The 113,681-nt window shown below is 67.6% G+C and carries 116 protein-coding genes (2 of these 116 only partly in view); 43 read left to right on the forward strand and 73 right to left on the reverse strand.

Annotation, left to right across the window (positions count from 1 at the left end; all coding sequences use genetic code 11):
* Positions 1–162, reverse strand: partial view of a DUF1062 domain-containing protein gene (locus ACIA76_RS22185; protein WP_397153738.1) — the 5' portion only. Its footprint begins 387 nt before the window's first position; only the first 162 of its 549 coding nucleotides appear in the window; its start codon is at positions 160–162; its stop codon lies beyond the left edge, outside the window.
* Positions 163–460: 298 nt separating this feature from the next.
* Between ACIA76_RS22185 and ACIA76_RS22190 the strand changes: the two genes are divergently transcribed.
* From ACIA76_RS22190 to ACIA76_RS22205, 4 genes are all read left to right on the forward strand, one after another.
* The gene (locus tag ACIA76_RS22190; RefSeq protein ID WP_397153739.1) at positions 461–994 is read left to right on the forward strand and encodes a hypothetical protein; all 534 of its coding nucleotides are present in this window, start codon (positions 461–463) and stop codon (positions 992–994) included.
* 182 nt (positions 995–1,176) lie between these two features.
* A complete protein-coding gene (locus ACIA76_RS22195) occupies positions 1,177–2,127 on the forward strand; it encodes an ABC transporter ATP-binding protein (RefSeq protein ID WP_397153740.1) in 951 nt (316 codons plus the stop codon).
* Between the two features lies 1 nt (position 2,128).
* The gene (locus ACIA76_RS22200) at positions 2,129–2,887 is read left to right on the forward strand and encodes an ABC transporter permease (RefSeq protein ID WP_397153741.1); all 759 of its coding nucleotides are present in this window, start codon (positions 2,129–2,131) and stop codon (positions 2,885–2,887) included.
* A gap of 12 nt (positions 2,888–2,899) precedes the next feature.
* Complete coding sequence (locus ACIA76_RS22205) at positions 2,900–3,730, forward strand: ABC transporter permease (RefSeq protein ID WP_397153742.1); 831 nt, start codon at positions 2,900–2,902, stop codon at positions 3,728–3,730.
* A 10-nt stretch (positions 3,731–3,740) separates the two neighbouring features.
* On the opposite strand, the gene ACIA76_RS22210 is transcribed toward ACIA76_RS22205, so the two are convergent.
* The 3 genes from ACIA76_RS22210 to ACIA76_RS22220 all read right to left on the reverse strand — a co-directional run bounded on the left by ACIA76_RS22210 (position 3,741) and on the right by ACIA76_RS22220 (position 5,181).
* Positions 3,741–4,415 (reverse strand): pyridoxal 5'-phosphate synthase, encoded by a 675-nt coding sequence (locus tag ACIA76_RS22210; protein ID WP_397153743.1) that lies wholly within the window; start codon positions 4,413–4,415, stop codon positions 3,741–3,743.
* A gap of 72 nt (positions 4,416–4,487) precedes the next feature.
* Positions 4,488–4,718 carry a hypothetical protein gene (locus ACIA76_RS22215; protein ID WP_397153744.1) on the reverse strand — a complete coding sequence of 77 codons (231 nt, stop codon included), beginning with the start codon at positions 4,716–4,718 and terminating at the stop codon, positions 4,488–4,490.
* 223 nt (positions 4,719–4,941) lie between these two features.
* Positions 4,942–5,181, reverse strand: coding sequence for a hypothetical protein (locus tag ACIA76_RS22220; RefSeq protein ID WP_397153745.1), 240 nt, complete (start codon positions 5,179–5,181; stop codon positions 4,942–4,944).
* Positions 5,182–5,920: 739 nt separating this feature from the next.
* Here ACIA76_RS22220 and ACIA76_RS22225 point away from each other — a divergent pair.
* Both ACIA76_RS22225 and ACIA76_RS22230 read left to right on the forward strand, forming a co-directional pair.
* Positions 5,921–6,958, forward strand: a complete 1,038-nt coding sequence (locus ACIA76_RS22225; protein ID WP_397153746.1) for a hypothetical protein — start codon at positions 5,921–5,923, stop codon at positions 6,956–6,958.
* Between the two features lie 42 nt (positions 6,959–7,000).
* The gene (locus ACIA76_RS22230; protein ID WP_397153747.1) at positions 7,001–7,306 is read left to right on the forward strand and encodes an MTH1187 family thiamine-binding protein; all 306 of its coding nucleotides are present in this window, start codon (positions 7,001–7,003) and stop codon (positions 7,304–7,306) included.
* Here the strand turns inward: ACIA76_RS22230 and ACIA76_RS22235 are convergent, their stop codons facing one another.
* The 4 genes from ACIA76_RS22235 to ACIA76_RS22250 are packed head-to-tail and all read right to left on the reverse strand — an operon-like array spanning position 7,307 to position 10,017.
* Positions 7,307–7,789, reverse strand: a complete 483-nt coding sequence (locus tag ACIA76_RS22235; protein WP_397153748.1) for a hypothetical protein — start codon at positions 7,787–7,789, stop codon at positions 7,307–7,309.
* The gene (dapB, locus tag ACIA76_RS22240; protein WP_397153749.1) at positions 7,786–8,541 is read right to left on the reverse strand and encodes a 4-hydroxy-tetrahydrodipicolinate reductase; all 756 of its coding nucleotides are present in this window, start codon (positions 8,539–8,541) and stop codon (positions 7,786–7,788) included. Before dapB ends, ACIA76_RS22235 begins: the two co-directional genes overlap by 4 nt.
* Positions 8,542–8,595: 54 nt before the next feature.
* On the reverse strand, positions 8,596–9,711 hold the full coding sequence (locus ACIA76_RS22245; RefSeq protein ID WP_397153750.1) for an alcohol dehydrogenase catalytic domain-containing protein: 1,116 nt from the start codon (positions 9,709–9,711) through the stop codon (positions 8,596–8,598).
* Positions 9,712–9,735: 24 nt separating this feature from the next.
* Positions 9,736–10,017, reverse strand: a complete 282-nt coding sequence (locus tag ACIA76_RS22250; protein WP_397153751.1) for a hypothetical protein — start codon at positions 10,015–10,017, stop codon at positions 9,736–9,738.
* A 157-nt stretch (positions 10,018–10,174) separates the two neighbouring features.
* Here ACIA76_RS22250 and ACIA76_RS22255 point away from each other — a divergent pair, with 157 nt between their 5' ends.
* The 5 genes from ACIA76_RS22255 to ACIA76_RS22275 are packed head-to-tail and all read left to right on the forward strand — an operon-like array spanning position 10,175 to position 12,535.
* Positions 10,175–10,540 carry a hypothetical protein gene (locus ACIA76_RS22255; protein WP_397153752.1) on the forward strand — a complete coding sequence of 122 codons (366 nt, stop codon included), beginning with the start codon at positions 10,175–10,177 and terminating at the stop codon, positions 10,538–10,540.
* Positions 10,537–11,253 (forward strand): F0F1 ATP synthase subunit A, encoded by a 717-nt coding sequence (gene atpB / locus ACIA76_RS22260; protein ID WP_397153753.1) that lies wholly within the window; start codon positions 10,537–10,539, stop codon positions 11,251–11,253. The genes ACIA76_RS22255 and atpB overlap by 4 nt, the downstream gene beginning before the upstream one ends.
* Before the next feature lie 43 nt (positions 11,254–11,296).
* Positions 11,297–11,557 carry an ATP synthase F0 subunit C gene (gene atpE, locus ACIA76_RS22265; RefSeq protein ID WP_397153754.1) on the forward strand — a complete coding sequence of 87 codons (261 nt, stop codon included), beginning with the start codon at positions 11,297–11,299 and terminating at the stop codon, positions 11,555–11,557.
* A 4-nt stretch (positions 11,558–11,561) separates the two neighbouring features.
* On the forward strand, positions 11,562–12,020 hold the full coding sequence (locus tag ACIA76_RS22270; protein WP_397153755.1) for a F0F1 ATP synthase subunit B: 459 nt from the start codon (positions 11,562–11,564) through the stop codon (positions 12,018–12,020).
* Positions 12,017–12,535 carry a hypothetical protein gene (locus tag ACIA76_RS22275; protein ID WP_397153756.1) on the forward strand — a complete coding sequence of 173 codons (519 nt, stop codon included), beginning with the start codon at positions 12,017–12,019 and terminating at the stop codon, positions 12,533–12,535. Before ACIA76_RS22270 ends, ACIA76_RS22275 begins: the two co-directional genes overlap by 4 nt.
* Positions 12,536–12,539: 4 nt before the next feature.
* Here ACIA76_RS22275 and ACIA76_RS22280 read toward each other — a convergent pair whose 3' ends face one another.
* Positions 12,540–14,114, reverse strand: coding sequence for a pentapeptide repeat-containing protein (locus ACIA76_RS22280; protein ID WP_397153757.1), 1,575 nt, complete (start codon positions 14,112–14,114; stop codon positions 12,540–12,542).
* A gap of 42 nt (positions 14,115–14,156) precedes the next feature.
* Positions 14,157–15,356, reverse strand: coding sequence for an MFS transporter (locus ACIA76_RS22285; RefSeq protein ID WP_397153758.1), 1,200 nt, complete (start codon positions 15,354–15,356; stop codon positions 14,157–14,159).
* A 92-nt stretch (positions 15,357–15,448) separates the two neighbouring features.
* Between ACIA76_RS22285 and ACIA76_RS22290 the strand changes: the two genes are divergently transcribed.
* A complete protein-coding gene (locus ACIA76_RS22290; RefSeq protein WP_397153759.1) occupies positions 15,449–15,781 on the forward strand; it encodes an ArsR/SmtB family transcription factor in 333 nt (110 codons plus the stop codon).
* 69 nt (positions 15,782–15,850) lie between these two features.
* On the opposite strand, the gene ACIA76_RS22295 is transcribed toward ACIA76_RS22290, so the two are convergent.
* The 4 genes from ACIA76_RS22295 to ACIA76_RS22310 form a co-directional block, all read right to left on the reverse strand.
* A complete protein-coding gene (locus tag ACIA76_RS22295) occupies positions 15,851–17,164 on the reverse strand; it encodes a M16 family metallopeptidase (protein ID WP_397153760.1) in 1,314 nt (437 codons plus the stop codon).
* Positions 17,165–17,240: 76 nt separating this feature from the next.
* A complete protein-coding gene (locus tag ACIA76_RS22300) occupies positions 17,241–19,505 on the reverse strand; it encodes a polyribonucleotide nucleotidyltransferase (RefSeq protein ID WP_397153761.1) in 2,265 nt (754 codons plus the stop codon).
* 365 nt (positions 19,506–19,870) lie between these two features.
* Positions 19,871–20,140 carry a 30S ribosomal protein S15 gene (gene rpsO, locus ACIA76_RS22305; protein WP_397153762.1) on the reverse strand — a complete coding sequence of 90 codons (270 nt, stop codon included), beginning with the start codon at positions 20,138–20,140 and terminating at the stop codon, positions 19,871–19,873.
* A gap of 160 nt (positions 20,141–20,300) precedes the next feature.
* Positions 20,301–21,272: a bifunctional riboflavin kinase/FAD synthetase gene (locus ACIA76_RS22310; protein WP_397153763.1), complete on the reverse strand. Its 972-nt coding sequence runs from the start codon at positions 21,270–21,272 to the stop codon at positions 20,301–20,303.
* Between the two features lie 259 nt (positions 21,273–21,531).
* Here ACIA76_RS22310 and ACIA76_RS22315 point away from each other — a divergent pair, with 259 nt between their 5' ends.
* On the forward strand, positions 21,532–22,182 hold the full coding sequence (locus tag ACIA76_RS22315) for a metal-dependent transcriptional regulator (RefSeq protein ID WP_397153868.1): 651 nt from the start codon (positions 21,532–21,534) through the stop codon (positions 22,180–22,182).
* On the opposite strand, the gene ACIA76_RS22320 is transcribed toward ACIA76_RS22315, so the two are convergent.
* Together ACIA76_RS22320 and ACIA76_RS22325 are read right to left on the reverse strand one after the other, a co-directional pair.
* On the reverse strand, positions 22,172–23,248 hold the full coding sequence (locus ACIA76_RS22320; protein ID WP_397153764.1) for a tartrate dehydrogenase: 1,077 nt from the start codon (positions 23,246–23,248) through the stop codon (positions 22,172–22,174). The genes ACIA76_RS22315 and ACIA76_RS22320 overlap by 11 nt on opposite strands.
* Complete coding sequence (locus tag ACIA76_RS22325) at positions 23,245–24,615, reverse strand: NAD-dependent succinate-semialdehyde dehydrogenase (RefSeq protein ID WP_397153869.1); 1,371 nt, start codon at positions 24,613–24,615, stop codon at positions 23,245–23,247. Before ACIA76_RS22325 ends, ACIA76_RS22320 begins: the two co-directional genes overlap by 4 nt.
* A 195-nt stretch (positions 24,616–24,810) precedes the next feature.
* Between ACIA76_RS22325 and ACIA76_RS22330 the strand changes: the two genes are divergently transcribed.
* Positions 24,811–26,052 carry an aspartate aminotransferase family protein gene (locus ACIA76_RS22330; RefSeq protein WP_397153765.1) on the forward strand — a complete coding sequence of 414 codons (1,242 nt, stop codon included), beginning with the start codon at positions 24,811–24,813 and terminating at the stop codon, positions 26,050–26,052.
* 20 nt (positions 26,053–26,072) lie between these two features.
* Entirely contained in the window at positions 26,073–26,570 is a 498-nt protein-coding gene (locus tag ACIA76_RS22335; RefSeq protein ID WP_397153766.1) for a DUF3830 family protein, read from the forward strand.
* Between the two features lie 4 nt (positions 26,571–26,574).
* On the opposite strand, the gene ACIA76_RS22340 is transcribed toward ACIA76_RS22335, so the two are convergent.
* The 5 genes from ACIA76_RS22340 to ACIA76_RS22360 are packed head-to-tail and all read right to left on the reverse strand — an operon-like array spanning position 26,575 to position 33,227.
* Positions 26,575–28,146 (reverse strand): helix-turn-helix domain-containing protein, encoded by a 1,572-nt coding sequence (locus ACIA76_RS22340; RefSeq protein ID WP_397153767.1) that lies wholly within the window; start codon positions 28,144–28,146, stop codon positions 26,575–26,577.
* Positions 28,143–29,237, reverse strand: a complete 1,095-nt coding sequence (locus ACIA76_RS22345; protein WP_397153768.1) for a DUF917 domain-containing protein — start codon at positions 29,235–29,237, stop codon at positions 28,143–28,145. The genes ACIA76_RS22340 and ACIA76_RS22345 overlap by 4 nt, the downstream gene beginning before the upstream one ends.
* A complete protein-coding gene (locus ACIA76_RS22350) occupies positions 29,234–30,328 on the reverse strand; it encodes a DUF917 domain-containing protein (RefSeq protein WP_397153769.1) in 1,095 nt (364 codons plus the stop codon). Before ACIA76_RS22350 ends, ACIA76_RS22345 begins: the two co-directional genes overlap by 4 nt.
* Entirely contained in the window at positions 30,318–31,883 is a 1,566-nt protein-coding gene (locus tag ACIA76_RS22355; protein WP_397153770.1) for a hydantoinase/oxoprolinase N-terminal domain-containing protein, read from the reverse strand. Before ACIA76_RS22355 ends, ACIA76_RS22350 begins: the two co-directional genes overlap by 11 nt.
* A 9-nt stretch (positions 31,884–31,892) precedes the next feature.
* The gene (locus tag ACIA76_RS22360; RefSeq protein ID WP_397153771.1) at positions 31,893–33,227 is read right to left on the reverse strand and encodes a purine-cytosine permease family protein; all 1,335 of its coding nucleotides are present in this window, start codon (positions 33,225–33,227) and stop codon (positions 31,893–31,895) included.
* Positions 33,228–33,512: 285 nt separating this feature from the next.
* Between ACIA76_RS22360 and ACIA76_RS22365 the strand changes: the two genes are divergently transcribed.
* A complete protein-coding gene (locus tag ACIA76_RS22365) occupies positions 33,513–34,184 on the forward strand; it encodes a GGDEF domain-containing protein (RefSeq protein ID WP_397153772.1) in 672 nt (223 codons plus the stop codon).
* A gap of 102 nt (positions 34,185–34,286) precedes the next feature.
* Here ACIA76_RS22365 and ACIA76_RS22370 read toward each other — a convergent pair whose 3' ends face one another.
* A complete protein-coding gene (locus tag ACIA76_RS22370) occupies positions 34,287–35,672 on the reverse strand; it encodes an amidase (RefSeq protein WP_397153870.1) in 1,386 nt (461 codons plus the stop codon).
* A 28-nt stretch (positions 35,673–35,700) separates the two neighbouring features.
* Positions 35,701–36,606, reverse strand: a complete 906-nt coding sequence (locus ACIA76_RS22375) for a D-2-hydroxyacid dehydrogenase (RefSeq protein ID WP_397153871.1) — start codon at positions 36,604–36,606, stop codon at positions 35,701–35,703.
* 146 nt (positions 36,607–36,752) lie between these two features.
* On the opposite strand from ACIA76_RS22375, the gene ACIA76_RS22380 reads away from it, so the two are divergent.
* The 3 genes from ACIA76_RS22380 to ACIA76_RS22390 are packed head-to-tail and all read left to right on the forward strand — an operon-like array spanning position 36,753 to position 38,894.
* Positions 36,753–37,493, forward strand: coding sequence for an Asp/Glu/hydantoin racemase (locus ACIA76_RS22380; protein ID WP_397153773.1), 741 nt, complete (start codon positions 36,753–36,755; stop codon positions 37,491–37,493).
* A gap of 11 nt (positions 37,494–37,504) precedes the next feature.
* Positions 37,505–38,248 carry a maleate cis-trans isomerase gene (locus ACIA76_RS22385; protein WP_397153774.1) on the forward strand — a complete coding sequence of 248 codons (744 nt, stop codon included), beginning with the start codon at positions 37,505–37,507 and terminating at the stop codon, positions 38,246–38,248.
* The gene (locus tag ACIA76_RS22390) at positions 38,235–38,894 is read left to right on the forward strand and encodes a GntR family transcriptional regulator (RefSeq protein WP_397153775.1); all 660 of its coding nucleotides are present in this window, start codon (positions 38,235–38,237) and stop codon (positions 38,892–38,894) included. Before ACIA76_RS22385 ends, ACIA76_RS22390 begins: the two co-directional genes overlap by 14 nt.
* A gap of 3 nt (positions 38,895–38,897) precedes the next feature.
* On the opposite strand, the gene ACIA76_RS22395 is transcribed toward ACIA76_RS22390, so the two are convergent.
* From ACIA76_RS22395 to rimP, 12 genes are all read right to left on the reverse strand, one after another.
* Positions 38,898–39,674, reverse strand: coding sequence for an O-methyltransferase (locus tag ACIA76_RS22395; protein ID WP_397153776.1), 777 nt, complete (start codon positions 39,672–39,674; stop codon positions 38,898–38,900).
* Between the two features lie 85 nt (positions 39,675–39,759).
* Positions 39,760–40,692 carry a tRNA pseudouridine(55) synthase TruB gene (truB, locus tag ACIA76_RS22400; RefSeq protein ID WP_397153777.1) on the reverse strand — a complete coding sequence of 311 codons (933 nt, stop codon included), beginning with the start codon at positions 40,690–40,692 and terminating at the stop codon, positions 39,760–39,762.
* Positions 40,692–41,357 carry a 4'-phosphopantetheinyl transferase Npt gene (npt, locus tag ACIA76_RS22405; protein WP_397153872.1) on the reverse strand — a complete coding sequence of 222 codons (666 nt, stop codon included), beginning with the start codon at positions 41,355–41,357 and terminating at the stop codon, positions 40,692–40,694. The genes truB and npt overlap by 1 nt, the downstream gene beginning before the upstream one ends.
* 141 nt (positions 41,358–41,498) lie before the next feature.
* Positions 41,499–42,458: a metallophosphoesterase family protein gene (locus tag ACIA76_RS22410; RefSeq protein WP_397153778.1), complete on the reverse strand. Its 960-nt coding sequence runs from the start codon at positions 42,456–42,458 to the stop codon at positions 41,499–41,501.
* A gap of 79 nt (positions 42,459–42,537) precedes the next feature.
* Entirely contained in the window at positions 42,538–43,890 is a 1,353-nt protein-coding gene (locus tag ACIA76_RS22415) for an MATE family efflux transporter (RefSeq protein WP_397153779.1), read from the reverse strand.
* 94 nt (positions 43,891–43,984) lie between these two features.
* The gene (locus ACIA76_RS22420; RefSeq protein ID WP_397153780.1) at positions 43,985–44,986 is read right to left on the reverse strand and encodes a bifunctional oligoribonuclease/PAP phosphatase NrnA; all 1,002 of its coding nucleotides are present in this window, start codon (positions 44,984–44,986) and stop codon (positions 43,985–43,987) included.
* 28 nt (positions 44,987–45,014) lie between these two features.
* The gene (rbfA, locus tag ACIA76_RS22425; protein WP_397153781.1) at positions 45,015–45,458 is read right to left on the reverse strand and encodes a 30S ribosome-binding factor RbfA; all 444 of its coding nucleotides are present in this window, start codon (positions 45,456–45,458) and stop codon (positions 45,015–45,017) included.
* Positions 45,459–45,506: 48 nt separating this feature from the next.
* Positions 45,507–45,797, reverse strand: coding sequence for a DUF503 domain-containing protein (locus ACIA76_RS22430; RefSeq protein WP_397153782.1), 291 nt, complete (start codon positions 45,795–45,797; stop codon positions 45,507–45,509).
* A gap of 115 nt (positions 45,798–45,912) precedes the next feature.
* Positions 45,913–48,963, reverse strand: coding sequence for a translation initiation factor IF-2 (infB, locus tag ACIA76_RS22435; RefSeq protein WP_397153783.1), 3,051 nt, complete (start codon positions 48,961–48,963; stop codon positions 45,913–45,915).
* Between the two features lie 114 nt (positions 48,964–49,077).
* On the reverse strand, positions 49,078–49,446 hold the full coding sequence (locus ACIA76_RS22440; protein WP_397153784.1) for a YlxR family protein: 369 nt from the start codon (positions 49,444–49,446) through the stop codon (positions 49,078–49,080).
* 56 nt (positions 49,447–49,502) lie between these two features.
* Positions 49,503–50,531 carry a transcription termination factor NusA gene (gene nusA, locus ACIA76_RS22445; RefSeq protein WP_397153785.1) on the reverse strand — a complete coding sequence of 343 codons (1,029 nt, stop codon included), beginning with the start codon at positions 50,529–50,531 and terminating at the stop codon, positions 49,503–49,505.
* Positions 50,528–51,130, reverse strand: coding sequence for a ribosome maturation factor RimP (rimP, locus tag ACIA76_RS22450; RefSeq protein WP_397153786.1), 603 nt, complete (start codon positions 51,128–51,130; stop codon positions 50,528–50,530). Before rimP ends, nusA begins: the two co-directional genes overlap by 4 nt.
* 257 nt (positions 51,131–51,387) lie before the next feature.
* Here rimP and ACIA76_RS22455 point away from each other — a divergent pair, with 257 nt between their 5' ends.
* Positions 51,388–51,936: a hypothetical protein gene (locus ACIA76_RS22455; RefSeq protein WP_397153787.1), complete on the forward strand. Its 549-nt coding sequence runs from the start codon at positions 51,388–51,390 to the stop codon at positions 51,934–51,936.
* Positions 51,933–52,367 carry a ferritin-like domain-containing protein gene (locus ACIA76_RS22460; protein WP_397153788.1) on the forward strand — a complete coding sequence of 145 codons (435 nt, stop codon included), beginning with the start codon at positions 51,933–51,935 and terminating at the stop codon, positions 52,365–52,367. Before ACIA76_RS22455 ends, ACIA76_RS22460 begins: the two co-directional genes overlap by 4 nt.
* Positions 52,368–52,377: 10 nt before the next feature.
* Here ACIA76_RS22460 and ACIA76_RS22465 read toward each other — a convergent pair whose 3' ends face one another.
* Together ACIA76_RS22465 and ACIA76_RS22470 are read right to left on the reverse strand one after the other, a co-directional pair.
* Complete coding sequence (locus tag ACIA76_RS22465; RefSeq protein WP_397153789.1) at positions 52,378–53,235, reverse strand: hypothetical protein; 858 nt, start codon at positions 53,233–53,235, stop codon at positions 52,378–52,380.
* 287 nt (positions 53,236–53,522) lie between these two features.
* Positions 53,523–55,277, reverse strand: coding sequence for a proline--tRNA ligase (locus tag ACIA76_RS22470; protein ID WP_397153790.1), 1,755 nt, complete (start codon positions 55,275–55,277; stop codon positions 53,523–53,525).
* Between the two features lie 134 nt (positions 55,278–55,411).
* On the opposite strand from ACIA76_RS22470, the gene yaaA reads away from it, so the two are divergent.
* Positions 55,412–56,155, forward strand: a complete 744-nt coding sequence (gene yaaA, locus ACIA76_RS22475) for a peroxide stress protein YaaA (protein ID WP_397153791.1) — start codon at positions 55,412–55,414, stop codon at positions 56,153–56,155.
* Here yaaA and ACIA76_RS22480 read toward each other — a convergent pair.
* Positions 56,148–58,523 (reverse strand): GH92 family glycosyl hydrolase, encoded by a 2,376-nt coding sequence (locus ACIA76_RS22480; protein ID WP_397153792.1) that lies wholly within the window; start codon positions 58,521–58,523, stop codon positions 56,148–56,150. The genes yaaA and ACIA76_RS22480 overlap by 8 nt on opposite strands.
* A gap of 299 nt (positions 58,524–58,822) precedes the next feature.
* Between ACIA76_RS22480 and ACIA76_RS22485 the strand changes: the two genes are divergently transcribed.
* Complete coding sequence (locus ACIA76_RS22485) at positions 58,823–60,223, forward strand: three-helix bundle dimerization domain-containing protein (RefSeq protein ID WP_397153793.1); 1,401 nt, start codon at positions 58,823–58,825, stop codon at positions 60,221–60,223.
* Between the two features lie 190 nt (positions 60,224–60,413).
* Complete coding sequence (locus ACIA76_RS22490; RefSeq protein WP_397153794.1) at positions 60,414–61,427, forward strand: diguanylate cyclase domain-containing protein; 1,014 nt, start codon at positions 60,414–60,416, stop codon at positions 61,425–61,427.
* Here ACIA76_RS22490 and ACIA76_RS22495 read toward each other — a convergent pair whose 3' ends face one another.
* The gene (locus ACIA76_RS22495; RefSeq protein ID WP_397153795.1) at positions 61,428–61,592 is read right to left on the reverse strand and encodes a hypothetical protein; all 165 of its coding nucleotides are present in this window, start codon (positions 61,590–61,592) and stop codon (positions 61,428–61,430) included.
* 284 nt (positions 61,593–61,876) lie between these two features.
* Between ACIA76_RS22495 and ACIA76_RS22500 the strand changes: the two genes are divergently transcribed.
* Positions 61,877–63,103, forward strand: a complete 1,227-nt coding sequence (locus ACIA76_RS22500) for a multiprotein-bridging factor 1 family protein (RefSeq protein ID WP_397153796.1) — start codon at positions 61,877–61,879, stop codon at positions 63,101–63,103.
* 10 nt (positions 63,104–63,113) lie between these two features.
* Here ACIA76_RS22500 and ACIA76_RS22505 read toward each other — a convergent pair whose 3' ends face one another.
* Together ACIA76_RS22505 and ACIA76_RS22510 are read right to left on the reverse strand one after the other, a co-directional pair.
* A complete protein-coding gene (locus ACIA76_RS22505) occupies positions 63,114–64,115 on the reverse strand; it encodes a methyltransferase (RefSeq protein ID WP_397153797.1) in 1,002 nt (333 codons plus the stop codon).
* A 9-nt stretch (positions 64,116–64,124) separates the two neighbouring features.
* Positions 64,125–64,451, reverse strand: a complete 327-nt coding sequence (locus ACIA76_RS22510) for an ArsR/SmtB family transcription factor (protein ID WP_397153798.1) — start codon at positions 64,449–64,451, stop codon at positions 64,125–64,127.
* A gap of 62 nt (positions 64,452–64,513) precedes the next feature.
* On the opposite strand from ACIA76_RS22510, the gene ACIA76_RS22515 reads away from it, so the two are divergent.
* Positions 64,514–64,852 carry a putative quinol monooxygenase gene (locus tag ACIA76_RS22515; protein ID WP_397153799.1) on the forward strand — a complete coding sequence of 113 codons (339 nt, stop codon included), beginning with the start codon at positions 64,514–64,516 and terminating at the stop codon, positions 64,850–64,852.
* A gap of 13 nt (positions 64,853–64,865) precedes the next feature.
* Entirely contained in the window at positions 64,866–65,255 is a 390-nt protein-coding gene (locus tag ACIA76_RS22520) for an ankyrin repeat domain-containing protein (protein ID WP_397153800.1), read from the forward strand.
* 41 nt (positions 65,256–65,296) lie between these two features.
* Here ACIA76_RS22520 and ACIA76_RS22525 read toward each other — a convergent pair whose 3' ends face one another.
* The 7 genes from ACIA76_RS22525 to ACIA76_RS22555 all read right to left on the reverse strand — a co-directional run bounded on the left by ACIA76_RS22525 (position 65,297) and on the right by ACIA76_RS22555 (position 71,648).
* Positions 65,297–65,767, reverse strand: a complete 471-nt coding sequence (locus tag ACIA76_RS22525) for a hypothetical protein (protein ID WP_397153801.1) — start codon at positions 65,765–65,767, stop codon at positions 65,297–65,299.
* 89 nt (positions 65,768–65,856) lie between these two features.
* On the reverse strand, positions 65,857–66,702 hold the full coding sequence (locus ACIA76_RS22530) for a TIGR03621 family F420-dependent LLM class oxidoreductase (protein WP_397153802.1): 846 nt from the start codon (positions 66,700–66,702) through the stop codon (positions 65,857–65,859).
* Between the two features lie 69 nt (positions 66,703–66,771).
* On the reverse strand, positions 66,772–67,734 hold the full coding sequence (locus ACIA76_RS22535; protein ID WP_397153803.1) for an isopenicillin N synthase family dioxygenase: 963 nt from the start codon (positions 67,732–67,734) through the stop codon (positions 66,772–66,774).
* Positions 67,731–68,177, reverse strand: a complete 447-nt coding sequence (locus ACIA76_RS22540; RefSeq protein WP_397153804.1) for a nucleoside deaminase — start codon at positions 68,175–68,177, stop codon at positions 67,731–67,733. The genes ACIA76_RS22535 and ACIA76_RS22540 overlap by 4 nt, the downstream gene beginning before the upstream one ends.
* A 5-nt stretch (positions 68,178–68,182) precedes the next feature.
* Complete coding sequence (locus ACIA76_RS22545) at positions 68,183–68,398, reverse strand: hypothetical protein (protein ID WP_397153805.1); 216 nt, start codon at positions 68,396–68,398, stop codon at positions 68,183–68,185.
* Positions 68,395–69,900 (reverse strand): APC family permease, encoded by a 1,506-nt coding sequence (locus ACIA76_RS22550; protein ID WP_397153806.1) that lies wholly within the window; start codon positions 69,898–69,900, stop codon positions 68,395–68,397. Before ACIA76_RS22550 ends, ACIA76_RS22545 begins: the two co-directional genes overlap by 4 nt.
* A 149-nt stretch (positions 69,901–70,049) precedes the next feature.
* Positions 70,050–71,648: a PucR family transcriptional regulator gene (locus ACIA76_RS22555; protein ID WP_397153873.1), complete on the reverse strand. Its 1,599-nt coding sequence runs from the start codon at positions 71,646–71,648 to the stop codon at positions 70,050–70,052.
* A 169-nt stretch (positions 71,649–71,817) separates the two neighbouring features.
* On the opposite strand from ACIA76_RS22555, the gene ACIA76_RS22560 reads away from it, so the two are divergent.
* Genes ACIA76_RS22560 through ACIA76_RS22570 form a run of 3 tightly spaced genes read left to right on the forward strand, consistent with a single transcriptional unit; the run spans position 71,818 to position 75,712 of the window.
* Complete coding sequence (locus ACIA76_RS22560) at positions 71,818–73,308, forward strand: CoA-acylating methylmalonate-semialdehyde dehydrogenase (RefSeq protein WP_397153807.1); 1,491 nt, start codon at positions 71,818–71,820, stop codon at positions 73,306–73,308.
* Positions 73,309–73,322: 14 nt separating this feature from the next.
* Entirely contained in the window at positions 73,323–74,687 is a 1,365-nt protein-coding gene (locus ACIA76_RS22565; RefSeq protein WP_397153808.1) for an aspartate aminotransferase family protein, read from the forward strand.
* 29 nt (positions 74,688–74,716) lie between these two features.
* Positions 74,717–75,712, forward strand: coding sequence for an SMP-30/gluconolactonase/LRE family protein (locus tag ACIA76_RS22570; protein ID WP_397153809.1), 996 nt, complete (start codon positions 74,717–74,719; stop codon positions 75,710–75,712).
* Here the strand turns inward: ACIA76_RS22570 and ACIA76_RS22575 are convergent.
* From ACIA76_RS22575 to ACIA76_RS22595, 5 genes are all read right to left on the reverse strand, one after another.
* The gene (locus ACIA76_RS22575) at positions 75,693–75,899 is read right to left on the reverse strand and encodes a LysR family transcriptional regulator (protein WP_397153810.1); all 207 of its coding nucleotides are present in this window, start codon (positions 75,897–75,899) and stop codon (positions 75,693–75,695) included. The two genes, ACIA76_RS22570 and ACIA76_RS22575, sit on opposite strands and share 20 nt — an antisense overlap.
* Before the next feature lie 66 nt (positions 75,900–75,965).
* Complete coding sequence (locus tag ACIA76_RS22580; protein ID WP_397153811.1) at positions 75,966–77,450, reverse strand: MFS transporter; 1,485 nt, start codon at positions 77,448–77,450, stop codon at positions 75,966–75,968.
* Positions 77,451–77,505: 55 nt separating this feature from the next.
* The gene (gene cobA / locus ACIA76_RS22585; protein WP_397153812.1) at positions 77,506–78,744 is read right to left on the reverse strand and encodes a uroporphyrinogen-III C-methyltransferase; all 1,239 of its coding nucleotides are present in this window, start codon (positions 78,742–78,744) and stop codon (positions 77,506–77,508) included.
* An 11-nt stretch (positions 78,745–78,755) separates the two neighbouring features.
* Positions 78,756–79,550, reverse strand: a complete 795-nt coding sequence (locus ACIA76_RS22590) for an enoyl-CoA hydratase/isomerase family protein (protein WP_397153813.1) — start codon at positions 79,548–79,550, stop codon at positions 78,756–78,758.
* A gap of 31 nt (positions 79,551–79,581) precedes the next feature.
* A complete protein-coding gene (locus tag ACIA76_RS22595; protein WP_397153814.1) occupies positions 79,582–80,022 on the reverse strand; it encodes a PPOX class F420-dependent oxidoreductase in 441 nt (146 codons plus the stop codon).
* Between the two features lie 23 nt (positions 80,023–80,045).
* Here ACIA76_RS22595 and ACIA76_RS22600 point away from each other — a divergent pair, with 23 nt between their 5' ends.
* Positions 80,046–81,011 (forward strand): hypothetical protein, encoded by a 966-nt coding sequence (locus ACIA76_RS22600; protein WP_397153815.1) that lies wholly within the window; start codon positions 80,046–80,048, stop codon positions 81,009–81,011.
* Between the two features lies 1 nt (position 81,012).
* On the opposite strand, the gene ACIA76_RS22605 is transcribed toward ACIA76_RS22600, so the two are convergent.
* The gene (locus ACIA76_RS22605; RefSeq protein ID WP_397153816.1) at positions 81,013–82,380 is read right to left on the reverse strand and encodes a DoxX family protein; all 1,368 of its coding nucleotides are present in this window, start codon (positions 82,378–82,380) and stop codon (positions 81,013–81,015) included.
* A gap of 289 nt (positions 82,381–82,669) precedes the next feature.
* On the opposite strand from ACIA76_RS22605, the gene ACIA76_RS22610 reads away from it, so the two are divergent.
* The 3 genes from ACIA76_RS22610 (at position 82,670) to ACIA76_RS22620 (ending at position 86,110) form a co-directional block, all read left to right on the forward strand.
* The gene (locus tag ACIA76_RS22610; RefSeq protein WP_397153817.1) at positions 82,670–83,809 is read left to right on the forward strand and encodes a phosphotransferase family protein; all 1,140 of its coding nucleotides are present in this window, start codon (positions 82,670–82,672) and stop codon (positions 83,807–83,809) included.
* 19 nt (positions 83,810–83,828) lie between these two features.
* Entirely contained in the window at positions 83,829–84,941 is a 1,113-nt protein-coding gene (locus ACIA76_RS22615; RefSeq protein ID WP_397153818.1) for a hypothetical protein, read from the forward strand.
* 140 nt (positions 84,942–85,081) lie between these two features.
* Positions 85,082–86,110, forward strand: coding sequence for a DUF2293 domain-containing protein (locus ACIA76_RS22620; RefSeq protein ID WP_397153819.1), 1,029 nt, complete (start codon positions 85,082–85,084; stop codon positions 86,108–86,110).
* 12 nt (positions 86,111–86,122) lie between these two features.
* Here ACIA76_RS22620 and ACIA76_RS22625 read toward each other — a convergent pair whose 3' ends face one another.
* From ACIA76_RS22625 to ACIA76_RS22645, 5 genes are all read right to left on the reverse strand, one after another.
* On the reverse strand, positions 86,123–86,494 hold the full coding sequence (locus tag ACIA76_RS22625) for a cobalamin biosynthesis protein (RefSeq protein WP_397153874.1): 372 nt from the start codon (positions 86,492–86,494) through the stop codon (positions 86,123–86,125).
* Positions 86,487–87,893, reverse strand: coding sequence for a cobyrinate a,c-diamide synthase (locus tag ACIA76_RS22630; protein WP_397153820.1), 1,407 nt, complete (start codon positions 87,891–87,893; stop codon positions 86,487–86,489). Before ACIA76_RS22630 ends, ACIA76_RS22625 begins: the two co-directional genes overlap by 8 nt.
* Positions 87,887–88,501: a cob(I)yrinic acid a,c-diamide adenosyltransferase gene (gene cobO / locus ACIA76_RS22635; protein ID WP_397153821.1), complete on the reverse strand. Its 615-nt coding sequence runs from the start codon at positions 88,499–88,501 to the stop codon at positions 87,887–87,889. Before cobO ends, ACIA76_RS22630 begins: the two co-directional genes overlap by 7 nt.
* An 80-nt stretch (positions 88,502–88,581) precedes the next feature.
* Positions 88,582–89,451 carry an LLM class F420-dependent oxidoreductase gene (locus ACIA76_RS22640; RefSeq protein WP_397153822.1) on the reverse strand — a complete coding sequence of 290 codons (870 nt, stop codon included), beginning with the start codon at positions 89,449–89,451 and terminating at the stop codon, positions 88,582–88,584.
* Positions 89,452–89,467: 16 nt separating this feature from the next.
* The gene (locus tag ACIA76_RS22645; RefSeq protein WP_397153875.1) at positions 89,468–89,848 is read right to left on the reverse strand and encodes a MarR family winged helix-turn-helix transcriptional regulator; all 381 of its coding nucleotides are present in this window, start codon (positions 89,846–89,848) and stop codon (positions 89,468–89,470) included.
* 202 nt (positions 89,849–90,050) lie between these two features.
* Here ACIA76_RS22645 and ACIA76_RS22650 point away from each other — a divergent pair, with 202 nt between their 5' ends.
* A complete protein-coding gene (locus tag ACIA76_RS22650; protein ID WP_397153823.1) occupies positions 90,051–90,512 on the forward strand; it encodes a DUF2867 domain-containing protein in 462 nt (153 codons plus the stop codon).
* 6 nt (positions 90,513–90,518) lie between these two features.
* Here the strand turns inward: ACIA76_RS22650 and ACIA76_RS22655 are convergent, their stop codons facing one another.
* From ACIA76_RS22655 to mqo, 4 genes are all read right to left on the reverse strand, one after another.
* Positions 90,519–92,468: a magnesium chelatase subunit D family protein gene (locus ACIA76_RS22655; RefSeq protein ID WP_397153876.1), complete on the reverse strand. Its 1,950-nt coding sequence runs from the start codon at positions 92,466–92,468 to the stop codon at positions 90,519–90,521.
* Positions 92,469–92,598: 130 nt separating this feature from the next.
* The gene (locus ACIA76_RS22660) at positions 92,599–93,435 is read right to left on the reverse strand and encodes an aminoglycoside 6-adenylyltransferase (RefSeq protein WP_397153824.1); all 837 of its coding nucleotides are present in this window, start codon (positions 93,433–93,435) and stop codon (positions 92,599–92,601) included.
* A gap of 81 nt (positions 93,436–93,516) precedes the next feature.
* A complete protein-coding gene (locus ACIA76_RS22665; protein ID WP_397153825.1) occupies positions 93,517–93,966 on the reverse strand; it encodes a GNAT family N-acetyltransferase in 450 nt (149 codons plus the stop codon).
* 21 nt (positions 93,967–93,987) lie between these two features.
* Positions 93,988–95,505 (reverse strand): malate dehydrogenase (quinone), encoded by a 1,518-nt coding sequence (gene mqo, locus ACIA76_RS22670; protein ID WP_397153826.1) that lies wholly within the window; start codon positions 95,503–95,505, stop codon positions 93,988–93,990.
* A gap of 176 nt (positions 95,506–95,681) precedes the next feature.
* Here mqo and ACIA76_RS22675 point away from each other — a divergent pair, with 176 nt between their 5' ends.
* Positions 95,682–96,710 (forward strand): alpha/beta hydrolase, encoded by a 1,029-nt coding sequence (locus ACIA76_RS22675; RefSeq protein WP_397153827.1) that lies wholly within the window; start codon positions 95,682–95,684, stop codon positions 96,708–96,710.
* 4 nt (positions 96,711–96,714) lie between these two features.
* Here the strand turns inward: ACIA76_RS22675 and ACIA76_RS22680 are convergent, their stop codons facing one another.
* The 3 genes from ACIA76_RS22680 to map form a co-directional block, all read right to left on the reverse strand.
* Entirely contained in the window at positions 96,715–97,278 is a 564-nt protein-coding gene (locus ACIA76_RS22680; protein WP_397153828.1) for an alpha/beta fold hydrolase, read from the reverse strand.
* Between the two features lie 64 nt (positions 97,279–97,342).
* Positions 97,343–98,851, reverse strand: coding sequence for a cobyric acid synthase (locus ACIA76_RS22685; RefSeq protein ID WP_397153877.1), 1,509 nt, complete (start codon positions 98,849–98,851; stop codon positions 97,343–97,345).
* Positions 98,852–99,129: 278 nt separating this feature from the next.
* Entirely contained in the window at positions 99,130–99,993 is an 864-nt protein-coding gene (map, locus tag ACIA76_RS22690; RefSeq protein WP_397153829.1) for a type I methionyl aminopeptidase, read from the reverse strand.
* 105 nt (positions 99,994–100,098) lie between these two features.
* Here map and ACIA76_RS22695 point away from each other — a divergent pair, with 105 nt between their 5' ends.
* Positions 100,099–101,106, forward strand: coding sequence for an LLM class flavin-dependent oxidoreductase (locus tag ACIA76_RS22695; RefSeq protein WP_397153830.1), 1,008 nt, complete (start codon positions 100,099–100,101; stop codon positions 101,104–101,106).
* Positions 101,107–101,147: 41 nt separating this feature from the next.
* On the opposite strand, the gene ACIA76_RS22700 is transcribed toward ACIA76_RS22695, so the two are convergent.
* The gene (locus tag ACIA76_RS22700) at positions 101,148–101,852 is read right to left on the reverse strand and encodes a GntR family transcriptional regulator (protein WP_397153831.1); all 705 of its coding nucleotides are present in this window, start codon (positions 101,850–101,852) and stop codon (positions 101,148–101,150) included.
* A gap of 97 nt (positions 101,853–101,949) precedes the next feature.
* Here ACIA76_RS22700 and ACIA76_RS22705 point away from each other — a divergent pair, with 97 nt between their 5' ends.
* Genes ACIA76_RS22705 through ACIA76_RS22730 form a run of 6 tightly spaced genes read left to right on the forward strand, consistent with a single transcriptional unit; the run spans position 101,950 to position 107,736 of the window.
* On the forward strand, positions 101,950–103,065 hold the full coding sequence (locus ACIA76_RS22705) for a TIGR03364 family FAD-dependent oxidoreductase (protein ID WP_397153832.1): 1,116 nt from the start codon (positions 101,950–101,952) through the stop codon (positions 103,063–103,065).
* A 47-nt stretch (positions 103,066–103,112) separates the two neighbouring features.
* Entirely contained in the window at positions 103,113–103,754 is a 642-nt protein-coding gene (locus tag ACIA76_RS22710) for a phosphonatase-like hydrolase (RefSeq protein ID WP_397153878.1), read from the forward strand.
* A gap of 42 nt (positions 103,755–103,796) precedes the next feature.
* On the forward strand, positions 103,797–104,861 hold the full coding sequence (locus ACIA76_RS22715) for a 2-aminoethylphosphonate ABC transporter substrate-binding protein (protein ID WP_397153833.1): 1,065 nt from the start codon (positions 103,797–103,799) through the stop codon (positions 104,859–104,861).
* A 23-nt stretch (positions 104,862–104,884) separates the two neighbouring features.
* Positions 104,885–106,042, forward strand: coding sequence for an ABC transporter ATP-binding protein (locus ACIA76_RS22720; protein WP_397153834.1), 1,158 nt, complete (start codon positions 104,885–104,887; stop codon positions 106,040–106,042).
* Positions 106,039–106,935: a 2-aminoethylphosphonate ABC transporter permease subunit gene (locus tag ACIA76_RS22725; RefSeq protein ID WP_397153835.1), complete on the forward strand. Its 897-nt coding sequence runs from the start codon at positions 106,039–106,041 to the stop codon at positions 106,933–106,935. Before ACIA76_RS22720 ends, ACIA76_RS22725 begins: the two co-directional genes overlap by 4 nt.
* A gap of 3 nt (positions 106,936–106,938) precedes the next feature.
* A complete protein-coding gene (locus ACIA76_RS22730; protein ID WP_397153836.1) occupies positions 106,939–107,736 on the forward strand; it encodes an ABC transporter permease in 798 nt (265 codons plus the stop codon).
* A 164-nt stretch (positions 107,737–107,900) separates the two neighbouring features.
* Here ACIA76_RS22730 and ACIA76_RS22735 read toward each other — a convergent pair whose 3' ends face one another.
* From ACIA76_RS22735 to ACIA76_RS22760, 6 genes are all read right to left on the reverse strand, one after another.
* Positions 107,901–108,260: a DUF4254 domain-containing protein gene (locus tag ACIA76_RS22735; RefSeq protein WP_397153879.1), complete on the reverse strand. Its 360-nt coding sequence runs from the start codon at positions 108,258–108,260 to the stop codon at positions 107,901–107,903.
* 398 nt (positions 108,261–108,658) lie between these two features.
* Entirely contained in the window at positions 108,659–109,147 is a 489-nt protein-coding gene (locus ACIA76_RS22740; protein ID WP_397153837.1) for a MarR family winged helix-turn-helix transcriptional regulator, read from the reverse strand.
* A 153-nt stretch (positions 109,148–109,300) separates the two neighbouring features.
* Positions 109,301–109,483: a hypothetical protein gene (locus tag ACIA76_RS22745; RefSeq protein ID WP_397153838.1), complete on the reverse strand. Its 183-nt coding sequence runs from the start codon at positions 109,481–109,483 to the stop codon at positions 109,301–109,303.
* Between the two features lie 72 nt (positions 109,484–109,555).
* Positions 109,556–110,263, reverse strand: a complete 708-nt coding sequence (locus ACIA76_RS22750) for a response regulator transcription factor (RefSeq protein ID WP_397153839.1) — start codon at positions 110,261–110,263, stop codon at positions 109,556–109,558.
* Between the two features lie 177 nt (positions 110,264–110,440).
* On the reverse strand, positions 110,441–112,456 hold the full coding sequence (locus ACIA76_RS22755; RefSeq protein WP_397153840.1) for a BTAD domain-containing putative transcriptional regulator: 2,016 nt from the start codon (positions 112,454–112,456) through the stop codon (positions 110,441–110,443).
* A 169-nt stretch (positions 112,457–112,625) separates the two neighbouring features.
* On the reverse strand, positions 112,626–113,681 hold the end of the coding sequence (locus tag ACIA76_RS22760) for a condensation domain-containing protein (RefSeq protein ID WP_397153841.1). Its footprint extends 1,377 nt past the window's final position; only the last 1,056 of its 2,433 coding nucleotides appear in the window; its start codon lies off the right edge, out of view — the gene reads right to left on this strand; its stop codon occupies positions 112,626–112,628.

Here is a 113,681-nt window from a genome sequence, read left to right on the forward strand (position 1 = left end):
CCCGCAAGTGGTGCAGAGCGCGAGGAGCCAGGCGTCGATGAGCTTGTGATGTGCGTTGACGCGAAACTTACCGCTTGTCCGGAAGCCGTCCGACGCGCACACGTGGCACCGACGGCGAACGAGCGGCAGACAGACGGGTTGGACTACCCAGTTTTCGAGCATGGAAGTACACCTGTTCCAGTGAGAAATCCGCAGCAGAAAGACGCGCGGCGCAGATGCGCGACGCGCGAGGAATTAGCGCTCGGGAGGTCTCACAGGAGGTACAACGGCATGTCCTTGGTCAGGCGACTCGGCTCGACAGCATGGTATTGACACAGAGCCGCACTGCTCCACTGATTTTCGGACATCGAACGGTCACGAGGCGCGCCGAGAGATCGACCCCGGACCACGAGCGGTGTCCCCGCACGGTGGAAACTGGAGCGCGACAAGATCATCGCCCAACCCATCGCCAAGGAACACCGTGCCCGACTCCCCTGCGCCCCTCTCGGTCCGGCTCACGCGCCGCGCCCTGATCCTCACCGCCGTCGCACTCGCGACGCAGCCCGTGCCCGCCGCCTTTGCCGCACCCGCCCCGGTCCGGATCACCGAGGGCCAGGTCGCCGAGGCCGAACCGGGCCGAGGGATCCTCTACCCCTCGGTCACCAGCTGCCTGACCGTCACCCTGCGTCTGGACGGCGGAGCCAAGATCGGTGCGCACGCCAGTCTCTTCCAGGTGCCCGGTGCCTTGCGGTCCGACGCGATCCTGGCCGCGACCGCGCGGCAGGCGGGTACCCGGCCGATCAACGCCGTCGAGGTGCGGGGAGCGGTCGGCGCCTGGCATCCCTCGTACTTCACCAAGGCCATCGAAAGCTACGGCGACGGCGAGCCGGTACCGGTCCCGCAGCGGCCCGACCCCGACGGCATCGCCCGCGCGGTGGCCGCCGGACTCGGCCTGCCGGAGCGCGTCCCGGTGACGGTGCGCGACGTGCCCGACGGCGATCAGACAGTGAACTGATGGGCCCGCGCATGTGATGCCCCACGGACGGAAATCGGTTGCGGTAACTGGCCGTTCGGGTATGCCCTTTTGTTCGCCCTCCCTGGCACAGGATCTTCCGCGTCGGACGTATTACCGCCTAGCTTTAGCGCATCACGACCTCGGCAATGCGACAGACACCCGACTCGCGAGGAGATCCCGATTTGGACACGAAAAACGATCCACCGCTCGACGGCATCGCTGTCCGCGGGCGCGGATTGATCAAACGTTTTTCCGACCTCACCGCCGTCGACAGCGTGAATATCGATGTGTACTCAGGAGAGTTCTTCGGACTGCTGGGCCCGAACGGTGCCGGCAAAACCTCGACGATGCGCATGCTCAGCTGCATTTCCCGGCCCACGGGCGGCGAACTGAGCGTCCTGGGCCGCAATCCCCGGCGCGACGCCGCGAAAATCCGTGCACGCCTGGGCATCGTGCACCAGGAGAACAATCTCGATATCGATCTCACGGCGCTCGAGAACCTCACGACCTACGCGCGATACTTCGGATATCCCAAGCCGGAGGCTCGCCGCCGCGGCAGGGAGATGCTGCATTTCGCTCAGCTCGACGAGAAGGCCGACAGCAGAGCCGACGAATTGTCCGGCGGTATGCAGCGCCGACTCGCCATCGCCCGCGGCCTGGTCAACTCCCCCGCACTGGTGTTCCTGGACGAACCGACCTCGGGACTCGATCCGCAGATGCGCCACATCGTGTGGCAACGTCTCCTCGAGCTCAAACAGCAGCGCACGACCATGGTCCTCACCACGCACTACATGGATGAGGCGGAACAACTCTGCGACCGCATCGTCATCATGGACCGTGGCCGCATCGTCGCCGAGGGCACACCACAGATGCTGATCAAGGAACACGCCGGCCAGGAAGTCGTCGAACTCTGGTTCCCCGACAACCCCACCGAGGAGACGACGCTGCTGATCAGCGGGGTCGCCGAACAATTCGATATCTTGCCCGACCGGCTGATTCTCTACGTACCCGACGGCAAAGCCGCGGTCACCGAGGTACACCGCCGCGGACTGTCCCCCGCCCGGGTCACCGTCCGCCGATCCACCCTGGAGGACGTCTTCCTGCGCCTCACCGGACGAACCCTGGCGGAATGATATGGCCCCCCAAGCGATTACCGTCCTCGAACGGCACGTCAAGCTGTACCAGCGGCTCTGGCGCGCCTCCGCATTCTCCTTCTTCATTCTGCCGATCCTGTTCCTGGTCAGCATGGGCTGGGGTGTCGGGCAGTTCGTGCATACCATCGACGGCCACGATTACCTGAAATGGATCGCGCCGGGTCTGCTCGCCTCCACGGCATTTCAGATCGGTGCGAACGAATCCACCTACGGGGTACTGAGCGAATTCAAATGGGTGGGCGGGATTCACGCGATGCGCTCCACACCTGTCCGCATCCCCGATATGGTGCTCGGCTGGCTGCTCTACGTCCTGATCGTCACCGAGGTCGCCACCGGCGCCTTCTTGATCGTGGCGTGGGCCTTCGGTGCGCTCACCCCGGGACTGGTCATATCCGCGCCCCTGGTCAGCGGGCTCGTCTCGGTCGCGGTCGCCGCGCCGACCACGGCGTTCTCGGCGGCGATCGACGATATGGACTGGTTCCTGTTGCTGTCGCGCTTCCTGATCCTGCCCGCCGTCCTGTTCTCCGGCGTGCTGTTCCCGGTCAGCCAGCTGCCCGGCTTCCTGCAGCCACTGGCCTACTTCTCGCCGCTCACCCACGCTGTCGCACTGTTGCGCGACTTCACCTTCGGTCACCCGCCACTGCTCGCATCCGTAGGCAACGTCGCCTATCTGCTCATCTGGCTGGCCGTCGGATGGTGGCTGGCGAATCTCTCGTTCCGACGCCGCCTCGAGGATTGAGGTCCCGACATCATGGCTACCGCCGTCTCCACAGGTTCCGCCGCTCCGGATCGGACATTCTCGGTCCATGTCCTCACCGTGCTCGAACCCATGTTCATATTCACCTTCAAGCACCGGCGCGGGGTGAAGCTGTTCAGCGCGATCTGGCTGTCATCGGTGATCGAACCCGTGCTCTATCTGCTGGCGCTGGGTCTGGGCGTCGGCAGTCTCGTGCACCGCCAGATCGACACCGACGGCCGCACCCTGAACTATGTGCATTTCGTCGCGCCCGCGATGCTCGCCGTCTCCTGTATGGCCGGTGCGATCGCGGCGTCGATATTCAGCTTCTATACCCGGCACAAGCAGCACGGCATGTTCCGCATGATTTCGACGACCTCGATCACCACCCGCGAACTCGTGGTCGGCGACTGGTTGTGGGAGATACTGCGAGTGTCCATGCTCAGCGGCATTTTCGTCATCGTCCTGGCCGCGGCCGGACTCGTCGGAATCGGGGGCGCCTTCGTCACTTTCGCCGCGACCGTCCTCATCAACGGCGCGTTCAGTGCCGTCGGTATCGGACTCAGCATGCTGCTGCGCGGCTGGCAGGACTTCGATATCGTCACCGTCGGCCAGACCGTGCTGTTCCTGTTCTCCGGCACCTTCTTCCCTATTACTCAATACCCTTCCTGGGCACAGGTTTTCGCCGAACTCACCCCGCTGTATCACGCTATCGAACTGCTGCGCGGCATCACCAACGGCGTATACGGGCTCGGACTCCTCGTGCATGCCGGCTATCTCCTGGTCATGACAGCCGCCGGACTCGCATTCGCCACCTGGCGGGTCGACGCGGACCTACGCGCCTGAATCCACCGCCTCAGGGCCACAGCAGGTTCCGGGTCCAGCAGCCGTCCGACGCCTCGTAGCGCAGGCGTCGGTGTCGGCGGCCCGGGTCGCCCTGCCAGAACTCGACCTGGTCAGCACGAACCGCATACGAGATCCACTCGTGCGGAACCAGATCGGGATCCGACGCCAACTCCAGACGTGCCTGTTCCAGTGCTCGGTCCACTTCGCGCGAATCGGTGAACGGTTCGCTTTGCCGCCGCGTCAATGCCATCTGTCGCGATCCGGCCGGACGGTCGAGGAAGTCCGCTGCGGCGACCTCCGGCGGGTCCGCAACGACCGGACCGCACACTCGAACCTGCCGCACCACCTCCGGCCAGTAGAACGTCAGCGCCGCATACGGATTCACCGCGAGATGGCGCCCTTTCCGGCTGGCGGAACTGGTCGAGAAATGCCAGCCATCGATATCGGCGTCCTTCAGGATCACCATCCGCGCCGACGGGCGCCCGGCCTCATCGACGGTCGACAACGCCATCGCATGCGGTTCGGTCACTCCCGCTGCCATCGCGCCGGTGATCCACGCGCGGAACAGCGTCACCGGATTGTCCGGCGCCACATCCGGATCGAACTCGGGCGCCACTCCCTTCAGCACCGGAAGCGTGCGAAGTTCCGCACGCAATCCATTACCTGCAACAACGTGCTCAGTCATCCGAACCTCCTGATCCACTCATCACCTTTCCACCCACGGCAACCGCGCAGGCCCGAGAACCTGCGCGCGGTCTCAAGCCGACAGCATGCCCGTTGCGAAGGCGACAATCGCGATGAGCACCATCAGGCCGGTGAGGGACGCGCCAACGACATTGCCGCGTTTGGCCCGCTCGATGCGTTCGGCCTTGTCAATCCCCTCCTCCTTCGCCGACGGAAGGAAGAACAGCACGATCATGCCGATGCAGCCGGCCGCGAAGATCCAGGCGAACACCGAGAAGCCGCACCGGTAGGCCAGCGCGCCCATGGCCACCACCATTAACAGCGATAACAGCAAAGTCCCCCCAGGCAACGCAATCCGGTCCGAATTGCCGGATTTTCCGGCCGGAGCATAGCTGGTATCGGCGTGTTCCGCGAATCTCCCTGACCGCCAGCGGATCCCCGGCCTCGCAGCGATACCGGCCCCGCATCCGTTGAAGGTCTACACCGCGCGCACGCTTCCATCACGACTCGACACCGCACGATCGCCGCTACGGCTCGAGATACAGCCGTTCGTTCGGTAAACGAGGAAGCCCGTGCGGATCGTCGTCGATCACATCGATCGCGTCCTGCCAGTGCTTGTCTCGCCACTCCTGCACGAAAACTGTCGCGGCGCTCAGACATGCGGCGAAGTCGAATCGCAATCCGTGCAGGAACACCGACAGATGCACATCCGCCTCCAATGGCCTCGGGGACATCGCGTTATCGCACACGACACGTCGGGCACTCATCCGGCGAGTCGTACGGGTGAAGATGTCCGAGCCTGATCAGCTCGAGCCGACAACCGCGCTTCATCTCGCACGTTTCGAAGGTGCAGTCAGCGTGCAATTCGCTGCCCAGTTCGCGGTGCATTTGAGTCGCGGGCATCGCATGTCCGGGGTACTGATGCACCACAGGATTCGTCGCTGCTCTCACTGTCTGATCCCACCTTCTCGACTGCTGGCCAATGTCATGGAATTGGAAACTCGACTACATCGCTCCTCGAGACTCGCAGGACGGCAGTGAGATGCACAGGGCGAAGACGCCGATTCCCTTCCGCGACTTTGTGTTTGAACTTGCGGGATTACCCGAGCTCCAAAACGCGGGGTAATCTCTAACAAATCGAGGGGTAGACAAACTATGTGATCTGTAGTCACAGTCATTACGGCACAGGTCCGACCGGCGGGGGTGAACTCAGTGGCGCGGGAACGGCTTTCGAACCTTCAGCTCGCTCAGCGAATCGGCGCCGCGGGCTGGACTCAGGCTCGTCTCGCGGAGCTGATCAACGAGCGCGTGGAAGCAATTACCGGTCGAATTGGCACGTATACCGACGAGTCGATCCGGAAGTTACTTCGCGGAAACCACACGTGGCCTCATAAGCCCTACCGCGACGCCCTCTGTCAGCTGTTCGACTGCACGCCCGCTGATCTCGGCTTCTTCAACCTCCGCACGGCGCGTAACTTGGATCCTGAGGACCGACAGGAGATCGATGTGCGCCGGCAGGACTTCCTTCGCGGGGTGGTCGCGATGCCCGTCGTCGCCGCGCTACCCGAGGGCGTTCGGGAGGCGGCGGTCCAGCCGATCGAGCGAACCGCGCCGACTCGGGTAGGACGGGAACACGTCGACCGGGTCACAGCGTGGGCAACGCTGTTCCGTCAGGCTGACGATGCCGGACTCGGCATCACCGAGGGCATGGTCGCGCAACTCCGAGTCGCAGAGACCTATCTCGATGTCCAGGCGACTCCCGAGGTCGAACGAGCGCTGCGGACGGCAGTCGCGACCTTCTTCCGCGTCGTGGGGTGGGCGCACTACGACCTTGGTGAACACGAGGGCGCCAGAAGCAACTTCGAACAAGGCTGGCGCCTCGTCCAGGACAACGGCGAATGGTGGATACGGGCCGCGATACTCACGTGCATGGCACGTCAGTCCATCTACCGCGGCGACTTCGAGGATGCCCTGGACAAGCTCGGGATGGCCTCGATTCGAGCCGACAAGCTGTCGCTACTGCGACGGGCCGATATGGCCGCCGTGAAGGCCCGAGCATTCGGCAAACAAGGGAATCGTCGCGAATGCGTCCGCGCCGTGCGAGAGGCCGAGCAGTTCTTCTTCGAAGCCCAGGGCGAGGATCACCCGGACACGCGGTACGAGGGTTTCGGAACGTACTACAGCGAGAAGCTGCTCACTTCCGATGTTGCCCAAGGGCTGTTCGAGCTGGCGTTCACCTGCGGGGTAGAGCTGCCATGCACGATCGAACGACTCGAACTGGCGATACAGCTCTCGGACGAGCACGCACGATCGCGGCTGCTCAGCATGGCGAGGCTCACGGCTCTCCATCTGAGACGCGGCGATGTCGACAAGGGCGTCACCCTTGGCGAAGGTCTGATCGAGAGGGCCCAGGGAACGAGATCGGCACGGATCATCCGCGATATCCGGACGATCTACGACGTGACAGCGACCCCTCGGATCAAGAACATGTCCAAGGTCGGGGAACTACGCCGCAATACCCGTGATCTCCTGCGCGATCTCTAGCGCTGGAACGATCGATCACCATCAGATGAGAAGGAGCTCCGAATGCTCGCAGCGTTCTCGATCACACCCGTCGGCGTCGGAGAAGACGTGGGCCGAGAGGTGGCAGAGGCCGTCCGCGTGATCCGTGAAAGTGGACTGCCCAACCGGACCGCCGCCAGCTTCACCGAAATCGAAGGCGAATGGGACGAGGTCTTCGGCGTCATCAAGAAGGCCACGGATGCCGTCATGGCGGTCTCGAGTCGCTGCAGCATCGTGATCAAGGCGGATATCCGGCCCGGCCGCACCGATACCCTCACCGCCAAGGTCGAATCCGTCGAACGCTATCTGACAGAGCAGAATGCGATCTGACTACGCCTTCGGGTTCCGTTCCTCGCGCTCCAACTCGACCGCCCGGCGCATGGTTTCCCGGGCGCGACTGCGGTCGCCCGCGTAGTCGTAGGCGCGGGCGGCGCGGTAGTTGGTGCGCCAGTTGTCCGGGTCGGCCTCCCATTCCTGTTTGACCTGTTCGAAAAGCGCATCGGCAGCGGGCTTTTCGATGCGGCCGGAGGGGCGGCGCGGAAGGTCCGAGACGTCGAGTTCCAGGCCCTCCTCGTGCATGCGGCGGGCCAGGCGCTGGTGGGACAGCGCCGCGCGGATGCTGGTGGCCACCACCCACAGGCCGACGATCGGGAGAATCAGGACGCCGATGCCCATGGCCAGGGCGGCGGGTTTACCGGATCCTATGAGTTCCACCGCGATTCGGCCCAGCAGCAGGAAGTAGAACGCCAGCGCCAGGACCAGGAAGGTGAGGAAGCCGACGATCTTGAGTACCTGGCGGTCGGGGGTGTTCACAGGTCCAGGAGCGGATCGAGGCCGACGGTCAGGCCGGGGCGGGAGCCGATCTGCCGCACGCCCAGCAGGACGCCGGGGGCGAAGGAGGTGCGATCGAGCGAATCGTGGCGGATGGTGAGGGTCTCGCCCTGGGTGCCGAACAGCACCTCCTGATGGGCGACGAGTCCGGCCAGGCGGACCGAATGCACTCGCACGCCGTCGACACTCGCGCCGCGGGCGCCGTCGAGTTCGGTCGTCGTCGCGTCGGGGCTCGGGCCGACGCCCGCCTGCTTGCGTGCCTCGGCGATGATCCCGGCCGTGCGATAGGCGGTGCCCGAGGGCGCGTCGGCCTTGTTCGGGTGGTGCAGCTCGATGACCTCGACCGAATCGAACCAGCGCGCGGCCTGTTCGGCGAACCGCATCGACAGCACCGCACCGATGGCGAAGTTCGGCGCGATCAGCACCCCGACCTCGGGCTGTTCGGCGAGCCAGCCGCGCACCTCGTCGAGGCGGGCCTGATCGAAGCCGGTCGTGCCGACGACCGCGTGCACACCGTGGTCGACGAGCCAGTGCAGATTCGGCATCACCACATCGGGATGGGTGAAATCGACCACGACCTGTGTGCCGTGCGCCATGAAGACGTCCAGCGCGTCGTCCTTGTCGACCGCGGCGACCAGTTCCAGATCCTCGGCCGCATCGACGGCCGCGCAGATGGCCTGCCCGACCTTGCCGCGCGCACCGAGCACACCCACCCGGATCCGGTTCGTGGTCACCGTCAACTCCTCACCTGCCGTCAGACACTTCCGCCCGAGCCTATCGTCCGCGATTCAGTCGAAGACGATCACCTGCCGCAGCCCGTGCCCGGCGGCCAGCTCGTCCATGGCGTGATTGATGTCGTCGAGGCCGATGCGCGCGGACACCAGCCGCTCCACGGGCAGCCGGCCCGACCGCCACATCCGGATGTATTCGGGGATATCGCGCGCGGGCACCGCCGAGCCGAGATAGCTGCCGACGATCGAGCGTCCGCCCGCCACCAGGGCGAGCGGCGAAATGCTCGCGCGCGCTTGCGGATTCGGCAGCCCGACGGTCACCGTGGTACCGCCCGCGGCGGTCGCGGCCACCGCGGTCTCGAAGGCGCGCACAGAGCCCGCCGCCTCGATCACGGCCTCGGCCTGGATGCCCCGCTCGGCCAGTTCCGCGGGGGTGTAGACCTGGGTCGCACCGAGTTCGGTTGCCAGCGCGAGCTTTTCGGGCAGGGTGTCGACGGCGATGACCTCGCAGCCGAGCTCCTCGCGCAGCGAGGCCGCGGTCAGCACGGCGGCCATCCCGACCCCGCCGAGCCCGACCACCATGATCCGGTCCCCCGGCCCCGGCTTCGCCGAATTCAGCAGCGCCCCACCGCCGGTCAGCACCGCGCAGCCGAGCACGGCCGCCACCTCCGGCGGCACATCATCGTCCACCGGCACCACCGACCGCCGATCGACCACGGCATGCGTCGCGAATCCGGACACCCCGAGGTGATGATGCACCGGCACCCCGCCCCGGCTGAGCCGCCGCCCGCCTCCGAGCAGCTCCCCGTCGTTATTGGCCACACTGCCGGGCACACACGGCGTCCGCCCGTTCGTGGCGCATCCGTCGCACGCACCGCAGCGCGGCAGAAACGTCATGACGACCCGCTGCCCGACCGCGAGATCACTGCCTCCGGGACCGATCCGCTCGACCCGGCCCGCCGCCTCGTGTCCGAGCAGCATCGGTACCGGTCGCACTCGATTCCCGTCCACCACAGACAGATCCGAATGACACAGCCCCGCGGCCTCGATCCGGATCAGCAACTCCCCCGGCCCCGGTTCCCCGAGTTCCAGGTCGTCGACAACGATCGGCCTGGAATCAGCGAACGGCGTCGGATCACCGATCCGCTCCAGCACGGCCCCACGAATCCTCATATCCGCGACGCTACCGCGCGGCGGTCACGTCGTCGTGGAATCGATCCGTCGTGCGACCAAGGCGGTGGTCGAGGTGACCTCGGTACCGATGACGAGGGCGTAGGCGCGGGCGAGGTCGGCCAGTGCGCCGGCGGCGTTGCCGGGTTGCAGTTCCGCCACTTGGCCCGCCTCGAGGCCGATCGCCTCCAACAGGCTCGCGCGCGCCGATCCGGCCGCGGGCTCGTCCCGGACGACGATCACGGGAATCTGCTGGCCGCCCTCGAACGGCAAGTCCTGCTCGGAGGAGGGGAGCTGTTCGGTCGTCATGTCGAAAGGTTATCGCGCAGCAACGATTTTGCGACGGAAGCTTGTGTCCGATTTGTCCCGAACTCTTGTACTACAGACCGTAGTAAGTAATAATGGAGGCATGGCCACATGTAGTAGCTCCACTACATAACGTCTGGCCATTACTACGGGAGGGCATATGACGGTCAGCGTGGACCGCCGTCCGATCATCGGCTTCGTCGCAGCGGGAATCGTGGTTCTCGCGGTGGCCGGGTTCGCGGATCGGCTTCTGATGGGTGTATTTCTTTGCGCCGGAATGGCATTGGGCTGGGCGAATGCGTGGCTGACGCGCGTTGCGGCCGTGCGAATCTCGGGTGATCTCTGGTCGGGCAAGCAGTGGCTGGCCGCGACGACCGGATTGCGGTTGTTCGCGATCACGGCGTCGGCGCTGGTCGTGAGCGTGCTGACCCGGCCCGACGGATTCGGAATCCTGTTCGGATTGGTGGCCTTTCAGCTCGCCGCGTCGCTGCGGGTGGCCGTGCCGGTGCTGCGCGGTGCGCGATGACGAAAGTCGAAGTGGGACACCATGAAACGGCGCGAGTGTTCGGGATGGACTTCCATGTCGACACCATCCTCGCCACCGGGGTCGCCGCCGGAGTCGTGCTGGGACTCGCGTTCTATCTGCGGATCAGGCTGACCTCCGGCGTCCCGAACGGGGTCCAGCTGTTCTTCGAGACCGTGACGGTGCAGCTGCGCGCTCAGGTCGAAAACGCCGTCGGACTTCAGCTCTCGCCGTTCGTGCTGCCGCTGGCGGTGGCGCTGTTCGTCTTCGTGCTGCTGTCGAACTGGCTGTCGGTGCTGCCGGTGCAGTACGGCGACGGCGAGTTGATCGGACCGCCTGCGGCGGATGTCAACTTCACCTACGCCCTCGCACTGTTCGTATTCGTTTGCTACCAGGCTGCGGGGATCGCGCGGCGCGGACCGCTCGGACATGTGAAACAGGTGCTGAAGGGGCATATGGGCTGGGGACCGATGGTGATCATCAACATCATCGAGGAACTGGCGAAACCGCTGTCGCTGGCATTGCGGTTGTTCGGCAACATGTTCGCGGGCGGGGTGATGATCTCGGTGATCGCCATGCTCCCGGCCTGGCTCAGCTGGGGGCCCAATGCCGCGTGGAAGCTGTTCGACCTGTTCGTCGGGCTCATCCAGGCCTTCATCTTCGCGCTGCTGACCATCCTCTACTTCGGTCAAGCCACCGCGCGCGAAAACCACTGAGTGACAACCACATTCCTGTTCAACGAAGAGAAGGAATAGAGATATGACTGACGTGACCCATGCGACGATCATCCAGGCCGCGGCGCTGATCGCGGGCGGACTGATGATGGTCGGCGGCGCGATCGGCGCGGGCTACGGCAACGGAATGGCGGGTTCGGCGCTGATCAACGGCGTCTCCCGGCAGCCGGAGGCCGAGGGCAAGCTGCGTGGCAACTATCTGATGGCGGTCAGCCTGGTCGACGCCGTGTACTTCATCAATCTGACATTCATGGCGCTGTTCGCCTTCGCGGCACCGGGCAAGTAATGCCATGACCACGGAAATCCTTGCGGGACAGAACTTCCTGATCCCCGACGGCACCTTCTTCGTCGAACTGTCGATCTTCCTGATCACCCTCGCGATCATCTGGCTCTTCGTGGTCCCGCCGATCCGCGAGGTGCTCGTCGAGCGCGAGGCCCGCGTCGAGCGGACCACCGCCGACGCGCGGCGGGCCGGGGAGGTCTTCGCGGCGGCCGAGGACCGGTATCGGTCCTCGGTGGGACAGGCCCGTACCGAGGCCGCGCGGCTGCGGGACCAGGCGCGGGTCGAGGGCCGGGCGATCCTGATCGCGGCGCGCGAACAGGCCCGGGAACGATCCGACGAGATGGTGGCCGGGGCCACGATCGAGCTGCGAGCCCACGCCGATGCGACGACGGCACGGCTGCGCGGGCAGATCGATCCGCTGGCCCGGGATCTGGCGGACCGAGTGATCGGAGGTGGCGGCACATGAACGACCGGGACGGTATCTACGACATCGCCTGGAACTGGCCGGTATTCCTGAGTCAGCTCTTCGGCTTCGCGGTCATCATCGGCGCACTCCTCAAATGGGTTGTGCCGCCGGCGAAGTCGATGATGGCACGGGCACAGCACACGATTCGCGATCAGCTGACCGACAGCGCGGAGGCCGCAAACCGCTTGGCCGCCGCCGAACGCGCCTTCGCCGAGGCGGCCGCGACGGCGCAGGCCGAGGTGGCCGATATCCATCGAGAGGCGCGCGCCGACGCCGAATGGATCGTCGCGGAGGTCCGCAAGACCGCGGCCGCCGAGGTCGACCGGGTGCGCAGGCACGGCATGGATCGGGTCGCGCAGGTGCGGCGGCAGTTACGCCACGATATCGGCCACGATCTCACCGTCGCGGCGCTCGACCGGACCGAGGCCGTGGTCCGCGAACGCCTCGACTCGCCCCGGGCCAGATCGGCGAGTATCGACCGATTCCTCGAGGAACTGGCGGCGACGACGAAGTAATCGGTCAGTCCGCACTCCCGTCCGCATCGCCGGGCGGGGGTGCGGCCGGGACCGGCGGCCACGGATCCGGCTTCACGGTGGCCGGTTTGAGCGAGGGGTCCGGATCCCAGAAGAATTCGGTGCCCACCCACGACCGGGGGCGCGAGAAGTCGATCTCGGCCGCCGCGAACGCGGTTCGGCGGAAGGAGATCTCGCCGAAGAAGTCGCCGCCGGTGAAGTCCACCGTGCGGCCGTCGAGGATCGCATCGTCGAAGGACACGGTGCCGTGGTACTCGGCGCCGGTGAAATCGGTGCGCACTGGCGGGCCCTGACGCCAGCGCGAGCGGACGCCGAAGCGAGTGGCGGCGAAGATGATACGGCCCGCATAGAACTGGACGTCTTTGAAACTGATCACCGGACCGGCGAATTCGGTGTCGTCGAAGCGGATTCGGGTGCCGTCGAGGGTGGCGTTCTCGAAGGTGGTCGTCGCGCCGTGGAAACGCACCGCGGTGAACTCGGTCTGCTCACCGGCGAATACGACCGAACGGAAATCGGTGAGCTCGGTGCGGAATCGGGCCTGCCCGAACTGGGCCACATCGGCGAAGGCCGCACCACGGAAACACACCTCCGGCCCACGAAAGACGGCCCGTTCGAACGAGACCAGGGTGTCGAACCGCGCACCCTCGAACCGCACGCCGCGCCCGCGCCGCTCGGACCGCCCGCCCTCGCGCGCCGCGAATTCGGTCTGCCGGAACAGCGTCCGCTCGCCGCGAAACTCGGCGTCCCGGAAGGAGATATAACGCCCGATGAATCGCGCGTACTCGAACGTCGTCGGCCGCGGTCCGATGAATACCGTCCGCGCGAAATACGTTCGCTCCCCGGCGAATACGGCATATCGGAAATCGCAGCTCTCCAGCACCGCGCCCGCGAAGTCGAAATCCCGATCCGACCACGAGATCTCGGCCGAGGGCCGCAGATGCGCCACGATCACATCCACGATCGCGCGCCGCACCTCCTGGTCGTTCTGCCGGAACTGGTAGCGCAGTTCGACCTTCGACGCACCGTCCACGGTCTCGGTGCGGGAGACGAGATGATTCGCACCGGCATCGGGTTCATAGGGCAGCCGCAGATAGCCGCACAGCACATCGATGCACTGCTGACGCCTGCTCACCGCCCCGAATTCGTCGGCCACTCCGGCCATCGCATACACACCCGCGATCCGCACCGCCACATCCGGATCGCCCAATTGCCTTGCGGCCGCGCCGAACAGCTCGGCGAAGCGGCTGCGTTCGGAATCGCGTTGCCGCCGATACGCCACCACCAACGCGACCGCGGCGCCGACCCCGGCCGCTACCGACAGCGCGATCTTGGTGAGATCCAACTGATTCGGCGTCTCCGCCCGCGCACCCAGCGCCAACCACAGCAACCACCAGGTGACCGCGGCGATCGCCAGCCCGCCGGTCACCGCGAACATCACCGACAACAACAGCGCCGAGCGCTGCACCCTGCGGTTGAGCCGAGCGCCGAACCTCCCCCGCCACCACATAGCCGCATCGTATCCGGGCGGGCCGCCGACCCGCAGTCCGACCAGCAGTCCCATTGTCTGCCACGGTCGTTCACGCGGGCGGCGGCCCCGGGCGAGTCAGGCGCGGCTGCCGCGCACTCCCATACCCGCCGCGCCCAGGCACGCCAGCGCGACCACCACGACGAACCACGGGAACACCGTATCCATCCCCCAGGTCGTGGCCGCCCAGCCCGCGAGCACCGTCGGCAACGCCATCGCCGTATAGGCCAGCAGGTAGTAGGCCGACATGGTCTCCCCGCGCTTATGCTGCGGCACCACATTCGACAGATGCCGCAGCGATCCACCGAAGCCGAGCCCGAAGGTGCCGCCGAGCACCACGCTCGCGATCAACACGACCGCCCAATTGTGGGTCGCCAGTGCGGGAATCGTCAGCAACAGCGCGATCGCCATCCCGGTATCACCGGCGATCGCCGCCCGTCGCGCCGGAATGCCGGTCGCGAACAGCTGCGCCAGCGCACCCGCGGTGGCCGTCGAGGCGACGACCGCCCCGCCGAACACCAGATTGTGCACCCCGGTCTTCGCCGCGGCCAGACCCGGATACAGCGACAGCAGCACGCCCAGCACCGACCAGGCCGCCATCACACCCAGCGCGGAGAACCAGAAATCGGCCCGAATCTCCTGCGGCACAGCCGGTTTCGCGATCCGGATAGGTCCGGCCACGCGCGCGGTGTGCGTCTCCTCCATCGCGATCACACCGGCCACGATCGCCAGGCACACCACCGTGATTACCACATAGGGCGTGCGCAACGGATGCGGAACGTACTGCGCCAGCAGGGCCGAACCCAGAATCGCCACGGCCATACCGACATTGAACGCCACACCGGTGAGCTGTCCGGACCGCGCGCCGCGGGCGGGCCGCAGATCCAGCAGCGCCGCCGCACCCGCGACCACCGTCGCGCCGACCGCCATGCCGTGCAGCGCCCGCGCGAGCAGCAGCATCGCGACGTTATCGGCGAACAGGAACACCACCAGGCCGAGCACCATCGTGGCGAATGCGCCCAGCAGCACCGGCTTTCGGCCCACGGCGTCGGAGATCTTGCCCGAGACCAGCACCGCGGCCAGCGCGGCGATCGCGTACACCGCGAACACGATCGTGGTGGTGAGCGGGGAGAAGTTCCATTGCTTCTGGTAGATGCCGTACAGCGGGGCGGGCACGCCGGACACCCCCAGTGCCACCCCGCTGGCGACGAGGATCAGTGCATAGGCCCAGGGCTTGGTCGCCCTCTCAGCGGGGGCAACCGCCATAGTCGCTGCCATCGATCCCTCTCCATCAGGTAAGTTTGATTCTGATCGAACTCAACACTCCCGATTTCGGTTCGATTCCCATCGAACCGGTAGTGAGGTAGATCATGACGAACTCTCACGCGATCGTCGAATCATTTCCGGTCGGCACGGTGCAGGCGGTGCTGAGCGCACTGCAGGATCCCGTGCGCCTCGAAATGGTCCGCCGGCTCAGCAACGCCGGCGAGCCGATGCGCTGCGGCCTGCTCTACGACACGATCAACAAGTCGACCGCGACACATCACCTGAAGACTCTGCGCGAAGCGGGCATCACCGAACGCATCGTCTCCGACGGCCACACCTACGCGCGCCTGCGCACCGACGAGGTCGACGAGGCCATGCCCGGGCTGCTGCACGCGATCGTGGGCGCGGCCAACCACGCCCACGGCTCGCCCGACTGATCCGTCCCCACTCGATCGTCTGCTTGTGCACCAGGTGATTACGAGTACGGCCCGAAGTACCTTCCGAACTCAGTCGACCAGCCTGCGCACCGAGGCCGGAAGTTCACGGGACCGGCGGTACGGCCCCGCGACCGAGACCGCGACCGGGCGGGCCAGCAGCGTACGTGCCACCGCCGAGACCTCCTGGGTGGTCACCGAATCGATCCGCGACAGCGTCTCCGATACGCTGCGATGGTTGCCGTAGCTGAGTTCGCTGCGGCCGATCCGGTTCATCCGTGAACCCGAATCCTCCAGTCCGAGTACCAGTCCGCCGCGCAGCGAACCCTTGGCCCGGGCGCATTCGGCGTCGGTGATGCCGTTGGCGGCCACCTCCTCGAGCACGCCGCGCGCCAGACTCGCGACCTCGCCGAGGTTTTCGGGCTGGCAGCCCAGGTACACCGAGAACGCGCCGGTGTCGGCGAAGGTATCGACGCCGGAGTACACCGAGTACGCCAGACCGCGCTCCTCCCGGATCCGTTGGAACAGCCGCGAACTCAGGCCGCCGCCGAGCACGGTGTTCAGCACCGACAGTGGCCAGCGCTTCTCGCCCTCGTGCCGTCCGAACGCGCGCACCCCGAACACCAGATGCGCCTGTTCGCTGTCGCGGCGCATCCAGTGCAGCTGCGGTGGCGTGCGCATGCGGAACTGGCCCTCGCGCCGCGGCGCCGGATCGCGGGTGTGATCCAGGTGATGGGCGAAGGCGCGGTACACCAATTCGACGGTGTGCTCGTGCTCGACGTTGCCCGCCACCGCGACCACCATGCGGTCCGGGCGATACCGCCGCAGATGGAAGCCGTGCAGCTGGGCCGCGGTCATCGATTCGATGGATTCGATGGTCCCGATCACCGGCCGCCCGACCGGATGATCACCGAACAGTGCGGTCAGGAACGAATCCCCGACCGTGTCCTCAGGATCGTCGTCGCGCATCGAGATCTCCTCGAGCACGACCTGCCGCTCCACGGAGACGTCCTCGGCTCGGCACAGTCCGTTGAGCACCACATCCGAGACCAGATCCACCGCCAGCGGCAGATCCTCGTCCAGAACATGGGCGTAGTAACAGGTCTGCTCCTTGGCGGTGAACGCGTTCAGCTCACCGCCGACCGCGTCGACCGACTGGGCGATATCCAGCGCCGACCGCGTGGGGGTCGCCTTGAACAGCAAATGCTCCAGGAAGTGCGCGGCGCCGGCCACGCTCGGGGTCTCGTCTCGCGAACCGACCCCTACCCACACGCCGATCGAGGCCGATCGCACCCCCGGCACATGTTCGGTGACGACCCGCAGGCCGCCCGGCAGCACGGTTCGGCGGACACCGGAGTCCGCCAACGGGGCATCTGTCGCGCTCATTCGGAGAGAAGAACCCCCCTGCTCGGTGTTGACGAGCAAGGGGGCGGCTGACTTCTTCTTCGTCACACCGAGCTTTCTACTCCGCACCGGCCTCCGCCGCAGCAGTGTTGTCGGCCGATTCCGCTTCGTCCTCGACCGGAACGAGCGAGATCTTGCCGCGGTTGTCGATATCGGCGATCTCGACGCGAATCTTGTCGCCCACGTTCACGACATCCTCGACCTTGCCGACGCGCTTGCCGTTGCCCAGCTTCGAAATGTGCACCAGGCCATCGCGACCCGGCAGCAGCGAGACGAACGCGCCGAAGGCAGTGGTCTTGACGACCGTGCCCAGGAAGCGCTCGCCGACCTTCGGCAGCTGCGGGTTCGCGATCGCGTTGATCGCGTCGATCGCGGCCTGCGCGGACGGGCCGTCGGTCGCGCCGACGAACACGGTGCCGTCGTCCTCGATGGAGATGTTGGCGCCGGTCTCCTCGGTGATCTGGTTGATGACCTTGCCCTTGGGCCCGATCACCTCGCCGATCTTGTCGACCGGGATCTTGATCGCGGTGACGCGCGGGGCGTAGGGGCTCATCTCGTCCGGGGCGGTGATGGCCTCGGCCATCACGTCCAGGATGGTCAGACGGGCGTCGCGCGCCTGGTTCAGCGCACCGGCCAGCACCTTCGACGGGATGCCGTCGAGCTTGGTGTCCAGCTGCAGCGCGGTGACGAACTCACGGGTGCCCGCGCATTTGAAGTCCATATCGCCGAAGGCATCCTCGGCGCCGAGGATATCGGTCAGCGCGACGTAGCGGACTTCCTGCTCGCCCTTGTCGTTGCTGATGGTGTCCGAGACCAGACCCATCGCGATACCGGCGACCGGGGCCTTCAGCGGCACACCGGCGTTCAGCAGCGACAGGGTCGAGGCGCAGACCGAACCCATCGAGGTGGAACCGTTGGAGCTCAACGCCTCCGACACCTGACGGATGGCGTAGGGGAACTCCTCCTGCGAGGGCAGCACCGGAATCAGCGCACGCTCGGCGAGGGCGCCGTGACCGATCTCGCGCCGCTTGGGCGAGCCCACGCGGCCGGTCTCGCCGGTGGAGAACGGCGGGAAGTTGTAGTGGTGCATGTAGCGCTTGGAGGTCTCCGGGCCGAGCGAGTCGACCTGCTGGGCCATCTTCACCATGTCGAGGGTGGTGACGCCCAGGATCTGGGTCTCACCGCGCTCGAACAGCGCCGAACCGTGCGCCCGCGGCACCACGGCGACCTCGGCCGACAGCGCGCGGATATCCGCCAGGCCGCGACCGTCGATGCGGAAGCCGTCGGACAGGATGCGCTGGCGCACAAGCTTCTTGGTGACCGAGCGGAACGCCGCGCCGATCTCCTTCTCGCGACCCTCGAAGTCGGGGGCGAGGGTGGACAGGACCTCCAGCTTGACCTCGTCGATCTTGTCCTCGCGCTCCTGCTTGTTCGCGATGGACATCGCCTCGCCGAGCGGACGCTTCGCGGTGCCCTCGACGGCGGTGTAGACATCGTCCTCGTAGGGCAGGAAGACCGGGAACTCCCCGGTGGGCTTGGCGGCCAGCTTGGCCAGATCCTGCTGGGCCCGGCACAGCCGCGCGATGAACGGCTTGGCGGCCTCGAGGCCCTCGGCCACAACGGTTTCCGTCGGCGCCTGCGCGCCGCCCTCGATCAGGGCGAGGACATGGTCGGTGGCCTCGGCCTCGACCATCATGATCGCGACATCGCCGGAGTCGGTCACGCGGCCCGCGACGACCATGTCGAAGACGGCGCCCTCGAGCTGCTCGACGGTCGGGAACGCGACCCACTGGCCCTCGATCAGTGCGACGCGCACGCCGCCGACCGGACCGGAGAACGGCAGGCCCGCGATCTGGGTGGACGCCGAGGCCGCGTTGATCGCGACCACGTCGTAGAGATCCTTCGGATCCAGGCTCATGACCGTCACCACGACCTGGATCTCGTTGCGCAGGCCGTCGACGAACGACGGGCGCAGCGGGCGGTCGATCAGGCGGCAGGTCAGGATCGCATCGGTGGAGGGGCGGCCCTCGCGACGGAAGAACGAGCCGGGGATGCGACCCGCGGCGTACATGCGCTCCTCGACGTCGACCGTCAGCGGGAAGAAGTCGAACTGATCCTTGGGGTGTTTGCCGGCGGTGGTCGCCGACAGCAGCATGGTCTCGTCGTCGAGGTAGGCGACGACCGAACCGGCGGCCTGCTTGGCCAGGCGTCCGGTCTCGAAGCGGATGGTGCGGGTACCGAAGGTCCCGTTGTCGATCAGGGCGACCGATTCGAACACGCCGGGCTCGACCTCGATCGCAGAGCTCGTCACTGTGTCAGACATCTTTCTGTTCTCAACCTCTCGTCTCGCCGGATTCCAACGCCCCGATGGCGCGATCCGGCATTTGTCAGCCGTACCCGGCTCGGGCGCGCGACAGCCCTCCTGGCTGCGACGCGCACACCCGACCGTTTCCCCTTGGAATCGGCGACGCGGAGGCGGTCATCGATCGAAGCCCTCCGGCGGCACATGTGTGGTGCCGAAAGGCCACTACCGAAGACCGACGCCACGAATTCGAGTGCGTACGGCCGTGTCGTCTCATTGCGCGTGGGACCGAAGGGCCCACACACGCGACAAGCCGACGGGGAGATTCTAAGCCTCCCCGTCGGCTGCCTTGTCAACTGCCTGCCGCAGCTCGTACGTCGCGTAGCTCAGCGACGCAGTCCGAGCCGCTCGATCAACGTGCGGTAACGCTCGATGTCATTGCGCTGCAGGTACTTCGAGAGCCGACGGCGGCGGCCGATCAGGCCCAGCAGACCGTGGCGGGTGTGGTGATCGTGCTTGTGCACCTTGAGGTGCTCGGTCAGATCGGCGATCCGCTTGGACAGCATCGCGATCTGGGCCTCCGGCGAACCGGTGTCCTTCTCGTGCAGGCCGTATTCCTTGAGGATGGCCGTCTTCTGCTCGGTGGTCAGGGCCACGTATCCACTCCTGATGTTTCAGTCCGCGCTCGGAAGGTCCGGAAAGCTCCGGATGGGCGCCACCGCGAACCGCAGCAAACCCGACGAGCCAGCCTACCGGAGTCGTTGCGAGTCACCGAATCGGGGCCGCTTCGGTGACCCACCTCACGCCGAGGGCCGGCTACTTCTCCTCCGAGGCCGCGAGCACCTTCCGAGTGCGGTCCACGTCCCGGCCCATCGCCTTGATCAGGTCGTCCACCGAGGCGAACTTGCGCTGGCCGCGGATGTGGTCGACGAAGTCGACGGCCACGTATTGGCCGTACAGGTCGATGTCCTCGTCGAGGACGTAGGCCTCGACGGTGCGGGAGCGGCCGGAGAAGGTGGGGTTGGTGCCCACCGAGACCGCGGCCATCGCCCGCTTACCCGGCAGCGTGGTGCCCATGGTCGCGCCGGGGCTCAGCACCGTGAACCAGCAGGCGTAGACCCCGTCGGCCGGAATCGCGGCATGCATCGGCGGTGCGATGTTCGCGGTGGGAAAGCCCAGTTCGCGGCCCCGCTTATCGCCGTGGACGACCACACCCTCGACCCGATGCGGGCGGCCCAGCGCATCGGCCGCGGCGGCCATATCACCGGCGTCCACGCAGGCCCGAATATAGGTGGAGGAGAACGTGACCGCGTGCTCGCCGATCAGCCGCACCCCGTCGACCTCGAAACCGAAGCGGGAACCCAACTCCCGCATGGTCTCCACGGTGCCCGCGGCCTTCTTCCCGAAGGTGAAGTTGTCGCCGATCACGACCTCGGCCACGTGCAACTTCTCCACCAGCAGATCGTGCACATAGCGGGACGGCGTCAACTTCATGAAGTCGTGGGTGAACGGCATGACGCAGAACACATCGATGCCCAGCTCCTCCACCAGTTCCGCGCGCCGGGTCAAAGTGGACAGCTGCGCCGGATGGGATCCGGGCCGCACCACCTCCATCGGATGCGGATCGAAGGTCATCAGAACCGAGGGAACACCGCGCGCCGCAGCGGATTTCACGGCGCGGCCGATCAACTGGGCATGTCCGCGATGTACGCCGTCGAACACCCCGATCGTGAGCACGCACCGGCCCCAGTCCGGGGGCATCTCCTCGAGACTTCGCCATCTCTGCACACTCGGCAGCCTACGCAAAGCGGGTCACGGACAGCATTCGGCGGTGCGGATGTTCACAACGCGGTAGCACCCGGATTCGCGGTTGGTCATATCCGTGTCACCCTCGTCGGAGCCGTGCGTGCCGATGTGGGAAAGCGGAGCAGGTGTGCCTAAGCTCGAGGACGTGCCCGGAAAACGAGACATCGCCACGCGACGCGAGCTGGTCGACCCCTCCGCGCCACATGAATCCAACGGCGGTACCGCGACGGTCGCGCCGGTGCTGTCGTCCGTCGCCCAGGACTATCTGAAGGTGATCTGGACCGCTCAGGAGTGGTCGCAGGAGAAGGTGTCGACGAAGCTGCTCGCCGAACGCATCGGCGTCTCGGCGTCCACGGTGTCCGAGGCGGTGCGCAAGCTGGCCGATCAGGGTCTGGTCCAGCACGCCCGCTACGGCTCGATCACGCTGACCGAGAACGGGCGCCGCGCCGCGATCGCGATGGTCCGACGGCACCGGCTGATCGAGACGTTCCTGGTGCACGAACTCGGCTACGGCTGGGACGAGGTGCACGACGAGGCCGAGGTGCTCGAGCATGCGGTATCGGAAACGCTGGTCGAACGTATCGACGCCAAACTCGGCCACCCCGATCGCGATCCGCACGGCGATCCCATTCCATCGGTCGACGGCGCGGTCCCCACGCCGACGGCCCGTCAGCTCAGCTGCTTCGAGGCGGGCGAATCCGGCCGGGTGGCCCGCATCGCCGATTTCGATCCGGCCATGCTGCGCTACTTCGATTCGGTGGGCATCGCGTTGGACACCCTGATCGCGGTCGTGGAGCGCCGCGACTTCGCGGGCACGATCGCCATCCGGCTCGGCGATCGCACCATCGATCTGGGTAGTCCGGCCGCCGAGGCCATCTGGCTCACGCACTGAGCGAGGCCGCGCTCCCGGCCAATTCGGCCGCGCGCTCGGCGATCGCCGTGCCCAGCCGTGCCGTGGTGTCGGTGCCGCCCAGATCCGGGGTGCGCACCGCGCCCTCGGCGAGTACCTCGCAGACCGCGCGATCGACCGCGGCCGCGGCCGCCCGCTCCCCCAGATGTTCGAGCAGCATCGCCCCGGCGAGGATCTGCGCGACCGGATTCGCGATGCCCTGTCCGGCGATATCGGGCGCGCTGCCGTGTACGGCCTCGAACATCGAGGGCGCGTCGCGCCGGGGATTGATATTGCCCGAGGGCGCGAGGCCGAGTCCGCCGGTGACCGCCGCCGCCAGATCGGACAGGATGTCGCCGAACAGGTTCGAGGCCACGATCACATCCAGCCGGTCCGGATGCAGCACGATCTCCGCGGCGAGGGCGTCCACATGCATCTGCCGGATGGTCACATCCGGATAGTCGGCGGCGAGGCGCTCGAAGATGCTGTCCCAGTACGGCATCGAATGGATCAGGCCGTTGGATTTCGTCGCCGAACACAGCCGGCCGTCGCGCTCACGCGCCCGCTCGAAGGCGTAGCGGATGATCCGCTCGCAGCCGACCCGGGTGAACACCGACTCCTGCAGCACGAATTCCTCGGGGCGGCCGGGATTGTGGATGCCGCCGATCTCGGAGTACTCGCCCTCGGAGTTCTCGCGCACGATCAGGATGTCCAGATCCGCCGCGGTGCGGTCGCTCAGCGCGGATCGGGTACCGGGCAGCAACCGCACCGGCCGCAGATTCACGTACTGACCGAAGGCTCGCCGCAGTGGAATCAGCAAGCCCCACAACGAAATATGGTCCGCCACACCTGGAAAGCCCACGGCCCCCAGCAGAATCGCGTCGAATTCGGCGAGTCGCGCCGGGCCGTCCGGCGGCATCATCGCGCCGGTGCGCAGGTATTGCTCACAGGACCAATCGAATTCGGTCCAGGTGATGCCCGGCAGCACCGCGTCGAGGACCTTGACCGCTTCGGCGGTCACATCGACGCCGATGCCGTCGCCGGGGATGGTCGCGATCGTATGGTTCAAAGCTGCACTCCGATGTACTTGAGCTCCAGGAATTCATCGATGCCGACCAGACCGCCCTCGCGGCCGAGCCCGGATTCCTTCACACCCCCGAACGGCGCGGCCGGATTAGACACGACGCCCTGGTTCAGTCCGACCATGCCGGTTTCGAGCGCCTCGCAGACGCGCAGGCCGCGCCGCAGACTCTCGGTGTACACGTAACCGACCAGGCCGTACGGGGTGTCGTTGGCGCGGGTGAGTACCTCGTCCTCGGTGTCGAACGGTATCAGCGCGGCGACCGGGCCGAAGATCTCGGTGTGACACATGCGCGCGGTATCGGGCACGTCCACCAGAACGGTTGCGGGATAGAAGTTTCCGGGGCCGTCGACGGGTTCGCCGCCGGTCAGCACGCGCGCGCCGAGTGCGCGGGCGTCGGCGACCAGATCGGTCACCTTCGCCACCGCGTCACCGTCGATCAGCGGGCCGACCACGACATCGGATTCAGTGCCGCGGCCCATCGGCAGCGCCGCCATCCGGTCGGCGAGCCGACGGCCGAACTCGTCGATCACGCCGCGCTGCACGAAGATTCGATTGGCGGCGGTGCACGCCTGACCGATGTTGCGCATCTTCGCCGCCAGCGCACCCTCGATCGCCGCGTCGAGATCGGCGTCGTCGAAGACGATGAACGGGGCGTTGCCGCCGAGCTCCATCGAGGTGCGCATGACCGTCCGCGCGCACTGTTCGAGCAGCCGCTTGCCGACCGCCGTGGAACCGGTGAACGACAGCTTGCGCGAACGCTCGTCGAGGATCATCGGCGTCATCAGCCGTCCCGGATCGGAGGTGGTGACGACGTTGACCACGCCCGCGGGCACCCCGGATTCGTGCAGGATCCCCGCCAGCGCGAGGGTGCACAGCGGGGTCTGCTCGGCGGGTTTGACCACACAGGTGCAGCCCGCGGCCAGCGCGGGGCCGATCTTGCGGGTGCCCATGGCCATCGGGAAGTTCCACGGGGTGATGAGCAGGCTCGGACCCACCGGCTGACGCGCCACGAGGAAGCGCGAACCGCCCGACGGGGCGGGCATGTACCCGCCGTCGAGGCGCACCGCCTCCTCGGCGAACCAGCGGAAGAACTCTGCGGCATAGGCGATTTCGCCGCGCGCCTCGGCCAGCGGCTTACCCATCTCGAGGGTCGCGATCAGCGCCAGCCGGTCCAGATCGGCGAGCAGGTGGCGATAGGCGCGCATGAGGATATCGCCGCGTTCGCGCGGCGGTGTGCGGGCCCAGTCGCGCTGCGCCTCGGCGGCCGCGCTCAGGGCGGCCAGACCGTCCTCGGGTCCGGCGTCGGCGACGTGGCACAGCAGCTGTCCGGTCGCCGGATCGTGCACCGGCATGGTCCGTGCGGTCGGATGCCATCGCCCGCCGATATACAGCCCGGTGGGCACGCTGTCGATGGCGGTCTGCTCGGCCGGATTCAGGCTCGTGTCGATCTGCATCACCGCGCGCTCCTCACCCATTGCTACGACCCTGTCCGCCATGTTATGCATATTGTCGACAATCCGACAATAGACAATCGCGGGCGGTACACCATGACGGCACTCTCCCCCGTTCTCAAACAGGCCACTCCGATCACCGTCGAGCGCGGTGCGGGCTGCTACCTCTACGCCACCGACGGCAATCGCTATCTCGACTTCACCGCCGGAATCGGTGTCACCAGCACCGGACATTGCCATCCGACGGTCGTGGAGGCGGCCCGCGCCCAGGTCGGCAGCCTGATTCACGGGCAGTACACGACCGTGATGCATACCCCGATGCTCGCGCTCGTCGAACGCCTGGGCACCGTGCTGCCCGACGGACTGGATTCGCTGTTCTTCGCCAACTCCGGCAGCGAGGCGGTCGAGGCCGCGCTACGACTGGTCCGCCAGGCGACGGGACGGCCGAATGTCGTTGTCTTCCATGGCGGTTTCCACGGCCGCACGGTGGCGGCGGCCACCATGACGACCTCGGGAACGCGGTTCTCGGCCGGTTTCAGCCCGCTCATGGCCGGTGTGCACGTCGCGCCGTTCCCGACCGCCTATCGGTACGGGTGGAGCGAGGAGCAGGCGACCGACTTCGCGTTGCGCGAATTGGATTATCTGCTCACCACTCTCAGCGCTCCGGCGGAGACCGCGGCGTTCATCGTCGAGCCGGTGCTCGGCGAGGGCGGCTACGTTCCCGGCAATACCCGATTCTTCCAGGGCCTGCGCGAGCGCGCCGATCGGCACGGCATCCTGCTCGTACTCGATGAGATCCAGACCGGATTCGGCCGCACCGGAAAGTTCTTCGGACATCAGCATTTCGGGGTGCGCCCGGATATCGTCACGATCGCCAAGGGTCTGGCCAGCGGCTTCCCGATCTCGGGCATCGCCGCCTCGCGGGAGCTGATGGCCAAGGCCTGGCCGGGTTCCCAGGGCGGCACCTACGGCGGCAATGCGGTCGCGTGCGCCGCGGCGCTGGCGACGATCGATGTCATCGAATCCGAAGGGCTGGTGGACAATGCCGCCGAGCGGGGTCGGCAGCTGATCGAGGGCGTGCGCGCCCGCGCGACCAAGGCGATCGGCGATGTGCGCGGCCTGGGTCTCATGGTCGGCGCCGAATTCACCACGGCCACCGGCGAACCCGATACCACGACCGCGAGCGCGGCCCAGCGGCTGGCGGTGGACAAGGGTCTGCTGCTGCTCACCTGCGGTGCGCATATGAATGTGGTCCGCATGATCCCGCCGCTGATCGTCACCGCCGCACAGGTCGACGACGCCCTGGCGATCTGGTCCGGCGTCCTCGACGAATTGTGAACCGCGAGAAGGAGATCCCGATGCCCCGCTATCTCACGATCACCCTCACCAAGGCCGGTGTGAGCTGCCGCGCCCGCCTGCTCGACGACGAGGCCCCGCATACCTGCGCCGCCGTCTGGGACGCACTGCCCCAGGAGGGCGACGCCTTCCACGCCAAATACGCCCGCAACGAGGTCTACACCCTCGTCCCGCGCATCACCGCCGCCCCGCACCGCGAAAACCCCACGGTCACACCGATTCCCGGCGATGTCTGCCTGTTCGACTTCGAACCCTGGGAGATCGGCAACCCCGCCTACGGCTACGACCCGGGCTCCACCGCGCATGCCGCCCAGGGCGCGACCGATCTCGCCCTGTTCTACGGCCGCAACAACCTGCTCATCAACGGCGATATGGGCTGGGTCCCCGGCAACGTCTTCGCCACCATCGAGGAGGGCCTGGCCGATATCGCCGCCGCCTGCAACACCCTGTGGCTGCGCGGGGTGGAGGGTGAGACGCTGACCTTCGCTCGCGCGGACTGAGCGGTCAGAGGATCGAATCCCGTTGGGGCCTACGGGCCTTGGGCCGCAGGGTGCGGCAGGCCAGCTCGACCGCCAGCCGGTCCTCGGGATCGCGCAGATTGACCCCGAGCAGGCGCTGGGTCCGGGCGACGCGATCGGCCACGGTGTTGCGGTGCAGTCCGAGCGCGGTGGCCGTGGCCACCACCGAGGATTCATGCTCGAGATAGGCGTCGAGCGTGGTCAGCAGCAGTTCCTGATCGGCCAGCGGCGCGAGCAGGGTGCTGGCCAACGCGCGGGCCGGACGCGATCGGGTCCAGGCGCGGACCAGCCGCCCGACGCCGAGCGTATCGATATGCGCGACCCGGGTGCCGGTATCGGTAATGACGTCCAACGTGGTCGGATCGATGGATAACGCGGCCTCGCGCGCCTCGTCGATCGTGCGGCCGAGACCACCGATGCCGGGATGACCGCGCCCGACGCCCGCCGCGACCTCGATCCGAGAGCCCAACCGCACCAACGCCCTGCGCACCGACCCCAGCAATCCGTTGACCACCTGCGGCGACGGCTCGTCCTTGGCCGTATACCAGGCCACCCAGCCGTCGGACTGTTCGACCAGCGGGCCGCTGATTCCGCTGTCCTGCAATGCCCGCAGCATCTCGTCGCGGTCGCCGAGGTTGTCATAGGGCGATTCGTTGACCCGGCGCATGTAGATCCCCACATGCCAGCCGTCCAGGCGCCAGCCGAGGATCGCGGCACGATGTCTCGGCACCGGGCCCGCCTCCTCGCGCAACCGCAACAGATCCGACAGCAGCGTGGTGCGCACGCGGGCGTCGCGCTCGGCATCCAGCCGCTGGGTCGCCAGCCATGCCAGCACCCACGGTTCGGCGGTGGCCAGCACCGCCTGGGCGATATCGACCTGTGCCGGAGCGGGTCTCGGCAGCGCGGCGGCCATCCACAGCGGCGCGGAACCGGTGCTGACCGGATGGATCACGAAGGTGAGCTCGCCCTCGACGACGACCTGCGGCAGCGCCAGATCGCGGCGGAACTCCGCGGGTGAATGGTCGCCGTGCACGAGTTCGCCGTCCGGGCTCAGCGCGCTGACCGGGGCCTGCAATACCTCGGACGCGGCCTTGGTCACCGAATGCAGATTGTCCGCCCGGCCGTGGATGCGGCGCAGGAAGCCCAGCACATGTTCGGCCCGCACCACTTCGGGCGTCGACACCAGTTGTGCCAGACGCAATGCCGCATCGTGCGGGCTGGCCGATTCGGGCAGCAACACCAGCGGCAGGGCCAGCCGCTCCGCGAGCACCACGCTGGTGGCGAGCGGTCCGCGCGAGCCGCCCGGCAACACCAGACCCGCGACACCGGCCAGCGCGCATCGGCGAATCCCGGCCTCGACCTGCCAGCCGGTCGAATCCACAAGTCCCGCAACGACGATCAGATCGCCGTCCCCGAGCCCGGCGGCGTCGACGCCGGAACGCACATGCACGCGGCGCACTACGGTATCCACGACCGGACCACCGACGATGCGTGACCCGGCCAGCACCGGGTGAGCGACGAGCTGCCGCAACGACACGGGGCCGGGTGTTGCCTTCACCGTGTGAGCCTCCTGGGTCGATTCGCTTGTGTCCGAACAGGATCCGCATTCACACCGTGGGCGCGCGGCGCCAGTCGCGGCAGGATATCCGGCTGCCACAGCCGAGCGGGGACCGGCAGGGTCAGCACCGCCACCTCGTGGCCGCGCCGCACCTCGCCGGTCTGGATCGGCCGTCTACTGTGCACGTCGAGCAGGCAGATCACGTCCGGGGTGGTGGCCACCACCTCACCGTCGCGCAGCACCATCGAGTATTCGTTCTGCATCTCCACGCGCAGCACCCGCCGCCCGTCCACGGTTCGCACGGCGACGCTGCCGCTGGCGTATCCGTTGCCCTCGTACCGATAGACCTCGAGAACCGTGCCCTGGCCCAGGAAATCGCCGCCCAGCCGATCCGCCAGCGCGTCACCGTCGTCGCCCACCTGGACCCCGTCGCGATGGTGGCGGCCCAGTCCGATGGCATCGCTCACCGTGCCGGGCAGGGCCACCCGCCGATACATCTGCGCCGACATCGGCGGATACGCCAGCACCGCCCAGCCGCCCAAACCTGTCAGCGCACCGCGCATGACGCGCTCGGCCGTGCGGGCGTCCACCCCGTCGACGATCACGGCCGCGCCGCCCGCCTCGGCGGCCACCCACGCGCCGGTGAGTTCGTGCGCGGCGACGACGGTCTGATCCAGCCGGGAGAACGCGCGGCCCATCAGATCGCCGTCCACCACGGGTTTTCCGGTCTGCGCGGCGGCGATGAACGGCATCAACGCATTACTGCCGCCGATCTCCAGCACGCCGATGGCATCGACGGCCGCGCCGAGCTGACGCTCGGCGGAGCTGACGCAGCGGCGCAGCTCGCCCCCCGACGGCAGTTTCTCGATGGCGACCGACGCGGTCGAGCCGAATGCGCACAGCACCAGCACCCAGCCCCGCTCGAGCGAGTCGATATCGATCACGCGGACCTCGGCGCCGCCGGACAGCTCCTGGCTCAGCCACAACGCACTCAGGTGGGCGTCACCCCCACCACCGGAACCGAGCAGGCTCGCCCCGCGCTCCAGACAGTCCACATCCTCGGCGGCGAGCTTCTCGACATTCATGCTCATGCCAATTCCTCCACCGGAGTGAAGTCCATATCGAAACCGAATGCGCGCGGCCCGAATACGGCGAGGGCCTCGGGTGTGCGCATGATCGGCGGCGCGGCGATCGCGTAGACGGTCACCCGCTGGCCGAAGCGTAGCGCCTCGGTGGTGATCGGTTCGGCGGTCTCGGCATGGAGCACCGTGATGAGGTCGGGCACCATGACCCGCGCCCGGCCGTCGACGCGGGCGAGCAGATGTTCGTTCTGGAAGGACAGTTCCAGCATCGACTCGTCGGCGAACGATTTGATCAGCGCCCGGCCGCGCGCGAATCCGCCGACGGTGCGGCGCTCCACGTCGACGATCCGGCCCGTACAGACCGGCGCCGCATGGCCGTAGGCGGTCTCCTTGAACAACGCGGTCAGCGCCTGCAGCGGATCACGGTGCCGCTCACGGCTTTCGCGTAGACAGCGACCCACGCGCAGCGACAGCGTGAGCGTATTGCGGATGGCCGTGCGCCGTACCTGGGCACCGCTCATCGAATAGTGCGCGATATTGGCCGTTCCACCCAGCTGCACCGTCACACTGCGGGCGATCCGTTCCAGCCGCACGTTATCCGTGCCGGTGTCGAGGATGCCGTGTTCGTCGCGCGCGCCACTGAATGCCATGGGCGAGCCCAGGATTCCGTAGATGCCGAAGGTCAGCATCTGCAGTTCGGGAAAGGCCCGGCCCATCCCGTCCGCGTCCACCACCGGCAGCCCGAGCTGGGCGCCGACCAGCAGCGGAACCATCGAATTGGAGCCGCCGCATTCGATCGGCATGGTGGCGTCGGCGCGGCGGCCGAGATGTCGTTCGAGGGTCCGCAACGCCAGGGCGGCCTCGGTGCCGCGCGGCAGCTTCTCGATCCGCACCGTCGGCGCGCCCATCCCGGCGGTCGGAATCACCAGTGCGTCAGCGGCGATCTCCTCCGGATCGATCAGCTCGACCGTGCGCCCGCGCAGATACTCCTGCTCGACCAGCATCCGTCCCAGGTAGGGATCACCCCCGCCCCCGGTGCCCAGCAGCGCGGCGCCGCGGGCGAGGTCGGGCAGATCCTCCACTCTCAGTTCATATCCCACGGCGACTCGTCAGCAGTAGGTCGCCGACCGCCTTGACCCTGATGCGGGTGGCGTTTCCGGGCAGGTAGGCGATCGGCACCTCGTCCACCTCGACGATTTCCACGCGGTCGGGATCGGCGCCACCGGCGACCGCACGGTCGACCGCCTCCTGTTTGGCGGCATCGAGCACCGCGTCGCGCCGCCCCGGCTCCATCGGGTAGATGCGGTCCACCTCGCCGCCGATCTGCGCGATGGCCGCCCCGATCGCGTTGGCGACCGCGAAATGCTCGGTGCGATGCACCCCGTCGACGCCGTCGAGGGTGTCCGGCACCAGGAATTCACCGCCTCCGACCACGACCACCGGCGGCAGCTCGCGCGAGGTCCGCATGCGATCGATCACCTGGCCGATCTTCGCCTCGATGGTGCCCAGCGCCCGCTTGGCGAAATCGCCGGACAGATGCCGGACCCGCGCGGCGTCGCCGACGTCGAGAACGCCCGCGGCCACGCCGATATCGGTCGCGGTGAGCACGTCACCGCCGAAGACCAGCGCGGATTCAGTGAGCCGGTAGCCGACGCTGTCGGGGCCGACTTCGATACCCAGCGAACCGGATTCGCGCACCACCGAGCCGCCGCCGAGTCCGATGGAGACGACATCGGGCATCCGGAAGTTGGTGCGCACCCCGGCGACGACCACCTCGGTCGCCGCCTCCCTGGGGAAACCTCGGTGCAGCACACCGACATCGGTCGTGGTGCCACCCACATCGACCACCACACAGTCGGACAGGCCGGACAGGAAGGCCGCGCCGCGCATCGAATTGGTCGGCCCGGAGGCGAAGGTCGCCACGGGATACTTTCTGGCGTAATGGATCTCCATCAGGGTGCCGTCGTTCTGGCTCAGATACAGCGGCGCCTCGACGCCCGCGCCGCGCACCGCGACGGCGAGTCCGTCCACGATCTGCGCGGCCATCTCCACCAGCGCGGCGTTGATGATCGTGGCATTCTCCCGCTGCAGCAGGCCGAGCCGGCCGATCTGATGCGACAGGCTGATCATCATATCGGGGGCCTCGGCGGCGATGATCTCGGCCGCGCGCATCTCGTGCTCCGCGCTGACCGGCGAGAACACCGAGGAGATCGCGACGCTGCGCACCCCGTGGTCGAGCATATCGCGTGCGGCCGAACGGATTTCGTTCTCATCCGGCTCCGAGATCGGCTGACCGTCGTATTCGAATCCGCCGTGGCACAGATACGGCCGCCCCGCCACGGCCCGCACCAGCGACGCCGGCCAGTCCACCATCGGCGGCAGCGCGGCGGTCGCCGGCAATCCCAGGCGCAGGGCCGCGGTCGGCGCGAGCCGGTTCGCCTCGACAAGAGCGTTGATGAAATGCGTCGTGCCGATCATCACCGCCCGCACGTCCGCGGGGTTCACACCGGAACCGCGTTCGAGTTCGCCCAGTGCGGTCATGATTCCGGAGGTGACATCCTCGGTGGTCGGCGTCTTGACAGTGGATACGACCTCCGCTCCGTCCATCAGGACCGCGTCGGTATTGGTTCCACCGACGTCGATGCCAATGCGCATGGGGTCAGCCTAAACCCTTTGCTGCGGAGCCACATTGGCAACTTCCGGTTCGGTGTCGTGGCTACCGAATCCGCGCAGCAGCCCGATCCGGTCCGCGAGCAGGTAGAGCACGAACGCGGCCACCAGCGCATTGACGCTGGGCAGGCCGAACTTCACGTACTTGCCGAACAGGGCGGCCAGCAGCCAGATCACCAGGGTGGCGGGTACCCACACGGGCGAGGTCGCGGGCAGGGCGGCACCGGATTCGGCGAGCTGCGATCGCCACCTGCGCACCACGTAGTACTCGGCGACCATGATCGCGGGAATCGGCGGGAACGCCACGGCGAGCAGATTGAGGAAATCGGTGTACCGGGACAGGATTCCGGCCGCGCCCAGCACGCTACCGATCACGCCGACCACGATGGACACCCAGGCGCGGTGCACCCGGTATCCCGACACCGTCTTCACGAAATTGGCCAAACCCAAAGAGGATACGTACAGATTCCAGTCGTTGACCTTGAGCGCGGCGACCACGATCACCAGCACGCCGATCCAGCCGGTGGACGAGGTGACAATCGTGGCAACGTCTTTGCTGTGCAGGGCATGGGCGAGCAGCACGCCGATCGAACCGATCACCCACTCGCCGAGGGTGATTCCCACGATGGTCTGCTTGACGACGTCGGTGGGCGAGCGGTTGAAGCGGGTCATATCCGGAGTGATCACCGCCCCTACCATGAACTGCCCGGCGACCAGCGTGACGGCCTGCACGAGACCCAGTCGCGGTCCGGGGGCCGCATCGGTCAGCAGCTCACCCAGGTCGTGGCGGCTCAGCTCGACCACCACCGAGACCCCGGCCAGAATGATGAAGGCGGGCACGGTGATATAGGCGGTCCAGGCCATCCAGCGGAATCCGTAGGTGACGATCAGGGTGACCAGCAGGCCGAACAGCATCGACCAACCCCATACCGGCAGTCCGCCGAGAATCTTGGCCAGGCTCTTACCCGCGAGCTGCGATTGCACCCCGAACCAGCCGGTCGCGCTCAACCCGATGACCAGGGCCACCACCGCCGCACCGCCCTGACCGAATCCGGTCCAGCGGCTGAGCAGCGAGGTCGACAGCCCCTCGCGCTGGCCGATGATACCGACCGCGATCGAAACGAACTCCAGCACAACGGCTCCCAGCGTGAACGCCAGAAATGCCTGCCAGAACGGTAATCCGAACCCCAGCGTCGCGCCCAGGAGGAACTGGCTCAGCCCCGAGATCTGGCCGAATCGCTGGGTAGCCACCGAAAGCCACGGATAGCGCGCCGATTCCGGGACGCGGGACAGTGCGTGGTCGTCGTGCCCGAGTGGGGCGGCGGTCATTGATGATCCCCCTGATTTCCGTTGTAGCGTAGCGGGATTCGCATGCTACTGAGATTCGTGTCTGAAACCCTATGTGCGATCGGCACGGTCGGCGCGGCCGGGATGTGCACTTCGCCCGGAAAGGGGGTGGGGGCGGGTTCGTCTGCTTTCTTCCCTTTGTGCCAGCCGCTCGTTCGGCGGGCGTCGGCTGTGCAGTCCGCACGTGGACGATATGTGTTCGGAAATCTACGGTCTGGTCAACTGCGGGTCGCGCTCATCACCGAGGAAGGGGGAACAGCCGTGTTCATGGGGATCCTTCGCGGCCTTCGTGCGCGTCACCCGGGGGGAGAGCACAGCGCGCCGAAGGTCGAGACCGGCTGTCAGCGCTGTCCGACCTGCGGCACACCGGCCGGACATCAGGGGCTGGACTGGCTGACCGGACTGCTCGACCGCCGGACCTGGCACCACCGCGCGGATCTGGCGCTGGCCGCGGCGACGACGCGCCGCGAACCGATCACCCTGCTCATCGCCGATCTCGACCGGTTCAAGCTGATCAACGACGAGCACGGCCATCTCGCCGGGGACAATGCGCTGCGTCAGGTCGCGGGCATCCTGAGTTCGGTGACCCGGCGAACCGATCTGGTGGCCCGCTACGGCGGCGACGAATTCCTGGTACTGATGCCCGGCACCGCGGCCGACGATGCGCTCGCGGTGGCCCGCGACCTCAACGTCCGGCTGAATTCGGCACGGTTACGCACCGTCAGCGCGCGCGACGGTGAGACCACGCTGACCGGCCTGTCGGTATCGGTCGGCCTGGCGACCCGCGCCGCCGACGCGCGACTGGAGGGCCTGCTGCTGGCCGCCGACGCGGCCCTGCTGGCCGCCAAGCGCAACGGCCGCGCCCAAACCTGCATGGGCGCCGCCGGACAGGGCTGGACCTTCGATCAAGTGGTCCACCCCTTCGCCCTGCCCGCGTGAAACTCACCCCACGAGAACCGGTTCCGCGACCAAGCCAGGGCCGACATGAGACTCGGTCCGCACGAACAAGTTCCGCGAACCTGGCCGAGGTCGGCGTGAGACTCAGTCGGCGAGAACCAGTTCCGCGAACCGGGCCAGGGCCAGCACGAGATCGTCGGAGTGCCGCGGGCCCACGATCTGCATGCCGACGGGCAGACCGGCGGCGGTGGCGCCGACCGGAATGCTGATCGCGGGCTGCTGGGTCAGGTTGAACGGGTAGGTGAACGGCGTCCACTGCGGCCAGCTGTGCAGATCGCTGCCGGGCGGCACGTCGTGGCCCGCGTCGAAGGCGGTGATCGGCATGGTCGGGGTGATCAGCACGTCATAGGCGGTGTGGAAGGCGCCCATCACGATGCCGATCTCGGCGGCGATGCCACGGGCGTCCAGATAGTCCACCGCACCGAGGGCCTGCCCCCGATCCCACACCTTCCCCAGTTCCGGATCGACCCGATCCCGTGTTCCCGCAGGGAACTTCGACAGCATCGTCGCCGCACCCGCCGCCCACATCCGCTCGAAGGCCTCGAGCGGATCGGCGAATCCGGGGTCGGCGGCCAGCACCCGCAGCCCCGCCTCGTCGAGCCGGCGCCCCGCCGCCTCGACGATCGCCGCCACCTCCGGATCCACCTCGGCGTAACCGAGCGTCGCCGAATACGCGACCGTCGCGCCGCGCACATCGCGCTGCAGTTGCCCGCGGAAAGTGGTCAGGGTCGGCGCGAGCACGGTCGGATCCCGCGGATCGGGCAGCGACAGGATGTCCATCAGCAGCGCGGCGTCCTCGACCGTGCGCGTCAGCGGCCCGGCGTGTGCCAGCGGCCCGAACGGGCTCGCCGGATACAGCGGTATGCGCCCGTGCGTGGGCTTGAATCCGACGATCCCGCAGAACGAGGCCGGAATGCGTACGCTCCCACCGCCATCGGTGCCCACCGACACCGGTCCCATCCCCGCCGCGACCGCCGCGGCGCTGCCGCCCGACGAGCCGCCCGCGGTCTTCGACGGATCGGCCGGATTACGGGTGATGCCCGTCAGCGGACTATCGGTCACCGCCTTCCATGCCAGCTCCGGCGTGGTCGTCTTGCCGAGGAACACCATGCCGTCCGCGCGCAGCCGCGCGGCGACCGGGCTGTCCACCGGCCACGGCACATCCGCCTCGATGGACGTCGAACCGCGGCGGGTGGGCCAGCCCTCGGTCAGGAAGACGTCCTTGATCGAGATCGGCACGCCGTCGAGCAGGCCCTGCACATGTCCGGAATGCCAGCGCGCCTCGGACTCCTTGGCCTGCACCAGCGCCCGGTCGGGATCGACCAGGCAGAACGCATTCACCGCGGCGTCGCGCTCGGCGATCGCCTCGAGTACCGATCGGGTCGCCTCGACCGGCGACAGCACACCCTGCGAATAGGCGGTGACCAGCTCGACCGCGGTCATCTCCGCCGGCTCGGTGGCGGTGTCGATCTCGGGGTGGGCCATTATCCGACTCCCTTCAGCTGGGCACGTAGCCCAGCCGCTTGTCGACCACGTTGTCCAGTGGCCGGCCATCGATCCACTTCCGGAGGTTATCCGCGAACGCGGTGACGATCTCGTCGCGCCAGCCGCGGAAATCACCGGAATTGTGAGGTGTGACATGGACATTCGGCAGATCCCAGAGCACATGCCCGGCGGGCAGCGGTTCGGGATCGACGACATCGAGCGCCGCACCGGCCAGCGAGCCGGTGCGCAAGGCGGCGACGAGATCGTCTGTCACTACTAGTTCCCCACGACCGACGTTGATGAAACGGGCATGTGGTTTCATCGCCGCGAATGCCCGCGCGTCGAACAGCCGGCGGGTCCGCGACGTGAGCGGCGCGACCGCGATCACATAGTCCGCCGCGGGCAATTCGGCGAACAGATCCGTCCCGACCACGCCGAAGTCGGGATCGTCGGCGCGCGCCGTGCGGCCGAGTCCGCGCACCCGCATCCCGGCCGCGCGCAACAGCCGCGCGATGGCGCGGCCGATCGAACCGGTGCCCACCACGAGCGCCGACGCACCGGCTACCCGCTCGGATTCGCGATGGCGCCAGACATGCCGCTGCTGCAGGCGCAGCGATTCGGGCAGATCCTTGGCGAAGTTGAGAATCTGGGCGAGCACGTATTCGGCGATGGGCGCGTCGAAGATGCCGCGGGTATTGGTGACGACGACCTCGCTGGCGATCAGCTCGTCGAACATCACCGCATCGACACCGGTCGCGCCGACATGCACCCAGCGCAGCCGATCGGCCGCATACCAGGCGCCCGGCACGGCCGCGCTCATGAAGTCGTGGACGAACAGCACCTCGGCGCCGGGCAACGCCGCGGCCAGCTCATCGGCCTCGGCATAGCGAACCGTGGCACACTCGGCCACCGGGCGCATGAGCACCGCATCGGGCCGGGTGCCATCGTGCAGAACAGTGACGGAAGGGCCCTCGAGCACATTGACACATTATGAACGCCTCGTATGATTGTCAACAATCCGATCGTGTGCGGAGGAAAACCCGACTGAACGCGAGAGGGGCCCTCGTGGAGCTGAACTTTCCCGATATCGACGGCCCGGTCGCCCAGCGGGGAATCGGCATCATCGCCCCCTTCGACCTGGCCCTCGAGCGGGAACTGTGGCGTTGGGCACCCCTCGAGGTGAGCCTGCATCTCGCGCGCACACCCTACGAACCGGTGCCGGTCTCCCTGGAGATGGCCGAATTGGTCTCCGACGCAACGCATCTCACCGCGGCAACCCGCAATGTGCTGCACGTCGACCCGGAGGTCATCGCCTATCTGTGCACCTCCGGCAGCTTCATCAAAGGCCTGGCCTACGAGAAGTCGTTGTGCGACACCATCTGTCACGCCGGGGCCCGGGACGCGATCACCACCTCGGGCGCGCTGGTGGAGGCCATTCGCGCCCTGAACCTGAACCGGCTGTCGGTGATCACTCCCTACGACGCGATCCTCACCAACAAGCTGCACGACTTCCTCGCCGAGGTCGGCTGCGCGGTGATCCGATCCGATCATCTGGGTCTGGGCGGCGGCATCTGGAAGGTCAGCTACCGCACCATCGCCGAGCGCATCATCAACGCCGACGACCCGCAGTCGGAGGCGATCTTCGTCAGCTGCACGAATCTGCCGACCTACGATCTGGTCGAACCGCTCGAACAGGCCTTGGGCAAACCGGTACTCACCGCGAATCAGCTCACCATGTGGGCCTGCCTGGGCCGGATGAAACTACCCATGATGGGACCCGGCAAATGGCTCCGGGACGTCTTTTGAAGGAAGCGAGTATGCGAACACCGACGATCGGCTTCATCTACCCCGACCACGCGGCCGAGGACGACTATCCCCGCGCCGCGGCACTGCTCGGCGCGGATCTGCGGGTCGCCCATATCTACGGCACCGATCTGCACGCGGTGCCCGAACTGCTCGATCTGGGCAGCCCGGGCAAGCTGCGCCACGGCGCGGAACTGCTGGTCCCGTACGGGCCGAGCGCCGTCGTCTGGGCGTGCACCTCGGGCAGTTTCGTCTACGGCGCCGACGGCGCGCGCGAGCAGGTGCGCGGACTGGCCGAGGTGACCGGGGTCGCGGCGTCGAGCACCAGCTTCGGCTTCGTGAACGCCGCGCGGGCCCTCGGTGTCGGTACGGTCGCGGTCTGCGCCAGCTATCCCGACGAGCTCGCCGAGCTGTTCGTCGATTTCCTTGCCTGCGAGGGCATTCGGGTTGTATCAATGTCCAGCGCGGGAATCGATACCGCGGCCGAGGTCGGCACGCTCACCCCGGACCGGGTGCGCGCGCTGGCGCTGGCGAACGATCATCGCGATGCCGAGGCACTGCTGATTCCCGATACCGCGATGCACACCGTCGAGGTGCTGCCGGAACTGGAAGCGGCGCTGGGCAAACCGGTGCTCACCGCGAACCAGGTCACCATCTGGGAGGGGATACGGCTGGCCGGATATCCGCCCGGCGACGAGCCGGTCTCGCCCGCCCTCGGCAGGCTCTTCTCGGAAAGGCCGACCCATGCCGGTCATTGAATTCGAACCGGTGAACCGGCAGTCCACGGCGGAGATGATCGCCGACCGGCTGCGTACCGCGATCATGCGCGGCGTACTGGCCCCGGGCGCGCAGCTGGTGGAGGCCGATCTGGCCGCGCAGTTCGACGTCTCGCGCGGGCCGGTGCGCGAGGCCATGCAGCGGCTGGTGTCCGAGGGCCTGCTGCACAGCATCCGCCATCGCGGCATCTTCGTCATCGAGCTCAGCCTCGACGACGTCGTCGACGTGTACCGCGCCCGCACCGCGATCGAGGGCGGCGCACTGGAGCTGATCCTCGATGGTCGCCGCGAGATCGCCTATCGCGCACTGGAATCCAGCGTCTCGGCCATGATCGGCTGCGCCGAGAGCGGTGACGCGGCCGGAGTCTCCGACGCCGATCAGGCCTTCCACGAGGCACTGGTGGACAGCGCGGGCAGCCCGCGGCTGATCCGCGCCGCCCGCACGCTGTTCATCGAGACCCGCATGTGCCTGGGTGCGCTGGAAACGACCTATACCGATGTGCGCATTCAGGTTCAGGAGCATGTGGACCTGCGCGAGGCGATCGGTTCGGGCACCCCCGCCCGGGCCCGCAAGCTGCTCGTCGCGCATATGCACGATGCGGTGGAGCGGCTGCGCGCCCGGCCGTGAGAATCAGCCGATGTACGTCGACTCCAGGACCAGATCCTTCAGCAGGGATTGGTATTCCAGATGCGTCGAGTGTTCGACCGTCCGCCAGGTCGTGCCCTCGTTCTCACGCATGTAGCGCAGATAGTCCGGGGCGCCCGGCACCTTGACGTTATCCGCGACCACCACCGAATCGGGATGTAGCCAACCGGTGGCCAGAATGGTCCGCAGATCGGACAGGTAGGCGGTCTTCATATGGTCGATGAAGACGAAATCCAGGGCGCCCGCGGTGAATCCGTGCTCCTCGGAGAGCGTGCGCACGGTCTGACCACCGTCGCCGATCATGCCGACGACGACGGTGATCCGATTCGACAGACCCGCGTGCGCGATGACGGCGCGCGCGATCTCGGCGTTGGCGGCGTTGGCCTCCACCGAGACCAGCCGGGCTCCCTCGGGCAGGAGACGGCCGGTGCGCACCGCGCTGTATCCGCAGTAGGCGCCGAGTTCCAGGAGCAGTTTCGGAGCGGCCCGGCCGATCGCGGCGTCGAGGATCGTGCCCTTCTCGTCGCCGACGTTCATCAGGATGCTGCGATTGCGAGCGAATCCGTCGATGGTGGCCAGAACGCTCGCGGGATCACCCGCCATGGCATGCGCGAGCACATGGTCCCGCAAGGCGATCTCCCGGCCGTCGCCCACCTGACCGGTGCGCTCCACGTGACGAACGCCCGCGGCGAACCTGAGGAACGACCAGCGCAGGAACGGCATCCGATCGCGCAATCTCGCCACAAGTCCACTGTCCGGCATGCGTCCTCCTTCGGTCGGGACCCCAAGGATAGGAACGAATTGCCCGGCCGCGCAGGACTTCTAGATCATCTCCGCGGGCCGACCCCTATTCGCCGTCGAACAGACCGCGCGGCCGGACCACGAAGACCGGCGAGGAGCGTTTACCCTTCTCCTCCAGCAGCGCAATGGTTTTCCCGTCGGCCGTGATCGCCGCGTGCACGCCCGCGATCCCGAGGGGTTCGAGCCAGCGGCCGTCGCGCAGGGAGGCCGCCTCGGTCTCGGTGATCTCTCGGTGCCCGAATGCCAGCCGGGCCGCGGCATCGATACCGAGGTTCAGGCTCGGATCCTCGGCAAGCTGATCGAGGGTGCGGGCGTGTTCGAGGGTGAACGGCCCCACCCGGGTCCGGCGCAGCGCGGTGAGATGCCCACCGACGCCGAGGCTTTCGCCGAGGTCGCGGGCCAGCGCGCGGATATAGGTGCCCGACGAGCATTCCACCACGACATCCAGATCCACGAATGTGGTTGTGCCGGTATCGATATCGCGTCGCTCGAGGAGATCGAAGCGGCTCACGGTGACCGGGCGGGCGGCCAGCCGCACATCCTCACCCGCCCGTGCCCGCGCATAGGCCCGCTCACCGTCGACCTTGATGGCGCTCACGGTGGCGGGCACCTGCTGGATATCGCCGGTCAATGCGGCCACGCCCGAGGCGATCTCGGCGTCGGTCAGATGCGCCGCGGCCGTCGTCGCGATGACCTCGCCCTCGGCATCGTCGGTGACCGTCGACCGACCCAGCCGGATGGTGGCCGTATACGCCTTGGTGGTGAGGCTGAGCAGGCCCAGCATCTTGGTGGCCCGCTCCACCCCCAGCACCAGCACGCCGGTGGCCATCGGATCCAGCGTTCCGGCATGGCCGATCTTCTTGGTGTGCAACAGCTTCCGGCATTTGGCCACCACATCGTGGCTGGTCCAACCGCCGTCCTTGTCCACGACCAGCAGCCCGCCGAGGGCATCCACCAGCGGGGTCCGCGCCTGCTCCATCAGCCGGTCACGATCGCGGTCAGGATCAGCCCGTCGCTGATCAGCCAGCGGCCGTCGAACGAGCTCAGCGGCGCGCCACCGTCATTGGTCTGGCCGGGCACCAGCAGTTCGCTGTGGAAGGTTCCTGCCGAGCCGCCACCGTCGACGGTGAAGGTGATATGCGCCTCCTCGAAACCCAACCAGCGCAACGTCAACGGGAACCACACCTTATAGGTGGCCTCCTTGGCGCAGAACAGCAGCCGGTCCAGATGCAGCCCGGTCTCCGGAATCGCGGTCTTCAGCCAGTCCCGCTCGGGCGCCAGGCTCACCGAATCCAGCACCCCCTCGGGCAGTGCGGCATGCGGTTCGGCATCGATGCCGATCGAACGCCACCGCAGCCGATGCGCCAGAGCGGCCGCCCGATACCCGTCGCAGTGGGTGAGGCTGCCCACGACCCCGCGCGGGAACAGCGGCATCCCGCGCTCACCCTTGCCGATGGCGACCGGCGGCTCGCCCAGCTGTTCCAGCGCCAGCCGCGCGCAGTGGCGGGCCCCGATGAAATCGCGCCGCCGCTTCTCCACGGACTTCTCGATGAGGTGTTCCTCCCCCGGATGCGCCTTCAGATCCGCCGGATAGTCCAGCAACTCGGCCGCGGCCACACCCTCGGGCAGAATCCTGCCGATGATCCGCGCGGCATTCGCCCGCTCCTCGATGACCGCCTCCTGATTCGACACCTACTTGCCCTCCCGAGCCTATCGGAGCCACCGCCCCCTGCCGACGCCGTTCCCATCCCCGGGACGTCGCGAACCCGCCCCGGCCCGCCGACCTCAGTCCAGCCCGCGGCGCTTATCGGCCGTGCGCCGCATTTCCGCTGCGGCGGCACGCATTTCGGGGGTGACCTTGAAATGGCCGCCCCATTCGTTGAGCTCGCCGGGTGCGTATTCCGGAGTGGGGAGGATCTGGCGCAGCAGCTTGTCGGGCAGGCCGCGGCGCTGCCATTCGCGGGGGTAGCCGAGCGAGACCTCCTCGAACCGGACGCCGTCGTAGTAGGTGGTGCGCGGAATGTGCAGATGGCCGTAGACCGAGCAGACCACGTTGTAGCTGGTATGCCAGTCGGCGGTCAGATCGGTGCCGCACCACAGCGCGAACTCCGGATAGAACAGCATCCGCGTCGCCTCGCGCACGAGCGGGAAGTGGTTGATCAACACCAGCGGCGTCTCGGGTTCGAGCGCGTCCAGGCGGCGCTGGGTGTACTGCACCCTGGCATGACACCAGGCGTCGCGGGTGACGTACGGATCCGGGGCGAGCAGGAATTCGTCGGTGGCGACCACATTGCGGTCGCGGGCCACGGTCAGCGCCTCGGCCTTGGTCGTGGTGCCGTCGGGCCGCCAGGAGTAGTCGTAGAGCACGAACATCGGCACCAGGGTCACCGGCCTGCCGAACTCCTCGGCGCCCGCGCCCTCCCACACCGGGAACGGATCCTCGGGGGTGAGCACGTCCAGATCCCGGCACATCGAGACCAGATAGTCGTAGCGCGCGACCCCGTGCATCTGGACCGCGTCCTTGGCCGTGGTCCACAGCTCGTGGTTGCCGGGCACCCAGATGACCTTGGCGAATCGCTCCCGTAGCGTCGTCAGCGCCCACCGGATATCGTCGGAACGCTCGCCCACATCGCCGGCCACGATCAGCCAGTCCTCGGGCGAATCCGGCCGAATCGCCTCGACCACCGGCTTGTTGCCCTGGTGACCGACGTGAATATCGCTCACCGCCATCAACTTCGGAACCACCCGGCCCAACCCTTCTGCTCGTCGACCGCGACCCTTGCGGAAACCGCGACCCTCGATCCCAGATTCCCACGCGCGATGATCACGCGGCCAACCGAGGCACCTCCGCCCCCACTCGCGCCCAGCGCCCGGATACCGCCCGCGTGCTCACCCCGACCAGCCGCAGCGCCATGAACGCGGCCAATCCGCACCAGATTCCGCCGATCCCCCAGTCCAAGGCCAGTGACAACCAGATCAACGGCAGAAAGCCCAGCAGTGCGGAGCCCATGGTGATGGTGCGCAGATAGGCGGCGTCGCCCGCACCCAGCAGCACCCCGTCCAGGGCGAAGACGACACCACCGGTCGGCAGCAGCGCGATCAGGAACCACCAGATCAGATGCGTGCGGTCGAGGACGTCGGGATCGCTGGTGAACAGACCGGGAATCACCCCGGACCCGGCGGCGAGAACCATCGCCAGCGCGACCGCGAACACCGCCGACCACAGCGTGATCCGCCCGGCCAGCCGCCGCGCCCCCAGGGCGTCGCCCGCCCCGAGCGCCGCACCGGTCAGGGTCTGCGCCGCGATAGCCAGAGAGTCGAGGGTCAGCGCCAGGAAGTACCACAGCTGCAGCACCAGCTGATTCGCCGCTACCGAGGCCGCGCCGAAGCGGGACGCCACCGCACCGGCGGAGACCGCACACACCTGGAAGGCCAGGGTCCGGATGATCAGATCGCGGCTCAGCGCCAATTGGGCCCGGATCACCGCGAGCTGCGGGGTAAGCGAAACCCGTTGGCGCACCAACGCATTCAGGAACAGCCCGGCCGAGACCACCTGTCCGGCCACATTGGCGACCGCGGAACCGGCCAACTCCCATCGCGGCGCCCCGAACAACCCGTGCACCAGGGTCGGGCACAATACCGCCGAAACCAGCAGTCCCGCAATCACATACGCCAACGGCCTTCTGGTCTGCTGCACACCCCGCAACCACCCGTTACCCGCCATGGTGAGCAGGATCAGCGGCACTCCGAACACCGCGATCCGCAACCACATCAACGCCTCGTCGGCGATATCGCCCTCACCAGCCAGCGCATGCGTGATCGGCCCCGCGAAGACCTGCAGTACGACGACGATCAGCAGACCGACCCCGATCGCCACCCAGCTGGCCTGCACCCCTTCGGCCACGGCACCACGCTCGTCACCGGCCCCGTGTCGCCGCGACGACCGCGCGGTCGTGCCATAGCTGAGAAAGGTCAACTGCGAACCGACCTGCGTGAGAATCAACCCACCCACCGCCAACCCCGCCAGTGCCAACGCCCCCAACCGCCCCACCACGGCCATATCGAACAACAGGTAAACCGGTTCCGCGACAAGCACTCCCAACGTCGGAACCGCGATCCCCAGAATCCGCCGCGGCCCCACCCGCCCCGGCGCGACAACCTCCAGCACCCCGCTCACCAGATCCCTCCCGTCTCTGATATCTCGATGCCCACACCTTCGCACAGGGCACCGACAAACATCGGAAGGGTCGATCCGGCCGAAGTTCCGACGGCTACGACAGCGCGGACAACAGCGCGGCGACAAGGGCCTCGGGCGTGCCCTTGGTCGTATATCCCGCGGCGTAGCGATGGCCGCCGCCGCCCAGCCGGGTCGCGACCTGGGCGACGTCCACGCCGTCGTCGGTGCCGACGCCGCTGTCGCGCGAGCGCAGCGAGACCGTCCAGAGCTCCGAGGTGGTGCGAGATTCCTTGAATACGGCCGCGATTCCGGCCTCGGCCGTGGTGCGCACGACGTCGATGACGCTCTCGACCTCCTCCGAGCGCAGGCCGTCGATATCGGTGCGGCGGACGAAGGCGTAGACCAGGCCGACCCCGGCCGCGGCATCGGGTTCGAGCCGAGCGGTGTCCAGTACTCGCGAGAGCATCGGCAGCCAGCCGAACGGATGGGAGTCCATGAGGGTTCTGGTGATCCCGGCACCATCGATACCGGTGGCCAGCAAACGCTCGGCGAGCCGGTGGGTACCGGATCCGGCCCAGCGGAAACAGCCGGTATCGGTGACCAGTCCCGCGAACAGGCAATGCGCCACCGGCCGATCGATCGGCTCACCCCAGGCGTCGAAGACCCGGGCCAGCAGGCTGGTCGTCGACTCGGCGGCGGCATCGATCAGATTCACCGTGCCGAACCGGGTATTGGACCGGTGATGGTCGAGCACGAGCGTCGTGGCCGCACCGGGGATCCGATCGGCCAGCGCGCCGAGCCGCCCGACACTGCCGCAGTCGACCGCGATGAGCAGATCGACCTCGTGCGGCACCTGCGCGGGCGGCACCAGATACTCGATCCCGGGCAGCGACCGCATCGACGCCGGTAACTCCGCGGGATCAGCGAAGGAGACCCGCACCGGCACTCCGCGCCGGGCCAGGACCTGGGCCAGTGCCAGTCCGCTGCCGATGGTGTCGGCATCGGGCTGCACATGACACAACACGGTCACCGACCGCGCGGCGGTCAGTAATTCGACAGCCGCGGCGAGCTCCGCCGCCGGCGTAACTGCAGTCATCGCGGGCCAATCGCGACCGCCGAGGCGGTCAGTCTTCCTCGTCGCGGTCGGACTTGTAGGGATCGGCCTCGCCCGCGTGCTGGGCGTTGGCCGCGACCTGCGCCACCCGCTCGTCCACCGCACGGGCCTTGGCCAGCAGTTCCTCCATCTGCCGCGCCGCGTCCGGGACCGTGTCCAGGATGAAGGCGAGGGTAGGCGTGAACTTGATGCCGGTCGCGGTGCCCACCTTGGTGCGCAGCACGCCCTTGGCCTTCTCCAGCCCCGCCGCGGCGCCCTCGAAATCGGGCTCGACGTCGAGCGACTCGCCCAGCACCGTGTAGTACACGGTCGCCTCTCGCAGATCACCGGTCACCTTGGCGTCGGTGATGGTTACGAAACGCAGCCGCGGATCCTTGATCTCGTATTCGATCGCGTTACCCACGATGGAAACGATCCGCTTCGCGAGTCGGCGTGCTCTGGCCTGGTCCACCATGGCCGACCCTCCTCACTCTTACTCCCGGCGGTCAGGCCGGGTTTCGATTCAGTCTTCGGGTCCGAAGACGCGGCGGCGCACTGCCAGCAACTCTAACTCCGGACGCGCGGCGACGTGGCGTTCACATTTGTCCAGCACCTCTGTGAGATGCCCCATTCCGGAGCTGACCATGGCCACGCCCAGTAGCGTGCGGCGATGCCGGTCATGTTCCCCGCCCTCGGCCGCACACACTCCGAAGCGCTGCAATTCGGCCACGATGGGCCGGATCACCGAGCGCTTCTCCTTCAACGAATGCACATCGCCGAGCAGGATGTCGAACTCCAACGCTCCGACGAACAACGGCTCACCTCTTGATGATTCGTCCTGGTCGACATCGGGCCGGGACCTCTGAGATCTCGAGCATACCGGGGCCAGAGACTCCATATCCCTGGCCCCCGCACGCTTTTCGTCAGGATCAGTCCCGCGGCTTCTCACGAAGCTCGTAGGCCTCGATGATGTCGCCTTCCCTGATGTCGTTGTAGCCGAACGTCATACCACATTCGAAGCCCTCACGGACCTCCGTGGCATCGTCCTTCTCCCGGCGCAGCGACTGGATCGTCGTATCGGCGACCACGACGCTGTCGCGGAGCAGGCGGGCCTTGGCATTGCGCTTGACCGACCCGGAGGTGATCATGCAGCCCGCGATGTTGCCGAACTTCGAGGAGCGGAAGACCGCGCGAATCTCGGCGCGACCCAGCTCGACCTCTTCGTAGATCGGCTTGAGCATGCCCTTGAGGGCCTTTTCGATCTCATCGATGGCCTGGTAGATCACCGAGTAGTACCGGATGTCCACACCCTCGCGGTTGGCCAGCTCGGTCGCCTTGCCCTCGGCCCGGACGTTGAACCCGATGATGATCGCGTTCGACGCCGACGCCAGGTTGACGTTGGTCTCGGTGACGCCACCGACACCGCGGTCGATGACCCGCAGTCGGACCTCGTCGCCGACCTCGATGCCCAGCAGGGCCTCCTCGAGGGCCTCGACCGTACCGGAGTTGTCGCCCTTGAGGATCAGGTTCAGCTCCGAGGTCTCCTTCAGAGCGGCATCCAGATCTTCCAGGCTGATCCGCTTGCGGCTGCGCGCGGCCAGGGCATTGCGCTTACGCGCATTGCGCCGGTCGGCGATCTGCCGGGCGATGCGGTCCTCCTCGACGACGAGCAGGTTGTCACCCGCGCCGGGCACCGACGTGAAGCCGATGACCTGGACCGGACGCGACGGCAGCGCCTCTTCGACGTCCTCGCCGTGCTCGTCGACCATGCGGCGCACGCGACCATAGGCGTCGCCCGCCACGATCGAGTCGCCGACCCGCAGCGTGCCGCGCTGCACCAGCACTGCCGCCACCGGACCACGGCCGCGGTCCAGATGCGCCTCGATGGCGACACCCTGGGCGTCCATATCCGGGTTGGCCCGCAGGTCCAGCGTCGCATCGGCGGTCAGGATGATCGCCTCGAGCAGCTTATCGATGTTGATCGCCTGACGTGCGGAGATGTCGACGAACATCGTGTCGCCGCCGTACTCCTCGGCCACCAGGTTGTACTCGGTCAGCTGCTGCCGGATCTTCTCCGGGTTCGCGCCTTCCTTGTCGATCTTGTTGACCGCGACCACGATCGGCACATCCGCGGCCTGCGCGTGGTTGATGGCCTCCACCGTCTGCGGCATGACGCCGTCGTCGGCGGCGACCACCAGGACCGCGATATCGGTGGCCTTCGCACCACGGGCACGCATGGCGGTGAACGCCTCGTGACCCGGGGTGTCGATGAAGGTGATCAGACGCTCCTCTTCACCGACCTCGGCCATGACCTGGTAGGCGCCGATGTGCTGGGTGATACCGCCGGCCTCGCCCTCGCGGACGTTGGTCTGGCGGATGGTGTCCAGCAGTCGGGTCTTACCGTGATCGACGTGACCCATGACGGTCACGACCGGCGGGCGGATCTGCAGATCGGACTCGTCGCCCTCGTCCTCGCCGTAGGTGAGGTCGAAGCTCTCGAGCAGCTCGCGGTCCTCGTCCTCGGGCGAGACCACGTGCACGACGTAGTTCATCTCGCCACCGAGCAGCTCGAAGATCTCGTCGTTCACCGACTGGGTCGCGGTGACCATCTCACCGAGGTTGAACAGCACCTGCACCAGCGAGGCCGGGTTGGCGTTGATCTTCTCGGCGAAGTCCGACAGCGAGGCGCCGCGAGCGAGACGGATGATCTCGCCGTTGCCGCGGGGCAGCCGCACGCCGCCGACCGACGGGGCCTGCATCGAGTCGTACTCTTGCCGCTTCTGCCGCTTCGACTTACGGCCCTTGCGGGGCGCGCCACCGGGACGACCGAATGCGCCCGCGGCACCGCCGCGACCACCCGGACCACCGGGACGACCGCCGCCGCCACCGGGACGACCCCGGAAGCCACCGGCCGCGGGAGCACCCGCACCGGCACCGCCGCCGCCACCCGGAGCGCCGCCACCGCCGCCGCGGTAGTTACCGCCACCGCCGCCGCCACCACCGGGACGACCCGCGCCGCCGCCGCCGGGAGCACCGCCGGGACGACCCGGACGACCGCCGCCTGCCGGACCCGGACGGGCCGCACGCTGGGGCATCGCACCCGGATTGGGCCGAGGAGGCATCGAACCCGGGCTCGGGCGCGGACCGCCCGGACGCGGGCCGCCGCCCTGCGCGGCCGCCGGACGCTGACCGCCCTGACCACCACCGGGACGCGGGCCCGGCGTCGGCCGGGGACCGCTCTGCGACGGGCCGGGACGCGGACCACCGGGACCGGGCGCCGGACGCGGCGCCGGGCGCTCGCGCTCCGGAGCCGAGGAATACGGATTGTTGCCCACGCGAGGCGCCTTGGGGCCGGGACGCGGACCGCCCGGACGCGGGCCACCGTGGCCCTGGCCACCATGGCCCTGACCACCCTGACCTTGACCCTGACCACCCGAACGCTGTTGCTGCTGCCCGGGACGCGGACCGCCGGGGGCGGGACGCTGATCCTGCTGCGGCTGCGCGGGCTGCGCCGCCGCGGCGGGCGCGGGCGCGGGGGTCGCGGGCTTCGGCACAGCGGGTTTGGGCGCCGGGCCGGGCTTCACCGCGGGGCCGGGACGCGCGCCGGAGGCCTCGGGCTTGGCGGCCGGAGCCTCCGACCGTGCGGCCGGGGCCGATTCCGCGACAACCGGGGCCGGTTTGGCCGGCGCCGGACTGGGCACGGGATTACGCGGTCCGGGACGCGGACCGGGCGTCGCGCCGGACGCGGGCTTGGCCGCCGGGCGCGCCTGGTTCTGACCGGGCTTCGCGGATGACTTGTTGCCGTTGGACGCACCCGACTTCGATGCGAACGACTCCCGAAGCCGACGAGCGACGGGGGCCTCCACCGTCGACGACGCCGACTTCACGAACTCGCCCTGCTCCTTGAGCGTTGCGAGTAGTTCCTTGCTCGTGACACCGAGTTCTTTTGCCAACTCGTGCACGCGGGCCTTGCCTGCCACTGCTCTCCTCACTGAGAGGTCGAGCGTGGCACCCGCCCTAAGGGGACGGTGAGCCCGCACGACCTCCGATTATCTTCGATTGCCGATCATCGTTGGTACTTCATCACGGTGTCTTCATGAGTGCTCGTGCCTGTTCTTCACGTAGTGCTCCAGGGCTGAGATATCCAGTTTTCCGGACACTCTTAGCGCTCTGCCGAACGCTCGGCGCCGTTCTGCATTGCTCAGACAGACCGAAGAGGGGTGCAACCAGGCACCCCTTCCGGGAAGTCTGTGCCGCGGATCGGGAACGACCGCGACGCCGTCTTGCGACGACAGCGCCACGACCCGCAACAGATCGGCGGCCAGCTCGCGTTTCCGACATCCGATGCACGTCCGGACGGGTCCGGAGCACAGAGAGTTCGGAGACTCGCGCTGAGCCTGAGACCACTCTACCGCTGCCACGTCCCGATCTCCGCATCCAGCCCTCTGGTTAGTTACCAACATGTCATCCTGCCGCTACCTCGTATAAGGGGCGAGCGGTTTTCTACCAGCGCTTTTCCTCAGCCCCGATGCGCCTCGGTGCGCACCGAACCGGCCGCGTCCGGGGCCGCATCGGAACGGATATCGATGCGCCAGCCGGTCAATCGCGCCGCGAGCCGCGCGTTCTGGCCTTCCTTGCCGATCGCCAGCGACAGCTGGAAGTCGGGCACCACGACCCGCGCCGCACGCGCCTCCGGATCCACGATCGTGACCGAGACAACCTTCGACGGGCTCAGCGCATTCCCGACGAAGCTCGCCGGATCCTCGGCATAGTCGATGATGTCGATCTTCTCGCCCGCCAGCTCGCTCATCACGTTGCGCACGCGCTGGCCCATGGGCCCGATACACGCACCCTTGGCGTTCACGCCCGGCACGGTGGTCCGCACGGCGATCTTGGAGCGGTGTCCGGCTTCCCGGGCCACTGCCACGATTTCGACCGAGCCATCGGCGATTTCGGGCACCTCGAGGGCGAACAGGCGGCGCACCAGATTCGGATGCGTGCGCGAGAGGGTGATCTGCGGACCGCGCGGACCGCGCGAGACACCGACCACGTAGCACTTGATCCGATCGCCGTGCTCATAGGTCTCGCCCGGCACCTGCTCGGCGGGCGGGATGAGTCCCTCCGCGCCGTGCGCCTCGCTGCCGATGCGCACCACGATGGTGCCGCGGGCGTTCATCCGGGCGTCGCGCTGAACGACGCCGCCGACGATATCGCCCTCGTGCGTGGCGAATTCGCCGAAGGATTTCTCATTCTCGGCATCACGTAGGCGCTGCAGTACGACCTGACGCGCGGTGGTGGCGGCGATGCGGCCGAAACCCTCTGGGGTGTCGTCCCATTCGGAGATCATGTTGCCGTCGGCATCGACCTCACGGGCCATCACCCGCACCACACCGGTCTTCTGGTTGATGTCGATGCGGGCGTTGGGCTCATGGCCCTCGGTGTGCCGGTAGGCGGTCAACAGCGCGGACTCGATCGCGGAGATCACGGTCTCCATCGAGATCCCCTTATCGGCAACGATCGCGCGCAGGGCTTCGATTTCGATGTTCATTCCACGATCCCTTCGGTCGACGCGGCTACAGATTCCTGTGCTTCGGTGGCACCCGGCTCCGGGCGGCCGGGGGCGACTCCCCCGGCGAGTTCCATCTCCGCCGCACCGGGTGGGGAGAATTCCACCTGGACGACGGCCCTGTCGATATCGGCCAGCGGCACGGTGACGCGATGGGGTTTTCGCTTGCCGCCGAGCACGAGGGCGACCTCGGTCTCGGTGGCCGCGCCGACCCTGGCGTCGAAGCGGTCGCTGTTCTCCGGGGTGGGTGCGCCCGAACGCAAGGTGACCTGGACCTTACGGCCGCGGGCGCGACGCCAGTGCCGGGGTGCGGTCAGCGGGCGATCGATACCGGGCGTGGTGACCTCCAGCAGATACTCGGTCTCACCGAAATCCTCGGCCTCGTCGAACACCTCGGAGACCTCGAAACTCAGTGCCGCGATCTCGTCCAGGTCCACCCCGGAATCGTTGTCCACCACGATCTTTACGCGTGTTTGCGACCGACCGGCAGCCGTGATCGCCACGTCCTCGAGGTCGAATCCTCGGCGCTCGACGAGTCCAGCAACAAGCTGGCTCACCCTTTCCTCGGTCGGCATCGGCATGTGGGGCGGCTCCTGGTTCAGTTGTGACGGGATGCAGTTGTCGATATCGGTCCTGGTCGGACCAAGTCGGTGCGCGGTCTCGGTGGAATACTCCGCCGAAGGTCTAGCGTAACGCGCCCGAAGAGTGTAAAGGACCAGCCAACCTTTTCCAGTTTCCCATGGGCACGCGCACCGCCTCGACAGTCGAAGCGGCAGATCACAGCGTGTCGAGTGGGCTCGGCGATTTGTCTCACCACAATCACTGGCACGATAGAGGCGTGCCGAGCACCGAGATCGTCGTCCCGCCGCCGCAGCGGCCGCGCACTGCCGCAGTGTCCCCGCCCGCCATCAACCGCCGATCCCTGCTGCGGATCGCGGGCGGCGGCGCCCTGGCGATCGGCGCGCTCGGTATGACAGCCTGCGCCGAGGACAAGCCCGCCGGACCGGATGTGCTTCTGGCACAAGAACAGTCGGCGCGCGTGGATGCGGTGTGGGCGAAGGCCGCCGTCGCCGCGACTCCCGACCGGACGGCCGCGCTGACCCTGATCGCGACTCAGCGCACCGAGCACGCCGATGCACTGCGCGCCGAAATCGACCGCGCCCTGGGCGTTTACGGCGACGGCACCAAGCCGAAGTCCAACACCCCACCGGTCACCGTCCCGCTCGCTCCCACATCGCCGCCGACGGTTGCCGCGCTGCGCGATCAGCTCACGCAATCACAACGCGCCGCAGCCGATCTCGCCGCGACGCTGTCCGGATACCGCGCCGGCCTGCTCGCCTCGATCAGCGCCTGCTGCGCCACTCACACGGGAGTCCTGCTCGCATGACCACCACCGATCAGCAATCCCTCACCGACGCCCTGAGCGCCGAATACGAGGCCGTCTACGCCTACGGCGTCATCGCGGCCTACGCCTCCCCCGATCGCAACAAGATCGTCGCGGAATACCTTGCCTCCCACCGCGCCCGCCGCGACGCCACCATCGACACCCTGAAATCCCTCGGCTCCCCCGTCCCCACCCCCGCCGCGGCCTACACACCCCCCTTCCCGGTCAACGACCCCACCCCCGCCGCCAAACTGGCCGCCACCATCGAATCCGACGCCACCACAGCCTGGCGCGCGGTAGTAGAACACGCCACCACCCCCGACCTCCGTCACACCGCCACCGAGGCCCTCACCGAAACCGCCCTCCGCCTGGCGACCTGGCAAGCGATTCTGGGGACGAATCCGGCAACAGCGGCATTCCCAGGGAAGAACTGAGCCGCTCGGATCAGTCGAACAGCTGATCCACGGAGTCCACGGTGGACGCGCGACGGCCCCACATTTCGAGCTGGTCAGGATCCTTACACGAGGTGATCCGGTCCTTGGCGTCCTGAGAAATCGAAATGCCGCGCGAATCCAGAACGGCCAGAAGCAGCCGCGCCTCACCTGCGACAACGCCCTCGGCGACGTAACGCCGGGCGAAATCGCTCTGGTACTCGTAGGTCAGGGCCATCAGCTCCTCCAAACGGTGCCGGGCTGTGACCGACAAGGCCTCAGCCACCATGTCATAGTACATTTTGGCCTGCTCATCCCCGGTTTCGTGGAGCCCGGCGAGTAGTGCGGTCAACACGGCATCCGCATCGGGCCCTTCACCGTGCGCGATCGCGGACAGCACGGCTCGCTCCGGGACAGCCACCGCCTCGACTGGGTCGGTTACCGCAGGTATGCGATCCGGCCCGAGCACCAAAGGACGTAGCACCAACCCGGGGTGCCCGAGATCTATCGGCCGTCGGCACCATGCCGCAACGCCGAGCTTCGGAGCTATCACCAGCAGATACGTCGGGCATTGCAATCGCGATCGAAGAGTGGCCAGGTAGACCGGCCACTTCCAATGGCGTGAATCATCGTATCCGCGTTGGATTTCCACGCAGATACCAATCAATGCCCGACCATTCCCGTCATACAACGCGAACGCGCTGTCACCCCGAAACTCCTTCGGACCGACATCGGTGAAATCACACGGCTCGGCATGCGCCCGTTCGTAATCGGGCACCTTCTCGCCGAACACGTGCATCAGATACCAGGCCGCCAGCATCGGCTGCGACCGAAACAGCTCAACCAAACTCTCGTGCTGGTGAGTGGGCATGCAGCGGACAGTACGCGGAGGTACCGACAAGTCCGTTCACGGTCGAATGTCCAATTGAGACAAGGGATCCGGCCCATCGGCGTGCGCAAATCAACACGCCCATAGCCGCGCCCAACGCCGCTACGAAACGCCGCGGTCCTCGTCGCTGAATCGCATGTGCGCCAACACCTCGAACGCCGACTCGACTGTGCGGACCGGAGGATCGTCGTCGAGGTCTCCGAATTCATCGGTCACCCACGAAGTATCCGCCGCCGGGTTGTCCGACGAAAGTCGGACAACCCGCCGCCTCAGCTACGCGCCTTGTCCAGCACCGCGCGCACGGCCTGCTCGGCCGGGATCTCCTCGCCCGTGCCCGCGAACCGGTCGCGCAGTTCGACCTTGCCCTCGGCCCAGCCGCGGCCGACCACCAGCACCAGCGGCATGCCCAGCAGTTCGGCGTCCTTGAACTTCACACCCGGCGAGGCGGTGCGGTCGTCGAGCAGGACCTCGAGTCCGGCGGAATCGAGTTCGGCCGCAACCTGTTCCGCGCCCGCGCGGGCCGCGTCGTCCTTGTTGGCGATGACCACGTGCACGTCGAAGGGCGCGACCTCCCCGGGCCAGCGCAGCCCCTTGTCGTCGTGCAGCTGCTCGGCCAGCACCGCGACCATGCGCGATACGCCGATGCCGTAGGAGCCCATGGTCAACCGCACCGGCTTGCCGTTCTCGCCGAGCACATCGACCTCGAAGGCATCGGTGTACTTGTAGCCGAGCTGGAAGATATGGCCGATCTCGATGCCGCGCGCCGCATGCAGCACGCCGCGCCCATCGGGCGAGGGGTCACCGTCGCGGACCTCGGCGGCCTCGATCGTGCCGTCGGGGGTGAAGTCGCGCCCCGCGACCAGGCCGACCACATGCTTACCGGGCGCGTCGGCGCCGGTGATCCACGCGGTGCCGCTCACCACCCGCGGATCCACCAGATACCGAACCCCGTTGTCCTGCAGCGCCTTCGGGCCGATATAGCCCTTCACCAGGAACGGATTGGCCCGGAAGTCCTCCTCGGTGAGCAGCTCCACCTCGGCGGGCTCGAGCGCCGCACCGAGCCGCTTGTCGTCGACCTCGCGGTCGCCGGGCACGCCGATGCCGACGATCTCGGTCTTACCGTCGGGATGATGCAGCTTGACCATCACGTTCTTCAACGTGTCGGCCGCGGTGATCGCCCGCCCGAACTGCTCGGCCACCGCGGAATTCGCCCATTCGACCAGCGTCGCGATGGTCGGGGTGCCGCGCGTCTCGTGGACCTGCGCCGCGGGCTGCCCCTCGATCGGGATCTCCGGCGGCGCGGCCGTGACCACGGCCTCGACATTCGCGGCGTAGCCGGACTCGCGGCAGATCACGTAGGTGTCCTCGCCGACCGGGCTGTCGGCCAGGAACTCCTCCGACGCGCTACCACCCATCGCCCCCGAGGTGGCCGACACGATCACGTATTCCACCCCGAGCCGATCGAAGATCCGCTTGTAGGCCTCGCGATGCGCGTTGTAGCTGGTCTTCAGGCCATCCTCGTCGAGATCGAACGAGTAGGAGTCCTTCATGACGAATTCGCGCCCGCGCAGGATGCCCGCGCGCGGCCGCTCCTCGTCGCGGTACTTGGTCTGGATCTGGTACAGCATGACCGGAAGATCCTTGTAGGAGTTGTACTCACCCTTCACGGTGAGCGCGAACAGCTCCTCATGCGTCGGCCCGAGCAGGTAGTCGCCCTTCTTGCGGTCCTGCAGCCGGAACAGGCTGTCGCCGTACTCGGTCCACCGCTTGGTCGTCTCGTACGGCTCGCGCGGCAGCAGCGCCGGCAGCGAGATCTCCTGCGCGCCGATCCCGTTCATCTCCTCCCGCACCACATTCTCGATCTTGCGCAGCACGCGCAGACCCAGCGGCAGCCACGAGTACACGCCCGGCGCGATGCGGCGGACGTATCCGGCGCGCACGAGAAGCTTGTGGCTGGGCACCTCGGCGTCGGCGGGATCGTCGCGCAGGGTACGCAGGAACAGGTGGGAGAGACGGGTGATCACGGCTGCACAGCGTAGCCCGTGCTCCGGCGTTGCCGGAAAGGCATCAGTCAATTCGGCACGAACGGGGGCTCTGCGTGGTTACGCAAGCTACCGCCTCCGAGCCCTGACCGTTCGCGCCGGTACCGTATCGACTCGTGCTGGTGATCCTGCCTCCCTCCGAAACCAAGTCCGACGGCGGTGAACTCGGTCCGCTCGAGTTGGACGCGCTGTCGTTGCCACAGCTCACCGCCGTGCGCGACAAGCTGGTCACCGAGCTGATCTCGCTGGCCGACGATGCCGACGCCGCGCGGACCGCGCTGGGCCTGGGTAAGGGCGCCGATGCGGAGATCGCCCGCAACGCGGCGCTGCGGACCTCCGCGACGCGCCCCGCGCTGACGCGCTATACCGGTGTGCTCTACGACGCACTCGACGCCACCTCGTTCACCGAGCCACAGCGGGACAAGGCCTTCGCGCGGCTGGCCATCGGCTCGGCCCTGTTCGGCATGGTCCGGGCATCCGATCCGATTCCGGCCTACCGGCTCTCGGGCGGATCGAAGCTGCCCGGCCTGCCGACCCTGGCGTCGGTCTGGAAGCCCGCCCTGGTTCCGGCCCTGCGCGAGGAGACCGCCGGAGAGCTGGTGGTCGATCTGCGCTCGGGGACCTATCAGCAGCTGGGCCGCATTCCCGGCGCGATCACCGCGACCGTGCTCACCGAGCGCCCCGACGGAACCCGCACCGTGGTGAGCCACTTCAACAAGCATCACAAGGGCCTGCTCGCCCGCGCCCTGGTACTGACCCGCTCGGAACCCGCCACCGTGCGCGATCTGGCGAAGGTGGCCGAAAAGGCCGGGCTGCGAGTGGAAATCGCGTCGTCCACGGAATTGCTCGTGCTCACCTGAACGATGGCGGCGCGTCCGCGGCCGCGCTGCCCCAGGCGGGATCGGCGGTGCCGGAGAGTGTGTAATCCAGTGTGCCGCCGTTGGTGACGAACGATTCCGGCAGCCACGGCTTGGTCCAGGACTGCCCGTTGACCGCCAGCGCGGTCACATACGGTCGGCCCGGGCCCGCATTCGGTGCGTCGACGGTGATGGTCCGCCCGCCCGGTCGGGTGATGGTGGCGCTGGTGAACAGTGGACTGTTCAACACCAATTCGGCCCGCCCCGGGATCATCGGATACATGCCCAGGGCGGCCCATACGTACCACGACGACATCTCGCCGAGATCGTCGTTGCCGACCAGACCGTTCGGCCCCGCTCGAAACAGTTGTCCGCGTGCGCGATCGACGAGGGCCTGCGTCTTGGCGGGCGCGCCGGTGTAGGTGTAGATCCACGGCGTCTGCAGGGTCGGCTCGTTGCCCAGGAATGCGTACGGCTCTTTGGTTCCCACATTGAGTTTGGTGAAAAACGTGTCCAGCCTCGTGTTCACGGCATCGTCGCCGCCGAGCGCATCGATCAGCCCGCGCAGGTCGTAGGGCACCATCCAGGTGTATTGCGCCCCATTGCCTTCCACATAACCGTCCGGACTGGCCGGATCGAAGGTCGGGGCGAAGGCGCCGTTCACATCACGAGGCCGCAGATAGCCTGTCCCCGGATCGAACAGAGTGTGCCAGTTCCGTGCTCGCGTCAGGAACTCCTCGCGCATCGGGATATCGCGGAGCCGGTCGGCCAATTGGGCGATGGCGAAGTCCGCGCTGGTGTACTCCAGCGTGTCCGATGCCTGGCCCGGCACATAGCCACGCAGCCGATAGTCGATCAGGCCCGGCCGCTCCTCATAGCCCTGACCGTTCACCCCCGGCGTGCTCGCCCCCACCGCCATCTGGGATAAGGCCTGTGTCGCGTCGAAATCCGTTGCGCCGAAGGCATATATAGAGGACACGATGATGTGATAAGGATCGCCGTTCATCACACCCGTGTAGTCGTTGGCGACCGTCCAGCGATCCCATGCCCCGCCCTCACGCGCGAAAACCGTCATGCTGCGGGCGATATCGGCGGCCTCCCGCGGCGCCAGCAATGCCAGTAACTGGACCTCGCTGCGATAGATATCCCAGCCGGAGAAGTTGGTATAGATCGGATGGCGTGGATCCGTGGTGTGCATCGCCTTGTCGAATCCGGCGTAGCGGCCGTCGACATCGGAGAAGATATTCGGTTGCAGCAGAGCGTGATACAGGGCGGTGTAGAAGGTGCGGCGCTGATCATCGGTGCCCCCGGTGACCCGGATCTGGTTCAGCCGGGCATTCCACGCCGCCCGGGCATCGGTACGCACCCGATCGATATCGGGCGTCCCGCCCTCGGCCGCGAGATTGGCCCTCGCCCCGTCGATCGACACGAAGGACAGGCCCACTTGCATCGTGACGGAGGCGCCGGCCTCGAAGCCGACATACGCCCCGACGCCGGGCGCGGGCGCCACGGCGTCGATCGGCCGCATCGACAGCGATTGCGGGACAAGGGCCTCGGCCGCATCGAGCACCGGATTCGCTGGGGCGCTACCGCTTTCGGCCGTCCGATTCGCGGTGACGACGTCGTCGTGCCAGGTGCCGAAACGCTGGAAGGGCCGGTCGAACCGGGCATGGAAGTAGACCGTATAGGAGCTGCGGGTGCCGCAGAACCTGCCGCTGCGCGCCGAACCCTCGATGTAGTCCGGCCCGATCGTGACATGCGCGTCCTCGGTCCCCATGACCGAGCCGGCGACATTCACCAGCAGCGTCGCCGGCGCGCCGGGCGGATAGCTGAAGCGTCCCGTGCCGGTGCGCTGCGTCGCGCCCAGCTCGACCCGAACGCCGTCGGACAGGGCGACGCGATAGCTTCCGGGCTCGGCCTGCTCATCGGCGTGCGAGAACGTCGACACGTACTTCTGCGGAAGGCTCGCGGGGGAATCGGTGACGTCCCCGATCGTCGGCATGAAGGGAAAGTCCTGATAGGTATCGCACCCCGCGCCCGACAGGTGGGTGAGACTGAATCCCTTGATCCGGTTGTCGTCGTAGAAGTATCCGCCGTGCTGGGCGGTGACCGTATCCGGACTCCACTGCACCATGCCGAACGGCACATCGGCCCCCGGGAACGTATTGCCCGCGCCGCCACCGGTTCCCATATCCTGGTCGCCGGGTTGGGTGCCGACGCGCGGTTCGACCCACCGCGCCAGGTCCTGCCCGCCGTCGGGCGCCGCCGACACCGCCGGAACCAGTGGCCCGGCCGTCAGCACCGAGACCGCGCCCACTACCGCGGCGACACGCCTGAATCTGCGAACGGCCGTCCTATCGCGCTGCGCCATCGTCGCAGGGCCTTCCTGTCGTCGGATTCGATCACTTCATGACCTGCGATAGACATTCGTTGTCACCGCGCACGAGGATGGGAGCCCGAACACGGCATATTGCCCGAAATGAATTCGGGATCATCGGCGACGTAAACTCTCGAAGCACAAAGGGTGACGGGAGCCTTTCTCGATCAGCGAATTTCGGAATAACCACGATGTAACCAACTGCAATACTTGGGATATCGCGATCGGTGTCGTAATGTTGGCGCGGCGCGTGGACAGCGTCATCATTCCGATGTATTTCCGAGGAGATTGGCGTGGGTAGACATGCCACCCGAGAAGACAAAAGGGCCCGCGAGGAAAAGTCTCTGCGCGACCTGATCGACCGCCTCATCACGGACTACGGAAGCACGTACTCCCCCTGGGAGATCGAGGATGCCGTGGCGGCGGCGCTGGGCCGCTTCGAAGGGCATTCGGTGCGTGATTTCGTGCCGATCCTGGTGGAGCGGATCGTGCGGCGAGATCTGGACGACGCACCGAGTCCACCGGAAGAGAGTGCTCCGCAAGAGATGCCGAGCGAGATCGAGACCATCGGTTTCACCGCCCGGCTACGGGATTATCTGCCGCCACCATGGTCCGCACGCACGCTGGCCCTCCCCCTGGGCATCGTCGCACTGGTCGCGATCATCGCCGTGACGATCGGAGCGCCCGGAACCGCCCCAACTCCGCCCCCGACCGCCGCGCCGACGGTCGTGCGTGGCGTGGTCGGCTCGGAGAAGAGCGCCTTCTTCGCCGATCCCCGAGTGGTCGACGCCTTGGCGCGCAAGGGAATTCGGGTCGAGGCCGAACCCGCCGGATCTCGGCAGATCGCCACCTCGGTGGATCTGGGCAGATACGATTTCGCCTTCCCGTCCAGCGCCCCCGCGGCCGAACGAATCCTGCGCCAGCGCAATCCGACCGCGAAGTACACACCCTTCTCCTCCCCGATGGCGATCGCGACATTCGCCCCGATCGCCGATCTGCTCACCAAGGCGGGCGTCGTGCGGCCGGGGCCCGTCCCGACCTTCGATATGAACCGCTATCTGGACCTCGTCGCCACCGGCACGCAGTGGGATCGGTTGCCCGGCAACACCAGCTATCCGGTCCGCAAGAACATCCTGGTCTCCACGACCGATCCGCGGACCTCCAATTCCGCGGCGATGTATCTGGCCATCGCGAGCTATGCCGCCAACGACAATACGGTGGTGCGCGGTGCGACCGCCGAGGAATTCGTGCTCGGCAAGATCGCGAAACTATTCGTCGGCCAAGGCTTTTCGGACAACTCCAGCGGGGGACCCTTCGCCCAGTATCTGTCGGCGGGCATGGGCCCGACCCCGCTGGTGCTGAGTTACGAGGCCCAGTACGTCGAGGCCGCCGTCGCGGGCCGGACCACGCCCGATATGGTCCTGATGTACCCGTCGCCCACGGTCCTGTCCCGACATACCCTGATCCCGCTCACCCCGGCGGGCGATCGGATCGGCCGTCTGCTCACCACCGACCCCGAACTGCAGGATCTCGCCGCCGAACACGGCTTCCGCACCGACGACCCGGCCCGCTTCACGCGCGTGACCACCGCGCACCACATTCCCGTCGCCGGTGAGCTCATCGACGTCGTCGACCCACCGGCCTACGACACCCTCGAACATCTCCTCGACGGAGTCGCCAGGTCCTACAACTGAGTGACGCACGTAACTCCGCTCGAGCCCGCCTTTTGGAATGGTGCTATATCTTGATCAGTCCCCAACGCGGGTGCGCGGTCGAGGTAAGGGCGGTCATACGATGCCCAATAGTCGCTCGTCAGTTCTGGCCTGGTGGTACGACCGGGCCGATTATCGGTGGGTAGTCGGGTTTCTCGAATCCCATTCCGTGGTGGGCTGGACCAAAGTCATCGTCGGCGTGGGCGGTCTGATGATGTCCCTCAATGCCGTGCTGATGGCACTCACACCGGCCGGTGTGAGCGGAGTCATAGGAATGTCGACGGATATCGTGGCCGCCGCGATCGGGGGTTTATGGGCGCTGCGGTGGTGGTTGCTGCCCTGGCCGAGCGAGGGTGAATCGATCACCTGGATCGCGCTGATCGATATCGTCGTCACAGCCGACAGCCTGATGGTCCACGACCGCGTGCTCGGGGCGATGGGGGTCCTCATGCTGGTCGCCACCGGCACCTACGCGGCGGTCTTCCACAGCCCGCGCGTACTGGCCATGAACGTCGGCTGGTCGCTGCTGTCGATCGTGATCCTGTCGATCCTCACGGTCCGAGGCGGCGGCCGCTGGCAGGGCGATATCGCGCTGGGGATGGCGCTCGTCATCGCCAACATCGCCCTCATCGGCCTGGTACTCCCCACGATGCAGCTGTCCCATCTGCTGCTGCGCCTGGATACGGTGTCCGATCCGCTCACCCGACTGCTGAACAGGCGAGGCCTGGACTCGCAGCTGGCCCATTACTCCGGCACCTACCGGCACGCCGCCGACTATGCGATAACCCTGGACCTCGACCGCTTCAAGCGAGTGAACGACACCTACGGCCACCCCTTCGGTGACGAGGTCCTCAAGCGCACCGCCGACCGCCTACGCTCCGCCGCCGATTCCGACGCCCTCATCGCCCGCACCGGCGGCGAGGAATTCGTGATCGTCGGCTCGGCTCGCAACGAACCCCCCGCCGAGATCGCCGAACGCCTCCGCACCGCCCTCGAGACGATGTCCGGCCTCCCGGTCACCATCACCGCCAGTCTCGGCGTAGCCCTTTTCCCCGCCCCCGGCCCCACCGACCGCCGCTCCCGCTACGAAACCCTACGAGCCTCCGACGCCGCGATGTACCAAGCAAAACGACTGGGCGGCAATACCGTAGTGGCCACCGAAACAGCTCAAGCCATTCCGAGCTAGTCAATCCGGCAGCGGCGGAACGAGTTCCACCCAATACGCATGCCGCACCGCATCCCATACCGTCGCCAGCTCCGGCATCCGCTCCCGAGCCTCCGCCAGATCCGGGCAGTGATCCGCGCCGAACGCAACGACCACGGCTCCATCGGAGATGTTGTGCACGGCCATGATTCGGATCCGACAGCGATACAGTTCCCAGGTAACTCGCCACCCATCGATCTCGGTTCGACGGATGTTATGCGCAGTCCGCCCCGAGCTGCTGTCCGTGTCCGCACTCACGATTCCCTCCCTCGAGTCTGTGGTGGTCTGCACCCGCCGCCGGGGAATGTCGACCCGGCGGCGGGGCTGAGGAAACGTTAGGGCGGGACGAAAGGCCTGGCGGGTACGTTCCATACCCCTTGCCTCGCGGTTACGCTGGACCCAATCGAACAGGCTCCGAAGGGAGTGCGGTCGTGAACAATCCGGGTGACGAGACGCCGATCGGCAAGCGGATCAAAGGCCTGCGTGAGCGGGCGGGGATGTCGCGGCCGGTATTGGCCGGGCTGGTCGGGCGGTCGGCCGAGTGGTTGAAGGCGGTCGAGAGCGGGCGGATCCAGCCGCCGCGGTTGCCCATGCTGTTGCGCATCGCCCGGTCCTTGGACCTGCAGGACCTCGCCGAGCTGACCGGTAACGATCATGCCGTACCGGTCTCGGTATTCGCGGGAGAACGACATTCCGCCTTGAACGATGTCCAGCAGGCGCTCACCGACTTTCGATTGTCGCCCGCCGATCACCAGATCAGCATCGAACATGTGGCAGAGCGGCTACGTCAGGCCTGGACCATCCGGCATGCCAGCCCCGATCATCGCACCCAACTGGGCGCGCTATTGCCCGGCCTGATTCGTGATGCCCAAACCGCCGCTTGCACAAGGGATGAGGATCGTAGGCAGGCGCGGCGACTCCTGGCAGGCGTATATCAGTTGGCCGATTTCTATGTGGCGTATCAGCCTGCGCCCGAACTAGTTTGGCTGGTCGCCGATCGTGCTCTGAACGAGGCCACCGAGGCCGACGATCCGTATGTCGTCGCATGCAGTGCGTGGGCCATGGTGCAGGCGCTGCGGGACTCGGGCCGGTGGCTCGAGGCAATCACTCTGGCCCGCAACGCATTACAGCAGCTGACACCCTATCTCGATCGGGACGGCACCCCGGACGACTGGCATGGAATCACCGGGGCCTTGGAAGCGGAGATCGCCTACGTCAACGCCAGACGAGGCCGCCTCGGCGAGGCGTGGGCACTTTGGGAACGAGCCGACCGCAGGGCGCATCGTCTCGGTCCGGAGTACCGGCACATCCAAACCTCGTTCTCGACAGCGGTAATGGCCGCCCATGCCACCACCCTCGGAGTGGAGCTACACCGGCCGGGAGAGGCCCTTCGGGCAGCCAAGGGCTTCGATGCCGACCGAATAACCTCGATCCCCCGCCGCGGCCGCCATTTCATCGAGGTCGCCCGGGCCTACTTCCAGCGTGGCGAATCCACCGCCGCCCTTGCCCTTTTGGACAAATCGGAACGAACCGCCCCGGAGACGATCCGCTACAACGGATATGCCCGCGACATGCTGCACGCATTGCTGAAGCAACCGCCGTCGGGCATGCGCGCCGACGTCCGCAACCTCAGCGAACGCGTGGGCTTGTTCCCCTGATGCCCCCAGCTCACTCCATCGCACGAAACTCGACGACCGACCGTGACCCAGCGGGCGTCACCGAACCGACTACCAACCCCACCGACTCCGCCAGACCGCCCAATTGCCCCAAGGTCCGTTCCCGGCCACGGACATAGCAGAGCATGCGCAGATCACCTTCGGTGTCGAAAGCCCCGCCGATGTGGTCGACCACGAGCACCTTTCCCGTATCCGCGGCCGCGTCGGCGCAGCGTCGCAGGATGCGGTGGGCGGCGTCGTCATCCCAGTCGTGGAGGATGCCCGACAGTAGGTAGCCGCCCGCGCCGGTGGGCAGCGGGTCGAAGAACGTGCCCGCGTGGGTGTCGGCGCGGTCGTCCAAACCCGCTGTGGTGAGGGCTTTCTGGGCTCGGGCGATCGGGCCCGCCAGGTCGAGGACCGTTCCGCGCAGGTCGCTGTGGGCGCGCAGGAGGGCCGTCAGCAGGGTGGCATCGCCGCCGCCCACGTCGACGACGTGACCCAGTGCGCCCCAAGGGTATGCGGCGGCCACCGCGGGCGCGTCCGCCACCAGCCTCGCCCCCATCAGAGTGTCGAACGATGCCGCACGCGCCGGATCGGCCGACAGGTCCTCCCAGAATGTCGTACCGAACCGACGCGTGAATGCGGGCTCGGCGGTGCGCACGGTGTGCAGCAGTTCGACGAAGCACAGATCGGCGCGCCCGACGGCACCTTCCAGATCGAGCCACGCCCGCACCCCATTCGGATCATCGTCGCGCAGACCCTCACCCAGCGCCGTCAGATCGAAGCTCCTATCCTCCGCGCGAGCCAGCACCCCAGCAGTCACCAGATGCCCCATCACCCTCCCGAGCGAATCCGCATCGGCGCCCACCACCTCGGCCAGCGCCCCGGCGGTCCGCGAGCCCGCAGCGATGTGATCGGCCAGCCGCAATGTCGCCGCCACCCGAATGGCCATCGGAGTCACCAGATCCGCGGCCGCCCACAACCCGCCACCCCACCCGCTCGACTGCTCTGACACGAGGCCTCCTCATTCGATCGCGGTGGTTCGAATCTCGTTGTGTAACAGTTCGATCAGAGCCGGGAACCGCCCTTCCAGGTCCGCACGCCGCAGCTGTGCCATATTGCTGTTACCCCGGTCGACCTGGCGGATCAGCCCGGCCCGGCGCAGCACCCGGAAGTGGTGCGTGAGAGTGGCTTTCGAGACCGGGAGACCGAAGGAGCTGCAGTGGCGTTCGGCGCCGTCGGGCTCGGCGACCAGGGTGAGCACCACACGGCGGCGGTGCGGGTCGGCCAATGCGGCGAAGATCGCACCCAGATCCATCTCGTCCGGGGCGGGTTCGTCACTGTTCGGCACGGCGGACTCCTCACGCGAGGTACGTCTTGCATCATACCTCATGGTCGATTATCGTCCGAGGTATGGCAGAATTCGTACCTTCGCCCGAATCACCCTACGCCCTGGTCGGTTTCGCTCGCCCCAAACCGGAGCGGGCCGACGAACTCCGGAAGCTGCTGCTGTCATTCGTCGCCCCGACCCGCGAGGAGGACGGCGCGCTCGAGTACCACTTCCACGAGGACAGCAACGATCCCGGCGCCTTCGTCTTCTACGAGGTGTGGCGCTCGAAGGCCGATCTCGACAGGCATCTGGCACTGCCCCACATGAAGGAATTCTGGGATAACCGCATGGACTATCTGCGGCAGGATCTCGACATTCGCTTCCTGACCATGCACAGCCCGTATCCCCGCTCGATCGTCTAGCTACAGTGGTCCGATGAGCGACGCGGAGATGGACCCCGAGGTGATCGAGCTGGCGACGAAGGTATTCGCCGCGGCGCGGAGCGGGGATGGGGATGCGTTGGCGGCGTATATCGATGCGGGCGTGCCGGTGAATCTGACCAATGAGCGCGGCGATACGTTGCTGATGCTGGCGGCGTATCACGGACATTCGACGGCCGTGCGGACGCTGCTGGACAAGGGGGCCGATCCGAATCGCGTCAATGATCGCGGGCAGACTCCGTTGGCGGGTGTCGTATTCAAAGGCGAGGACGAGATCGTGCGGATCCTGGTGGCGGCGGGTGCGGATCCGGATGCGGGCACGCCCTCCGCGCGGGATTCGGCGACGATGTTCGGAAAGGCCGAATTGCTGGCGCTTTTCGGTTGAGCCGGTCGAGAGCGGGATGACGCCCTCGACCGACGGTCACCCTAGCTGCTGGGTACCAGGCACTGCAGCACGGACACCACGACCGCGAGCAGCAGGGAGACGGCCTCCTTGGAGGTGGCGTCCGCCTTGTCCGCGGGCTTCTTGCTCAGCGTGTCCATGACATTCTGAATATCGCTGGAGAACACGTCCTTATCCTTCACCAGCTTGCCGATGACGGCCTTCGCGGCGGCATCGTCGAGTTCACTCACCTGGGTGAGAGCCTTGCCGACCATGCCCGCGATCTCTTTTCCGCTCTGTGCGGACGGCAGGCCCACCAGCGTGCCCTGCACCTTCTCCGGCAGCGCCTTCTGGATGGCGCCGACCTGTTTCCCGCATGCCTCCGTCATCGATTCCGCTCGCACCGGCGCCTGCGAACTCTGAATTCCCACAACCAAAGCCGCGGCCGTCGCGATCGTGCCGAGACCGAGACCGATTTCCGCCCATCGTCGCCGAACACTCGCCGACAACTTCATTCGACGCTCCTCCTGTATGTCGTGTACCGACCTGACAGCAACAGCAGTGGAACGAACAGCGAGCAACCCTATCCCGGCATCCGCGACAATCAGCGCAGGCGCGCGATCACCTTCGCCAAGGGATACAGGTCGGTGTGGGCGGCCGTGAAATACGTGATGCCGTATTCCTCGCGCAACCGTCGCAGGGCGTCGGCGATCTGATCCTCGGAGCCGTGCACGACATTCGGCAGCGTGCGCAATTGCTCATCGGAGTAATCCGGATAGAACTTACGATCGGGAGCGCCGGAACCGGTGATCTGGACCGACAGCAGCATCAGATTGAGCTCCAGATCCGCGAATCGGTCACCCGCGGCACGGCGGATGAATGCGACCCGTTCGGGCAGGCTGCCTGCCACCGCGGGATCCTCGCCCGGAACGACCCCGGACAGGCCGACGATATCCGCATGCCGCGCGCCCAGGCTCAGCAGCCGATCGCCCCTGCCCGCGATCGCGATCGGGAGATCCGATCGCGCGGGCCGCGGCCGATGGTCCGGATCGGCCAGCAGCCGCCGCACCTCGACGATCGTCCGTCCCAGATGTGAGACGCGTTCTCCCGCACGGGGAAACGGTATTCCGGCCGCCTCGAATTCGGCCTTCTCGTAACCGGCCCCGAGGCCCAGTTCGAACCGGCCGTCGGTGAGCTGATCGACCGCCGCCACATCACGTGCGAGCAGGGCGGGCCGCGCGAATCCGGCATTGAGCACGAAGGTGCCCAACCGCACCCGCCGGGTCACCTCCGCGGCGGACATCAGCGCGGGGAACGGCGCCACCATGCCCAGATGATCCGGGACGAGCAAGGTGTCGTAGCCGAGATCCTCGACCTCCCGAACAGTCCGCTGCCACTCACGTCTGGATTCCGAGGTGCGCACGCTCACGCCGAAACGGAAGTCCCGCATGACATCTCCCTTCGTCACGAATCGTTCGGGATCCAGCCTTCCCCAACGGCGACGTGGATGCACGGGCTTTCATTCGAGCGCGATAGCATCCAATCGGATCCGCAGGAATTCCGCCGAGATCACCGGCGGCAGACCCGATACCCGGCCGATCGGTGGTTCCAGCGGGGTCACCCGCGCGTCGTGATCCAGCTCGTAGAAGTAGATCAGCGAGACCAGATCCTCCTCCGGCGCCCGCTGCTGCGGCGGCAGCACCCGATGCCGGCCCGACGGCCAGCGCAGGCCGCTCCAATGTGCCAGCAGGTCACCGATGTTCACGGTCAGCGCCTCGGGATCGTAAGGGGCGTCGGCCCATCCACCCGCCTCGGTGTAGACCTGCAATCCGCCCGCCCCGGGTTCCCGATCGAGCACGGTGACCGTACCGAAATCGGTATGCGGCCCGATCCGGAACTGCCCGGGCTCCGGGGTCCCGACCTCGGTCAGCGGCGGATAATGGTTGATATTGCACGTCCAGGTGGGCCGAGTCGCCAAGTGCCCGAAGGGATTCGACGGCAGCGCCAGCGCCGCCGCGAACAGGGCCAGCAGCTCATCGGACAGCACCCGCATCGCATCGGTGTAGGCGATCAGCAGCTCGCGCAGCTCGGCGACCTCATCCGGCCACGCATTGGGCAGAAACCACACCTCATCGACGGCGGCGTCGCCGGTCCGGGTATCGGCCCCGACCGCGAAGGTCTCCTTCAGATCCGGCGGCGTCGCAGTCCCCTCGGCGTATCCATTGGCCTCCCGGCCGGGCCCGATCCACCCGCGCCCGCCGACCCCGACCGCATACCGCTGCTTGACCCGCTCCGGCAGCGCGAAGAACCGCCGCGCCGCGGCCCGCACCGCCCCCGGCAGTTCCGCGGGCACCCCATGCCCGCGCACCAGCAGAAATCCGGCCCGCCGCAGCCCCTCGTCCACGGCACGGCAGACCTCGGCGGCATCGGAACCACCGCAGCGCCATCGGGCCAGATCGACCGTCGCTATCGCATCGCTCACTCCACGACCCCGATATCCTCGAACCACAGCTCGGGCCGTTCGGCGATGAACTTCTTCATCATCTCGACGCACCGCGGATCGTCCACGACCGTGATCGAGACCCCGTTCTCGGCCAGCCATTCGTGGCCGCCGTGGAAGGTCGCGGCCTCGCCGATGACGACCGCGCCGATGCCGAACTGGCGGACCAGGCCGCTGCAGTACCAGCACGGCGACAGTGTGGTCACCATGATGGTGTCACGGTAGTCGCGCCGACGGCCCGCGTTGCGGAAGGCATCGGTCTCGGCGTGCATGCTCGGATCATCGTTCTGGACGCGCCGATTGTGCCCGCGCCCCAGCAGATTTCCCGCGCTGTCGAACAGGGCGGCCCCGATCGGGATACCACCCTCGGCCAGCCCCCGTTGCGCTTCCTCGTACGCCGCCTCCAGCAAGTGTTCGGTAACCATGCCGATCATGCTGCCACCACCCGGGCACGGATCCGAGTGCGAGCGAAGATCAGATACACCGCCGCCGACAGCACGAACCCGACAAAGAAGGTGATATCACCCAATTCGGGCACGACCCGCACGGCATAGCCGACGAATCTGCTCTGATCGGAGAACAGCAGCACCGAGACGACCAGACCGACGATGAACGCCGCGATGAGGCGGTCTCGGTAGGTCGTCATCGTTCGCGAGTCTCCTCCAGCACTGTTCGACCCAGCAGCAGATACCGTTGCGGGTCACGGCGTTTCAGGTATTGCGCGTAACAGATCCCGATCAGCGCCACCGTGGCCACCAGCCATGGCGTGAGTTTCAGCAGGAGCGAATTCGCCTCGGTACCCGCGGCGGTGTTCATGTTCACGATGAGCAGCCCCACCACGCCCAGCATCGCCAGTCCGCCGAACAGCGGTGCCACCAGCGTCTTGAACCAGTGCCGAGATTCGGGATGGTGGTTGCGGAAGTAGGCCAGCACCGCGAACGAACACACCGACTGCACGACCAGGATCGCCATCGTGCCCAGAATCGCCAGCAGCGTATAGATGCCGTTGTAGGGATCCTTGCCGGCCAGCCCCATCGCCAGCACGATCAGCGCGGCCACCACGGTCTGCACCAGTCCGGCGATATGCGGCGAGCCGTGCCTGGGATGGGTGCGCCCGACCGTGCGCTGGAGCACCGGCAGCACCCCCTCGCGCCCGAGCGCGTACAGATAGCGGGCCGCGCAGTTGTGGAAGGCCATGCCGCAGGCCAGCGATCCGGTGATCATCAGCCACTGCATGGTGTTCACGGCCCAGTGCCCGACATAGCGGGTGGTGGGTTCGAAGAAGACGTTCATCGGACGGTCCGAACCCGCCAGTGACAGCGCCTGATCGGCGCCGCTGCCCGAGATCGCCATCCAGGATACGAAGACGTAGAACACGCCCACCCCGAGCACGGCGATCATGGTGGCGCGCGGGATGATTCGCTTCGGATCGCGCGATTCCTCACCGTACATCGCCGTCGATTCGAAGCCGACCCACGACCAGAACGCGAAGAACAGCCCCAAACCCGCTGAGGCGCCGTGGAATACGTTCACCGGATTGAGCGGGGTGAGCGAAAACCCGTCGGGCCCACCGCCGTGCAGCGCCACCGACACCGCCATCACGGCAAGCACCGTCACCTCGGTGGCCAGCAGCACCACCAGCAGCTTCTCGGCCAGCGCGACGCCGAACCAGGTGCCGATCGCGTTGATCGCCAGCATCACGATCGCGAACACCCACCACGGAATGTGCACGCCCACTTGATCGGTGAAGGTATTGGTGGCGAAGCTGGCGAAGATGCCGACCAGCGACGGCTCGAACACCATATACGCGAACGCCGCCAGCAGTCCGGCCGCCAGCCCCACGGTACGGCCCAGCCCGAAGGAGATGAATCCGTAGAACGCACCGGTCGCGGTGATGTGCTTGGACATGGTGGTGAACCCGACCGAGAACACCGCCAGCACCACCATCGCGATGAGAAAGGCGGCGGGCGTGCCGATTCCGCTGCCCGAGGCCATCATGAACGGCACGTTGCCGGTCATCGCGGTGATCGGGGCGGCGGTCGCGATCGCCATGAACACCACGCCGAGTAGGCCGATCGCATTGGGTTTGAGTCGATGGACCGCTCGCTCATCCTCGACGCCCGACGGCGGGACCGTCCTGATGTTCATTACGCAACTCCTCACATCCGGTCGACAGACCTGGGGTGAATTGTCGGGAACAGAATGTTGCGTGCGGATGAAACGGAGTTACCAGCGGCGACGAAGTGTGTGACTCGGGCCACATTGGCAACGTTTCGGCCGGAATGCCGCGCGTGAGATTACGGTTCGTCGGGTGTGGCGGCAAGATCGCGGATGAGTAATGCCGTATGCAGTGAGGTACGCACCTCCCCGTCGTCGAGGTCGACATCCAGAATGCGCTCGATGCGGGCCAGCCGGTCGTAGAGGGTGGGGCGACTGATGTTCATGCGGCGGGCCAATTCGGTCTTATTGCCCGCGACGTCGAGGAACTGCCGCAGCGTGGTGGCCAGATCGCCGCGATGGCGAATGTCGTGGCGCAGCAACGCGCTCAGCTCGGTCTCGGCGAAGCGCTGCACGCCGGGTTCGTTGCGGATCAGCGACAGCAGCCCGCGCAGCCGCACATCGCCGCTGCGGTAGAACGGGCGCGGCTGCACCGGATTCAGCGAGAGCGCCACCTCGGCCACATGCCCGGCATGGGTGAGCTCGCGGGCGGTGTCGAGCAGCGACTCCGAATCCGCGCCCACGCCGATCGCCACCCGAGTCACCCCGTCCACGCGACGCACCTCGGCGGCCACCGCCGCGCAGACCTGCGCGAGCCGCTCGTCGAGATCCCCGGCCCGCCCGAGGGCGAGGACGAGGGTGATCCGCTGATGGTCGGCCGCGCTCAGGGCCGTCGCCTTGGCCAGGGCCACACCGTGCCCGACCGCGTCGAGCAGCGCCGCGCCGCGCCGCTGCCGGGCGACCGGATCGGCCTCCGAAGGCGCGGCGATATGCACGGCCAGCGGCACATAGCGGGCCCGGCGCGCCAACCCCAGGGCCGCCGCGCGCGCCACGGCATCCTGTTCGTCGGCGAGGCGGCCGCTGACCATATCGTCGACGAGTCCGGTCTGGGCCTGCCGATGCAATCCGAAGCGGTCCCGCTCGATCATCCGGTGCAGGGTCAGCGTCTGCGCGGCCCGCTCGAGCACCATACGGGCGCGGGCGTTGGGAATTCTGTTGGAGCGCAGGATGAGTCGGCCCCAGCGCTCGGTATGGGGGCCGACCGGAACGACATTGTGATCATCGGAGAGCATGCGGGAGGTGGCTTCCCAGTTCTCCAGCAGTGCCGCCGCGGAGCTGTGCCGGGCGGTCAGGGTGAGTACGCGATGGGCCAGATCCTCCAGGATCACCGACGAATCCAGGAGATTCGCCGCGGTTTTCACGATCTCGGCCAGCGACGCGCGGCGCACGCTGAGCGCGGTGAAGGTCTCGTGCACCGATTGCGCGAATTCGAGTTCGGCGTATTGGTCGGCCACGATCACCCGATGCACCGCCTCGGTGACCTCCACGAAGCGGGTGATCCGCCGCAGCGCCACCACCGGCAGTCCGAGCCGGTCGGCCGCGGCGGCGATATGTGGGCCCAATTCGGCGACATAGCTGCCCAATTCGACGACCAGGCCCGAAACACCTGCTCCGGCAAGTGATTCCAGATAGCCGATACTGGCCGGGGCGCCGTGCGCCAGCGGCCCTCCGGTGGTGAGGATGAGCTCGCGCCCGGAGAGCAGTGTCGCCATATCGGCGATCTCGCCGACGTGCACCCACCGCACCGGCCGCGACAGCCCCGCCGCGCCACCCACCACCTCGGGCTCGCCCGCGCGGACCACGGGCATGGCAAGGACATCGGCTACGGTCGGCATCAACACCGACGAATCGTAATACGAAATGTCCGATCGTCGACGTTTTGTCGGGAGAATGCCCCGCCGATCGGGGAGATAGTTGCTCCAGGGCCGGCGTCGCCCCGGCGACAGCATGCCGGGATCCGCACGATCCGATGAGGACAGTCCCGCTGACCGGAACGAGGAGAATCCCATGCAGACCATTGCGCACTGGGTGGACGGCAAGCCGTTCACCGGCACCGGCGAGGCGAGCCTGCCGGTCACCAATCCGGCGACGGGCGTGGTGAGCGGGCAGGTGGCCCTGGCGACCGCCGCGGATGTGCGGGTGGCCGTCGAGGCGGCGGCCGCGGCGTTTCCGGCGTGGCGCGATACCTCGCTGACCCGTCGCACCCAGATTCTGTTCCAGTTCCGCGAGCTGCTCAACGAGCGCAAGGGCGAGCTCGCGGCGCTGGTCACCGCCGAGCACGGCAAGGTGCTCGCCGATGCGCTCGGTGAGGTCACCCGCGGCCTGGAGGTCATCGAATTCGCCTGCGGCATACCGCATCTGCTCAAGGGCGGCTTCACCGAGAACGCCTCGACCAAGGTCGACATCTTCTCCATCCGCCAGCCGCTGGGGCCGGTGGCGATCATCTCGCCGTTCAACTTCCCGGCCATGGTGCCGATGTGGTTCTTCCCGGTCGCCATCGCGGCCGGGAACACCGTGGTGCTCAAGCCGAGTGAGAAGGATCCCTCGGCGTCGCTGTGGCTGGCGCGGCTGTGGGCCGAGGCCGGACTGCCCGACGGGGTCTTCAACGTGGTGCAGGGCGATAAGGTCGCGGTCGACGAACTGCTGGACAATCCGGGCATCAAGGCGGTGTCGTTCGTCGGCTCGACCCCGATCGCCCGCTACGTCTACCAGCGCGGCACCGCGGCCGGAAAGCGGGTGCAGGCGCTGGGCGGGGCGAAGAACCATATGGTCGTACTCCCCGACGCCGATCTGGACCTGGCCGCCGACGCCGCGGTCAACGCCGGATTCGGCTCGGCGGGCGAACGCTGCATGGCGATCAGCGTGGTGGTCGCGGTGGGCGAGGTCGCCGACGATCTGGTGTCCCGGATCACCCAGCGCGCCACCACCATTCGCACCGGTGACGGCACCCGCGGCACCGATATGGGACCGCTGGTGACCCGCCAGCACCGTGATCGGGTCGCCGACTACATCGGCGCGGGCGAATCCGAGGGCGCCGCCGTGGTTCTCGATGGACGCGGTATCAGCGTCGACGGCGAGGCGGACGGATTCTGGCTCGGGCCGACGATTCTCGACCACGTGCGCCCGGAGATGAGCGTCTATACCGATGAGATCTTCGGCCCCGTGCTGTCGGTGGTGCGCGTCGAAACCTACGACGAGGCACTGGCTTTGATCAACGCCAATCCCTACGGCAACGGCACCGCGATCTTCACCAACGACGGCGGCGCGGCCCGGCGCTTCCATACCGAGGTCGAGGTCGGCATGGTCGGCATCAACGTGCCGATCCCGGTTCCCATGGCCTACTACAGCTTCGGCGGCTGGAAGGCGTCGCTGTTCGGCGATTCGCACGCCCACGGCGCGGACGGTGTGCAGTTCTACACCCGCACCAAGGCCGTCACCAGCCGCTGGCTCGATCCCAGCCACGGCGGCCTGAATCTCGGCTTCCCGCAGAACAACTGACGGAGGACCACGCCATGACACTTCCCAACGGACTCACCGTCGAGGCGGCACGCGCCGAGGCCGAGCGCGCCTACGATCTGGATCGCCGGCATGTCTTCCACTCCTGGTCCGCGCAGAAGCAGCTGCGGCCCATGACGATCACCGCCGCGCAGGGCAGCTACGTATGGGACGGCGAGGGTCGGCGGCTGCTGGACTTCTCCTCCCAGATGGTCAATACCAATATCGGCCATCAGCATCCGAAAGTCGTCGCGGCCATCGCGGAACAGGCCGCGAAGCTGTGCACGATCGCGCCGGGGCATGTGAACGCGGCACGCTCGGAGGCGGCGCGGCTGATCGCCGAGCGGACCCCGGGCGAGCTGGACCGGATCTTCTTCACCAACGGCGGCGCGGACGCCGTCGAACATGCGGTACGGATGGCGCGCCTGCACACCGGCCGGCCGAAGGTGTTGTCGCGCTACCGCTCCTATCACGGCGGCACCGATACCGCGATCAACCTGACCGGTGATCCGCGCCGGTGGCCCAACGATCGCGGCGCGGCCGGGGTGGTGCACTTCTTCGGGCCGTTCCTGTATCGCTCGAAGTTCCACTCCGGCAACGAGATCGAGGAGTCGCAACGCGCACTGGCGCATCTCGAGGACGTGATCGCGTTCGAGGGTCCCGAGACCATCGCGGCGATCGCGCTGGAGTCGGTGCCGGGCACGGCCGGAATCATGGTGCCGCCGCCGGGATATCTGGCCGGGGTGCGTGAGCTGTGCGATCGGCACGGCATCGTCTTCATCGCCGATGAGGTGATGGCCGGATTCGGACGGACCGGAAAGTGGTTCGCCATCCAGCATGTCGATGTGGTCCCGGATCTGATCACCTTCGCCAAGGGTGTGAACTCCGGCTATGTGCCCCTCGGCGGCGTCGCGATCGGTCCCCGGATCGCCGAAACCTTCGACGAGCGGGCCTATCCGGGCGGGCTGACCTATTCGGGACATCCGCTGGCGACGGCCGCCGCGGTCGCGACCATCACCACGATGACCGAGGAGGGCATCGTCGAGAACGCGGCCGAGATCGGTGCGCGGGTACTGGGACCGGGTCTGCGGGGACTGGCCGAGCGGCATCCGAGCATCGGCGAGGTCCGCGGGCTCGGGGTGTTCTGGGCGCTCGAGCTCGTGCGCGACCGGGCGACCCGGGAACCACTGGCGCCCTACGGCGGGACGAGCCCGGCCATGACCGAGGTGGTCACCGCGTGCCGCGAGGCCGGACTGCTGATGTTCGTGAACTTCAACCGGCTGCATGTGGTCCCGCCGTGCACGATCACCGAATCCGAGGCCAAGGAGGGCCTGACCATCCTCGACGAGGCTCTCACCGTGGCCGATCGTTACACCGTGTGAGTCCGCCCGCGCGCGGTACCGTGAACAGCATGCCGTTCCAGCCTCAGCGGTGGTCCCCGCCGTCGGCGACACCGCGCGCCCGCGAAACCCACAGCACCCCACCGATGCCCGCGCCGCGGCTGCTGCCGCTGCCGAGGGTGGGGCCGGAGGATGTGGTGCTCGCGCCGGACGGCAGGGTGATCACCGGGGTGGCGGGCGGCGCGGTGTTCGCGGTCGATCCCGTCGGCGGCAGCGTCGAGAAGATCACCGATACCGGCGGGCGGCCGCTGGGCTTGCACGCCGGTCCCGATGGCTCCCTGCTGATCTGCGACGCCGAGCGGGGCCTGCTGCGCCTGGACCAACCGCACGGCACGCTCGAGGTCATCGTCGACGAGGTCGACGGGCAGCGACTTTCGTTCGCCAGCAACGTCGTCGAGGATTCCGACGGCACCGTCTACTTCTCCTCCTCCTCGAACCGTTACCCGCTCGACCGCTACATGGGCGACTTCCTCGAAGGCTCGCATACCGGCCGCCTGTTCCGTCGCGGTCCCGACGGCAAGGTCGAAACCCTGTTGGACGGACTGAAATTCGCCAACGGCATCGTCGTCGCCCCCGACCGATCCTGCGTACTCGTCGCCGAGACCGGCGGCTATCGCATCGCCCGCTACTGGCTCACGGGCCCGGATGCCGGTACCTCGGACCATCTGATCGACAACCTGCCCGGCTTCCCCGACAACATGGGTCTGGGATCCGACGGGCTGGTGTGGGTCACGCTGTTCACTCCGCGAAATCCGTTGCTGGACAGCCTGCTTCCCCTCCCTGGCATCCTCCGCAGTCTGGTCTGGGCGATCCCTCAACCGCTGCGACCCCAACCCGTCAAGACCGCTTGGGTCCAGGCCTATGATTTCGACGGAAAGCTCATCCACGACCTCCAGCGCGAGGGCGACGACTACGCGATGGTCACCGGCGTCGCCGAACGCGACGGCACCCTGTATCTGGGCAGTCTGAGCGAACGCTCGATCGCGGTCATCCGGCTGCCGGAGTGAGCTGCATCCCGTGCGGGCTCCGGTCGAAAAGCCGTGCGCCGACCCGTCGTTCGAGCGCGGCGAGCTGCTGACTGAGACTCGGCTGCGCGATCCGCAACCGCCGCGCGGCCTCGGTGATACCGCCCGTCTCCGCGATCGCGGAAAAGTACCGCAGATGCCGAAGGTCGATCTCCGGAAACCGATCCATAACACCCTCCACATGCGGACGCCCATCCCATGTCCCCGCCCGGTCCGCCCAGCGGGCCGGGCGGGGTCACCCCTGCTGCGACTCCTCCTGAGCATGCTGCGCCTGCGCCAGCTGCTGAGGCGTATAGCTCAGCGACAGCGCGATCACCCCCACGACCACCACCGCCACGGCACAGACGAACAGCACCAACGTATACCCACTACTCAGCGCCGCGATCTGCGTCGAATTCATCTCGGCGGCCTTGCCGTTGATACCGCCACGAGACAAGGTGCGGGACAGGGCGACCGGGCTCAGCAGGCCGATGGCCACCGGACCGCCGAGGTTGAAGGCCATCTGGCCGATCGCGGTCAGTGGCCCGATGTTGCCCACCGGAACCCCGACCAGCAGGCACAGCGGAACAACCACCATCGCGATACCGACGCCGAAACCGATGACCGGCAACAGGATCAGCAGCGTCGGAACATAGGAGACGTTCTGGTCCAGTGTGGAACCGAAGAACAACCCGACCGCCAGCACCACGGCCGAACCGGAGAGCAGCCAGCGTGGCCGCACCAGTTGCGACAGCTTCGACGACGCCGCACCACCGACGCCGACGCCGAGGGTGAACGGGATCGCCGTCGCACCGGCCATCAGCGGGCTGTAGCCGAGCACGTTCTGCAGGAACTGGGCGACGTAGAAGGTCATCGCGCCCATGACACCGCCGACCAGTACACACGCCGCGAAGGTCACCACACGATCGCGCTTATCGAACAGCGACCACGGCAGCAGCGGATTGTCGACATGCCGTTCGGCGAAGACGAACACCACCAGCAGCAGCACACCCACCGCGACCGCACCCAGGATGATCGGATTCGTCCATCCCATATCGGGACCCTCGGTCGCGCCGAAGACGATCGCCACACATCCGAGGGTCCCCAGGATCGCACCGCGCACATCGAGCGAGAGCCGGACATGGGCGGTATCGCGCAGCCGGTAGACCGCCCCGAGCACGATCAGCGCCCCGATCGGCACGTTGATCCAGAAGATGAGCCGCCAATCCAACTGCGTCAGCGCCCCGCCGACGATGAGCCCACCGACCGATCCGACGGCCATCATCGAACCGAAGATCGCCACCGCCTGATTGCGCGCCGGTCCGGGCGCGAAGGTGCTGACCACCAGCGCCATCGCGGTCGGCGCCGCGATCGCCGCGCCCGCGCCCTGAATCGCGCGCGCCGCCAGCAACATCCAGTCGGTCTGCGCCGAACCGCACAGCGCCGAGGCGAGTGTGAACAGCGCGACGCCCACGATGAGCATCCGCTTGCGGCCGAAGACGTCGCCGAGCCGGCCGCCGAGCAGCATCAGCCCCGCGAAGGGCAGACCGTAGGCGGTCACGGTCCACGCGCTGGCGGCATTGGACAGATGCAGATGTTCCTGCAACCGCGGAATCGCGAAGATGACGACGGTGCCGTCGAGCACCACCATCAGATTCAACCCGCTGAGCACCAGGATCGGCAGCCCGAAGGCCCGCTTGGTCACCGGATAATGCGTCGTCGCAGCGGGGTTATCGAGCACAGTGACTCACTGTATCGGATATCCGGAGCCGCCCCGGCGGACCTCTGGCCTGCCATCACAGGCTGCCCGCGGTGAAGGCGGCGGTGGGGCCGATGACGATGATCGCCGGAGGTCGGATCGCCTCGGCGCGAACACGGTCGGCCACCGTGGCCAGGTCCGCACGAACCACCCGCTGGGTGCGCAGGCTGCCCTCCTGAATCACGATCACCGGCGTATCCGCGGGTCGGCCGCCGCCCATCAGCGCCGAGGCGAACTGTTCGATCCGCTCGACCGCCATCAGCAGCACGATGGTCCCGCGCAGGCGGGCCAGCGCCGGCCAATCCACGAGCGAATCGGGATGATCGGGTGCGACATGCCCGCTGACCACCACGAATTCATGAGTCACCCCGCGATGGGTGACCGGAACCCCGGCCAATGCGGGCACCGAGATCGCACTGGTCACCCCGGGCACCACGGTCACCGGCACCCCAGCCTCGACACATGCCTCGAGCTCCTCGTAGCCGCGACCGAAGACATACGGATCGCCGCCCTTGAGCCGCACCACGAACTTCCCGGCCTTCGCGCCCGCGATGAGCGCGTCGTTGATCGCCTCCTGGGCCATGGCCCGCCCGTAGGGAATCTTCGCGGCATCGATCACCTCGACCTCGGGCGAGAGTTCCGCGAGCAGTTCGGGCGGTGCGAGCCGGTCGGCGACAACGAGATTCGCCCGCGCCAGCAGCCGCCGCCCGCGCACGGTGATCAGATCGGGATCGCCGGGCCCGCCACCGATCAGCGCCACCCCGGGCGCCATCGGATCCGCGTCCTCGGTGACCACCCCGGACTGCAGTGCCTCCAGCAGCGCGGTGCGCACCGCGGCCGACCGCCGATGCCGCCCGCTGGCCAGCACACCCAGGGTCAGGCCCTCGTAGCGCGCGGTCGCCGGGGTGACGGCCGTCCCGAGTCGGGCATTGTCGGCGCGCACGCAGAAGATGCGCCGGCGCGTGGCCTCCTCGACGACGGCCGCATTGGTATCCGGCTCGCTCGTGCAGGCCATCGCGTACCAGGCCGCGTCGAGATCACCGTCGGCGTAGTCGCGCAGCTCGAGGGTGATCTGTCCGCCGGTGACCATCCCCTCGACGGCCGGGGTCACCGCGCGGCTGATCACATGCACCTGCGCGCCGGAGGAGATCAGCAGCCCGAGGCGGCGCTGCGCGACGGTGCCGCCGCCGACCACCACGACTCGGCGGCCCGCGAGATCGAGCCCGACCAAGTAGTTCGGATCGCCGGCATGCTGGTCGTCAGGGGTGTACGGCACAAGGTTCGAGCCTACGACCCGCCACGGTGGTGTTCGGCATAGGACTCCATATACGCCCGCACCTCGGCCTGTCGGTACGCCAGATCCTGATTGCGATTCTCGAGCGCGATGGCCGCACCCATGCTCGGGGTATCGAGGTTGTGCCACAACACCTCCTTGGTGTTGCGCAGCCCGAAAGTGGTGTAGCCGGCGAGGGTCGTCGCGGTGGCGAGCGCCTCGTCCCACAGCCGATCGTCGTCGACGACGCGGGAGATGATGCCCATCCGTTCGGCCTCCTCCGCATCGACCGTGCGACCGGTGAGGATCATGTCGAAGGCCCGGGCGGCCCCGATCAGTCGCGGCAGCAGATAGCTCACGCCCGCATCGGTTCCGGTGAGACCGGTGCGGATGAACGCCGAACAGAACGAGGCGCTGCGCCCGGCGAACCGCAGATCACAGGCCAATGCGAGCGACAGCCCGCCGCCGAACGCGGCGCCGTTGACCGCCGCGATCACGACCTGCGGTGTGGCGCGCAGATGTTCGGTGAGGCTGGCCAGGAAGTTCTGCCCCGTCTGCCCCGCCGGAAAGCGCCGGTGCGCACCGGGTTCCGGGGTCGACCCGTAATCCTTCAGATCCAGTCCGGCGCAGAAGCCGCGCCCCGCACCGGTCAGGATGACGACCTTGCAGTCGTCATCGGCGGCCACCGCATCGAGCGCGTCGTGCAGATCGGCCACCAAGGCGAAGTCGATCGCATTGAGCCGTTCAGGCCGGTTGAGGCGAATGGCCGTGATGTGCGCGGCCACTCGCCCTAGTTCCACAGTCGTCACGACATTCGACGCTACGGCCCGCTGGGCGGGTTCACAGTCCCCCGAGCACCTTGGCCGGAGTGACACGCACGATCACCCGGTCGGCGTCGTGGACCGAATCCGGGCGAACCTCCACATACCGCTTGCCGGTGTACTTCAGCGACAACCGATCCGGCAGTTCGCGCTCCGGATCCGCGGTGATCGTCGCGGTCCCGCGGATCTCGGCGTACGCGTACGGATTATCCGGCGGGTTGATCATGACCGTGATCCGCGGATCACGCACCAGATTCTTGTACTGCTGCCGCGAGACCGTGGTCGAGAAGATCAGCTCCTCGCCCTCGCGCTCGAGCCAGATGATGGTGAGATGCGGCTGCCCGTCGCGGGCGAGGGTGGCCACAGTGGCGAAGGGCCTGCCGTCATCGATGTACTTCTTGAGATCCTCGGAGAATTCGACCGTCACCTCGGATCCGAACCCGTCCGATGGTCCCGGCATTCCCGCGCCTCTATGCTGCGGCTATGCGACGAGCCGCCTTTCGGGTCCTCACGGCGCTGACGGCCTTGCTGCTGGTGTGCGCTCCCGCGGCCACTGCCGACGAGCCGTATGTCCCGACGGGCGCGATCGAGGCGAAGTACTTCGGCCCGGGTCCGTGGGCGGTGACCGCGCGGGCGGGCCTCGGCTGCTGCGATTCCACCGGCGCGGCCTATGACGTCTGGTATCCCGCCGATCTCGGCGCGGGCGGCGTGCGGCATCCGGTCATCACCTGGGGTGACGGCACCTCGGCCGTCCCGCACCAATACGACTATCTGCTGCGGCATCTGGCGTCGTGGGGCTTCGTGGTGGTCGCGACGGAGAACCAGAACACCGGATCGGGGGCCGATATCGCCTCGGCCGCACGGTATCTCCTCGCCCAGGCGCAGGATCCGGCGAGCCTGTTCCACGACAAGCTGAACACCGAGGCCGTCGGCGCGATGGGACATTCGCAGGGGGCCACCGGTGTGGTCAATGCCATGATCGACTCCGATGGCCTGATCACAACCGTTGTCACGGCCGAGATTCCGGCGCAGGCATTCTGTTCGGACGCACGGCGGTGCGCCGATACGCACCGATTGCGTTCCGGTTCGGTGCTTTTCGTGAACGGCTCGAGCGATGCGCTGATCTCCCCGTCGGCACAGCTGCCGGGCCTGCCCGACGGGCTGCAGTCCAATCGCGCCTACTACGAGGCGGTCCCGACCTCGGTCACCAAGGCCTGGGGCACGCTGATCGGACCGAATCACAATGACATTCAGGGCCAGCCCGATTGCGCCGCGGCCTCCATCCCCTGCACCACCGGGGTTTACGGCTATCTCGGATATCCGACGGCCTGGCTGGTGGCCCGGCTGTGGAACTGCCCGGAGGCCCAGCGCGCGTTCGCGCCGGGCTCCGGTGAGTTCTATGCCTCGAATCCGCACTGGACCAACCAGATCGGTGCCGAGGCGCACTGATTCAGAAGTTGGCGTGTTCCATCACCCAGGAGAACGGATGGCTGCGCTGCGGCAGGGTGTTCGGATCGAATCGGGTGCAGATGATGGCGACGCGATGACCGTCGAGTTCGCCGTCGAGCCGTAGGCGATCCCCGGACTGGTCGAAGGCCAGCGAGCCCTGGATGTCGGGCAGCCGCGCCGGTGTCGATCGGAACGGGCCGGGCCCGGTCGCCTGCCCCAGATCCAGGCGATGGGCGCTCGAGTCGACCCGCACCCGCAGCGGCGCGAACGCGCCGTCCATGCGCTGGAACTCCATGACGCCCGGCGTATCGAACACCACACGCTGCCAACGACTCTCGTCGGTGAGCAGCGGCGGCACCGCCTGCCCGTCGCGGATGAATTCCTGCACCGTCCAGATGCCGTACAGCGGCGGCTTGGGCCGGTCGGGGCCCTCCTGCTGCCAGATCGTCACCGACATGTGCACGAGCGCCGTGCCCACCCAGAGGGCCAGCAGGACTTGGACACCTCCCGCCACCCACCGAGACCGCTTGGTGCGGAAGGGATACGGGCGCGTCGAGGGACCTGTTATCCGATTCAGGACCAGGAAATCGGCGAGCCGACGCGCTTCGGGAGCCATGAGCAGCACACCCATGAGCATCAGATGTCCGGACAGAATCTTCACCGGCACATCGAAGTTCATATCCAGCACGAATACCTGCGCCATCGCGATCATGCTGAGCATCGCACCCGCGAGCGCGGTTCGCGGAATGAACAGCAACACCCCGCCCGTCACCTCGGCCGCGCCGAGCAAGATCTCGTATGCCGGCGAGCCACCGACCTGATTCCACAGCACCGACATGGGCGTCAGATCGCCGTAGGGCTCGAGCAATGTCGCCAATCCCGGCATCGGCATCTGCGCCGGAATCAGCTTGGCGAAACCGTAATAGAACATTTGCCCGGCCACGCACAGCCGAATGAACAGGAAGAACCATCCGGCGAGTCGCCGATGCTCGCGGCGGCGACTCAGCGCGGTCCAGATCAGCGTCCCGGCTCCGGCGATCATCAGCAGGCAGAACAACAGCAGCCAGGACAGCAGCTGATCACCACTCTCACTCCCGTGTAGTCGCGCATCGGCACCGAAGATCACCTGCCCCACCCAGTGCAGCACCGGTTCCAGCGCATACTGCTGCCAATCGGTGGCGTGCGGGCCCAGCCAATTCAGTGCCCAGCCCAGAAGGATGTTGACCGGCTGCGGATAGGCCAGGCAGAACAGCCCGAAGTACAGAAAGCAGAACCGAAAGGCGATGCGGGTGAGCGGATTCCAGTCCGCCTGCTCCGCCGGTTCACCATCGGATCGCGCGGGTTTCACCACCGCGGTGACAGTGCTCATATCCGTCCCCTTTTCATCGAAGTCGACGGATGAAAACTACGGAGACCGGACCGCGTACGAATCCGGGAAACTCCCTGAATTCCCGCTACGCCCAGAGACTTACGTATCAGCCCCACCGAATTCCTTATGGCTACCCCACCGATTTCGGTATGGCTACCCCCATCCCACCGCCTCGAGCCCCGTCCCAGTCACCGGTACTGAACGTATTGGCCCATGGATTCCGCTCTGCAAACTGATTGGCACGCGTTAGGTTCCATCCACCGATTACCATTGCTCAGGAGGGCAGATCATGACGGTCGATCCCGATCGCGACCCCGGGGATCGGTACGAGCTGACGATCAGCGCCCGCGACCTCGACGATCTCGCCGAGCGGTTGGCGCGCTGGCTTGCCCGCAAGGTCGACGCCGACGGCATGCCGAAGATCGTCAACCTCAGCCGCCCGCAGTCCGCCGGAATGTCCAGCGGCTCGGTGCTTTTCGATGCGTCATGGGAGAAGGACGGCCGCACCGAGACCGGATCGTATGTGGTGCGTATGCCACCGGAGGCGGGCGCGATGCCCATCTTCCAGGATTACGATCTGGTCACCCAGTACGAGGTGATGGCCGGGGTGGCCGAGCATTGCGAGGTGCCGGTTCCACCGCTGCATTGGCTGGAGACCGACGAATCCGTGCTCGGCTCACCGTTTTTCGTGATGGGTCGGGTGAACGGCCGTATCCCCGAGGACAATCCGCCGTATGTGTTCGTCGGCTGGCTGTTCGATTCCTCGCCGGAGGACCGGCTGCGGCTGACCCGCAACACCGTCGACGTCATCGCGGGAATTCACGCCATCGAGGATCCGGTCGCGAAGTTCCCCATGCTCGTCACGGGTGCAGGGTCCGCGCTGCGGCGGCATGTCGATTGGTACCGAACCTGGTACGACTGGGCGCTCGCCGCCGACGGCTATCGAATTCCGTTGCTGGAACGCACCTTCGACTGGCTGGAGGCGAACTTCCCCGCCGATCCGGGGCCGGACGTGCTCAGCTGGGGCGACTCCCGGCCGGGCAACATCATCTACGACGGCTTCGATCCGATCGCCGTACTGGATTGGGAGATGGCGTCTTTGGGGCCGCGCGAGCTGGATGTGGCCTGGGTGATCTTCATCCACCGCTTCTTCCAGGACATCGCGACCCAATTCCATCAGCCCGGCCTGCCGGACTATCTGCGCCGCGCGGATGTGGTGGCGCAGTATGAGAGCCGCACCGGTCATACGCTGCGCGACCTGGACTGGTACATCGTCTACGCCGCCCTGCGCCACGGCATCATCATGGCCCGCGTGAAGCGCCGGATGATCCATTTCGGCGAGGACACCGACAGCCCCGACCGCGACAACTACGTCATGCACCGCGCGAGCCTCGAGTCCCTGCTCGACGGCACCTATGAATGGGATTGACCGACAAGGAGGTCCGGCTGTGTCCGACAGCCACACACCCGTCCCGTTGGACGAGTACCCGATCCATCAGACCCCGCTGTCGCTGGCCCGGGTGGGCACCAGCGATCGAAACTTCTACGACCGCAGCTACTTCAACGCCCATGACCGCGACGGCGGCACCATGCTGATCACCGGCATGGGTGTCTACCCCAACCTCGGGGTGACCGATGCCTACGCCATCGTGCGACGCGGCGACGTCCTGCGATCGGTGCGGTTCTCCGACGCGCTCGAGCAGCGCGACCTGGATCTGAAGGTCGGCGGCTACCGGCTCGAGGTCCTCGAACCGCTGCAGCGCATCCGGATCGTCTGCGAGCACGATGATCTCGGCTTCGATCTGACCTGGGAGGGTTCGTTCCCTGCGATCAACGAGCAGCCGCATACGATCCTGTCCGGCAATCGGCCGATCATCGACGCGCAGCGTTTCGCCCAGCTCGGCTCGTGGGCGGGCACGCTGCATATCGACGGCGTCGACGTCACCGTCGATCCGTCGGTGTGGATGGGCACCCGCGACCGGTCCTGGGGCATCCGGCCCGTCGGCGAGGCCGATCCGCCGGGCCGCGCGGCCGCCGAGGGTTCGGGCGGGTTCTGGTGGCTGTACGTGCCGCTGCGCTTCGACGAGTTCTCCATCATCGTGATCGTGCAGGAGAATCCGGACGGCTTCCGCACCCTCAACGACGCCGTGCGGATCTGGCGCGACGGCCGGGTCGAGCAGCTGGGGTGGCCGCGCGTGCATCTCGAATACCGTTCCGGCAGCAGGTATCCGGTGTCGGCGCGGCTGGATCTGACCACCCCCGACGGTAAACCGCTCGAGGTGGAGATCCGCCCGCACACCTTCATCCCCCTGCATATCGGAGCGGGCTACGGCGGCGATCCGGACTGGCAGCACGGCCGCTGGATGGGCCGCGACTGGTCCTCGAGCGTCCGCTACGACCTGAACGATCCCGAGGTGGCCGCCCGCATCCCATGGGGTGTGATCGACCATGTGGGCCAGGCCCGCTGCGGCGACGCCGAGGGCTGGGGCCTATTCGAACACGCCAGCATGGGCCGCCACGATCCCACCGGCTTCACCGACTGGTCGTCGCTGGCGCCGTAGCTCACCGGTTGGCGGGAAACTCCTGCACCCAATGGAATCCGCGGCTGGGCGGCGGTAGCTTCGTCTCATCGATCCGGATGAGAACGATATGCACCGGCTGCCCCCGCAGGGTTCCGGCGGACGCGATAGGGTTCGGATCCGTGTCCAAGCTGCGGCGACGAGTGGTCGAGGCTGCGGAAGCGGTGCTGGCCCAACGGAAATACGTATCGGCGGTCGATGTGTTCACCTGGTTGGGGTGGGTGCGGTCGAGCCAGGTCGATCGATGGCGGCAGGGCCGGGCGGACTCGTTGGAGCGGGTCGCGGCGGTGGACGGGCAGCGGATGCGCGATGCGGCGGAGCTGCTCGGCGAATGGGCGCGCGAACAGGGACTCACCGCGAGCACCGCGGCATATCTGTCCGGCGGCCGCGATCGCGAGGAGCTGCGATTCGTCGACGAGGGCGCCGAGGAGATCTTCCGCACGCATTGGCTGTCGGCCCAGCTGAGCCCGGCCCGGCGCGAACAGGTGATCGAGCGTCAGAACAAGGCCCCCGATCTGATGGTCGTCGAGGCGGCCGCGCCGTGGACATGCGTCGAATGTGCCGACACCGGACCGCATTTCATCACCTCCGGCGCCGGACCGCTGTGCCTGACCTGTTCGGATCTGGACCATCTGGAATTCCTGCCCGCCGGAAACGCCGCCTTGAGCCGACGCGCCAAGAAGGAGAGCACCCTCGCCGCCGTGGTGGTCTCGTTCAATCAGCGCCGCCGCCGCTACCAGAGACTCGGCATTCTGGTCGAGGAAGCGGCCCTGGCCCGCGCCGAGGAACAGTGCCTCGCCGACGAGGAGGTCCGCTCGCGCCGCCGCGACCGCGACCGTCTCCGCCGCGCCGACCAGGACATCGAATTCACCACCCGCATGTCCGAACAGATCCGCCACCTGTTCCCGCACTGCCCCGCCGACCGCGCCACCGATATCGCCGAACACGCCGCCGTCCGCGGCAGCGGCCGCGTCGGCCGCTCCGCCGCCGCCAAACTCCTTGCCCCCGAGGCCCTTACGCTCGCCGTCATCGCCTCCATCCGCCACCTCGACACCGACTACGACCAGCTCCTGATGACCGGCGTCCCCCGCATGGAGGCCCGGGCGCGCATCCGCTCGACCCTGGATCGGGTCCTGGAGTCCTGGCGCTGATAATGCCGTCGGCTACGGTCGGCGACCCGGCATTTCCGCGATCGCGATCGTGATACCGAACAGGACCTGTTTGGGCAGCATCAGGCGGTCGGTCCCGGCGGCCAGCAAGGCGGCCGCCTCGGCGACGCTGGGAGTGCCGATGGCCGCGGCGGTGCGGGCGGCCGGATGCGGCACCTCGATCTCGGCCAGTTCCTCGGGGGTGAACGAGAGTACGGGTACCGCGAGTTCGGTGGCCGCCGCGGTCAGACCCGGTTCCTCGGCGCGGCGATCGACCGTTGCCAGATAACGAATTCGGTGCTCGCCTCGCGTCTGGCGCACCGCGGCGAGCAACGCTTCGACGTGGGCTCCGGGACGAAATCCGAGACCGGCGACCACCTCAGCCATGGACACGCGCGCGGTCGAATTCTCTTGCGGTGCTGACGAAACGATGCACCGCGGCCGGATTCCCGGCGGGGTGGGTGTGCAGATACGAGGCGTGGACGCGGTGGATCGTGGCGCCCTCGCGCACGGTTTCGCCGTTCGGGGCGCGCCAGCCCCAGGCCGTGGGGGCGGCACCCGCGTCGCAGAGGCGGGTGCGGTGGAATTCGTGGCCGCGCACGCGGTCGCCCGCGGACCAGAGGACGGAGTCGGTCAGTGCGACCGCGTCTCGGTAGCCGAGGGTCAGGCGGGGGCCGAATTCGGCTGTGGCGTCGAGGACTCCGGCCATACGGTGGCCGTCGAGGGAGCGGGTGAGGTAGAGCAGTCCGGCGCATTCGGCGTGGATCGGCATGCCCGCGCGGGCGGTATCGGCGAGCTCGTCCAGCAGCGGAGCGTTGGCGGCCAGATCCGCGGCGTGCTCCTCCGGGAAACCGCCCGGCAGCACCACACCCGCTGTGCCGCCGGGTAACTCGTCACGCAACGGATCGAAGACGACCACTCGTGCGCCCGCGGCCTCGAGGAGTTCGCGGTGTTCGGCATAGCCGAAGGTGAAGGCCGGACCCCCGGCCATCGCGATCATCGGCCCGGCCGCGGTATCCGAATCACCCTGCCGCGAGCCGACGGCCTCGACCGGATCCCACACCGGGCCGGTGGCATTCGCGGTGGCGAGCCGGGCGATCGCGGCCAGATCGACATGCGCCGCGACCAGTGCGGTCATCGCGTCCACCGCCGCCCGCGCGGCGTTACCGTGTTCGACCGCCGGGATGAGACCCAGATGCCTTGAAGGAACGGCCGATTCGGCCATGCGCGGCAGCGCGCCCAGCACCGGCAATCCCACCCGGGCGCAGGCGGCGCGCAGTACCTGTTCGTGCCGCTCGCTGCCCACCCGATTGAGAATCACCCCGCCGAGCCGGATTCCGCTGTCGAAGGTCGCAAATCCGTGCAGCAGCGCGGCCAGGCTCTGGCTGTGTCCGCGCGCGTCCACCACCAGGACGACCGGCGCGCCGAGCAGCGCGGCGACCTGCGCGGTCGAGCCCTCCGCGACCGGCGCGGCATGGTTGTCGTCGATCCGGCCGTCGAACAGGCCCATCACGCCCTCGACCACCGCGATATCGCAGTCGCGCGCGCCGTGCCGATACAGCGGCACCACGCGATCCGTCCCGACCAGCACCGGATCGAGATTGCGCCCGGGCCGCCCCGCCGCGAGCCCGTGATAGCCGGGATCGATGTAGTCCGGACCCACCTTGAACGGCGCGACCCGTCGCCCCGCCGCCCGCAGGGCTCCGATCAAACCCGTTGCGAGCGTAGTCTTTCCGCTGCCCGAGGCGGGTGCGGCGATGACGATGGCAGGCGCGAGCTTCACCATTCGATGCCGCGCTGGCCCTTGCGGCCCGCGTCCATCGGATGTCTCACCTTGCTCATCTCGGTGACCAGATCGGCGGCCTCGATCAGGGCCTGCGGCGCATCGCGGCCGGTGATGACGACGTGCTGGTTGCCCGGCCGGGTGCGCAGGGCCGTCACGACCTCCTCGACGTCGATCCATCCCCACTTCAGCGGGTAGGTGAATTCGTCGAGCACATAGAAGCGGTGCTGTTCGGCGGCCAGACGGCGGGCGATCTCCTGCCAGCCGGCCAGGGCGTTGGCGGCGTGGTCCTCGTCGCTGCCCTGCTTACGCGTCCAGGACCACCCCTCGCCCATCTTGTGCCATTCGACCGGCCCACCCACGCCGGTCTCCGCGTGCACCTGCCCGAGCGCCCGAAAAGCGGCCTCCTCCCCCACCTTCCACTTGGCACTCTTCACGAACTGGAACACCGCGACATCGAACCCCTGATTCCAGGCCCGCAGCGCCATCCCGAACGCCGCCGTCGACTTCCCCTTCCCGGGCCCGGTATGCACGGCCAGCACCGGCTGATTGCGCCGCTGCCGGGTCGTCAACCCGTCCTCGGGAACCGTGACCGGAACACCCTGGGGCATATCCCTCTCCTTCCGCCTGCGTCGCCGCCCACGTTGCCATACCAGAGTGCGTGCGACGCGGCGGACCCGATGTCGGCTTATCAGCCGATCTCGGCCAGGCGAGGGATCACTTCGTCGCCGAGGCGTTCGATGAAGCCGACCGGATCGGGGTTGCCCGGGAACGGGCCCAGGTTGACCAGGTCGATGCCGAGCTCGCCGTAGCGCTCGACGGTGCGCAGGAAACTGTCCACATCCTCGAACGGATCCGCGAGAAGTGCTGCCGTCATGCGGATTTCGGCGGGATCGCGACCGATCGTCTCGCAATGCCGGGCCAGCACACCGATCTTGTGCTCGAGCTCCTCGGCGGTCGCCGCCGTGCTGTTCCACACATCGGCGTAGCGGGCGACCAGCGGCAGCGTCTTCTTCTCACCACCACCGCCGATCAGGACCGGGGGACGGCGAATCGGTTGCGGCCGGCAGATCGTCTCGGCCAGTTGGTAGTGCTTACCCTCGAAGGGACCGTCGTCATCGCTCCACATCTGCGCGCAGATCCGCAGTGTCTCCTCGAGCATCTCGAACCGATCGCGCAGCGGCGGATACGGGACGCCGAGCGCAAGGTGTTCGCGTTCGTACCACGCCGCGCCGAGCCCGAGCATGGATCGGCCCTGCGCGAGCACGTCCAGCGTCGCGACGATCTTGGCCAGGACACCGGGATGGCGATAGGTGACGCCGGTGACGAGCATGGTCAGCTCGATCGTGCGAGTCTGCCCGGCGAGGAAGCCCAGCGACGTATACCCCTCCAGGAACGGATCTTCGGCCCGCCCGACGCTCTCCATTTGGAAGAAATGGTCGGCCAGCGTGAACATGCTCGCGCCGCCCTGCTCGGCGGCTATGGCCGCGGCCGCCAGGGTGGGGCCGAGACGGGCCGGATCACCCGGCAGAAAGTCGATGAAATGAATGCCTGATTCCATTGGTGCACTTGTCCTTTCAGATGGACTCGCCCAGCCGCTCGAGCAATGGCGCCGCCGCCCGCAGTGCCCGCAGTTCCCCGGCGGTGAATTGCTCACCGAGTGCCTTTGCCAGTTGCCGGGACAGGGCATCACGCTTGTGCCGCAGCATCTCGCGGCCGGATTCGGTGAGCGACATGATGATTCGCCGCCCGTCCGCGGGATCTCGTCGACGATCGACGAATCCGCGTTCCTCCAGCGCGGTCAGCGTGGTGCCCATCGCCTGCGGCGTGATCTGCGCCGCCCGCGCCATGTCGGCCGACGAGGCGGGACCACCGCGGTCGAGCTGTGCCAACGTGGCACGCTCGGGCAGCGACAGTCCGCCGGGCGTCTGTGTTTGCCGCGCACGCCGGGTGATCATGCCGATACCGGCGTACAACGCGACAGCCAATTCCTCGATGTCCGGATCGTCGACCACATGCTCAATCTAGACTTATAAACCTAGATAGACAACCCCGGTTGATCAATTGGCAGCCGGGGAACATCGGGTGCCGCAATGCCTTGTCCACCCTCGCCTTCCAGTCCTACCGTTAGTAGTAGAACGCTCAGGGAGGGTGATGGGTATGGCTGTTCGACGAGCTCGACGCGTGGCGGTGCCACCGGATGCGCCGGTCGGCGAGGAGATGGCAGATGCCGATTACGGGTGGGCCTTCGAGCTCGACACGTGCGGGACTCGGCGAACTGCCGAACAGTGGGCGCGGTCGGTGTTCGAGGATGCGCCCGCGGTGATGCGGGGTGCGCTCAGGATGGGTTGGCGGTGGGGGTTGGGGTTGCGCATGAGGACGGCGCCCGATCACGTACTGGGCTGGCGCATCGTCGAGCAGGGCCCCGATGTCGTTGTGCTCGAATCACATTCACCGATCCTGCTGGCGCGGAACATCGTGATGACGAGTAGGTCGACGGTCTCCTGGTCGACCCTGGTGCGATTCGATCGTCGAATCGCCCGGCCGATCTGGGCCGCGGTCGAACCCTTTCACCACCTCACGATCCCGTATCTGCTCGGCCGCGCGGATCGCGAGACCTGACCGGGATCAGGCGGCTCGGATGACGCCCGCGCGGACCACACCGGCGACGGAATCGCCTGTCAATTCGGCCAATTGGAGGTAGGTGGCGCGCAGATCGCGGGCCAGGTCGGCGGCCAGGCCGAGGCGGATCATGCCGCGCTCGCAGTCGATCACGACGCCGGTGACGCCGTCGGCGGCCAGCGCGCGGGCGGCGACGCGGGCGCGCGGCACGGGATCGGAGCCGCCGGTGGCGCGGCCGTCGGTGAGCAGCACCAGCATCGGGCGGCGCTGCGGATCGCGCACGCGTTCGCGCCGCACGATCTCGCGCGCCTTCAGAAGTCCCTGTGCGAGTGGTGTTTTCCCGCCGGTGCGCAGATCCGCCAGGCGGCGGACGGCGATATCGACCGAGGAGGTGGGCGGCAGGACCAGCTCGGCCTCGGCGCCGCGCATGGTGATGACGGCGACCTTGTCGCGGCGCTGATAGGCATCGCGCAGCAGCGCCACGATCGCTCCGGTGACCGCCGAGAGCCGATCGCGCGCGGCCATCGACCCGGAGGCGTCGACCACGAAGACCACCAGATTGCCCTCGCGCCCTTCGCGATACGCGCCGCGCAGATCGCCCGCCTCGAGCGCGAGCGGACCGATGATCCGGCCGCGCGCCTGCTGATGCGGGGCGGCGGCGAAGACGGTGCCGAGCAGATGCAGCCCGCCGGCGGTGTCGGCGGTGGAGCGCACCACCCGCCCGGATCGGGTGTGCGCCCGCGACCGGCGTCCCGGCGCACCCTCGCCGACGCCCGGAATCTCCCATCGAGGTGGGCGCGCAACGGAATTCGCGGGCTGCCCGGCTCGACCGTCCCGAGCTCCGCCGCCCGGCCCGCCCTCCGGCGAGTCCGGACCGCCCTCGGGATCGTCGGGCCCCTCGGGACCGTCGTCGAATTCGCCCGACCCGTCGTCCTCCGAGCCGTCCTCGCGCGCGGACTCCTGATCCGCCGCGCCACGGGGCGATTCGGCCCGCGCGGCCTCCTCGGCCGCCTGCCGCATCGCCTCGTCCAGCTGATCCTCGCTGATCCCCGGCTCGTCGAAGGGATCGCGACGGCGCCGGTGCGGCAGTGCGAGTTCCGCGGCGATCCGCACGTCTTCGGCCGTGACGCAATCGCTTCCGCGCCAGGCCGCATGCGCGGTCGCGGTGCGCGCCACGACCAGATCGGCACGCATGCCGTCGACATCGAAGGCCGCGCACAGCGCCGCGATCCGCCGCAGCTCCACATCGTCGAGGCTGACCTCGCCGATCCGGTCGCGGGCAGCCCGAATACGCTGCGCCACTTCGTAATCCGACTCGCCGTAGCGCGCTGCGAAATCGGCGGGATCGGCCTCGTAGTCCAGCCGCCGCCGCACGACGGCCATCCGCACGTCGACATCGCGCGAGGCGACCACGTCCACGGTCAGCCCGAATCGGTCCAGCAGCTGCGGCCGCAGCTCACCCTCCTCCGGATTCATCGTGCCGACCAGCACGAATCGCGCCGGATGCGAATGCGACACCCCGTCGCGTTCGATATGCACCCGGCCCATGGCCGCGGCATCGAGCAGCACGTCCACCAGGTGATCGTGCAGCAGATTCACCTCGTCGACGTACAGCACGCCGTGATGGGCGGCCGCCAGCAGCCCGGGCCGGAACGCCTGCTCACCGTCGCGCAGCACCCGCTCGAGATCCAGCGATCCGACCACCCGGTCCTCGGTCGCCCCGACCGGCAGCTCGACCAGCCGCGCGGGCCGCTCCCCGCGCTCATCGACCACCGGCGGCAGCAGTTGCGCCAGCGCCCGCACGACAGTCGACTTCGCCGTCCCCTTCTCGCCGCGAACCAGCACGCCCCCGATGGCGGGATGCACCGCACACAGGATCAATGCCAGTTGCAGCCGTTCCTGCCCGACGATCGCGGAAAACGGGAACCCGGCCTCGCTCTCGCGGGCCGAGCTCATCGAATCCGGACGCACTATGACGGAGCTCGAGGAATCGGACACGCCCCAACTCTATGCGCGAGGTCGAACCCGCCCGCCGCGGCCCTCCTGTGAGTCACCGCACTCGCACAACTCTTCGCAGCGGATGTGTTCAGCGACTGGGCAACCGGTCCAGCCGCGGCCGGATCTCGCGCTCCCACGCCTCCGGATACCGGAATCCGTAGGCCTTCGCGATCTCGCGGGTCAGCTCCGCGAACAGATCGGCCGCGGCCCGCGCCTGCGCCAGCGAATCGACGATCGCGAACATCGCCTCGACCCGTTCCCACACGCCCGGCGCCGCCCACTCCCGCATCCTGGTGCCGCCATGCCAGACATCGTGCCCGTCCCCGTGCTGTGCCAAGGCATGCCATTCGATCGCGGTCAGCAGCAGCTCCTTGGTCTCCCACGCCCGCGACTGCACCACCCACAGCTCTCCACGCGCGAGATAGCGTGGCAGATGGGCGATCTCGAACCAGAACTCCCCGCAGTGCGCCCGGAACCCCTCCGCATCGGGCAGTTCGGCACGCGGCGCGGCGCCGGTGGCCGCGGGCAGCGCGGCCGTCGCGCCCTCCCGATCGAACAACACCTGATAGCCACGCTCGTGCAGCTCGTCCAGCCCCGCCTCGGCCAGCTCCGTCAGCAGCTCCCCCGGCAACACCTGGAAATCGGCCTTGGTGCCATCGGCGAAGAACACCAGATGCGCCGGATTGTCATAGGGCCCTTCGAGTTCGACGTTCACCGCCACCGCCCCCAACCCATGCACCCACTCATCGGTCCCCGCGTACTCCTCGGGAGTAGCGGTGAACAGCTCGATATCGTGATCGGACAACGCATCGACGCTGCCATCACCTCGCGCCCGCGACCCGGTACGCACCACCGCCGCGATATCGCCCCGCCCACGCGCCCAGTCGGTCACCCGGGCGACGAATACCTCATCGTTGTCGGTCACCGGGACCACAGTAATCAGGCATAGAACTCCCCCTGAAAAACGCGGTCCCGCAACCGTTCTCGGTTGCGGGACTCGATCGGATCAGCCTCGGCGCATCGGGATGTGCGGGATGCCGTCCTCGATGTATTCCTCGCCGTCGGGCTTGAAGCCGTGCTTGGTGTACATGTCGACCAGGTAGGTCTGGGCGTTCAAACGCACGGTGGCCGAACCGGTTTCGGCGAGTGCGGCCTGCAGCAGGCGGGTGGTGTAGCCGTGGCCGCGAGCTTCCTGTGCGGTGCACAGGCGGCCGATGCGGAAGGACTTCACTCCGTCGTTGTGCTCCTCGAGCAGGCGCAGGGTGGAGATGATCTCACCCTCGTCGTCGAGCCAGAGATGCCGGGTCTCCGGCAGCAGGTCCAGACCATCCAATTCCGGATACGCGCACTTCTGCTCGACGACGAACACCTCGACGCGCAGTTTCAACAGCTTGTAGAGGGTCGCGGTATCCAGATCCGCGGCCCACGACCTTTTGAGTACAACCGTTGACATCATCGCGTCTTGCTATCACATAGATCAGTTCTGCGCGACCCCGGCCAGGGTCTGCGTGTTGTCGGACAGGCGCAATGCCTTGCTCGTCCAGTCCCAGACCTCGTGGTAAAGCGCCTGGTTCTCCGACAGCTTCACACCCAGCGACGGCACCATTTCCTTCAGCTTCGGCGCCCACTCGGCGTACTCGGCGGGGAAGCAGCGCTGCAGCACATCCACCATGGCGCTGACGCCGGTCGAGGCGCCCGGGGAGGCGCCGAGCAGACCCGCGATCGAACCGTCCTGCGCCGCGATCACCGCGGTGCCGAATTCGAGCACACCGCCCGCGCCCTTGCGCCGGATGACCTGCACGCGCTGTCCGGCGGTGATCAGCTCCCAGTCGTGTCCGTCGGCGCGCGGGACGAACTCCTCGAGGGAGGCGACCCGGCCGCTCGGCGACTTCAGCAGCTCGGAGATCAGGTACTTGGTCAGGCTCATCTCGGTGAGGCCGACACCGACCATCGAGAAGAGGTTGTTCGGCTTGATCGACTTGAAAAGGTCGGTGTTCTTGCCGTCCTTGAGGAACTTCGGCGTCCATCCGGCGTACGGGCCGAACAGCAGGCCGCGGTTACCGTCGATGACGCGAGTGTCCAAGTGCGGCACCGACATCGGGGGCGCGCCCACCGCGGCCTTGCCGTACACCTTGGCCTCGTGCTGCTTGATCAGCTCCGGATTGGTGCAGCGCAGGAACAGCCCGCTCACCGGGAAGCCGCCGATACCGGCCATCTCCTTGATGCCCGAACGCTGCAGCAGCGGCAGCGCGTAACCACCCGCGCCGACGAAGACGAACTTCGCGTTGACCATGCGGTTCTGGCCGGTACGCATATTGCGCACCGTGACATTCCAGCTGCCGTCGGACTGCTTGGACAGATCGCGCACCGCGGTGCCGAAGCCGATCTGCACTCCGGACCGGCCCAGATAGGCCAGCAACTGCTTGGTCAACGAGCCGAAGTCGATATCGGTGCCGCCGTCGGTCCAGTTCAGCGCGACCGGATCGGAGTAGTCGCGACCCTTGGCCATCAGCGGCAGCCGCCTGGCGAATTCGTCGGGCGTGTCGATGTACTGCATGGTGTCGAACAGCGGATGCCGCGACAGCGCCTCGTAGCGCTTGCGCAGGTATTCCACGTTGTCCGCGCCGTGCACGAAGCTCACATGCGGGATCGGGTTGATGAACTGCGACGGGTCACCCAGGACGCCGTTCTCCACCCCATAGGCCCAGAACTGCCGCGACACCTGGAAGCGCTCGTTGATATCGATCGCCTTGGAGATGTCGACGGAACCGTCGGCGTTCTGCGGGGTGTAGTTCAGTTCGCACAGCGCGGAGTGCCCGGTGCCGGCGTTGTTCCACGGGTCGCTGCTCTCCGGCGCGGCCGCGTCCAGACGCTCGAACATGGTCATGGACCAGTCCGGCTGCAGCTGCCGAAGCAACGCACCCAGGGTGGCACTCATGATGCCGGCACCGATGAGGACTACATCGGTCTTTTCAGTCATCGCAGCGTTCGGCACGGCTTGTTCGACTTCCTTGTCCTGCGCGGGTCAGCAACTTCAGCGGGAAGGTTACCCGCCGTTCACTTCAACCTGATTGTGCCCCTGGCCATGCCCGTTTTCGTAGACGACAACCCGGGATGTGACGGATTCGGCTCGACGATGCCGACACCGAGCGGGTCGAATATCGTGGAACTGTGACGAACGAAACGCAGGTCACGCGCCCGAACACCGGCACCTGGCAGCCGGATGTCCTGGGTGCGGAGTACGAGCAGCTGACCATTCCGCTGGGCCCCGATCCCGACGGCGAGGGCACGGTCGAGGCGACCCTCGTGCGTCATCTCGCCGAGACCGACGACACCGCGACCAGCGTCGTGCTGTACCTGCACGGTTTCACCGATTACTTCTTCCATCGGCATGTCGCCGAGCATATGGCCGCGCGCGGACATCGCTTCTACGCACTGGATCTGCGCAAGTGCGGCCGCTCGCGTCGACCGGGGCAGACCGCGCACTACGTCAGCGATCTGGCGCTCTACGACACCGAACTCAACCGCGCGCTGGAGATCGTGCGCAAGGAGACCGGACTGCCGGTGCTGGTGATGGCCCACTCCACCGGCGGCCTGGTGGCCCCGCTGTGGCTGGATCGACTCCACCGCGCCGAAGGCGTTGCGGCACAAGAGATCACGGGTCTGGTGCTGAACAGCCCGTGGTTCGATCTGCACGGGCCGTCCTACTACCGGACCATCGGCACGACCCTCATCAACGGCCTGGGCAAGCTCCGCTCGCGGACCAAGCTTCCCACCGGCGAGGTGTCCACCTACGGCTCCAGCCTGCATCACACGGCGGCCGGGGAATGGGACTACAACCTGGACTGGAAGCCGTTGACCGGCTTCCCGATCCACTTCGGCTGGCTGCGAGCGATCCGCCAGGGGCACGCCCGGCTGCAGCGCGGCCTCGACGTCGGCGTCCCCACGCTGGTCCTGCGCTCGAAGATGACCCGGTTCATGCGCGAATACGGCCCGGCCGCCGACGTATCCGACGTCGTGCTCGACGTGCGCCAGATCCAACGCTGGGCGGGCTGCCTGGGCGACCGAACCTCGATCGTGCCCGTCGAGGGCGCGCGCCACGATGTATTCCTGTCCTCGCCGCCGGTGCGCGCCCAGGCGTTCGGGGAGCTCGACTCCTGGCTCGATTGGCTGGCCGCATTCCGGACCGAATCGCGCTAGGACCTCACCACAGCCCGGTCCGCAGGACGATCTCGGTGGCCAGTTCGCTGTCGGCCTCGGTGGCCGGGTCGCCGACATCGACCTGGGCGACCCGGAATTCGCCGTAGACGTGGCGTCCGGAGGCCTCGGCGACGGCCCACGGCAGCTGTTTGGTGGCGATGACCGTGGTCGGTATCTCCACGGCCGGGCAGCTCGCATCGGCGACGGCACCCTCGGCGCCCGCCGCGGCCGGATGTCCGCGTCCCGCGGCGACCAGCCCGATAAACCGCCCGAACCCTCGCGCACACAGCTGCCACGCCAGCTCGGCCCCGGCGCCGCAGCCGACCACATTGACCCACGGCACCCCGAGTTCGTCGAGGATGGCGTACACCGCCGCCGCATCGAGCCCCTCGACCGTCTCGACCGCGACCGTGCGCAGGTCGGAGTTGTGCAATCGGGCGCTCACGGCGTCGAACACATCGGCCGGATTACCGGCATCCGGTAACAACAACACCGTATGGCGAGACTGCGGACCGCCGACTCGCACGGTCCATACGCGGTCTCCGACCGCGATCCGCCGCTCTTCCATGCCGACCCACGCTACACCGCGCCGCCGGGCCGGACCGCGTGTCACTGAACACGATTCAGCGCTCTCACCGGCCGTCGATGCCCACCGCGAGGGTCGGCAGGTTCGTCGGCGCGCCATCGGTGATCAGGCGGAACAGGTGGTCGAGGTCGAGATGCTTGTCGATCAGGTCCGCAAGCAGGTCCAGTTGTTCGGTGCGGACGGCCGCCACCGAGGTGTCTGATGCGGGGACGAAGCCGGTGCGGCCGGACAGCGCGGCGACCTCACGGAGCCAGGCGCGGCGGAATTCGTCGGATTCCAGCAGGCCGTGCAGGTGGGTGCCCCACAGCGGGCCGCGCGCACTGCCTTCCGGTTCGCCCTCGAGGGTCAGCCACGCCGGATCCGCGCTGCGGCGCACCCGCCCGTGGTGGATCTCGTAGCCGCGCAACGGGATTGCGTCCGGGCCGTAGCCCTCGGTGCGACGCAGCACCTTCGGATCGGCGAATTCGATGTCGAGGTCCAGCAGGCCCAGGCCCGCGACCTCGCCCGCCTCGGATTCGACCCGGTCCAGGATCCGGCGGCCGAGCATCTGGTAGCCGCCGCAGATACCGAGGATCGGGCGGCCCGCGGCGGCGCGGGCCACCAGCGCGTCGGCGATTCCGGTGCGCCGCAACCACTCCAGATCGCTCACGGTGGCCTTGGTGCCGGGCAGCACCACCAGATCGGCATCGATCAGGCGGGAGGGTTCGGTGGCCCAGCGCACCGCGACGCCGGGCTCACAGGCCAGCGCCTCGACATCGGTGGAGTTGGAGATGCGGGGCAGCCGGATGGCCGCCACGGTCAGCCACTCCCGGCCGATCGGTGGGCGCGGGCGACCGACCGGGGCGTCGGCGGTCGTGCCGAGCGAATCCTCGGCGTCGATCCACAGCTCGTCGGCATACGGCAGCACCCCGAGGGTCGGGCGGCCGGTCAGCGCGGTGAGCTGATCGAGTCCGGGGCGCAGCAGATCGACGTCACCGCGGAACTTGTTGACGATGAAGCCCGAGATCAGTTGCTGGTCTTCGGGTTCCAGGATGGCGACAGTGCCGAACAGATGGGCGAGCACACCGCCGCGATCGATATCGCCGACCAGCAGCACCGGCAGATCGGCCGCCCGCGCCAGGCCCATATTCGCCAGATCGGTTGCCCGCAAGTTGATCTCGGCGGGCGAGCCCGCACCCTCGCAGATCACCACATCGAATTCGGCACGCAGCGAGGCCAATTCGGCGGCCACCACCTCCCGCAGGTGCTGCCGATGCCGGAAGTAATCCTTGGCCCCCACGGTATCCACCGCCCGCCCCCGCACCACCAGCTGCGACCGCCGATCGCTGCCCGGCTTGAGCAGCACGGGATTGAACCGCACACTCGGCTCCAACCCGCACGCCCGCGCCTGCAGCGCCTGCGCCCGCCCGATCTCACCCCCGTCGAGCGTCACCACCGAGTTGTTCGACATGTTCTGCGCCTTGAACGGCGCCACCCGCACCCCCTGCCGCGCCAGCATCCGGCAAATCCCTGCCACCACAACGCTTTTCCCCGCATCGGAGGTGGTCCCCGCCACAAGGAGAGCACCCCTCGCCTTCGGCTCGGGGACATAGGGACGGCCCGACTCGGGGACAGAGGGACGGCCCGACTCGGGGACATAGGAGCGGCCCGACTCGGGGACATAGGAGCGGCCCGGCGCGGGGACATAGGAGCGGCGCGGCTCAGGGACGTGAGGGCCGCTCGGTTCGAGGACGTCGGAGCCGCTCGGCTCGAGGACGACATGGGAGCGGCCCGGCGCGGGGGCTTGGGGGTGGTCCGGGGTGGGGTGGGGTGGGTGCGGCTCGGGGCCGGGGGTCACGGCAGGGTCAGGATTTCTGCGCCGTCTTCGGTGACTACCAGGGTGTGTTCGAATTGGGCGGTCCACTTGCGGTCCTTGGTGACCACGGTCCAGCCGTCGTTCCAGATTTCGTAGTCGATGGTGCCGAGGTTGATCATCGGTTCGATGGTGAAGGTCATGCCGGGCTCGATGACGGTTTCGATGGCGGGCTGGTCGTAGTGCAGGATCACCAGGCCGCTGTGGAAGGTCGGGCCGACGCCGTGGCCGGTGAAGTCGCGGACCACGCCGTAGCCGAAGCGGTTGGCGTAGGCCTCGATGACGCGGCCGATCACGTTGAGCGCCCGGCCCGGTCGCACGGCCTTGATGGCCCGCATGGTCGCCTCGTGTGTGCGCTCCACCAGCAGCCGCGCCTCCTCGTCCACATCACCGGCGAGGAAGGTGGCATTGGTGTCGCCATGCACGCCATCGATATAGGCCGTCACATCGATATTGACGATATCGCCGTCCTCGATGACCGTGGAGTCCGGAATGCCGTGGCAGATCACCTCGTTCAGCGAGGTGCAGCAGGACTTCGGAAAACCCTTGTAGCCCAGCGTCGACGGATACGCGCCGTGATCGCACAGATACTCGTGCGCGATCCGGTCCAGCTCGTCGGTGGTCACGCCGGGCGCGACCGCCTTACCCGCCTCCTCGAGCGCCCGCGCGGCCAGCTTGCTCGCCACCCGCATCTTCTCGATGGTCTCCGGCGTCTGCACCCACGGCTCGCGGCCCTCGTTGACGGACTTCTTCCACGCGTATTCCGGGCGCTCGATCGAACGCGGCACCTCGCGGGTCGGCGAGAGGGTTCCGGGGACGAGCGGCTGGCGGGTGCGGACAGACATGGCATCCAGACTATCCGCAGCGATCCGTCCGAGGTGGAGTGGGGGAATGAAATCGGACCGTGGTCCGTTTAGGATGTCGACAGCGACGACATGATGAGGTGGACGATGGAACTGGGACTGACAACCTTCGCCGAACGGCATGCGGTCGGCGACCGGCCCGCACCGAGCGCGGGTGAGCGCCTGCGCGAGGTGATCGAGGAGGCCGTGGCCACCGAGCGCGTGGGCCTGGACGTCTACGGCGTCGGCGAACATCATCGCGCCGATTTCGCCGCCTCGGCCCCCGCGGTCGTACTCGCGGCCATCGCGGGCCGCACCGAACGCATCCAGCTGACCAGCGCGGTGAGCGTGCTCAGCTCCGACGATCCGGTCCGGCTGTATCAACAGTTCGCGACGCTGGATCTGATCTCGAACGGTCGCGCCGAGCTGATGGCCGGGCGCGGTTCCTTCACGGAATCGTTTCCGCTGTTCGGCCAGGACCTGTCGGATTACGACGAGCTGTTCGAGGAGAAGCTGGCCCTGCTGCTGCACATCCGGGCCGACGAACCCGTCACCTGGTCGGGCCGATTCCGCCCGGCCCTGCACGACACCGTCGTTTATCCGCGCACCGATCGCCCACTGCCGGTGTGGATCGCGGTCGGCGGCTCGCCGGAATCGGTCGCTCGCGCGGGCCTGCTCGGCCTGCCGCTGGCCATCGCGATCATCGGCGGCCAGCCGGCCCGCTTCCGCCCGCTGGTCGATCTGTATCACCGCGCATTGGAACAGGGCGGCCACGAACCGCAGCCGATCGCGGTGCACGCGCACGGCTATCTCGCCGATACCGACGAGGAGGCCGTAGCCGACTTCTACGAGCCCTACGCCGCGGCGATGAGTGGCCTTGGGCGCGAACGCGGCTGGGGGCCGATGAGCCGCGCCCAGTTCGAGGCGCTGCGCTCTCCCGAGGGTTCGCTGTTCGTCGGCACCCCCGACCGCGTCGCCGAGAAGATCGCCGATATCCGCGACACCCTCGGCCTGGACCGCTTCATGCTGCATCCGAGCGTGGGCACCCTGCCGCACGACAAGATCCTGCGCAGCATCGAATTGCTGGGCGAGAAGGTGGCCCCACAGGTGCGCTGATGTGCCGAACGGGACGGCGGCCCGGCGGAGTCGCCGACGATTCACTCCCGCAAATGCGCCTCGAACGCGATGCGATCGCCTCGATAGAGCGATCGCACCCGTTCGATCGGATGCCCCTCGGAATCGACTGTGCGACGGTGCAACAGGATCATGGGCAGGGCCGTACTGCATTCCAGCAGCGCGGCCTCGCGCGGCGATGCCAGGACGGTTTCAATGCGTTCCCGCGCCGAGGCGAAGACGACACCGGCCGCACGCATCGCCTCGTACAGCGAGGTCGTCGGGTCATAGGTGGCGCGCAGATCGCCGAACCGCTCCAGAGTCAGGAAAGTGCTTTCCAGCCCGACCTTTTCGCCGTCGGCGAGCAGGATGCGCTCCAGATGCATCACGGGCGCGCCCGTCGCGAGCCCGAGCGCATCGGCGGTGTCGCCGTCGGCGGGCGCGTCCTCCCAACCGACCAGCAGCCGACCGGGCCTGCGGCCCAGGCTCATTGCCGCCTCGGTATAGGACCGCAGCGACAACGGCTGCACCATCTTCGGCCGCGACACCACCGTGCCCCGGCCCTGCCGGCGAATCCGGCCCTCCACCAACAGATCTCGCAGCGCCTGGCGCACCGTCTCGCGCGCCACCTCGAATCGACCCGCGAGCTCCCGCTCCGACGGCACCGGATCGCCCTCGGCCAGATCGTCGATGATGCGCTCGATCTCCGTGCGCACCCGATATGCCTTCGGTAGCCGCGTCACCTCCATGCCCACAGCGTACCCGAGATTGGTCTATACCAATTGTTAACCGGACGTTCGCATGCGAAACACCCTACGGTCTAGACCATTACCCATGATGCTGAACATGCGTTTGGTCATCATCGGCGGCGGCATCCTCGGCACCGCGCACGCCTTCGCCGCCATCGGTCGCGGTCACGAGGTAGTGCAGCTGGAGCGCGAGACCGAGGCCCGCGGCGCCACGGTCCGCAACTTCGGTCTGGTCTGGGTGTCCGGCCGCAGCGCAGGTGAATTGGCGATAACCCTGCGCTCGCGCCGGTTCTGGGAGGAGATCGGCGGCCGGGTCCCCGGCGTCGGTTTCCGGGCGGCCGGGTCGGTCACAGTGGTGCGCACCGAGGCGGAACTGGCCGTCGCCGAGGCGGCCATGACCGGCCCGACCGCCGCCGAACGCGGATTCGAACTGCTCGATCCGGACCGCGTGCGCGCGCTCAACCCCGCGCTGCGCGGCAAATTCCTTGCGGGCCTGCACTGTTCGACCGATGCCGCGGTGGAGTCGCGCCAGGCCATGCCCGCGCTGCGGGCTTATATGGAGGCGACCGGTCGCTACAACTTCTACGCCGGCACCGAGGCCCGCGGCGTCACGGGTACCACCGTGATCGACGATCGCGGCCGCCGCTTCGAGGCCGATCTGGTCCTGGTATGTCCCGGTGCGGCACATTCCGGCCTGACCCGGGAACTGGTGGGCGACATCCCCGTTCGCCGCGTGCGCCTGCAGATGATGCAGACCGCCCCGCTGGGCGAGCAGCTCACCACCGCCATCGCCGACGGCGACAGCTTCCGCTACTACCCCGGTTTCGCGAGCCCGGAGCTGGAACGGCTCAATCGCGAACAAGCCCAATCCTTCACCGCCGCCCGGCACAAGATGCAGCTGCTGTGCGTGCAGCGCCTGCACGGCGGCCTCACCATCGGCGACACCCACGAATACGACGAGCCGTTCGCCTTCGATGTCGACGAGGCGCCCTACGACCATCTCACCGGCGTCGCCGAGGAACTGCTGGGCCGCAAGCTGCCCCCGATCGTGCGCCGCTGGGCGGGGGTCTACAGCCAGAGCATCGATCCCACCGCGATCGTCACCCGCGCGCAGGCCGCCGACAACGTCTGGGTGATCACCGGTCCGGGCGGGCGCGGCATGACCCTCGGCCCCGCCCTCGGCGAGGAAACCGCCGACCTGCTGAACCTCTGAGAGGAAATACGTTGTCCGATAAGCAGATCGAGCTGGCCGTGCTGGATATGGCCGGAACCACCGTCGCCGACGGCGGACTGGTGCTGCGCGCCTTCGACGCCGCCGCCACCGCCGCGGGACTGCCGGAGACCGGCCCGGAGCGCGACGCCGCGCGCACCTACGTCCTCGACACCATGGGCCAGTCCAAGATCACGGTCTTCCGCGCCCTGTTCGGCGACGAGGACCGCGCCCAGCTGGCGAACCGCAGCTTCGAGGCCGCCTACGACGAATTCGCCACCGAGGCCACCGCGATTCCCGGTGCGGCCGAGGCGATGACGGCGCTACGTGAGGCCGGGGTCAAGGTCGCGCTCACCACCGGATTCAGCCGCGGCACTCAGGACAAACTCCTCGATGCCCTGGGCTGGAACGAGATCGCCGATCTGACCCTGTCCCCCGCGGAGGCCGGCCGCGGCCGCCCGTATCCGGATCTGGTGCTCACCGCGTTGCTGCGCCTGAACATCGACGCCGTCGACCGCGTCGCCGTCCTGGGCGACACCGCCAGCGATATCGCCAGCGGCCGCGCGGCGGGCGCGGCCGTCGTCGCCGGAACCCTGACCGGCGCACATACCGAGGATCAGCTGCGCGCCGCCGGGGCCACCCACATCGTGGCGTCGGTCGCCGATTTCCCGAACCTCCTGAATTCCCTGTAGTCCATCCCTTCGATCCATCCTCCGCTGCACACGAAAGTTGCCATGACCGTGCGTATTCAGACCCTCCGCCTCGCACGCACCACCCTCGTTCTGGCCTGCTCCGCCGCCGTCGCCTTCACCGCCGCGGCCTGCGGCGGCACCGGCACCACCTCCGCCGACGGCAAGACCGTGACCGTGTACTCCGCCGACGGCGTCGGCAACTGGTACAAGACCCAGTTCGACAAGTTCAAGGCCCAGACCGGGATCGCGGTGAACTACGTGGAGGCCGGCTCCGGCGAGGTGGTCAACCGCGTCGACAAGGAACAGTCGAATCCGCAGGCCGATATCGTGGTCACGCTGCCGCCGTTCATCCAGAAGGCCGACAAGTCCGGCCTGCTGCAGGACAGCGGCGTAGACACCAGCGCGGTCGCCGACACCGAGAAGGATCCGGGCGGCAAGTACGTCACCCTCGCCGGAAACTATCTGTCGTTCATCGCGAATCCGTCGGTCGACAGCTCCAAGCTCACCTGGGACGACCTGTTGAAGCCGGAGTTCAAGGGCAAGATCCAGTACTCCACCCCGGGCCAGGCCGGTGACGGCACGGCCGTGCTGGTCCTGCTGCAGCAGCTGCTCGGCAAGCAGGGCGCGCTGGATTACCTGGGCAAGCTGCAGGCCAACAACGTCGGCCCGTCCTCTTCGACCGGCAAGCTGCAGCCCAAGGTGGACAACGGCGAGCTGCTGGTCGCCAACGGCGATGTGCAGATGAACCTGGCCACCATCAAGGAGAAGGGCTCCAAGTTCTCCGTATTCTTCCCCGCCACCGCCGACGGCAGGCGCAGCACGGTCGCCGTGCCGTACGTCATGGGCCTGGCCAAGGGTGCGCCGCACAAGGATTCGGCCAAGAAGCTGATGGAGTTCCTGCTGTCGGCCGATGTGCAGAAGACCCTCGGCCCGGACGCCATGGCGGTTCCGGCCCGCAAGGATCTCCAGAATGCCCCGGCTCCGGCGGGCACGGTATCCCCGGCGGCCTGTCTCGAGGGTGTCACCGTGGTGAAGCCGGACTGGAACAAGGTGCTCGACGAGCTGGACGGCGACGTCGCCGCCTATCAGAAGGCCACCGGAAGCTGATCGAAATCCCCAGGAGCGCAATCATGTCCGCACCGACGACCTCCGTCTCGGTCACCGGCACCGCCGACGCCCAGGCCGCGATCGTTTTCGATCGGGTCGGCGTCCGCTACGGCCGCGGCCGCAAGACCACCGTCGCGCTGACCGAATTCACCCTCCGCGTGGCCGCCGGTGAGACGGTTGCGCTGCTGGGGCCCAGCGGTTCCGGCAAGTCGACCGCGCTCAAGGCACTGGCCGGATTCGTCCGGCCCACCTCGGGCGCGGTGCGGCTGTCGGGCCGCGACGTCACCGATCTGTCGCCGGCCAAGCGCGGCATCGGCGTGGTGGTCCAGTCCTATGCGCTGTTCCCGCATATGCGGGTGCGCGATAACGTCGCCTTCGGCTTGAAGGCACGTCATGTGCGGCGCGGCGAGATTCGCGATCGCGTCACCGAGGCGCTGGAGATGGTCGGCATGGCCGACTACGCCGAGCGGCTGCCCCGGGAACTGTCCGGCGGCCAGCAGCAGCGCGTCGCGATCGCCCGCGCCCTGGCCATCCGCCCCAAGGTGCTACTGCTCGACGAGCCGCTGGCCGCCCTGGACGCGCAGCTACGCCAGTCCATGCTCACCGAACTGCAGCAACTGCGAAAGGCCCTGCCCGACACCGCGATGCTGTATGTCACCCATGATCAGGCCGAGGCGCTGGCGCTGGCCGACCGCATCGCGGTCATGCGCGATGCGCGCCTGGTCGATATCGATACCGCCGAGAATCTGTGGCGCCGCCCGCCCAGCTCGTTCACCGCCGCCTTCCTCGGCGGGGCGAATCTGCTGCCCTGCACGGTCAAACATGTCTCCGGGACCGCCGCCCTGGTGAACGTCGGCATCCGCACGCTGCGCGCCGAGGCGCCCACACCCGGTGTCGGCCAACTGGATTGGTCCCCCGACGCCGACGGCATGCTGTGCGTGCGCCCGCATACCGTCCGCATCGGCGCCACCACCGACCGCGACGCCATCCCCGCCACGGTCCTGTCCTCGGTCTGGCGCGGTGCGTCCACCCGGCTGGAGCTGGACGTCAACGGCCTGCCCACCACCTTGACCGCCGACGTCCCCGGCCATACGGACACCGCGATCGGCGCGGTCGTCGGCGTCCGATTGCCGGATCCGGCGGGCGTACTCATCCCTGCCGCCGTGGGAGAACAGGTATGAGCCTCGCCGCGGTCTTGGAATCGGAGATCGCCGAGCCCCCGGAACGCCGGGCCGCACGGCGTCATTGGCGGCCCATTCTCTGGTCGCTGCCGCCGCTGCTGGTGGTCGCGCTGATCGCGGTCTATCCGATCGTGCGGGTGCTGACCGAATCCACGACGACCGCTTCCGGGCGCGGGACGGCCGTATGGTCGCAGGTCCTTGGCTCCGAGGTGTTCCGGAATGCGTTGTGGCGCACGGTCTCCATCGCGGTGTGCTCGACCGCCGGATGTCTGGTGCTGGGCACCTTCGTCGCGGTGGTGCTGGCGTTCGTGCCGTTTCCCGGTTCGGGAGTCGTGGGGCGGCTGATCGATACGGTGCTCACGCTGCCGTCGTTTCTGATCACCCTCGCCTTCACCTTCCTCTACGGCACCGCGGGTGCGGTGAACGCGCTGATCGCCCGGATCGGCGGAAACCACTCCCCCACACTGAACTTCCTCAACACACCGGCCGGCGTGATTGTCGCCGAGATCACCTACTTCACCCCGTTCGTGGTGCGACCGCTGCTGGCCGCCTTCGCACAACTGCCGCGCGAACAACTGGATGTGGCTGCCAGCCTGGGCGCGTCGCCGTGGCGGGTGCTGCGGCAGGTGGTGCTGCCGGAGGCGTGGCCCGCGCTCGCGGCGGGCGGCAGCCTGGTTCTGCTGTTGACGCTCAACGAGTTCGGCATCGTGCTGTTCACCGGCGCCAAGGGCGTCATCACGCTGCCCGCGCTCATCTACACCCGCGGCATCGTCACCTTCGATCTGCCGGGCGCCGCGGTGCTCGCCTCGGTACAGGTACTGCTGTCGCTGACGCTGTATATCTCCTATCGGCTGATCTTCGCCTGGTTCACCAGGATTCGGAAGGAGAGCTGAGCCGTGCTGATATGGACTCGACGCGGCCGCGCGCTGGTACTGGCCGTCTTCGCACTGGTCGTACTGATCGTGTTCGCCGCACCGATCGCGACGATGGTCGCCGCCGCGCTGGCCGGGCGGTGGACCGGGCCGCTGCCCTCGGATCTGGGCTTCGCGAACTTCCGGCATGCGCTCTCCGGCGAGGAGGCGGCGAGCCTGTCGGTGAGCCTGCAGACCGCGCTGCTGGCCGGGGCCGTCGCGCTGATACTGGGCACCTGGGCGGCGCTGGCCGCGCGGGAGGCGCCGGGCTGGTGGCGTCGGATCACCGATGCGGTATTCCATCTGCCGATCGCGGTCCCGTCCGTGGCGATCGGGCTCGGGGTGCTGATCGCGTTCAACGAGCGGCCACTGCTGCTCGGCGGCACGAAATGGATTGTGATCGTGGCACATTCGGTACTGGTGCTGGCCTATGCGTTCAGCGCGGTCTCGGCCGCGCTCGACCGGCTCGACCCGGCCTACCGTCAGGCCGCCGAATCACTGGGCGCGGGTCCGCTGCGGGTACTCGTGCGCATCACCCTGCCGCTGCTGCTGCCCGCGCTGGGTGCGGCCGCCGGACTGGCCGTCGCGCTGTCGATGGGTGAACTCGGCGCCACGATCATGGTCTACCCCGCGACCTGGAAGACCTTGCCGGTCAGCATCTTCGGCGCCACCGACCGTGGTGAGGTCTTCGACGCCGCCGCCAGCACCACGGTGCTGGTCGCGGTCACCCTCATCGCGCTGCTGGTTTTGGGCAGGGTGCGTGGGCGAGCCGCGCTGCGCTGACAACAAACGTGGCTGAAAACGAGCGTGCCGCGCCAGTCGACCGCGCGGCACGCCGGGCGGGGCGCCCCGTTGCGCCCGCCGTCTTGGCGGGCAACGTCACGGCCCGAGGGCGCCATCAATCGGGATGGCACCGCACCCGGGCGACGTCTCCGCTCGAGCAATGATCACTGCTCAGGTAAACGGCGACGGCCACCGGCCACGTCGATTACGAGATCAGTGTAGCCGTCCACGAGTTCGGCCAGGTGATACCAGTGTTTATGGGTGTTGTCGCTGCGCGGACCGTCCCGATCGATCGCCTGATTGGCATCGATCCAGCTCCGGGCCATGCGATCGACGACCGCACCGAGACTCTCGGTATGCAGTGATGCCCCGTTACGGTGCTGAGGCAATTCCTGCTCCACCCAATCGTTGATATCGTCAACGAGTTCACCCCGCCGGCAATCGATCTCGGCGAGCATGATCGGGTCGCGCACTTGCACGCGGCGGGCGTGCAAGTCGGCGAGTGCGCGCGCCGAGCGCAACAGCGCTCGATCCTCGAAACGCCGACCTTGGAACGCACACAGCAACTGCGGAGCAGTCGGCAGCACACCGGCTATCGACATGGTGGTCATCGCAGCTCCCCGCACGTACCCGACTGCATCACTAATCGCACCAACATGATTGGTCTCCGGATTCAGATTTACCGGTCTTCGGATCGGTGGTTCACAACTAGGGTAGCTGGGATCATGCTCTTACAAATGCAAGAACGCAAGATTGCGACCGCATTGCCACAGTCAAGATGTACTTACAGACGTAAGCGCAAGGCCAGAGCGTTGCGGACCCCCTAACCGACTTCGCGCACCGGCGTGTCACGCGCGAACGCCGGGCGGCGAGCACGCTACTACCCTCGCGCACCGGGCATTTCGGACGCGAACGGTCGAATTCAGAGCTGATATCCCTCGATATCGCCGAGGACGTTCGGTTCACCGCCCGCGGCGCTGAATGCGGTGAGGGCATCGATCAGGCCCGTCCGGTCGCGGGCGGGCATGCGCTCGACCACCGCCGAGATCTCCGCTCGGCGGCGCGCGATCACCGCGTCGACGATCGAGCTGCCGTGCGGGGTCAGCGCGATGATCAACTCCCGCCGCGATTCCGGATTCTGTCTCCGGTCGATCAGTCCCGCGCCGACCAGTCGGTCGACCATGCGCGTGGCGGTGGAAGGCTGAACATCGAGCAGCTGCGCCAGGTTCACGATTTTGGATGGCCCCCGGGTCGACAGGATCATCAGCGTCCGAAACTGCGGCAGCGTGATGGATTCGTCGACATGCGCTATCGAGCGAGCCGACAGGGCGACCAACAGACGCGAGGCGGTGAGCAGCGCATCGGTGATCTCGTCCACGGACTCCTCGACCGCCCCGTCCTCGCGAACCATCGTTACCTCCTCGAACGAGCCGACCGAACCTTTGTATCGTGCCGTCTCGCACCACGATCCGCCGCCACCATCCCGGACAGCGCGCATCCTGACGATCCGATATTCGGCATCAGCACCGGATGCGGAGAAAGGTAATCCCGAGATTCGGGCCGGTTATCGCACCAGGCCGATCGGGGCCACCAGCGCCATGGCAATGCCGAGTCCGGCGATCGTCGCCTGCCCCGCGATATCGATGACAGTGGTGACGACCATGGCAAGAACCAGCCCGGATCGGCCATTCGTCTTGCCGGAGACCATATCCGCCGACCGGGGGCGAGGCATCGCATTCACAGTCATGCCGTCGGCCTACCCGCTCAATTCGTTACCACACCCGGACAATCGGAATGTCGAGACCGCTGCCCATCCGGGCTATCCGGACAGAACGGCACAAAAGTCCGCGGCGGCGGGCCGCGGCTCCGATCTCATCTCACCGACCGAAACCAGCCCGACCCGATAGGCCAGCACAATGGCCTGCCCACGATCCTGAACCCCCAATTTCGCCAGCAGATGCGATATGTGGGATTTGATCGTGGCCCGACTGCGACACAACGTTCCCGCGACCTCGGCGGTGCTGAAACCCAGTGCGATCATTCGCAATACCTCACGCTCGCGCGCGGTGAGCATATCGAACCCCCTACTGACGACCGGATCGACGGCGGGAATTCGGGCGCCCAATAGGTCGAGAATATATCCGGCCGCCGAGGGAGCGATATAGGCATTGCCCGCGACGACCTCGCGCACCGCACGCACCAGCTGTCGGCGCGCATCCGACCGCAGCACGATTCCCCGCACGCCCGCACGCACGACGTGATCCAGTTCCTCGCTCGACTCGCACATCGCGATCACCGGCAGTTCGGCGAAGACCGAGCGCAGCGCGGCCTCGCCATCGCAGACAACCACATTCGGCGCATGCCGCCGAATCAGTGCGCCGATGGCGCCGCCGTTGATCGCCTCGGCGACAACGGATATGTCGGGCTCGGCCTCGAGAATCGAGACGACGCCCGCGCGCACCAACTCATTGCCTTCATACAAGAGGACGCGGCATGGTTGCCCACTCGTGCGAACACCAGGCACCATGGGTACCTCCTTCTGCCCCTGCTCAGCCGGCCCCCCAGCCGTCGTTGTCCACACTGTACATCCGGACAAATCGAAAGAACATCGGTTCAGAACAATGGCCGAATTCCGCGCTCGCACAATAGAATCGGCAGCAAAGCGTGCTTTGGTCAAGCCCCAGGAAGTTCTGGCTGGAAGGTGCTATTTACCGGCCAGCAGCGCGTGGCGCAGGTCGTCGACGGCCTTGTGCAGAGTATCCGTGTGGTCGCGCAGCGACAGCTCGCTCAGCGTTGTCCGATGGGCGCGGTACCACGCGGATCGATCGCGGCGGCCCGGCATACACGATCGCGGCGGCGGCGCGATCGAGTCCGCGCTACAACAACCCCGCACCGCGTCCACGTAGTAGTCGACCACGCGCTGCACCGCCGCACGGGCCATCGCGGGATCGGACTGCGTCTCGCGCGCCAGCAGCCGAACGGAGGCGGGCACGAGATAGCGGCCCAACTCGAGCGATTCCAGCAGTCCGACATCGACCAGCCGCTCGGCGATCAGATGTGCGGCCGCGGGCGCGGAGTCCAGCAGCATCACCAGATCCATCTCGGTCACCATGGGCAGATCGAGCGCGCCGAGCAGTTCCAGCGCACGCAATCCCGCCGCGTCGTTACCGCGCATCAGGCGGGCGCGGCAGGCCGCGAGCCGATCGCGCAGGCTGGCCTCGCCGTGCGTGAGCAGATCCAGCCGGGCGTGCGCGTCGGCGAGTCGCTCGGCGAAATCGGCCAGCCTCCAATCGGGTCGGGCACTGAGCTTGCCCGCGGCGATCCGCAGGGCCAGCGGCGTGTGCTCACACAATCGGGCCAGCCGGGCCGCGGCCGCCCGATCCGCATCGACCCGGTCCGCGCCGACCAAACGGCCGAGCAGATCGACCGCACCGCTCTCCGGCAGCCTGCCCAGCAACAGATGACTGCGACTGTCCACCGCACCGACCGCGGCACAGCCGGTGAGCAGGATGGACCATCCGGCCGGCGCGGCCGACAGCAACGGACCCACCTGTCGCATGGTCATCACATCGTCGAGCACCAGAAGTACTCGCCGCCCGGACAATTCCTGCGGCCAGCGCGGCAACGCCTGATCCAGGCCGATGAGTACCGAGGCCGCGGCGACCCCGAACGCCTCACAGACCTGATGCATCGCCTCGATGGAACGCAGCGGCATCGAGGTGGATCCGCGCATATCGATCGCGACCAGTCCGTCGCCGAAATGGTCGGCCACCGCATGCGCGGCGCTCAGCGCCAGCGCGGTCTTGCCCACCCCCGCCACACCGTGCACCGACACCACGGCATCGTTCTCGACCAGCTGCTCGGTCAGCCGCCGCAGCTCACCGTCGCGGGCCACGAAGATCCGCGGCGCGGCGGGCAGCAGCCGCGGATTGGCGATCGGCGCGGCGGGTCTGCCCTGCGCCGCAACGGCTTTCGCCGTCGGTGCCAGCGCGGTTGTCAGCAGTGCCGGATCCTCCAGCAGGATGCGTTGCTGCAGTTCGCGCAGCGGTCTGCTCGGCTCGACCCCGAGCTCGTCGACGAGCAGGCCGCGCAGATCGCGATACACCCCGAGCGCCTCCGCCTGCTGCCCACAGCGATACAGCGCGGTCATCAACAGCCCGTGCAGGCGCTCCCGCAGCGGCTGCTGGGAGACGATCAGTTTCAGTTCCGGCAGCACCTCCTCGTGCCGCCCGAGCTCGAGTTCGACGCCGCAGCGCGCCTCGACCACGGCCAGCCGGGACTCCTCGAGCCGGGCCTGCTCGGCCATGATCGACGGCGTGGCCGCGACATCGGCCAGCGCGTCGCCGCGCCAGACCTCGAGCGCGCGGCTGAACGAATCCTGCGCCCCCGCAAGATCGTTCGCGGCGCGGCGGGCCCGGCCCTGAGCGACCAGCGTCTGATAGACGTGCAGATCGACCGCACCGGGCTGCGCCGCGATCTGATAGCCCCCGGCGGTGGTCATCAGCCGCAGGCCTTCCTCATCGCCGATCGCGGAACGCAGCCGCCACATACAGCCGGCGAGCAGGCCGCTCACCTTCGCCTGCGGCCGATCCGGCCACAGCTCCGAATACAGTTGCTGCGCAGGCACACTGCGATTGGCGTAGAGCAACAGTGTCGCCAGCAGGGTACGTTGTTTGGTCGCGCTGATGGAGACCCAACCGTCCGGCCCCTGTGCTTCCACGGGACCGAGAATCCTGAATATGATCGGCGACGGTTCCGACCCCGACGATGTCGTCACCGAACCTCCCTCTCACAGAGTTGAAGTCACAATCGCATATTCACGCGACCGAGGTAACTGCCAACCGAATATGCGTCTGCTCCACTTCTGGCGGAGCAGACGCATCGATATCTCATCCGGAAGTGGAGCTCCGCACCGGAACGGCCCGCTCGGCGAACCGTTCGATCGCCGCGGCGACCGTCACGACGGCCGGTGCGCGCAGAATCGAATAGTGGTCGGCGTCAACGTGTTCGATCTCCGGCGCGGTGGTGAACCGGCCGTCCCAGCCCGCGATGTGGTCGTCGGTCAGGGCCGCGGCGAGCATCGTGGCGGGCGCGGCGAGCACGCGATCGGAGACGAACGCCGACAGCGCGCGATAGTGCCGATCATAGGTATGCCAGCGCTCGGCCAGGGCCGCGGCCGGCACCTCGTGCCCGGCGGCGCGCAAACGCGCCGAAAGCACCACCAGCGTGTCGTCCGGTGCGGCATCCCCGTCGGCGACCACCGGCGAACCATCGAGCCGCACACCGAGAGCCAGGCAGATCGTCGCCGCGAAATCGGCGAGGCGCTGCTGCATCGGCTCGTCCGCGAGATCGAATCCGACCGGTGGGATCGTATCGATCAGCACCACACCCGGGGCCGACTCGCCGTATCCGGCGGCGACCTCATAGGCCACCTGCCCGCCCATGGACCAGCCCCCGAGCAGATCCGGCCGCAGCCCCTCGGCATCCAGATCGGTCCGGAAGCGTGCCGCCATGGCCGGAATGCCCTCGAGCGGTTCGCGTTCCTGCGATACGGTGATCCGCCAGTCCGCGGGCAGCACATCGATCAGCGCACGGTAATCCTGTACGGACCCACCGGAACCCGCGAACAGATGCAGATGGCGCCCCGCACCGGACCGCAGCGAGACCACCGTGCTCTGCCGAGCCACGACGGTCGCCGTCCCCGGACCGCCGAGCTGGGTCAGGATCGCCCGCGGCGTCGGATCGGCCAGCCAGGTCGCGAGATCGAGCTCCGAACCGGTCGCCTCGACGAGCGCGGCGACGAATTCCACCGCATTGAGCGAATGGCCCCCGCTCTCGAAGAAGTTGTCGTCCGTGGACACCGGCGGATAGCCCAGCACATCCGCCCACGCGTCGCGCACGGTCTGCTCGGCCTCGTCCACCGCGGCCTCGCCGGATTCGGGCGC

The organism is Nocardia sp. NPDC051570, from assembly GCF_044454005.1.
GTDB lineage: Bacteria > Actinomycetota > Actinomycetes > Mycobacteriales > Mycobacteriaceae > Nocardia.

What these genes read in the sequence shown, in the direction of transcription:
- ACIA76_RS22200 (WP_397153741.1), top strand. Translation starts at nt 2,129, where the DNA reads ATGGCCCCCCAAGCGATTACCGTCCTCGAACGGCACGTCAAGCTGTAC.
- ACIA76_RS22205 (WP_397153742.1), top strand. Translation starts at nt 2,900, where the DNA reads ATGGCTACCGCCGTCTCCACAGGTTCCGCCGCTCCGGATCGGACATTC.
- ACIA76_RS22210 (WP_397153743.1), bottom strand. Translation starts at nt 4,415, where the DNA reads ATGACTGAGCACGTTGTTGCAGGTAATGGATTGCGTGCGGAACTTCGC.
- ACIA76_RS22215 (WP_397153744.1), bottom strand. Translation starts at nt 4,718, where the DNA reads ATGGGCGCGCTGGCCTACCGGTGCGGCTTCTCGGTGTTCGCCTGGATC.
- ACIA76_RS22220 (WP_397153745.1), bottom strand. Translation starts at nt 5,181, where the DNA reads ATGAGTGCCCGACGTGTCGTGTGCGATAACGCGATGTCCCCGAGGCCA.
- ACIA76_RS22230 (WP_397153747.1), top strand. Translation starts at nt 7,001, where the DNA reads ATGCTCGCAGCGTTCTCGATCACACCCGTCGGCGTCGGAGAAGACGTG.
- ACIA76_RS22245 (WP_397153750.1), bottom strand. Translation starts at nt 9,711, where the DNA reads ATGAGGATTCGTGGGGCCGTGCTGGAGCGGATCGGTGATCCGACGCCG.
- ACIA76_RS22250 (WP_397153751.1), bottom strand. Translation starts at nt 10,017, where the DNA reads ATGACGACCGAACAGCTCCCCTCCTCCGAGCAGGACTTGCCGTTCGAG.
- ACIA76_RS22255 (WP_397153752.1), top strand. Translation starts at nt 10,175, where the DNA reads ATGACGGTCAGCGTGGACCGCCGTCCGATCATCGGCTTCGTCGCAGCG.
- atpB (WP_397153753.1), top strand. Translation starts at nt 10,537, where the DNA reads ATGACGAAAGTCGAAGTGGGACACCATGAAACGGCGCGAGTGTTCGGG.
- atpE (WP_397153754.1), top strand. Translation starts at nt 11,297, where the DNA reads ATGACTGACGTGACCCATGCGACGATCATCCAGGCCGCGGCGCTGATC.
- ACIA76_RS22270 (WP_397153755.1), top strand. Translation starts at nt 11,562, where the DNA reads ATGACCACGGAAATCCTTGCGGGACAGAACTTCCTGATCCCCGACGGC.
- ACIA76_RS22275 (WP_397153756.1), top strand. Translation starts at nt 12,017, where the DNA reads ATGAACGACCGGGACGGTATCTACGACATCGCCTGGAACTGGCCGGTA.
- ACIA76_RS22280 (WP_397153757.1), bottom strand. Translation starts at nt 14,114, where the DNA reads ATGGGACTGCTGGTCGGACTGCGGGTCGGCGGCCCGCCCGGATACGAT.
- ACIA76_RS22285 (WP_397153758.1), bottom strand. Translation starts at nt 15,356, where the DNA reads ATGGCAGCGACTATGGCGGTTGCCCCCGCTGAGAGGGCGACCAAGCCC.
- ACIA76_RS22290 (WP_397153759.1), top strand. Translation starts at nt 15,449, where the DNA reads ATGACGAACTCTCACGCGATCGTCGAATCATTTCCGGTCGGCACGGTG.
- ACIA76_RS22295 (WP_397153760.1), bottom strand. Translation starts at nt 17,164, where the DNA reads ATGAGCGCGACAGATGCCCCGTTGGCGGACTCCGGTGTCCGCCGAACC.
- ACIA76_RS22300 (WP_397153761.1), bottom strand. Translation starts at nt 19,505, where the DNA reads ATGTCTGACACAGTGACGAGCTCTGCGATCGAGGTCGAGCCCGGCGTG.
- ACIA76_RS22325 (WP_397153869.1), bottom strand. Translation starts at nt 24,615, where the DNA reads ATGCCGGTGCACGATCCGGCGACCGGACAGCTGCTGTGCCACGTCGCC.
- ACIA76_RS22330 (WP_397153765.1), top strand. Translation starts at nt 24,811, where the DNA reads ATGACGGCACTCTCCCCCGTTCTCAAACAGGCCACTCCGATCACCGTC.
- ACIA76_RS22335 (WP_397153766.1), top strand. Translation starts at nt 26,073, where the DNA reads ATGCCCCGCTATCTCACGATCACCCTCACCAAGGCCGGTGTGAGCTGC.
- ACIA76_RS22345 (WP_397153768.1), bottom strand. Translation starts at nt 29,237, where the DNA reads ATGAGCATGAATGTCGAGAAGCTCGCCGCCGAGGATGTGGACTGTCTG.
- ACIA76_RS22355 (WP_397153770.1), bottom strand. Translation starts at nt 31,883, where the DNA reads ATGCGCATTGGCATCGACGTCGGTGGAACCAATACCGACGCGGTCCTG.
- ACIA76_RS22360 (WP_397153771.1), bottom strand. Translation starts at nt 33,227, where the DNA reads ATGACCGCCGCCCCACTCGGGCACGACGACCACGCACTGTCCCGCGTC.
- ACIA76_RS22365 (WP_397153772.1), top strand. Translation starts at nt 33,513, where the DNA reads ATGGGGATCCTTCGCGGCCTTCGTGCGCGTCACCCGGGGGGAGAGCAC.
- ACIA76_RS22375 (WP_397153871.1), bottom strand. Translation starts at nt 36,606, where the DNA reads ATGCGCCCGGTGGCCGAGTGTGCCACGGTTCGCTATGCCGAGGCCGAT.
- ACIA76_RS22385 (WP_397153774.1), top strand. Translation starts at nt 37,505, where the DNA reads ATGCGAACACCGACGATCGGCTTCATCTACCCCGACCACGCGGCCGAG.
- ACIA76_RS22390 (WP_397153775.1), top strand. Translation starts at nt 38,235, where the DNA reads ATGCCGGTCATTGAATTCGAACCGGTGAACCGGCAGTCCACGGCGGAG.
- ACIA76_RS22395 (WP_397153776.1), bottom strand. Translation starts at nt 39,674, where the DNA reads ATGCCGGACAGTGGACTTGTGGCGAGATTGCGCGATCGGATGCCGTTC.
- truB (WP_397153777.1), bottom strand. Translation starts at nt 40,692, where the DNA reads ATGGAGCAGGCGCGGACCCCGCTGGTGGATGCCCTCGGCGGGCTGCTG.
- ACIA76_RS22420 (WP_397153780.1), bottom strand. Translation starts at nt 44,986, where the DNA reads ATGACTGCAGTTACGCCGGCGGCGGAGCTCGCCGCGGCTGTCGAATTA.
- rbfA (WP_397153781.1), bottom strand. Translation starts at nt 45,458, where the DNA reads ATGGTGGACCAGGCCAGAGCACGCCGACTCGCGAAGCGGATCGTTTCC.
- ACIA76_RS22440 (WP_397153784.1), bottom strand. Translation starts at nt 49,446, where the DNA reads ATGTTGGTAACTAACCAGAGGGCTGGATGCGGAGATCGGGACGTGGCA.
- nusA (WP_397153785.1), bottom strand. Translation starts at nt 50,531, where the DNA reads ATGAACATCGAAATCGAAGCCCTGCGCGCGATCGTTGCCGATAAGGGG.
- rimP (WP_397153786.1), bottom strand. Translation starts at nt 51,130, where the DNA reads ATGCCGATGCCGACCGAGGAAAGGGTGAGCCAGCTTGTTGCTGGACTC.
- ACIA76_RS22460 (WP_397153788.1), top strand. Translation starts at nt 51,933, where the DNA reads ATGACCACCACCGATCAGCAATCCCTCACCGACGCCCTGAGCGCCGAA.
- ACIA76_RS22465 (WP_397153789.1), bottom strand. Translation starts at nt 53,235, where the DNA reads ATGCCCACTCACCAGCACGAGAGTTTGGTTGAGCTGTTTCGGTCGCAG.
- ACIA76_RS22480 (WP_397153792.1), bottom strand. Translation starts at nt 58,523, where the DNA reads ATGGCGCAGCGCGATAGGACGGCCGTTCGCAGATTCAGGCGTGTCGCC.
- ACIA76_RS22495 (WP_397153795.1), bottom strand. Translation starts at nt 61,592, where the DNA reads ATGGCCGTGCACAACATCTCCGATGGAGCCGTGGTCGTTGCGTTCGGC.
- ACIA76_RS22515 (WP_397153799.1), top strand. Translation starts at nt 64,514, where the DNA reads ATGGCAGAATTCGTACCTTCGCCCGAATCACCCTACGCCCTGGTCGGT.
- ACIA76_RS22520 (WP_397153800.1), top strand. Translation starts at nt 64,866, where the DNA reads ATGAGCGACGCGGAGATGGACCCCGAGGTGATCGAGCTGGCGACGAAG.
- ACIA76_RS22525 (WP_397153801.1), bottom strand. Translation starts at nt 65,767, where the DNA reads ATGAAGTTGTCGGCGAGTGTTCGGCGACGATGGGCGGAAATCGGTCTC.
- ACIA76_RS22530 (WP_397153802.1), bottom strand. Translation starts at nt 66,702, where the DNA reads ATGCGGGACTTCCGTTTCGGCGTGAGCGTGCGCACCTCGGAATCCAGA.
- ACIA76_RS22540 (WP_397153804.1), bottom strand. Translation starts at nt 68,177, where the DNA reads ATGGTTACCGAACACTTGCTGGAGGCGGCGTACGAGGAAGCGCAACGG.
- ACIA76_RS22545 (WP_397153805.1), bottom strand. Translation starts at nt 68,398, where the DNA reads ATGACGACCTACCGAGACCGCCTCATCGCGGCGTTCATCGTCGGTCTG.
- ACIA76_RS22550 (WP_397153806.1), bottom strand. Translation starts at nt 69,900, where the DNA reads ATGAACATCAGGACGGTCCCGCCGTCGGGCGTCGAGGATGAGCGAGCG.
- ACIA76_RS22560 (WP_397153807.1), top strand. Translation starts at nt 71,818, where the DNA reads ATGCAGACCATTGCGCACTGGGTGGACGGCAAGCCGTTCACCGGCACC.
- ACIA76_RS22565 (WP_397153808.1), top strand. Translation starts at nt 73,323, where the DNA reads ATGACACTTCCCAACGGACTCACCGTCGAGGCGGCACGCGCCGAGGCC.
- ACIA76_RS22570 (WP_397153809.1), top strand. Translation starts at nt 74,717, where the DNA reads ATGCCGTTCCAGCCTCAGCGGTGGTCCCCGCCGTCGGCGACACCGCGC.
- ACIA76_RS22575 (WP_397153810.1), bottom strand. Translation starts at nt 75,899, where the DNA reads ATGGATCGGTTTCCGGAGATCGACCTTCGGCATCTGCGGTACTTTTCC.
- ACIA76_RS22595 (WP_397153814.1), bottom strand. Translation starts at nt 80,022, where the DNA reads ATGCCGGGACCATCGGACGGGTTCGGATCCGAGGTGACGGTCGAATTC.
- ACIA76_RS22600 (WP_397153815.1), top strand. Translation starts at nt 80,046, where the DNA reads ATGCGACGAGCCGCCTTTCGGGTCCTCACGGCGCTGACGGCCTTGCTG.
- ACIA76_RS22605 (WP_397153816.1), bottom strand. Translation starts at nt 82,380, where the DNA reads ATGAGCACTGTCACCGCGGTGGTGAAACCCGCGCGATCCGATGGTGAA.
- ACIA76_RS22610 (WP_397153817.1), top strand. Translation starts at nt 82,670, where the DNA reads ATGACGGTCGATCCCGATCGCGACCCCGGGGATCGGTACGAGCTGACG.
- ACIA76_RS22625 (WP_397153874.1), bottom strand. Translation starts at nt 86,494, where the DNA reads ATGGCTGAGGTGGTCGCCGGTCTCGGATTTCGTCCCGGAGCCCACGTC.
- ACIA76_RS22630 (WP_397153820.1), bottom strand. Translation starts at nt 87,893, where the DNA reads ATGGTGAAGCTCGCGCCTGCCATCGTCATCGCCGCACCCGCCTCGGGC.
- cobO (WP_397153821.1), bottom strand. Translation starts at nt 88,501, where the DNA reads ATGCCCCAGGGTGTTCCGGTCACGGTTCCCGAGGACGGGTTGACGACC.
- ACIA76_RS22640 (WP_397153822.1), bottom strand. Translation starts at nt 89,451, where the DNA reads ATGGAATCAGGCATTCATTTCATCGACTTTCTGCCGGGTGATCCGGCC.
- ACIA76_RS22645 (WP_397153875.1), bottom strand. Translation starts at nt 89,848, where the DNA reads ATGATCACCCGGCGTGCGCGGCAAACACAGACGCCCGGCGGACTGTCG.
- ACIA76_RS22650 (WP_397153823.1), top strand. Translation starts at nt 90,051, where the DNA reads ATGGCTGTTCGACGAGCTCGACGCGTGGCGGTGCCACCGGATGCGCCG.
- ACIA76_RS22655 (WP_397153876.1), bottom strand. Translation starts at nt 92,468, where the DNA reads ATGAGCTCGGCCCGCGAGAGCGAGGCCGGGTTCCCGTTTTCCGCGATC.
- ACIA76_RS22665 (WP_397153825.1), bottom strand. Translation starts at nt 93,966, where the DNA reads ATGATGTCAACGGTTGTACTCAAAAGGTCGTGGGCCGCGGATCTGGAT.
- ACIA76_RS22680 (WP_397153828.1), bottom strand. Translation starts at nt 97,278, where the DNA reads ATGGAAGAGCGGCGGATCGCGGTCGGAGACCGCGTATGGACCGTGCGA.
- map (WP_397153829.1), bottom strand. Translation starts at nt 99,993, where the DNA reads ATGTCTGTCCGCACCCGCCAGCCGCTCGTCCCCGGAACCCTCTCGCCG.
- ACIA76_RS22695 (WP_397153830.1), top strand. Translation starts at nt 100,099, where the DNA reads ATGGAACTGGGACTGACAACCTTCGCCGAACGGCATGCGGTCGGCGAC.
- ACIA76_RS22700 (WP_397153831.1), bottom strand. Translation starts at nt 101,852, where the DNA reads ATGGAGGTGACGCGGCTACCGAAGGCATATCGGGTGCGCACGGAGATC.
- ACIA76_RS22705 (WP_397153832.1), top strand. Translation starts at nt 101,950, where the DNA reads ATGCGTTTGGTCATCATCGGCGGCGGCATCCTCGGCACCGCGCACGCC.
- ACIA76_RS22710 (WP_397153878.1), top strand. Translation starts at nt 103,113, where the DNA reads ATGGCCGGAACCACCGTCGCCGACGGCGGACTGGTGCTGCGCGCCTTC.
- ACIA76_RS22715 (WP_397153833.1), top strand. Translation starts at nt 103,797, where the DNA reads ATGACCGTGCGTATTCAGACCCTCCGCCTCGCACGCACCACCCTCGTT.
- ACIA76_RS22720 (WP_397153834.1), top strand. Translation starts at nt 104,885, where the DNA reads ATGTCCGCACCGACGACCTCCGTCTCGGTCACCGGCACCGCCGACGCC.
- ACIA76_RS22725 (WP_397153835.1), top strand. Translation starts at nt 106,039, where the DNA reads ATGAGCCTCGCCGCGGTCTTGGAATCGGAGATCGCCGAGCCCCCGGAA.
- ACIA76_RS22740 (WP_397153837.1), bottom strand. Translation starts at nt 109,147, where the DNA reads ATGGTTCGCGAGGACGGGGCGGTCGAGGAGTCCGTGGACGAGATCACC.
- ACIA76_RS22745 (WP_397153838.1), bottom strand. Translation starts at nt 109,483, where the DNA reads ATGACTGTGAATGCGATGCCTCGCCCCCGGTCGGCGGATATGGTCTCC.
- ACIA76_RS22750 (WP_397153839.1), bottom strand. Translation starts at nt 110,263, where the DNA reads ATGGTGCCTGGTGTTCGCACGAGTGGGCAACCATGCCGCGTCCTCTTG.